91 protein-coding genes, 1 rRNA gene and 1 riboswitch (1 of these 93 cut by a window edge) are annotated in these 99,109 nt (G+C 36.1%); of the genes, 23 read left to right on the forward strand and 69 right to left on the reverse strand.

Annotated elements, in window-relative coordinates; all coding sequences use genetic code 11:
- Positions 1 to 978: the 5' portion of a hypothetical protein gene (locus OEV98_RS15220; protein ID WP_263074216.1), read on the reverse strand. 525 nt of this gene lie to the left of the window's left edge; only the first 978 of its 1,503 coding nucleotides appear in the window; its start codon is at positions 976 to 978; its stop codon lies off the left edge, out of view.
- A gap of 289 nt (positions 979 to 1,267) precedes the next feature.
- On the opposite strand from OEV98_RS15220, the gene OEV98_RS15225 reads away from it, so the two are divergent.
- A complete protein-coding gene (locus OEV98_RS15225) occupies positions 1,268 to 3,658 on the forward strand; it encodes a glycoside hydrolase family 2 protein (protein WP_263074217.1) in 2,391 nt (796 codons plus the stop codon).
- A gap of 78 nt (positions 3,659 to 3,736) precedes the next feature.
- Here the strand turns inward: OEV98_RS15225 and OEV98_RS15230 are convergent, their stop codons facing one another.
- From OEV98_RS15230 to OEV98_RS15245, 4 genes are all read right to left on the reverse strand, one after another.
- A complete protein-coding gene (locus OEV98_RS15230) occupies positions 3,737 to 5,017 on the reverse strand; it encodes a Zn-dependent hydrolase (RefSeq protein WP_263074218.1) in 1,281 nt (426 codons plus the stop codon).
- Positions 5,018 to 5,284: 267 nt separating this feature from the next.
- A complete protein-coding gene (locus OEV98_RS15235; protein ID WP_263074219.1) occupies positions 5,285 to 5,749 on the reverse strand; it encodes a GNAT family N-acetyltransferase in 465 nt (154 codons plus the stop codon).
- A 232-nt stretch (positions 5,750 to 5,981) separates the two neighbouring features.
- Entirely contained in the window at positions 5,982 to 6,500 is a 519-nt protein-coding gene (locus tag OEV98_RS15240) for a YfiT family bacillithiol transferase (protein ID WP_263074220.1), read from the reverse strand.
- Between the two features lie 231 nt (positions 6,501 to 6,731).
- A complete protein-coding gene (locus OEV98_RS15245; RefSeq protein WP_263074221.1) occupies positions 6,732 to 7,286 on the reverse strand; it encodes a hypothetical protein in 555 nt (184 codons plus the stop codon).
- A gap of 105 nt (positions 7,287 to 7,391) precedes the next feature.
- Here OEV98_RS15245 and OEV98_RS15250 point away from each other — a divergent pair, with 105 nt between their 5' ends.
- Positions 7,392 to 7,985: a TetR/AcrR family transcriptional regulator gene (locus tag OEV98_RS15250; RefSeq protein ID WP_263074222.1), complete on the forward strand. Its 594-nt coding sequence runs from the start codon at positions 7,392 to 7,394 to the stop codon at positions 7,983 to 7,985.
- Between the two features lie 174 nt (positions 7,986 to 8,159).
- On the opposite strand, the gene OEV98_RS15255 is transcribed toward OEV98_RS15250, so the two are convergent.
- The 16 genes from OEV98_RS15255 to OEV98_RS15330 all read right to left on the reverse strand — a co-directional run bounded on the left by OEV98_RS15255 (position 8,160) and on the right by OEV98_RS15330 (position 21,058).
- The gene (locus OEV98_RS15255) at positions 8,160 to 8,633 is read right to left on the reverse strand and encodes a DinB family protein (RefSeq protein ID WP_263074223.1); all 474 of its coding nucleotides are present in this window, start codon (positions 8,631 to 8,633) and stop codon (positions 8,160 to 8,162) included.
- A gap of 42 nt (positions 8,634 to 8,675) precedes the next feature.
- Positions 8,676 to 9,203 (reverse strand): ClbS/DfsB family four-helix bundle protein, encoded by a 528-nt coding sequence (locus tag OEV98_RS15260; protein WP_263074306.1) that lies wholly within the window; start codon positions 9,201 to 9,203, stop codon positions 8,676 to 8,678.
- Positions 9,204 to 9,289: 86 nt separating this feature from the next.
- Positions 9,290 to 9,748: a GNAT family N-acetyltransferase gene (locus OEV98_RS15265; protein ID WP_263074224.1), complete on the reverse strand. Its 459-nt coding sequence runs from the start codon at positions 9,746 to 9,748 to the stop codon at positions 9,290 to 9,292.
- Positions 9,749 to 9,880: 132 nt separating this feature from the next.
- A complete protein-coding gene (locus tag OEV98_RS15270) occupies positions 9,881 to 10,783 on the reverse strand; it encodes a sensor histidine kinase (protein WP_263074225.1) in 903 nt (300 codons plus the stop codon).
- A gap of 19 nt (positions 10,784 to 10,802) precedes the next feature.
- The gene (locus OEV98_RS15275; RefSeq protein WP_263074226.1) at positions 10,803 to 11,474 is read right to left on the reverse strand and encodes a response regulator transcription factor; all 672 of its coding nucleotides are present in this window, start codon (positions 11,472 to 11,474) and stop codon (positions 10,803 to 10,805) included.
- An 11-nt stretch (positions 11,475 to 11,485) separates the two neighbouring features.
- On the reverse strand, positions 11,486 to 12,265 hold the full coding sequence (locus OEV98_RS15280) for an ABC transporter permease (RefSeq protein ID WP_263074227.1): 780 nt from the start codon (positions 12,263 to 12,265) through the stop codon (positions 11,486 to 11,488).
- The gene (locus OEV98_RS15285; RefSeq protein ID WP_263074228.1) at positions 12,258 to 13,175 is read right to left on the reverse strand and encodes an ATP-binding cassette domain-containing protein; all 918 of its coding nucleotides are present in this window, start codon (positions 13,173 to 13,175) and stop codon (positions 12,258 to 12,260) included. The genes OEV98_RS15280 and OEV98_RS15285 overlap by 8 nt, the downstream gene beginning before the upstream one ends.
- 271 nt (positions 13,176 to 13,446) lie before the next feature.
- The gene (locus OEV98_RS15290) at positions 13,447 to 13,938 is read right to left on the reverse strand and encodes a hypothetical protein (protein WP_263074307.1); all 492 of its coding nucleotides are present in this window, start codon (positions 13,936 to 13,938) and stop codon (positions 13,447 to 13,449) included.
- A gap of 2 nt (positions 13,939 to 13,940) precedes the next feature.
- Positions 13,941 to 14,414 carry a hypothetical protein gene (locus tag OEV98_RS15295; RefSeq protein WP_263074229.1) on the reverse strand — a complete coding sequence of 158 codons (474 nt, stop codon included), beginning with the start codon at positions 14,412 to 14,414 and terminating at the stop codon, positions 13,941 to 13,943.
- Between the two features lie 142 nt (positions 14,415 to 14,556).
- Positions 14,557 to 15,579, reverse strand: a complete 1,023-nt coding sequence (locus tag OEV98_RS15300) for a serine hydrolase domain-containing protein (protein WP_263074230.1) — start codon at positions 15,577 to 15,579, stop codon at positions 14,557 to 14,559.
- 37 nt (positions 15,580 to 15,616) lie between these two features.
- On the reverse strand, positions 15,617 to 17,491 hold the full coding sequence (locus OEV98_RS15305; RefSeq protein WP_263074231.1) for a serine hydrolase domain-containing protein: 1,875 nt from the start codon (positions 17,489 to 17,491) through the stop codon (positions 15,617 to 15,619).
- A gap of 307 nt (positions 17,492 to 17,798) precedes the next feature.
- Positions 17,799 to 18,209, reverse strand: a complete 411-nt coding sequence (locus OEV98_RS15310; RefSeq protein ID WP_263074308.1) for a GNAT family N-acetyltransferase — start codon at positions 18,207 to 18,209, stop codon at positions 17,799 to 17,801.
- A 76-nt stretch (positions 18,210 to 18,285) separates the two neighbouring features.
- On the reverse strand, positions 18,286 to 18,879 hold the full coding sequence (locus OEV98_RS15315) for a YdeI/OmpD-associated family protein (protein WP_263074232.1): 594 nt from the start codon (positions 18,877 to 18,879) through the stop codon (positions 18,286 to 18,288).
- A 54-nt stretch (positions 18,880 to 18,933) separates the two neighbouring features.
- The gene (locus tag OEV98_RS15320; protein ID WP_263074233.1) at positions 18,934 to 19,320 is read right to left on the reverse strand and encodes an SRPBCC family protein; all 387 of its coding nucleotides are present in this window, start codon (positions 19,318 to 19,320) and stop codon (positions 18,934 to 18,936) included.
- Between the two features lie 3 nt (positions 19,321 to 19,323).
- Positions 19,324 to 19,647, reverse strand: a complete 324-nt coding sequence (locus tag OEV98_RS15325) for an ArsR/SmtB family transcription factor (RefSeq protein WP_263074234.1) — start codon at positions 19,645 to 19,647, stop codon at positions 19,324 to 19,326.
- A gap of 196 nt (positions 19,648 to 19,843) precedes the next feature.
- Positions 19,844 to 21,058 carry an MFS transporter gene (locus OEV98_RS15330; RefSeq protein WP_263074235.1) on the reverse strand — a complete coding sequence of 405 codons (1,215 nt, stop codon included), beginning with the start codon at positions 21,056 to 21,058 and terminating at the stop codon, positions 19,844 to 19,846.
- 224 nt (positions 21,059 to 21,282) lie between these two features.
- Here OEV98_RS15330 and OEV98_RS15335 point away from each other — a divergent pair, with 224 nt between their 5' ends.
- On the forward strand, positions 21,283 to 22,389 hold the full coding sequence (locus OEV98_RS15335; protein WP_263074236.1) for a PD-(D/E)XK nuclease family protein: 1,107 nt from the start codon (positions 21,283 to 21,285) through the stop codon (positions 22,387 to 22,389).
- A gap of 145 nt (positions 22,390 to 22,534) precedes the next feature.
- Here the strand turns inward: OEV98_RS15335 and OEV98_RS15340 are convergent, their stop codons facing one another.
- Positions 22,535 to 23,524, reverse strand: a complete 990-nt coding sequence (locus OEV98_RS15340) for a DnaD domain-containing protein (protein WP_263074237.1) — start codon at positions 23,522 to 23,524, stop codon at positions 22,535 to 22,537.
- 533 nt (positions 23,525 to 24,057) lie between these two features.
- On the opposite strand from OEV98_RS15340, the gene OEV98_RS15345 reads away from it, so the two are divergent.
- Positions 24,058 to 24,843: a TerC family protein gene (locus OEV98_RS15345; RefSeq protein WP_263074238.1), complete on the forward strand. Its 786-nt coding sequence runs from the start codon at positions 24,058 to 24,060 to the stop codon at positions 24,841 to 24,843.
- 172 nt (positions 24,844 to 25,015) lie between these two features.
- Here OEV98_RS15345 and OEV98_RS15350 read toward each other — a convergent pair whose 3' ends face one another.
- The 6 genes from OEV98_RS15350 to OEV98_RS15375 form a co-directional block, all read right to left on the reverse strand.
- The gene (locus OEV98_RS15350; protein ID WP_263074239.1) at positions 25,016 to 26,401 is read right to left on the reverse strand and encodes an SLC13 family permease; all 1,386 of its coding nucleotides are present in this window, start codon (positions 26,399 to 26,401) and stop codon (positions 25,016 to 25,018) included.
- A gap of 21 nt (positions 26,402 to 26,422) precedes the next feature.
- The gene (locus tag OEV98_RS15355; RefSeq protein WP_263074240.1) at positions 26,423 to 27,958 is read right to left on the reverse strand and encodes a tripartite tricarboxylate transporter permease; all 1,536 of its coding nucleotides are present in this window, start codon (positions 27,956 to 27,958) and stop codon (positions 26,423 to 26,425) included.
- A gap of 10 nt (positions 27,959 to 27,968) precedes the next feature.
- Positions 27,969 to 28,430 carry a tripartite tricarboxylate transporter TctB family protein gene (locus tag OEV98_RS15360; RefSeq protein WP_263074241.1) on the reverse strand — a complete coding sequence of 154 codons (462 nt, stop codon included), beginning with the start codon at positions 28,428 to 28,430 and terminating at the stop codon, positions 27,969 to 27,971.
- A 69-nt stretch (positions 28,431 to 28,499) separates the two neighbouring features.
- Positions 28,500 to 29,516 carry a tripartite tricarboxylate transporter substrate binding protein gene (locus tag OEV98_RS15365; RefSeq protein ID WP_263074242.1) on the reverse strand — a complete coding sequence of 339 codons (1,017 nt, stop codon included), beginning with the start codon at positions 29,514 to 29,516 and terminating at the stop codon, positions 28,500 to 28,502.
- A 130-nt stretch (positions 29,517 to 29,646) separates the two neighbouring features.
- Positions 29,647 to 30,735 (reverse strand): isocitrate/isopropylmalate dehydrogenase family protein, encoded by a 1,089-nt coding sequence (locus OEV98_RS15370; protein ID WP_263074243.1) that lies wholly within the window; start codon positions 30,733 to 30,735, stop codon positions 29,647 to 29,649.
- Between the two features lie 194 nt (positions 30,736 to 30,929).
- Positions 30,930 to 31,586 (reverse strand): GntR family transcriptional regulator, encoded by a 657-nt coding sequence (locus OEV98_RS15375; protein WP_263074244.1) that lies wholly within the window; start codon positions 31,584 to 31,586, stop codon positions 30,930 to 30,932.
- A 300-nt stretch (positions 31,587 to 31,886) separates the two neighbouring features.
- On the opposite strand from OEV98_RS15375, the gene OEV98_RS15380 reads away from it, so the two are divergent.
- The 3 genes from OEV98_RS15380 to OEV98_RS15390 all read left to right on the forward strand — a co-directional run bounded on the left by OEV98_RS15380 (position 31,887) and on the right by OEV98_RS15390 (position 34,560).
- On the forward strand, positions 31,887 to 33,239 hold the full coding sequence (locus tag OEV98_RS15380) for an MFS transporter (protein ID WP_263074245.1): 1,353 nt from the start codon (positions 31,887 to 31,889) through the stop codon (positions 33,237 to 33,239).
- Between the two features lie 87 nt (positions 33,240 to 33,326).
- The gene (locus tag OEV98_RS15385) at positions 33,327 to 33,755 is read left to right on the forward strand and encodes a ribosomal maturation YjgA family protein (protein WP_263074246.1); all 429 of its coding nucleotides are present in this window, start codon (positions 33,327 to 33,329) and stop codon (positions 33,753 to 33,755) included.
- Between the two features lie 262 nt (positions 33,756 to 34,017).
- Positions 34,018 to 34,560: an HD domain-containing protein gene (locus OEV98_RS15390; protein WP_263074247.1), complete on the forward strand. Its 543-nt coding sequence runs from the start codon at positions 34,018 to 34,020 to the stop codon at positions 34,558 to 34,560.
- A 453-nt stretch (positions 34,561 to 35,013) separates the two neighbouring features.
- On the opposite strand, the gene OEV98_RS15395 is transcribed toward OEV98_RS15390, so the two are convergent.
- Complete coding sequence (locus OEV98_RS15395) at positions 35,014 to 35,523, reverse strand: hypothetical protein (protein WP_263074248.1); 510 nt, start codon at positions 35,521 to 35,523, stop codon at positions 35,014 to 35,016.
- A 186-nt stretch (positions 35,524 to 35,709) separates the two neighbouring features.
- On the opposite strand from OEV98_RS15395, the gene OEV98_RS15400 reads away from it, so the two are divergent.
- The 4 genes from OEV98_RS15400 (at position 35,710) to OEV98_RS15415 (ending at position 39,422) form a co-directional block, all read left to right on the forward strand.
- Complete coding sequence (locus tag OEV98_RS15400) at positions 35,710 to 36,030, forward strand: hypothetical protein (protein ID WP_263074249.1); 321 nt, start codon at positions 35,710 to 35,712, stop codon at positions 36,028 to 36,030.
- A 117-nt stretch (positions 36,031 to 36,147) separates the two neighbouring features.
- Positions 36,148 to 37,404, forward strand: a complete 1,257-nt coding sequence (locus OEV98_RS15405; RefSeq protein ID WP_263074250.1) for an ABC transporter permease — start codon at positions 36,148 to 36,150, stop codon at positions 37,402 to 37,404.
- A 21-nt stretch (positions 37,405 to 37,425) separates the two neighbouring features.
- Positions 37,426 to 38,304: an ABC transporter ATP-binding protein gene (locus OEV98_RS15410; RefSeq protein WP_263074251.1), complete on the forward strand. Its 879-nt coding sequence runs from the start codon at positions 37,426 to 37,428 to the stop codon at positions 38,302 to 38,304.
- Positions 38,305 to 38,306: 2 nt separating this feature from the next.
- Positions 38,307 to 39,422 carry an ABC transporter permease gene (locus OEV98_RS15415; protein ID WP_263074252.1) on the forward strand — a complete coding sequence of 372 codons (1,116 nt, stop codon included), beginning with the start codon at positions 38,307 to 38,309 and terminating at the stop codon, positions 39,420 to 39,422.
- A gap of 62 nt (positions 39,423 to 39,484) precedes the next feature.
- On the opposite strand, the gene OEV98_RS15420 is transcribed toward OEV98_RS15415, so the two are convergent.
- The 13 genes from OEV98_RS15420 to OEV98_RS15480 all read right to left on the reverse strand — a co-directional run bounded on the left by OEV98_RS15420 (position 39,485) and on the right by OEV98_RS15480 (position 52,725).
- On the reverse strand, positions 39,485 to 39,778 hold the full coding sequence (locus tag OEV98_RS15420; protein WP_263074253.1) for a CD3324 family protein: 294 nt from the start codon (positions 39,776 to 39,778) through the stop codon (positions 39,485 to 39,487).
- A gap of 390 nt (positions 39,779 to 40,168) precedes the next feature.
- Positions 40,169 to 42,097, reverse strand: coding sequence for a DEAD/DEAH box helicase (locus OEV98_RS15425; RefSeq protein WP_263074254.1), 1,929 nt, complete (start codon positions 42,095 to 42,097; stop codon positions 40,169 to 40,171).
- Between the two features lie 182 nt (positions 42,098 to 42,279).
- Positions 42,280 to 42,888, reverse strand: a complete 609-nt coding sequence (locus OEV98_RS15430; RefSeq protein WP_263074255.1) for a CPBP family intramembrane glutamic endopeptidase — start codon at positions 42,886 to 42,888, stop codon at positions 42,280 to 42,282.
- A 272-nt stretch (positions 42,889 to 43,160) separates the two neighbouring features.
- Entirely contained in the window at positions 43,161 to 44,363 is a 1,203-nt protein-coding gene (locus tag OEV98_RS15435) for a hypothetical protein (RefSeq protein WP_263074256.1), read from the reverse strand.
- A gap of 12 nt (positions 44,364 to 44,375) precedes the next feature.
- Positions 44,376 to 45,209, reverse strand: coding sequence for a hypothetical protein (locus OEV98_RS15440; protein WP_263074257.1), 834 nt, complete (start codon positions 45,207 to 45,209; stop codon positions 44,376 to 44,378).
- Complete coding sequence (locus OEV98_RS15445) at positions 45,206 to 45,895, reverse strand: ABC transporter ATP-binding protein (protein ID WP_263074258.1); 690 nt, start codon at positions 45,893 to 45,895, stop codon at positions 45,206 to 45,208. Before OEV98_RS15445 ends, OEV98_RS15440 begins: the two co-directional genes overlap by 4 nt.
- Positions 45,892 to 46,275 carry a GntR family transcriptional regulator gene (locus tag OEV98_RS15450; protein WP_263074259.1) on the reverse strand — a complete coding sequence of 128 codons (384 nt, stop codon included), beginning with the start codon at positions 46,273 to 46,275 and terminating at the stop codon, positions 45,892 to 45,894. Before OEV98_RS15450 ends, OEV98_RS15445 begins: the two co-directional genes overlap by 4 nt.
- A 526-nt stretch (positions 46,276 to 46,801) precedes the next feature.
- Complete coding sequence (locus OEV98_RS15455) at positions 46,802 to 47,086, reverse strand: type II toxin-antitoxin system HicB family antitoxin (RefSeq protein WP_263074260.1); 285 nt, start codon at positions 47,084 to 47,086, stop codon at positions 46,802 to 46,804.
- Positions 47,087 to 47,122: 36 nt separating this feature from the next.
- Positions 47,123 to 48,103, reverse strand: a complete 981-nt coding sequence (locus OEV98_RS15460; protein WP_263074261.1) for an aromatic acid exporter family protein — start codon at positions 48,101 to 48,103, stop codon at positions 47,123 to 47,125.
- Between the two features lie 415 nt (positions 48,104 to 48,518).
- A complete protein-coding gene (locus tag OEV98_RS15465; RefSeq protein WP_263074262.1) occupies positions 48,519 to 48,932 on the reverse strand; it encodes a hypothetical protein in 414 nt (137 codons plus the stop codon).
- Positions 48,933 to 49,296: 364 nt separating this feature from the next.
- Positions 49,297 to 49,923, reverse strand: a complete 627-nt coding sequence (locus OEV98_RS15470; RefSeq protein WP_263074263.1) for a YcnI family copper-binding membrane protein — start codon at positions 49,921 to 49,923, stop codon at positions 49,297 to 49,299.
- A 116-nt stretch (positions 49,924 to 50,039) separates the two neighbouring features.
- Positions 50,040 to 51,617 (reverse strand): copper resistance CopC/CopD family protein, encoded by a 1,578-nt coding sequence (locus OEV98_RS15475; protein ID WP_263074264.1) that lies wholly within the window; start codon positions 51,615 to 51,617, stop codon positions 50,040 to 50,042.
- A gap of 121 nt (positions 51,618 to 51,738) precedes the next feature.
- A complete protein-coding gene (locus OEV98_RS15480) occupies positions 51,739 to 52,725 on the reverse strand; it encodes an aldo/keto reductase (protein ID WP_263074265.1) in 987 nt (328 codons plus the stop codon).
- Positions 52,726 to 53,166: 441 nt separating this feature from the next.
- On the opposite strand from OEV98_RS15480, the gene OEV98_RS15485 reads away from it, so the two are divergent.
- On the forward strand, positions 53,167 to 54,033 hold the full coding sequence (locus OEV98_RS15485; RefSeq protein ID WP_263074266.1) for a hypothetical protein: 867 nt from the start codon (positions 53,167 to 53,169) through the stop codon (positions 54,031 to 54,033).
- A 285-nt stretch (positions 54,034 to 54,318) separates the two neighbouring features.
- Here OEV98_RS15485 and OEV98_RS15490 read toward each other — a convergent pair whose 3' ends face one another.
- A complete protein-coding gene (locus OEV98_RS15490; protein ID WP_263074267.1) occupies positions 54,319 to 56,130 on the reverse strand; it encodes a M3 family oligoendopeptidase in 1,812 nt (603 codons plus the stop codon).
- A 215-nt stretch (positions 56,131 to 56,345) separates the two neighbouring features.
- Complete coding sequence (locus tag OEV98_RS15495) at positions 56,346 to 56,480, reverse strand: hypothetical protein (protein WP_263074268.1); 135 nt, start codon at positions 56,478 to 56,480, stop codon at positions 56,346 to 56,348.
- Positions 56,481 to 57,008: 528 nt separating this feature from the next.
- On the opposite strand from OEV98_RS15495, the gene OEV98_RS15500 reads away from it, so the two are divergent.
- Positions 57,009 to 58,442 (forward strand): alanine/glycine:cation symporter family protein, encoded by a 1,434-nt coding sequence (locus OEV98_RS15500; RefSeq protein ID WP_263074269.1) that lies wholly within the window; start codon positions 57,009 to 57,011, stop codon positions 58,440 to 58,442.
- Between the two features lie 83 nt (positions 58,443 to 58,525).
- Here the strand turns inward: OEV98_RS15500 and OEV98_RS15505 are convergent, their stop codons facing one another.
- The gene (locus OEV98_RS15505; RefSeq protein WP_263074270.1) at positions 58,526 to 59,362 is read right to left on the reverse strand and encodes a DODA-type extradiol aromatic ring-opening family dioxygenase; all 837 of its coding nucleotides are present in this window, start codon (positions 59,360 to 59,362) and stop codon (positions 58,526 to 58,528) included.
- 136 nt (positions 59,363 to 59,498) lie between these two features.
- Between OEV98_RS15505 and OEV98_RS15510 the strand changes: the two genes are divergently transcribed.
- Positions 59,499 to 60,017, forward strand: coding sequence for a nucleoside 2-deoxyribosyltransferase (locus OEV98_RS15510; protein WP_263074271.1), 519 nt, complete (start codon positions 59,499 to 59,501; stop codon positions 60,015 to 60,017).
- Between the two features lie 108 nt (positions 60,018 to 60,125).
- On the opposite strand, the gene OEV98_RS15515 is transcribed toward OEV98_RS15510, so the two are convergent.
- Together OEV98_RS15515 and OEV98_RS15520 are read right to left on the reverse strand one after the other, a co-directional pair.
- Positions 60,126 to 60,608: a DUF4825 domain-containing protein gene (locus tag OEV98_RS15515; protein WP_263074272.1), complete on the reverse strand. Its 483-nt coding sequence runs from the start codon at positions 60,606 to 60,608 to the stop codon at positions 60,126 to 60,128.
- Positions 60,609 to 60,635: 27 nt separating this feature from the next.
- Positions 60,636 to 61,130, reverse strand: a complete 495-nt coding sequence (locus OEV98_RS15520) for a GNAT family N-acetyltransferase (RefSeq protein ID WP_263074309.1) — start codon at positions 61,128 to 61,130, stop codon at positions 60,636 to 60,638.
- A gap of 128 nt (positions 61,131 to 61,258) precedes the next feature.
- Between OEV98_RS15520 and OEV98_RS15525 the strand changes: the two genes are divergently transcribed.
- Positions 61,259 to 61,696, forward strand: coding sequence for a GNAT family N-acetyltransferase (locus tag OEV98_RS15525; RefSeq protein WP_263074273.1), 438 nt, complete (start codon positions 61,259 to 61,261; stop codon positions 61,694 to 61,696).
- Positions 61,697 to 61,770: 74 nt separating this feature from the next.
- Here the strand turns inward: OEV98_RS15525 and OEV98_RS15530 are convergent, their stop codons facing one another.
- The 3 genes from OEV98_RS15530 to OEV98_RS15540 all read right to left on the reverse strand — a co-directional run bounded on the left by OEV98_RS15530 (position 61,771) and on the right by OEV98_RS15540 (position 66,827).
- Positions 61,771 to 63,015, reverse strand: a complete 1,245-nt coding sequence (locus tag OEV98_RS15530) for an aminopeptidase (RefSeq protein ID WP_263074274.1) — start codon at positions 63,013 to 63,015, stop codon at positions 61,771 to 61,773.
- 951 nt (positions 63,016 to 63,966) lie between these two features.
- The gene (locus OEV98_RS15535) at positions 63,967 to 66,177 is read right to left on the reverse strand and encodes a YhgE/Pip domain-containing protein (RefSeq protein ID WP_263074275.1); all 2,211 of its coding nucleotides are present in this window, start codon (positions 66,175 to 66,177) and stop codon (positions 63,967 to 63,969) included.
- Positions 66,178 to 66,242: 65 nt separating this feature from the next.
- A complete protein-coding gene (locus OEV98_RS15540) occupies positions 66,243 to 66,827 on the reverse strand; it encodes a TetR/AcrR family transcriptional regulator (RefSeq protein ID WP_263074276.1) in 585 nt (194 codons plus the stop codon).
- 236 nt (positions 66,828 to 67,063) lie between these two features.
- Here OEV98_RS15540 and OEV98_RS15545 point away from each other — a divergent pair, with 236 nt between their 5' ends.
- On the forward strand, positions 67,064 to 67,201 hold the full coding sequence (locus tag OEV98_RS15545) for a hypothetical protein (RefSeq protein ID WP_263074277.1): 138 nt from the start codon (positions 67,064 to 67,066) through the stop codon (positions 67,199 to 67,201).
- Between the two features lie 75 nt (positions 67,202 to 67,276).
- Here OEV98_RS15545 and OEV98_RS15550 read toward each other — a convergent pair whose 3' ends face one another.
- Positions 67,277 to 70,075 carry a bifunctional diguanylate cyclase/phosphodiesterase gene (locus OEV98_RS15550; RefSeq protein ID WP_263074278.1) on the reverse strand — a complete coding sequence of 933 codons (2,799 nt, stop codon included), beginning with the start codon at positions 70,073 to 70,075 and terminating at the stop codon, positions 67,277 to 67,279.
- Positions 70,076 to 70,337: 262 nt separating this feature from the next.
- Here OEV98_RS15550 and OEV98_RS15555 point away from each other — a divergent pair, with 262 nt between their 5' ends.
- Positions 70,338 to 70,865, forward strand: coding sequence for a GrpB family protein (locus OEV98_RS15555; RefSeq protein ID WP_263074279.1), 528 nt, complete (start codon positions 70,338 to 70,340; stop codon positions 70,863 to 70,865).
- 268 nt (positions 70,866 to 71,133) lie between these two features.
- Here OEV98_RS15555 and OEV98_RS15560 read toward each other — a convergent pair whose 3' ends face one another.
- The 8 genes from OEV98_RS15560 to OEV98_RS15595 all read right to left on the reverse strand — a co-directional run bounded on the left by OEV98_RS15560 (position 71,134) and on the right by OEV98_RS15595 (position 81,561).
- Positions 71,134 to 71,814 carry an NAD(P)H-dependent oxidoreductase gene (locus tag OEV98_RS15560; protein ID WP_263074280.1) on the reverse strand — a complete coding sequence of 227 codons (681 nt, stop codon included), beginning with the start codon at positions 71,812 to 71,814 and terminating at the stop codon, positions 71,134 to 71,136.
- 172 nt (positions 71,815 to 71,986) lie between these two features.
- Positions 71,987 to 73,015 carry a threonine aldolase family protein gene (locus OEV98_RS15565; RefSeq protein ID WP_263074281.1) on the reverse strand — a complete coding sequence of 343 codons (1,029 nt, stop codon included), beginning with the start codon at positions 73,013 to 73,015 and terminating at the stop codon, positions 71,987 to 71,989.
- A 177-nt stretch (positions 73,016 to 73,192) separates the two neighbouring features.
- Positions 73,193 to 74,320, reverse strand: coding sequence for a carboxynorspermidine decarboxylase (gene nspC, locus OEV98_RS15570; RefSeq protein WP_263074282.1), 1,128 nt, complete (start codon positions 74,318 to 74,320; stop codon positions 73,193 to 73,195).
- Positions 74,320 to 75,519, reverse strand: a complete 1,200-nt coding sequence (locus OEV98_RS15575) for a saccharopine dehydrogenase family protein (RefSeq protein WP_263074283.1) — start codon at positions 75,517 to 75,519, stop codon at positions 74,320 to 74,322. Before OEV98_RS15575 ends, nspC begins: the two co-directional genes overlap by 1 nt.
- Positions 75,520 to 76,127: 608 nt before the next feature.
- Complete coding sequence (locus OEV98_RS15580; protein ID WP_263074284.1) at positions 76,128 to 77,747, reverse strand: ABC-F family ATP-binding cassette domain-containing protein; 1,620 nt, start codon at positions 77,745 to 77,747, stop codon at positions 76,128 to 76,130.
- A gap of 183 nt (positions 77,748 to 77,930) precedes the next feature.
- Entirely contained in the window at positions 77,931 to 78,131 is a 201-nt protein-coding gene (locus OEV98_RS15585; protein ID WP_263074285.1) for a cold-shock protein, read from the reverse strand.
- Between the two features lie 350 nt (positions 78,132 to 78,481).
- Entirely contained in the window at positions 78,482 to 79,429 is a 948-nt protein-coding gene (locus OEV98_RS15590) for an aldo/keto reductase family protein (protein ID WP_263074286.1), read from the reverse strand.
- Positions 79,430 to 79,731: 302 nt separating this feature from the next.
- Entirely contained in the window at positions 79,732 to 81,561 is a 1,830-nt protein-coding gene (locus tag OEV98_RS15595; RefSeq protein ID WP_263074287.1) for a LysM peptidoglycan-binding domain-containing protein, read from the reverse strand.
- Positions 81,562 to 81,871: 310 nt separating this feature from the next.
- Positions 81,872 to 81,973: riboswitch (purine riboswitch) on the forward strand.
- Positions 81,974 to 82,059: 86 nt separating this feature from the next.
- Here OEV98_RS15595 and OEV98_RS15600 point away from each other — a divergent pair.
- From OEV98_RS15600 to OEV98_RS15610, 3 genes are all read left to right on the forward strand, one after another.
- Positions 82,060 to 83,133 carry an NCS2 family permease gene (locus OEV98_RS15600; RefSeq protein WP_263074288.1) on the forward strand — a complete coding sequence of 358 codons (1,074 nt, stop codon included), beginning with the start codon at positions 82,060 to 82,062 and terminating at the stop codon, positions 83,131 to 83,133.
- 30 nt (positions 83,134 to 83,163) lie between these two features.
- Positions 83,164 to 83,706, forward strand: coding sequence for a phosphoribosyltransferase family protein (locus OEV98_RS15605; protein WP_263074289.1), 543 nt, complete (start codon positions 83,164 to 83,166; stop codon positions 83,704 to 83,706).
- A 208-nt stretch (positions 83,707 to 83,914) separates the two neighbouring features.
- Positions 83,915 to 84,769 carry a YitT family protein gene (locus OEV98_RS15610; protein WP_263074290.1) on the forward strand — a complete coding sequence of 285 codons (855 nt, stop codon included), beginning with the start codon at positions 83,915 to 83,917 and terminating at the stop codon, positions 84,767 to 84,769.
- 71 nt (positions 84,770 to 84,840) lie between these two features.
- Here the strand turns inward: OEV98_RS15610 and OEV98_RS15615 are convergent, their stop codons facing one another.
- Entirely contained in the window at positions 84,841 to 85,308 is a 468-nt protein-coding gene (locus OEV98_RS15615; RefSeq protein WP_263074291.1) for a GNAT family N-acetyltransferase, read from the reverse strand.
- 656 nt (positions 85,309 to 85,964) lie between these two features.
- Here OEV98_RS15615 and OEV98_RS15620 point away from each other — a divergent pair.
- Positions 85,965 to 86,879: a DMT family transporter gene (locus OEV98_RS15620; RefSeq protein WP_263074292.1), complete on the forward strand. Its 915-nt coding sequence runs from the start codon at positions 85,965 to 85,967 to the stop codon at positions 86,877 to 86,879.
- Positions 86,880 to 86,955: 76 nt separating this feature from the next.
- On the opposite strand, the gene OEV98_RS15625 is transcribed toward OEV98_RS15620, so the two are convergent.
- A complete protein-coding gene (locus tag OEV98_RS15625; RefSeq protein ID WP_263074310.1) occupies positions 86,956 to 88,416 on the reverse strand; it encodes an alanine/glycine:cation symporter family protein in 1,461 nt (486 codons plus the stop codon).
- Between the two features lie 255 nt (positions 88,417 to 88,671).
- Between OEV98_RS15625 and OEV98_RS15630 the strand changes: the two genes are divergently transcribed.
- The gene (locus OEV98_RS15630) at positions 88,672 to 89,679 is read left to right on the forward strand and encodes a DUF3231 family protein (protein WP_263074293.1); all 1,008 of its coding nucleotides are present in this window, start codon (positions 88,672 to 88,674) and stop codon (positions 89,677 to 89,679) included.
- A gap of 58 nt (positions 89,680 to 89,737) precedes the next feature.
- On the opposite strand, the gene OEV98_RS15635 is transcribed toward OEV98_RS15630, so the two are convergent.
- From OEV98_RS15635 to OEV98_RS15665, 7 genes are all read right to left on the reverse strand, one after another.
- Entirely contained in the window at positions 89,738 to 92,326 is a 2,589-nt protein-coding gene (locus tag OEV98_RS15635; protein WP_263074294.1) for an AAA domain-containing protein, read from the reverse strand.
- Between the two features lie 163 nt (positions 92,327 to 92,489).
- Positions 92,490 to 94,022: a S1C family serine protease gene (locus OEV98_RS15640; RefSeq protein WP_263074295.1), complete on the reverse strand. Its 1,533-nt coding sequence runs from the start codon at positions 94,020 to 94,022 to the stop codon at positions 92,490 to 92,492.
- A 257-nt stretch (positions 94,023 to 94,279) separates the two neighbouring features.
- Entirely contained in the window at positions 94,280 to 95,758 is a 1,479-nt protein-coding gene (locus OEV98_RS15645; RefSeq protein ID WP_263074296.1) for an aldehyde dehydrogenase family protein, read from the reverse strand.
- A 132-nt stretch (positions 95,759 to 95,890) separates the two neighbouring features.
- A complete protein-coding gene (locus OEV98_RS15650) occupies positions 95,891 to 96,649 on the reverse strand; it encodes an AAA family ATPase (RefSeq protein ID WP_263074297.1) in 759 nt (252 codons plus the stop codon).
- 43 nt (positions 96,650 to 96,692) lie between these two features.
- Positions 96,693 to 97,142: an NUDIX hydrolase gene (locus OEV98_RS15655; RefSeq protein ID WP_263074298.1), complete on the reverse strand. Its 450-nt coding sequence runs from the start codon at positions 97,140 to 97,142 to the stop codon at positions 96,693 to 96,695.
- Positions 97,143 to 97,154: 12 nt separating this feature from the next.
- Positions 97,155 to 97,568, reverse strand: a complete 414-nt coding sequence (locus OEV98_RS15660; protein WP_263074299.1) for an SLAP domain-containing protein — start codon at positions 97,566 to 97,568, stop codon at positions 97,155 to 97,157.
- Positions 97,569 to 97,737: 169 nt separating this feature from the next.
- Complete coding sequence (locus tag OEV98_RS15665) at positions 97,738 to 98,250, reverse strand: DNA topology modulation protein (RefSeq protein ID WP_263074300.1); 513 nt, start codon at positions 98,248 to 98,250, stop codon at positions 97,738 to 97,740.
- A gap of 187 nt (positions 98,251 to 98,437) precedes the next feature.
- Here OEV98_RS15665 and OEV98_RS15670 point away from each other — a divergent pair, with 187 nt between their 5' ends.
- On the forward strand, positions 98,438 to 98,833 hold the full coding sequence (locus tag OEV98_RS15670; RefSeq protein WP_263074301.1) for an NUDIX hydrolase: 396 nt from the start codon (positions 98,438 to 98,440) through the stop codon (positions 98,831 to 98,833).
- Positions 98,834 to 98,988: 155 nt separating this feature from the next.
- Here OEV98_RS15670 and rrf read toward each other — a convergent pair.
- Positions 98,989 to 99,104 (reverse strand): 5S ribosomal RNA (gene rrf / locus OEV98_RS15675).
- Positions 99,105 to 99,109: the final 5 nt, after the last annotated feature.

Raw genomic sequence — 99,109 nt, forward strand, 5'->3', positions numbered from 1 at the left:
AAAGGTCGGCGATTCCATCCCAGAACACTTGGCACAGCCCTTTCCATTTCTAAAATTATTCAAATTCATGAACACGGGATGTTTTTTATCACATAACAAATGTAATTTTTCCTGATTGGAGACATATTCCTTTGATACTAATGTCCATCCCCTAGCTTCTATAATGCTTTTTACTACATCGTATGGTAAGCGTTGCTTATTACTATTTTCGATTGTTGAGCAGCCCTTACAGCCTTTTCCCGCCTGTAGATTAGAAACGGTTTTTGTTCCTTCATAACCACATATTAAACAGCTATATTTCATTGGAGTTCGTGCATTTACATAAACCGTTTCCTTTAACTTTAAATCATACTCGTGAAAAAGTTCATTCACTTCGTCAAATGTTAACGGAAGGTTACCGGCACATTTAGGACAGCCTTTTTTCGACTTCACTACGGAAAGACTTTTAGTTCCTTTGTAGCTGCATGTTAAACATTGATAATCCATTTCTTCATGAAAGGAATGATATTCATCTGATAAAAGCTCTAATCCTAATGAGAAAAATTCCTGTTTAGCTTGATCCAATGAATACTTTGTTTTATTTTTCACTCTTTCCTTATGGCCACAAAGTAAACAAGCATATTTACTATTTTTTACAGATGCATAGGTTCGCTCGCCAATTTCCCCACAAATCATACATTTAAACGTGAGTAATTGCTCGCGATTATGATATTGCTTCGATAATAATTCGGCATACTTTGTTTCAAAAATGTTGCTTAATTTCGTTATGGAAATTTTTCTAGCCTTTCCAGACTCGATTCTTGCACAATTTTTGCAGCCTTGTTTTCTATGAACTAAATGGCTAAGCGACTTTTTTCCCTCATATCCACATTTCAGGCATCTATAATTCATTGGTTCTTTCGTATTCTTGTATTCTGTCGCTAATAACGCTAAATGTAATTTTTCAAATTCTTTGCTAGCGGAATCTAATGTCCACACTTTACTACTCACCCATTTTATGAAAATTTTTCTGTATAAATTTTATCATAATTATTTTATTTAAAGGGGTATTTATCGTACAAGTTTTCCGGATGAATAAACTGCCCATGCATACGTAAAATTAAGAATATTTAATTGTTTCCGCTTTCATAGTTTTGTGATAAGCTTTTTAAGAAAAAGCTTATCTCAATTTTTTTGTAATATGGAAAAATAAATAGATTCCAAACACTATTCTATTTTTCTCGATAACTATCACATTACGATACCTTTGAAAGAGAGTGATCAAGAGATGAAAAACTACAAGCTTTCCAATTGGTTGTTTTATTTAGGGGATGACTCCCTTGCTTGGCAAAAGGATTATGATGATGCGTCCTGGCAGGCGGTTACTGTTCCGCATGATTGGAGTATTTCACAGCCATTTAGTAAAACTAATTCTAGTGGAACCGGTTATTTACCAGGAGGAATCGGCTGGTATCGCTGTCATATTCCATTGATACAATTTCCGATTACCGATGACCCTGTCGTTCAATTGACATTTGATGGGGTTTATAAAAATGCACAGGTGTGGGTCAATGGATATAACCAAGGAATTCGTCCATCCGGCTACTCCTCCTTTACCATTGACTTAACGGAAATTCTCCAATACGCACCAGACCGTGATCTTGTGATTGCTGTCAGGGTCGATCATACCGATATTGCGGATTCCCGTTGGTATAATGGGTCTGGTATTACGAGAAATGTTTGGCTAGAAATTCATGATCCTATTTTTATTAAAAAATATGGAACCGTATTTTCTACTGTAGAGCACAATGGGGATACTTCCGACATTTGTATTCAACATATGATCACCAATACTTTTCCAACAGCAAACGATGTGACCATCGTAAATGAATTAGCTTCTATGAATGGAAAGCAAACCTTCCATTTTGAGAGAAAGATGATCCTCCATCCTCACGAAAAAGCAACCTTCTCCTTTCATGAAAGTGTTAAAAATCCGAAATTATGGTCTACGAATGAACCAAATGTATATATGCTTACTACTACATTATTTTATGAAGTCAATGGACATACATTTCAAACCACCTATACGAATCATGTAGGCATAAGAACGGTACACTTTGATGTAAATACCGGATTCTTCCTAAACAACGAACAGATGAAGTTAAAGGGAGTATGTCTTCACGAGGATGCTGGCTGTTTTGGTACGGCTGTTCCGGTGACTGTTTGGTTAAGAAGACTTCTGAAGCTAAAGGAAATGGGATGTAATGCAATTAGAATGGCTCATAATCCACATGCGCCAGAACTTTATACTTTATGTGATGTATTAGGTTTTCTCGTTATAGATGAGGCTTTCGATGAATGGGAAAATCCGAAAAATAAATGGTGGCAAGGACATAATGTCTATCCTCCAAAGCTAGAGGGATATGCGCATCATTTTCCGAATTGGTATGCAACGGATTTAAAAAATATGATTGAAAGAAATAGAAATCATCCATCGATTATTGCTTGGAGTATCGGTAATGAGACCGATTATCCGAATGATCCGTATGCAAATCCTTTGTTTGCGGAGATGACAGGTAATAATGATGCGAATAAGCCAGCGGAAGAAAGAATCTATAATGCCAATCGTCCGAACACTCGTAGACTAACATCCATTGCGAATCAATTAATAAACATTGTCAAAAGTATCGATGTCTCTAGACCGGTAACGTTAGCTGCTGCCTTTCCTGAGTTATCCAGTCAAACAGGTTTGCTGACGAATCTTGATTTAATCGGCTACAACTACAAAGAGCATCTATATGAGGAACATCATCAACGGTTTCCGAACCAACCAATTATCGGAAGTGAAAATGGGCATGGCTATTCCCAATGGAAAATGGTTCGAGATACCGAATATATTTCTGGTCAATTCCTCTGGACTGGTATTGATTATTTAGGAGAAGCTCGTGGTTGGCCAATACACGGTTCGTCAGCAGGATTATTAGATTTAGCTGGAAATGAGAAAACACGGTATTTTCTGCGGAAAAGCTGGTGGACGGAGGAGCCGATGGTTTACTTAGTCACTCGTCCGCTCGAAACGTCAACCAATCATCCGCTACATTGGAAGGAATTATCAAGAAAATGGGATTATTGTATTGGGGAAAAAGTAGAAGTCATCTGTTTTTCCAATTGTGATCGAGTAGAAATAGAACAAAATGGAGAGAAAACATCCGTATCGTTTGATGAAACATTTGGATATTTTGTAGCAACTATCCAAGCCACTGATTCTCCAATTAAGGCTTTTGGATATAAAGATGCGGTAGTAGTGACAGATGAACTATCCACTGTTTTATACCCTGCACAAGTAAAATTTACGATATGGGATATTCCGGAGGAGTTACTCGCTATTTTAACTACTTTTTTTCCGAATACCGATCAAGATGTAGTCCAAATAACTTTGTCTCTTTTGGATCGAAATGGTAAATTATGTGACATTAGTCAAAACGTCTCCATATCAATTCAGAACGGAAAGCTGCTCGGGTTGGAGAACGGAAGATTAGACGATGTAACGGATTATTCCGAGGCTTTTCGATCAACCAATCATGGAAATTTAATGATTTACTTGCAAAAGAGCAAAGATTTAAAGACCCAGATACAAGTGGAAACCAACGGAGTCAAGAGTACGTTATTAACGTTATAGTAGGTTAAAAGTGAATTGATTGAATTGGGACAGAAGGTTTTTCCTCCTGTCCTTTTTTCCAAAAGTAGATCCCAAGTTTTATAAATTTTCTTCTATGAAGTCCTTTAATACATGTACAGCAAACACACAATCAGTTAAACTTGTCCATTCTTTTGGATTATGACTGATTCCTTCTTTGCTCCTTGCAAAAATCATGGCAACTGGTACTTTTTCACCGAGAATCATTGCATCATGGCCAGCACCGCTTGGAATATACGTAGGTTCCACTTGATGTTTTTCTAAAATATTTTTCAATTTTTCTTGTAATTCGCGACGGATTGGGACTGGTGGAACTTTTAAATGCTCGGTAATGGTTACTTGGATGCCGCGTGCTTCCGCAACATCGTTTGCTGCTTCATGTACTAGTTTGATAAGCTTATCCCGACTATCCGCAGCAATATCCCGGATGTCGACAAATAGCTCCACTTTGCCAGGGATGACGTTCACCCCATTTGGTTTGACAAACAGCTTGCCTACAGTTGCTACGGCTGTTTCACTTATCTTTTCAGGAAGTGGTTCTACTTTACAAATAAACTCACTTGCAGCAATTAGCGCATCTGCTCGGTCATTCATTGGCGTATTTCCAGCATGACCAGCCACTCCAGTAAAATGTACTTCCATCACATAAGGACCAGCAATTCCAGTGACAATTCCAACTGGCATATTTGCCTTCTCCAGCTGCTTCCCTTGTTCAATATGAACCTCAACAAACATTGCTACCTCTTCCATATTTCTTTTCGCAGCTATAAATTTTTCCTTACTACTACCGTACTCCTCAAGTGCTTGTGCAAATGTTATCCCGTCAGCATCGACTCTTTCAAATTGAGTATGATAATCGAGCGCTCCCGTTACCGCACGACTTCCCATCAAACCACTATAAAATCGCGATCCTTCTTCATCTGTAAAGATGACAACCTCAACACTTCGCTTCGGCCGAAAGCCGGTTTCCTTCCAAGCCTCCATCACTTCAAGCGCTGCTAATACGCCTAATGGTCCATCCAAATGGCCACCATTCGGCACGCTATCGACATGGGAGCCCATCCAAATAGCCGGCAATGCATTATCTTCCCCTTCTAATCTAGCAAAAACATTCCCCGCCCCATCTTCTGTTACGTTGAGTCCCGCTTCCTTCATCCAGCTTTTCACTAAATCTTTAGCTGCCTTCTCTTCTTTCGATAACCCTAATCGTCTCGACCCCCCATCGGCTGTTTTTCCAATTTCTGAAAGCATATAAAGACGTTCTGCTAATCTTTTTCCACTAATGCCAAATTTATCGAGTGTAGTGTCGTAATCTGTTAATAACTTATTTAGTAATGTCATATAATTCCGCTCCTTATGTAAATTACATTGTCATTAGATGAATACTTATTACCCATTCTTTATAATTTTACAAAATTATAGTAAATTTTGGTATCTTTAATTATTCAAGCGCTCATTCATTATGATAATTTGCTTGAAAAATATTACCGTACCTCTGAAGCGATTTCTATAATAATTGGAATCGTATAAACATAGAATTTGCTATTTATAGAAAAAAGAACTTCCAATTTATACGGAGGTTCTATTTCAAAGCATTAGCATTTTGCACTAACATTCGTATTCCATTTTTACAAATTCAAATGTACTACCATTTGTAGGTTGCATAAATATATTCGTCTTTTTAAATCCAACTTTTTGATAAACTTTTATCGCTCTTTCATTAAAATTCGCGACTGACAATGTTAATTTTTCTGGTTTCAATTTGCTTTTTGCAAATTCTAGCCCTGATTTTAAAAAATTTAACCCCTCCCCTTTACCAGTTAAGTCTGGTCTCATTCCTAAACCAATCTCATAAGTAACTTCATTTACTTTGTGAAAGCTATAAAAACCGATTAATTCCTTATTAATCATAACCGAATACACGGAATTCCCTCGTGATTTTCTGTCAATAAATTCTTCTAAGTCTTCTCTGTCCGCTTCCATATCATAAAAAGAATATTCTCCATCATAGTGCCATTTAAATGCAATTTCCTCTGCCTGTTCTTGTGTCATAATTTCAAAAGTATAGATCATAAATATTCCCCTTTGAATTCTCCGTTATTACTTCCCTCTATATAAATAACTCTACTACTAAACTAAATAATATTAATCCATTTTTCCACTTAGAAATTATACATTCAAAAATTTGCTATTACTTAATGGTTTGTTTCTCTCTAATTTTTCGTGTTGTTATCACTGCTTATTCTAGTTTATTTAAAATTTGTTTTAGAATCTTTTGTTTGATCTTTAAAAGCGATACTTCTATTTACCATCCCATTCGCTCACATAAAGACGTTATATGTGCGAGATGATGATTCCCATGCCAAGCATAGCGTCCGATATTACTGCCTAATGATATTTCCCCTGATTCTGGATGGATAAATGTCTTTTCTAAATCAGCTGGAGTCAAAGTACGTAATAAGTGTACCCAACGTTCGTGCAATGCTTCAAGCAATGTTAAAGAAACGTCTATTGGCATTTTAGAATCTGAAAGCTCTGCCCATTTCGCTTGTTCATAAGGACGAATGATTGGATTTTCTTCCGTCAGTGCCAACTTAAAGCGAAATAAGGAATTCATATGACTATCTGCTAAATGATGGACGACTTGACGAACCGTCCAGCCACCTTCACGATACGGTGTGTCCAGTTGTTCAGCTTTTAGCTTTTGAACTGCTTTCCGTACGAAAGCTGGTAATGCTTCTATTTCATCGATCCATTCATTTACAATGATTGGTGTAATTTCCCCTTCAAAATCAAACTTTCCGATCGGGTATTTCAAGTCCATCGTAATTCCTCCTTTTTTTAAGCAACGCTTCTCTAAATATCTTATTCTACATTAATACCGAAAAAACTTTGTCTATGTATTTTACTCCAATACATCCACGCTATCCTTTATCCACGAACGAATCTTTTCTGCATAAAATGGCAGCCAATCTGGCCGCCATATCGAGATTTTCCAAGTTTAATAAGGTACCATTAGGAAAGAGGAGTGCCAACTCTTCCCTTTCCAAATTAATTAATTTCTAGAAGATACCCCCCTTTCCCTTGGTGGCCAAATAAAATAGCTAATCGAAATCAGTAAATCGATACCAATAACGAATGACCACATTTTAGCTACTGCACTTAATGCTTCTGTTTTTGACGTATTATCAATCCAAAAGATTAACCCGATTAATAATCCGACACCGATTATATAAGCAATTAAATGCCTAATCCACCCTTTAAAATAATGCTTGGAAAATTCGAATCCGTAACGTTTTCTCGGTTTTTCCCCTTGCTTCGTTACATAATACTGAAAACGTTGATCTGCCCATTCAATCATACTTTTACCGAATGCAACGGATACTCCTATATATACTGCAGCAACAGCATGTGCTACCGTTGCTTCTTCCCCGCGGTATAAATCAATGCCAGCAGTAATTAATAATATGACATCAATGAGTGGAGTTAATGCCAAAAAAATTAAACCGAGCTGTTTTTTCTTCAAAATATAGCGAACAACTAACCCCAAAATAATGACAATCCAAAAGGCGATTTCACAAAGTACAATCATCCAACCAACAATATTCAATTAAACATCCCCTTTATAAAACAACTGTATTAATTAAATATACCATCACTCATTTTATAATACAATTGTATTATAAAAAACTTTCCATTGTGTTAAAATAAAACTATGCCAAAAATAGTTGATCACAATATAAGAAAAAGACAAATTGCAGAAGCTTCATGGAGAGTTATTCTAGAACAGGGAATGGAAGGAGCTACCGTTAGGAATATTGCTAAAGAGGCAGGTCTCTCACTAGGTGCATTGCGTCATTATTTTTCTACACAGGATGCGTTACTGGAATTTGCTATGAATCTTGTGATTGAAAGAGTAACCGAACGAATTACGAAAATTGCCCTGAAGGAATTACCTCCAAAGGAAAAAGTTTTACAAATTTTACTAGAGATTGTTCCAACTGACGCTGAAAAGATGGCAGAAATGGAAGTATGGTTTTCCTTTGTAAGCTATGCAAGACATAAAAAAGATAGTTTTGATGCACAACATGATGGGATTTATACTGGTATTAGAAAACTAATGTACTATTTAGACGAAGAAAAGCTATTGCGGAAAAATCTTACTATCGAACTTGAAATTGAACGACTATACTCTTTAGTTGATGGTACCGCAATGCATGCATTATTAGACCCAAACAGAATAGAAAAGAAGCAAATTCACGCATTATTTGTTTATCATTTACAATCAATCTGTATAGAGGATTTTTAAAAGACTTATGAACATGTAAGTCTTTTTCTTTTTTCAATAGGAAAAAGCTAGAATGGAAAGTCCTAGCTCGAAATGAATGAAAAAAATTCCATTTATTTTTCCTACTTAACCATTAAACCGTGATAGAGATGCTCGGTTACATTGTGCTTCGTTCTATGTAATTAGAATATATACTTATCTCTCTATCAAATCCGTATCCGGAGGAATATATCCAAGCTGTCTGCCGATTTTTACGATTTGTCCTTTATGGTGGAATTCATGTGTGATCGTGTGTGTAAATAGCCATAATGCGGTAAACTCCATCTTTTGTCCATCCGCAAAGGTTACGTGCACAGTGTCATCCCATTTCCCCTGAAATTTTTGAAGAAATTCAGCAACAATCACATCTATCTGCCGAAAAAATTCTCGCATTTCCTGAACAGTTGTAATTGATTCTGGTGATATTTGCGGAAGCGACATCCTTTGCGCACGAATCGCCAACCATACCCGATAGCAATCTGCAACATGAACATGTAAATTACGAATAGAATCTCCTGCAAAACTTTCCAGTTCTTTCACATAATCAGTTGGAGACAAAGTTTCGCAATATCGAAATAATAATTCCCTCGTCCGGCGAATCCAATCATATTGGCTAACGAATAGATCCATCCTCTCACTCCTTATAGATTACAGAATTTATCTTACAATCTATTATCCTACTTTTATTTCCGCTTCGTTTATGGACTTGGCAATTGCTTCACATTTCTTTATCGCCCATGCATAATGTTTGGAAGTGTTTGCCGCAAAATAACTGTATAGATTGCTTGTTTTTGTCCACTTGTAATATTTTTTTGTCATAATTTCTTCGTCTGTATGTAATTGAATGATACTCATTACTCTCGCATGACTTAACGTCAGCTTTTTTAGTGCTTGTGTTAACGTTATATCTTGATAGCTTTCCCAAATTTTCTTGTTTAGCAGCTTAATCGTACTCCATTTGTAGCCAGCTGCCGGCATAATCGGAGTATCCCCATCCATCCCTTCACGATACCATCGCTCGAGCATTGCATGCCATTCATAAAGATGCATCATTACATCGCGAAAGTTTTTATCCCTATCCTCCGTTTCAATAGAAATCGTCCGTTTTCTACTTGGAACAGATTCAATTATATTAAGCAACAATTGAAAATTTTGTTCACTATCGTATAATAACCGTTCTTTCTCACTATTTGCTGAAATCATCACCATTCCCCTCCTTTAATTGTATATTAACACAGAATATACGTTCTTGTGGTAAATTTCAGAAAAATAATCAACAAGTACTATTACGGTTTATTGTCAATAGCCAATTCTAGATACTCATCGGTTTCCGTAAATCCAAACTTCTTATATACTGGTCTTCCCATTTCCGAAGCACCTAGCCATACTTTTGTAATACCTAATTGCTTCACTTCCGCCACTAATCTCGTTAATAGATTGGTTGCAATTCCTTGCCCTCGATAGTTTTCCATCGTATACATATTGGTAATATAAGCCCTTATTCCGCTCCTGTTCGTGTAGCTAGGCGGAAAATCATATAGGACAACTGCTCCACAAGCTATAATTTCCTCCTCATCCTCTACAAGCCATTGGATTAACGTACCATCGCTTAATTTCTTATGGAAAAAAGCCTTCAGTTCCTTATCAATATCGATACAAGGTTCGATTCCTTCATCTACTAGTTGTTTCTTCCTTAACTCCACTAATTGATCGATATCCTCCATCGTTGCTTTCCGATAATTCACCGTTATCACTCCTTAAAATCGATAGTTTCTAAATGAATGCAGGCTACTCTATTCATTCTACATGAATACCATTTTCGAAAAATAAATACATGACAAGCAAGGATGGATATACCTTCCCATGCTTTTGTTCCTTTACCTTCTACTAACAGGAAGATACACTTTCAAAATAAACCAATTGTCTTGCAACTCTGCATCCATTTTTCCATTCATTTTTTCTATTAATTTTTTCGATAAATATAGCCCTAATCCACTAGCTTCCGTATTAGTTCTACTGCTGACTTCTGTATAGAATCGGGTAAAAACCTTTTCAATAGCCACTTTACTATCACGCTTCATATCATTTTTAACAAGTAAAACGAGAAAATTATGTTCTATCCTATAATGAATGAAAACTTTACTGTTCGCATAGCGTAAAATATTTTGTACAATATTTTGAATTACCCGAGTCAGCATCAATTGATCCGCGATAATTTTTCTATCCGTTTGCAGATCAGGAAATTGGACAACAATTTTCTCTTCTTCTAATTGTTCATAAAAGGAAAGGAAAATTTCTTCCACTATAGTGGCGATTGAAAGGGACGATAATACAATTTCTTTTTGATTGGTTTCAATCCGGGCAATATCATAAAATTGCTCGGTCATTTCTATTAACCGTTGCACAGATTGTTCCATAATCGCTAAATAATGCTCTCGCTTCGCATCATCGCTAGTTCCATGTAATAATTGCACATAACCGTTAATGGATGTAAGTGGTGTACGTAAGTCGTGTGATAGCCCTGCGATGGAGAGCTTTACATTTTCCTCCATTTGTTTTGCTTTTCGGTTTTTTTCCTCAAACGAATCGATCATCACATTCAGCTCATCCACTAATTCGAGTAATGCTTTCTCTCGAAAATCAAGCGACAGCCTGCTGCCAAAACCAGCACGTTCGGGAACTGTTCGGATAGCCAGCTTCAATTTTCGTAGCTCCCGTTTTAAGAAAAAAAGATAAAGAAGAAGCGCTACTGCTAGGAAGACAAAGATCCATCCCCACATCACAATCCCGCTCCTTTCCTTAATCCAATTTGAAGCCAATGCCCCATACGGTTTTAATATAATGATTCGTATTTCCATTGAGTTTATTTCGTAAATTACTAATATGCATGTTCACGGTTTTATCACTATCAAAATACGGTTCATTCCAAACACTTTCATAAATATTGGCACGACTATATACTTTTTGTGGATTTTCTAAAAATAAGCGAAGAATATCATATTCTCGGCGAGTAAGATGGACTGGTTGGTCCCCTATTTTTACTTCAAGTGTTTCTAAATTCACATTAATGTTCTTATATTGAATTTCTTTTTGCTCTCTAATCGATTCTTTACTTGCATGACGTAGTTGAATGTGAATTCTTGCGAGTAGTTCGTTTACATCAAAAGGCTTTGTAATATAATCATCTGCCCCATTTGTTAAAAGCTCCAATTTTGATGTTTGATCGTTTTTAGCGGATAGGACAATAACAGGGGTTGAGGAGCTTTGGCGAAATTCTTGCAGAAAAACTTCCCCATTCATTCCCGGGAGCATTAAATCTAATAAAACTAAATCCACCTGATTTTGCTCGAGAAGTAATTTCGCTTCCGTTCCAGAGTATGCACTGATGGTTTGAAATTCGTTTACATTCAATGCGTCCTTGATTAAGGAATGAATTGCTATATCGTCTTCGATTATTACTATTACGGACATCTTGATTCAACCTACTTTATATCTGCTCGTTTAAACAGAAGGATTCCTATTGTTGATGATACCACGATTGTGATGAGACTTACTACTAGCATTTCCGGATATTTCGCAATATCTGTTGGACTAGCGAAATCCGAATAAAACAAAAATGATTCGGTAAACCAATAGGTGACTTGCTTAAAGTGCTCCGTTTGCTGAAAAATCCCGGCTCCAAAGCCTGTGGCAATTGTATAAAGAAAGCTCCAAATCAGCGAAATACTACTGTTTTTTGATAAAAAGCTAATCATGACATAAATCGAGGCATTGGAAAGCAATAAGAAATAAAGCGTAATAAATGTTTTTACTGCAAACCAATAATAATGGGGAATATTAGCAACTTCTCCAAAGCCAAATACAACCGAAAAGCTTAACATTCCCATTACCGTCATAACCATTACACCAACAAATGTTAAAAGTGAGGCGATGACTAACTTGGATAAATAATAATGGGTACGGCTACGACCTAACGAGAGAGCATTTCGAATTGTTCCATTATGAAATTCTTCGCCAACGGAAAAACCAATAAATGCACATATGACAAGTAATATCGTCAAGCCATTTTTCTCCATCATCAAAATACCGGTTGCTCCATTAATAACCGTATCAGTTGCCTGGACGAGTTCTGTTCCATAATGCACCGTCATTTTGCTATTAGCTACTTGGATAATCGGTAATAATGCGAAAATAAGGAAGGCAATCCATAGTTTTCTACTTCGTAATAATTTGATGCGCTCCGCTGTTAAAAGATTAAACATTCGTTGTTCCCCCTGTTAATTGTAAAAAATAATCCTCGAGCTTTTGTCTAGTCGTGCCGACCCGCGTAACATTCACGTTTGCAAGTACTAGTGCGCGATTGATTCTTGCTACATCATCTAATCGTTCATAAATATGAATCCCCGTAGAATGAACAACCTCATAATCCGATATTCCTAATTCATCGAGCACAATAACTGCTTTTTGGACGGCAGTAGTCTCAAGCTCGATATATTGGCGAGTTTCATTTGCTAACTCTTCCTTTGACAGTTCTTTCACGAGCTTTCCTTTATGCAAAATACCGTAATGTGTTGCAATTTGCGAAAGCTCATCAAGTAAATGACTGGAAAGTAACACGGTAATTCCACGTTCATGCACTAATCGTTGAATAATCTCGCGCATTTCTACTATCCCAGACGGATCTAATCCATTTGTTGGTTCATCCAAAATTAAAAACTCTGGATTCGTTATAAGAGTGGATGCAATGGCTAACCGTTGACGCATCCCTAAGGAGAAGTTCTTTACTTTTTTCTTGCCAGTACCTTCAATTCCCATTAAGCGAAGTAGGTGGTCAATTTCTCGCTCACTGACCCCACCGTTTGCAGCTTGGACGCGGAGATTGTCTCTTGCCGTTAATTCAGGATAGAGTGCTGGCGTCTCAATGGATTGACCCATTCTTCTTCTTGCAAGCTGTAATCCCTTTTTGCCACTTTCTCCAAACAACTCGATATCCCCTTCATCGATAGAGAGTAACCCCATAATTGTTCGCATAAAAGTAGATTTACCCGCGCCATTTTCTCCAATTAAACCGTAGATCATCCCTCGTTTCATTTCGATTGTTACTTTATCAAGCGCTTTTTGTTTTCCATAAATTTTTGAAACATTCGTTGCTTTCAAGATTGTATCTGACATTAATCAATCACCCTCTCATTGCTGATATATGTAATCATAAGTGACAGATATAAATAATTTCACTAGAAAAGTATAAAAAAAGTATAAAGAATGAATGCGGATTTCCATCAGAGGTTATTTTGTAAGTTACTTGGTAGATTACGTTATATTTTTCCGCATAAAAAAACATTAATCCTTTTTGGATTAATGCCCCAAATGCTTCTAGTGAGCGTTTCCTATATAGATACTTGTAACCAATACACCATATGTAGTTTCAGGAGATTTGTATCCATTAAATTTTTTTCTCTCCATATGCTTTCATAAAATAATAAAGGGCAACCCATAGACTATGGACCATCAAATAAATAACGTAGGAGTAAAAAAGCTTATATCCGAGCCTATAATGATAAACACCAAATACTAATCCTAGTTTCTCTATCCAAAAGCTAATAATAGCCCATATTAATATATACACGAGCGAAAATTTTGGACTTACTTTTAAACAATCGTAAATATAAAAGAAAACATAGCTATAAGATCCGTACATGACATGGGATAAGAAATCCGTTAGCTCGAATTTCGAGTTATCATTCAAGTCATAAAAACTAACAGGAAGTATACTTAACGTATGATCAAATACAAAACCAATAAAGACGCCACAAAGCAAATAAATAGTAGTTATTTGCTTCGGAAATCTTTTTGGGAGTATTAAAACTACTACCGTCCCAACGACAAGTGAGAGGATCACAAACCACTCGTTCGCATTAAAATGATGGTCATACACTCTCAAGATTGCTTAATTCCTCCTCCGTCTAAACGTCTATACAGTCTCGAAATCATGGATAACAGGAAAATAAACGCTGGATACATAAATATCGAATAAACCATACTCCAGTGACGAAAGAAGATAAGTTCAAACTTTTGCATTAACCAATCTCCTACTAACAATACGAATACTAGTAATGCTACTATCATCCATTTTCTACGAATATTTAATGGTGAATTGAAAATACTCGCAGCCATAATAACAGGAAAAGGAATGATAATAAACCGACAAAGATGTAATGCCAGTGATTGTTCCACCTTTCGGGTAACTGGAACCCAATGCAAATTAACATCAAGGATCGTAAATAAAGTGACCGTCATAATACCAACAATGAAGTATAAAAAGATCATTTCGGCGATGGTTAACCATTTCGGCATATAAACGAATAAAATCATAATTAACCAGGCAAAAGATGCAAATATTACTATGGACATTCCTATCATCCTTTAATTAAATTCCATTTAGTGTATAAATTACCCTAAACTGCTATAAATATTTCATCTTTATAAAAAATAGTGGTAGCGAATACAAAAAGGTGTTCATCCATATTGGAAAAACACCTTTTTCATGCGCTATTCACATTGTTATTGCATCCTCGATTGCTTTCATCATGTTAAATGCGCCTTCTGATTTATTAGAACAAATAACACTTATTGTAGCGGTTTTTGGATAATATGCCGAATGAAAACTAACTCCAGGGTCATATCCCATTAAGTGAAATTTATTCACTTCTTGATCTATTTCTTCTATCCACACTCCATATCCATAAAAGCCATTGTTCCCATTTGTTGAAACATATGGTGTTAATAATTTATTCGTAAATTCCTCTGTTAATAGTTGATGGTGGACCAAGGAATCCCAAAAATTTGCCATATCATTTACCGTAACAAATGCCCCGCCATCGGAACCACCTTTAACTGGTAAAGAGTAAATATTTGTCTTCCATTCTCCATTCGGAAGATCTAGATAGCCAAATGCTGTGTTTTTCGGAAGTGCATCTAATACAAAATAACCTGAGTCTTTCATTCCTGCTTTCTTAAAAATATGTTCTTCAACATAGTTAGTAAAAGGCATATGACGATACTTCTCGACGATTAATCCGAGAATAATATATCCAGCATTATTATAATGAAATTTCTCACCTAACGAAAATTTCATTGGTAAATCCTGAAAAAGTGGTAAAAAATTTTCTAATGAGCGAATATGGTACATCGGCGTGTTTACCCATAATTCTTCAAAATCGTCCATTTCGTCCTCATCAAAATAATCTGGGATTCCAGAGGTATGGGTTAAAAGATGATGAATGGTAATATCTTCATCGAATTTAGGGAAAGACACGTCCAGACATTCCTTTAGCTTTGTTTCAAAAGAAAGCTTCCCTTCCTCCACTAGCTGGCAAATGGCAATAGCGGTAAATAGTTTACAGCCAGAAGCTATTCCATAACGCGTCCATATGTAATTCTCTATTTGCTCAGAACGATTGGCATACCCATAGCATGCCTCCACGATCGTTTCATTTTTTTGTTTTACGAGGACGCTTCCAGAAAATTTATTTTCCAATTGAATTTCATTTAAACGATTCAGAATAGTAGATTCCATCGTATTCCCCCAAACTTAGTAAAAGTAATGTTTCTTTTTACGCATAAAATTGCCATACAATCATCCAAGCAATTAATAAAATAATGCTTAACATGGAAAGGAGATAGCCTGTATTTTGCCACTTGGACAAGGCTGTTTTTTTCATTTGGAAGCAGATGATCACAATGGATAATAAACTACACACTGTGAATGCATAATTCAATCCAAAATGGATATACAATTCCGAGTAGGCTCGATTGGAATTCGTTAACATTCGAATCGCCAACACAAAAATGTTCACAATTATACCTGTTCCAGAAAGATGTAACAAACCATTCCATTTCGATATTGTAGTAGATGGTTTTCTCTGTTGATGCTTCAAAATGGCTCGTACTAATAAAAAGATTGATGAAACAAGAAAATAGACTGTGCAAAAAATAAATAAAAGCAAGGTTACCATGAGCCATGCATTACTTTTATCCATCGGTAAGTAATCAGAAAAAGTCGTGGAAATTTGGTTAACCACTCCATCCTTTACATGGAAATATAAAATATCATTTGGAATGAAAGCAGCACTCCCACTCGTCATTTGATAAACATATGGACTTGTTTGTTGATAAATGGCTTCCAATCCTGCAGCATCTACTACAATTTCATTCTCGTTCTGTGCCGTTACATGAAATGGTGTTAAATAGTAGTAATAAAGACTCAGAAAGCCATCCATCATTCGCCTGGCGGATAAGTAGGTCCCTTCAACGTTAGAATTACTCGGCAAATTATCTTCCACCATACGTTCGTCTTCACCCACTAATGCCTTTACCAATCCATACGAAAGATTAATTTCTCCGGATTGGTTGGTTAGTACAACGACTGCGAAATTTTCCTCAGGCACCATATGTAAATTACTAGAAAATGCAACGGTGTTCCCTGAATGGAATAGCCCTCGTTTTGCACCTGAATACTCCCAAAAGCCATGGGCATTTCCTGGAACATTTTCATTAACGGAATAGCTTGTGGAAAGCATCTCTTGTAATGTTTGATTGCTTCCAAATAATGGTGTTTGTTTATCTTCTCTTGGCATTAATGCTATGGCAAACTTCGCTAAATCCTCTGCTGTTCCGTTCATTCCACCACTTGGATACATCGGTATATAAAACGGAACGGATTCCTCAAATTGGGAATAATCTAGCAGGCTGTAGCCTTTCGTAATGTTCTTAAGAATATCCGGATCTTCTTCCACGGGTAGATGAATGGTCGACTGGTTCATATGTAATTTTGATAAAATATGTTCGTCGACATAGTCATAAAAATTTTGCCCGGTTACTTGCTCCACAATAAATGCGGCTAACGAGGTTGTATAATTTGAATAAGCTACGACTTCTCCAGGTGGGTATACTTGTTTCGGCTCTGATAATTTCAACGTTTCTTCTAAGGTTGTCATTTGATTCGGGGACGAAATAAGCAAATCAAAAATGTTGTCCTCGTATCCAGCCGTATGATGCATTAAATGTAACATCGTAATCGATTTCTCATACGATAATTTTTCCAAAAACCCATTTGGCAAGTAATTTCGGATATCTTCATGTAAATCGATTTTTCCTTGCTCCACCAATTGCATAACGGAAGTCCAAACCATTAATTTCGTAATCGATCCCCATTCCAAAATGGATGTATTAGCTTCCATTGGAATTCCGTTTGCAATATCACCATAACCATATCCCTTGGAGAAAACAATTTCTTGATCCTTTACGACAACAATAGAAGCACCTGCAGCAGTATATCCGATGTAGTCGGCTACATAGTCATCAATAAATTTCTCCAAATCTTCCATCGGAATACCAGAAGGGGTAGTGGTTTCATCAGCGGAAAATGCCCTGGGGGTAAAAAGAGAAAGACTAATCAAGAACAAAAATACGACAGCAAATCGCTTCATTATACGTTTTCTCCTCACCGTTTGACTAACTACTTTACTTGTCTATTATTCTATCATTAATTCTTTCGTTATTTTCATAAAGTTTATTGTTTTTTCATTAATTTTAATTTGTATTTTTTCTAATAGCTAAACTTTCCTAGAAAAGCTTCCTGCTCTGTTCTATCGGATTTCTTCGATTTCTACACAGAAGTTCCTCACTTATCTACCTTCAGTAAAAATGATGTACGCCGCTATTATGAATTTGATGTATTTGAAGACATCTTCTATCCTATTTTGAAAGAGATTATCGCTCCTTTTATACTAATTTTTACATAACATTCGTCTCTTTTTCATAGAAATTGATGGAATAACCACTAGCACCATATACTAGCCCACTATGTTTCCAACCATATTTTTCATAATAGCCTTCCAAATCCGTTGCTAGAAATAGTTTTTTATATCCTTTTTTGGCAGCTTCCATTAAACCGTGTTGCAACAATTTTGATCCTATTTCCTTCCCTCTATATTTTTCGTCTACATAAAGGCAGGCTAGCCATGGACACAAGTCCTGGCGGTTATTAAGGTCATTTCGTAATAATGCATATGTTCCAATAATCGGTTCATTATCTATTGCTACATAAAACTTTGGAAAATCCGATGAAGAACAGGAATGTACTATAGCATCTTCATAAAATGGATAATTATCCTCGTTTCCCCATTTTTCCCAAAAAACTTGTATTGCCTTTTCTAACTATTTATTTTTAGCTATTAATTCAACAATTTCCATACGTACTCTCTTTCGTCAAAGTCTAGAACTAATCATTCAATCCTTTACCTTCGAGGATCTTTTCTGTATATTTTTCAATTCTTGTCACACGTGTTTTTGATTGCTTTGCTTGTGCGAAATAAAGGAGATATGCCCGTTGCCTTCCTGGTGTTAATGCTTCAAAAGCAGTTTTCAATTCTGGATTTTCTGCGAATTTCGTTTCCAGTTCTTCCGGTACTGGGTAATCGGAATGCTTTTTAAATTCTACTTCTAATCCAGCCTTTTCCACCTCTATTGCTTCAGAAATATACCCCTTTATAGCCGGTTCGAGCTCCACGATTTCTTGTACATTGGTAAAGCGAATTTGCCTTGCGGACTGGGAATTTTCTGTTTGTTGAATTAAAATATGATTCGGATCCTTTAGCAGGGCACCTTTCGGAAACAGTAGTGCACAATACTCCTTAAAGCCATGAATAAGCACGATATTTTTATTCTCAAAAGTATAGCAAGGATGCATCCACTTAATTTCTTCAGTCAGATCACAATCCAACACAATTTTTCTTAATGTCTCGTATTCTGCTTTCCACTTTGTGGCTTTTCTTATAAATCCATCGACTTTACGACTCGTTTTACTATTCGTCATAGAGATACACCCCCTTTTTTATGAAAAAATGAAGTAACTGAATGGAAGCGCGCATTACTCTCCGATAACTTTTTTAAGCTCGTTCACCATATTTGCCCAACCATATTTCGCACCATTAAATGCTTGGTTTTCTTCTTCAAAGCCAGTATGCTCTAGGTGAAGATGGGTCATTCCCGCTTCTTCTTTTAATGTCCATGTCACAATCGTATCGATTGGACCACCAATCCAAGTATAGGAAAGCTTATATGGTTCCTCTACAACCAATACTTCACAATCAACAATTAAATTCCATTGTTCATTACGAAATTGACATTTATATCCAACAATAGGTTTAAAATCATTTTTCATCACCCATTTTGCAAGTGTTTCCGAATCGGTTAACGCTTCCCACACCTTATCAATCGAGCTTTTAAACTGAAAATCTAATGAAAATCCTGTCATTGCTTATTCCTCCTCTAATAATTGTTTTAAAATTGCCACTCTATCCACCCAAAACTTCTCGTAAAAACTTACCCAGTCTTTTACTTCCTTTAATGGATCGGCATTTAATCGATACCTTGTTTCTCTCCCAACTTTCCGGTCGATAACTAGCCTGGCTTCCTTCAGTATTGCCAAATGTTTCGAAACAGCTGTCCGACCCATTGAAAAATGTGTGGTTAATTCTTTAAGAGGTAACTCCTCTGCCTCTGCCAAAAGTTGCAGTAGTTTACGTCTTGTAGGGTCAGCAATGGCTGCATAAACATCACGCTCATGATTATTCTCTTTCAAATGTACCCCACCTTTTAAATCAGCCACCATTTGGTGTCTTAATTATACGACACCATTTAGTGTCATGTCAACACCATTACAAAATAAAGAGGACTGAATCGTAATAATGGATTCAGCCTATATTATGCCGTTATTTTGCCTAAACTTGCGTATTTTGAAAATATATCCCTATACAGTCACTAATATTTTCCGCTCACTATAGCGTAACTTTCGTACCCGATGATTCCACTACCTGAACCTGTTGTTTCGACAAATAAAAATAGCCAATCAATGCCGTTATACAAATGATACTCCCTATTACCAAATAGAGTGTACGGATACTGTAAAACTGTACAGCGACCGTTGCAAATAAAATACCAGCTGGAAGCATCGTCCGCATAATTAATAATCGCACAGATGTTACCTTTCCCATTACATGATTTGGAATAACCCGTTGAATAAGTGTGAGGTTATAAATAGTAAAGATGGCAATTGCGATGCCAGCGATACATTCTGTCACAAGTGCAAGTGAATACCAAGACGTTATACTTAAGGAAATATACGTGCACCCGCCAATAAATAAGGTGGAAAATAGCAGCCCGATTCCTTTAATGGTACCTAATCTTGCATTTATCATGGCACCGAAAATATAACCGATTGGAAATCCCGCCATAAACAATCCATACGCTGCATACGGTTCCTCTAAAATTGTCGTAATATAAGGCAAAGTTGTAACAATGGTCACCCCTACACCAAATTGGACAAAACCAAAGAACACTCCAAGCCAAACAATTAATTTATGCTTGAAATATGATTGAAGTCCTTCTCGGAATTCGGATATCCATCGGTTTCGCTCCGTTATTTTTTTGTATTCTTCTTTAACATTAATCAAGAGAAGTGCGCTTATACCAAATGCTGTCGCAATAATACAGACAATCCATTCGATTGCCAATAGATCGATGAATATTCCTGATAATAACGGTCCCATTACTGCCATCACTTGGCGAATACTCTCTAACGAAGCATTTGCTTTTATGAGTTGTTCCTTCTCGACAATGGTAGGTAAAATCGCTTGATTTGCTGGTGTGAAAATTGGCATGATTAATCCGACAATAATCTGGATGATGTAAATAAAGGCGATCGTAAAATTATCGATAAAAAGCGCAACAACTAAAACAGTTGCAAGTACCATTCGAATGAGTTGGCAAAGGATCATCGTCCATTTTCGGCTCCACCGATCAATATATGGTCCAATAAATAATTGCATAAAAAAGGAAGGGATATAATAAATTAGCCAAACAAGCCCTAATGCAGACGGCGAACCTGTTACCTCATAAATTAAGATAGAATTACAGGCGGTAAAAAGCGCACCTCCGAATTCAGAAATGGCACTACTCAACCAAATGAAACGAAAACTAGCCTTAGATTTCATTGAAATACAGCCTTTCTCTTCATAAGCACTAATGGACAAAACACGAATCGTCTATCGAATAATGTTACATTTTTTTTTTGTCCACTGTATGAAATAATTCGACAGTTTTCTACTAGTTCCTGCTGATTCTATCAATCTCTTTTAATGATCATAGGTAGAGATGATAGAAATTCTCATGTTACAATAATTCTATACAATCCTAGAAAAGTTGGAGGTAAAACAATATGAATACCTTTGATGCGCTGAATATTTTTTATAAAGAAGATACGATTTCCGATTTTCTAATCCATTGTTTCAAAGATGATAATAACCAGTTTCTCGCGTGCTTTTTGCAGGAAGCTAAAATTTTTGTCGACAACAATGCTAGTTTTGAAATCGAAACTCGAGTCGGTCTCGGAAAAGCAATCGGGACACCGGACGTGATTATTAAAGCTACTTCTGATTCGGAAATCCAATTGATTATTATCGAAAATAAAATGGGCTCTGCTGAAGGGAATGAACAAACGAATCGTTATGAATCGCTCGAAGCTAGGAAGCGTATGGCTAAACGATTTAACATTGACTTAACTGACACGAAATTTCACTTTATTTTTTTAGCTTTAGACACAACCACTAGACCAAAAAATTCCAAGTATGTGTTCTTAAACTATCAACTATTTTTATCTGGCGACTGGCCACTTAAGGACCCTACTCTTTCAACCATTTTCAAAGATTTTCAGGAGACATTGCACCGATTCTATGAACCAATGCAAACCCCATACAAGAGTCTTGCATCCAATGTAGAGATGGACGGGATGCAACGAAAAATTTGTTGGCAGAACATTCTCTATGAAACAATGTCTACGAATCCAAACCTTGATTTGCGTTGGGGTGAAGTTGCCGGTGCGGGACGGAATAACTTTTTATTTTTGATCACGAAGAAGAATTGGTATAGCTCCGAACCCCATACGGAAGTAGGTCTTACCCAAACTTTTTACATTCACATTGATGTTTATATTAATTTGCTAAATAAGCAAAAGAACGGAATCCGTGAAATAGGTATTCGCTTTGAAACGCATCCATATGAGCCCCATGACAAAATCAAGCATTTACCTGGGTATGAGACATTTATGAGTAATAAACAGATGTTTCAAGAAAAACTTTTGGAAATTACGAAGCAGCATGGAATCGAGACGAAATCGAAAAACACAAAACTACTGGTGATGACCCTACCAATTAAAGGGACTACTATCCGTGATACCGTTCAACAGATTAAGCAGCAAGTAAATGCTATCGAAGGATGTATCGATAAAGTCGTAGCTGAAATGGTAAACGAAAATTTGCTTAATTAAAAAACGATCAAATCCATGATCCAACAACAGGTCCGTAATGATTTTGTTAGTGGACCTGTCTCTAAACTTACATCAATAATCAAGCGCTCTCCCTGAGTTACTATCATATTCAAAATACCTCGTTTTCTTGTAAATTGGTGGTCGATTAATTCCAATACCGCCTTTCCATCTGTTGTCTCCTTCTATTCCTTTGTTCCCTAAATTTCCTTTCCGCATCCTCAATTTGTTTAATCGTCTGAAAGTCACTCTTTAACCAATAAGAAAGAATTGCATCAACATATTTCCAATTCATTTTTCCCATCTCGATAGCTCGTTTCAATGCTTCAATCACCAATTCCTCTGATAATTTAGTTGACCAATCAGAGATTTTTCTTACGTAATAATGATTTAATGTCCCAAAACCATTTTCTTTGAAAAACCGAAAGGCATTTTCTATAGGTATCCTTTTGTTGGCAGCTGCGTTGGTGGTAATGGTGGTTATTATTTTTTTTTGAAAATCCTCTTGGGTAATCTCTGAAGAAGTCTCTGGTATTGCTTTATTCCATTTGATACCATTTGTTTTCCAGTTTGAACTGTTTAGTGAACGATTACGAGTGTTGGAATGATAATAAATTGGAGCACCTTGTACCAGTTTCCCGCTCACCGATGGATTATTTTGACCCAATAGAGTTTCCTCTTTCTTACTATTCGAAACAATGGAATGTCGTATTTCCTCTTGCTCAGCCAAGCGATCCTCTTTTTTATTCTCTCCAAGGGATGGATAAGTTTTATGCGTTTTCGATGGAGACCTCCCTTCCTCTTCCTCCCCACCATATTGTAGATTTAATAATTCATAATTAATTCGATACCATTTCGTCTTGTCCATTTTCATTCGATTATAATTGCTGGAGATGATTATTTTTTCTGATTCTAATTTGGAAATTATTCGTTTGACTGTACTAATTGACCAAAACGGAAACTGTGCTTGCCAGTCTTCATACGTGTTATATACCCATTTATACCCATCATGTTCATGATTACTTCGCTGCAGCCAATAATGAAGCTGCTGAACAAAGATTGCTTCATTTAAACCAATTTTCTTGGCAAAATTAGGTAATAATAGCATCGGTTTTTCATTGATTACAAGATTACTCATCTTCCTCTTCCTTTCAATATGGAATAATTTTTTTAATCAAGGCAAATACCATCTACTATTGTTATATCGTTAGAAAGGAAAAATGGACTAAAAAATTTCTATCGAATGGCAATTCATTATATCGTTGCTTTAAAAAGGTCTAGCGTATAAACCTTTCTGTAAATATTTTTTATAAACTAAATGAACCAAATATAGGCATTTCGAAATCCGTCAAACCTTGAATTAGTACCGCTTTTATCCGTCTTTATGTATGCTTGTTTCTTTTATTCTCAAAATTATTTTTGAACTTACAAGAAAAAAGGATTGATTTTTTCTGCTGATATTTGTATAGTTTTAATAAGGAAATAATTTCGTAGATAATCAAAGGGGAGTAGTTTTTACAATAAAGCCGTCATTACATGGGATTTCCCATCGGTTTTATTGGCAGCCTCGGTTGTTAACAAGACCTTTGAATTATGAAGCTTATTCATAATTCAAAGGTCTTTTTTGTTCTCTTTTTGATTTTTCAAAAAAATTACATTGGAGGTTTGCAAATGGATTTATCTTTATTTTTACAATATGGTACAGTTTTATTAGTTTTAGTCGTACTTGAAGGTTTATTATCTGCAGATAATGCTCTCGTTCTAGCAGTAATGGCAAAAGGATTGCCAGAGGAACAACAAAGGAAAGCACTCAATATCGGTTTAGCACTTGCTTTTATATTCCGTATCGGTGCCATTTTCATAATTTCATTCTTATTTAATGTATGGGAAGTGCAAGCAATTGGTGCTGCATACTTGATTTTTATTGCGGCAAAACATTTCCTTAAAAAAGACCATGGGGAGAAGCAAGTAAAGCAAAAAAGCTTTAAAGCCGCTGTTGCACAAATTGCATTAGCAGATATTGCCTTTGCAATTGATTCGATTTTAGCTGCTGTGGCACTAGTTATCGCGCTTCCGCTTACTACTTTTGGACATATTGGTGGTATGGATACTGCACAGTTTGTCGTGATTGTATTAGGTGCACTTGCAGGTCTGATTGTTATTCGATTTGCTTCCGCATTATTCATTAAGTTATTAACCGAACGTCCAAGTTTAGAGTCCGCTGCGATGTTAATTGTTGGATGGGTTGGGGTAAAATTAGTGATGCACACATTAGCCCATGAAGCAGTACATATCATCCCACACTCCTTTGTCGAAGGTCCGATTTGGAATTCGATTTTCTGGGTTGTGATGATAGCAATTGCCGTTATCGGTTGGTTTGCATCTGGATCGAAAAAGACAGAAACTCCGCATACAGAAGGAACAGCTATTACAGAAAAAGAAAGACAAAGTGTTTAATACAATTATAGAATGAAAAGTTTCGAAATACACACCCACAAGAGGTCTTACATGCTTTTTGTGGGTGTTTCTCTATTGAATTTTGCTTTTTAATACAAAAGAAAAACACCCTATTAAAGAGTGCTACAAACTACGTTTTAAATTTATAATTTCACCTTTCACCCCCTATTTATCAAGGATGTAATCCTACTAGTGGCCAATAATACAGTGAACCTATAATGACAATAATGATGACGATTGGAGTAAGTATCGTTCCTGTAAGTAGAAGGTCCTTTTCTTTGAAATAGCCATAACTATAAGAAATCAAGTTTGCTGTAGATTGGAACGGAAGGAAATAACTAAACGAACAGGCGATAATCATGATTTGAATGAGCCAAATTGGATTTATCGACCAAGTATTTGCTAGACTAATGGTAATAGGCATAATGGTTGCGGTTATTGCGAGCATTTCTGCAAACCCTAACCGAAGGACGAGTACTAGTACTAAAATAAATGCTGCAGCTCCAAGTGGAGTTATTTCTGGGATGATAGTTGTTATATTAGCGGTAATCCAGCTCGCTGTATTATTACGGTGCATTGCATCCGCAATGGCTATACCAGCACCAAATAAAATTATTGTATCCCAGGCAATACGTTTTTTTACCTCGTCCCAAGTTTGCACTCCAACGATGGGCAAGCAGGATATAATCGACCCTATTAACGCAATATAGGAGACTGAAAGCCCATGGACGGGTTCTGTTACCCAGCCAACAAGTGTGAAAATTGCAATGATTAATATTCTCCATTCTGAGGGCTTCATCTTTCCTAAGGAAGCTCGTTCTTGTAGTACGAAATCGATTTGTTCCAATTCCACATCAACATGTCTTAGAAATAATTTTTTTAATATAAGCCAAAAGCAAAATACAACAATGATCATGATTGGGAAATTACATAAAAACCAATACGAATAACTCCATTCGAACCCCAATATTGAATTAACAGCAGAAACTGCATATACAGAGGAATTCGATCCGGTCATTAATCCCCAGCCAACGAAGCTGGACGTTAGTGCGACACCAATCATGATACTTTTCCCATAAAAAATCGCTTGTGTCTTATCCTTTACAATTGCAATAAGACCTTTAGATACCGGCATTATCGTGGCACTTCTACCTGCTGAAGTCGGAATAAAAAAGCCGAGAGTGACAATGGATAGTAAGACATATAATAAAATCCTACTTGGTTTCCCCTTTGCATAGAACAGCAAGCTAAAAGACATCCTTGTGCCAATTCCCGTCTTCTCCATTCCCCCAGAAAAAACAAAAGCAGATACTAGTAGCCAAACAAATGGTTCACTAAATCCTGCCAAGCTATCCGAAAAGCTCCCCAATCCAAATAGTGGAATAAGGACGATTATCGTTAACGATATCATTCCTTGGGGAAGAATTTTCATACTCCAGCCGGTTAAGGCAAACACAAGAATGAAAAGCATTTTTGCATGTATTACTGGAATCCATAAAAACAGAAGCAATGTTAGTAGGTTTACAACAATAAATATTAATCCGTACGTAATAATCACTTCCTATTTGATGATGCATCGTTAATTACCAATTTCTACAGAGGTATTCTTTCCTTTATTTTTTCTTCGTTTCAGTAGAAATGGTACAACTAACCATAATACCGAAATCAATAAAAATATTGCAGATATTGGTTTTTGAATAAAAATAGCATAATTTCCATTGGATAATGTTAATGCTCTCATCATATTATTTTCCAGCATTGGTCCTAGCACTAGTGCTAATACTAATGGCGGTAGAGGAAAATCATTTTTTGATAGAAAATAACCAAACAATCCACATAGAATTAATAGCAGTAAATCAAATGAATTCACTTGAACCGCATACACCCCAAATATAGAAAATGCAATGATAAGGGGTAATAAATATTTCACCGGTGTACTTATCATTTTGGCAAATATTTTTACCAATGGCAGATTCAAAATTAAGAGCATTAAGTTCCCGACAAACATACTTGCGATTAAGCCCCAAACGACACTTGGATGATTTTCAAACAAAAGAGGACCTGGCTGTATGTTATACATGATAAAGGCACCCATTAAAATAGCAGTCGTTCCTGATCCAGGAATTCCTAGCGTTAATAGTGGTATCATCGCTCCCCCTGCCGCAGCATTATTTGCAGTTTCAGGTGCAGCTACCCCCTCGATAGCACCTTTACCAAATTTTTCAGGATTTTTACTCAGCTTCTTTTCCATCACATAACTAAATGCCGATGCAATGGTTGCTCCTGCCCCTGGCAAAATTCCAATTAAAAAACCTAGAAAGGAACTACGTGTAATTGGCAATGCCGAATCCTTTAAATCCTGCTTCGTTGGATATGGCTTGTCAATCTTTGCCAATGCACCAGAATTGGAATCCCTTTCTAAAATCGACTTAAACACTTCCCCGACAGCAAATAGACCTACTGCAATGGTTAAAAAGGAGATACCGGAGTAGAGAATCGGAATATTGTATGTAAAACGAGCAGCACCAGATACCGCATCAATCCCGATAGTTCCAAGAAGTAGCCCCATTACAAGCATTATTAATGCCTTTGTCATAGATTTTCCGACTAACCCACTTACAGCAAGAAGTCCTAGAATCATTAAGGAGAAATATTCCGCTGGACCAAAATTTATCGCAATTGCTGATAACGGCTTTGCAAGTAAAATTAGACCTAGTAAAGATATAATTCCTGCAACGAATGAGCCTATTGCAGAAATACCGAGCGCAGCACCTGCTCTTCCTTGCTTAGCCATTTGATGTCCATCTATTACCGTCATAACTGAGGATGATTCACCAGGTGTATTTAATAAAATCGACGTAGTAGAACCACCATACATTGCACCATAATAAATTCCTGCCAATAAAATAATACCGCTAGCTGCCGCTTGTTCTGGACTTAAGGTGCCAGTGATTGATGCAGTAATTGGTAGCAGGAGTGCGACCCCATTCATCGGTCCAATTCCGGGAAGTACCCCAACGGCAGTACCTATTAATACACCAAAAAAGGCAAATAACAAATTATACCATTGAAATGCAACCGAAAATCCATGTAATAAAAATTCAAGTGTACTCATAAAGCACCTCCTACAAAATCCCTAGCCAGCTTGCTGATGAAGGTAATGGAACATTCAGTAATTTATCAAAGAGAAGAAATACACCGACTGAAAAGGACAATGAAATAATCAAAGTTACAAAAATTTTTCCTCGCTGCATCGTCTGGAATCCAATAAGTAAAAACAAAAATGTAGTAACGACATATCCTGCATCCTCCAACAAAAGTGCATATAAAACAGAAGCTACGAGAATAATCGCAAAACGTTTATAATCTAATTTTTCCTTTTGATTCTCTGTTTGCTGATATTTAAATGTTTCATAGATTAATCGAATACTTAGCAAGCCTAGCAAAATACCTAATCCGAACGGAAATACATTTGGACCAACGGAGCTTCCATAAGCATTTGCTGAGATTCGGTGACTTTCAATGATAAAAAATGCACCAATTGCTAGAAATACAATTCCTGCGTAGCGGTCAAATGTTTTATTCACAATATCCCCTCCTTAATGGAAATGGGAAAGGAAAAGATACAGCCCCTTTCCCTTCCAATAAAAATATCCCTATTTCAACATATTTAATTTTTTCAAGATGTCTGTGAACATATCCTCTTGTTCTTTTAAATACTGTGTAAAGTCTTCTTTATTCATATAGCCTGGCTTGAAGCCACTTGCAGCTAGCTCTGCTTGAAATTCTTCTGTTTCTGTTAACTCTTTAAGCTTTTCATCCCAAAATGCAATTGCGTTTTCACTCATATTTTTTGGGCCAAAGACGCCACGCCAATTGTAATAAACTAAATCCACTCCTTGTTCTTGATAGGTCGGAATGTCGGCAAGCTCACCACCTAATCTTTCTGGAGATGCTACTGCTAGTATTCTTACATCTCCTGATTTAACAAATTCGGATATCCCAGATAAATCGGTCGCTAATGCATCCCCATTGTCCCCGAGTATAGAAGTGAGTGCATCACTACTGCCATCGTATCCTACATATTTCACTTTATTTGGATCAATTCCTAATTTATCAGCAAGCAACATAACGACTAAATGATCCTGGGATCCTGGACCAGAGCCACCAACTATGGAGACACCTTCTGGATTCGCCTTTAAATCCGCTACAAAGGAGGCAAGGTCTTTATATTTAGAGTCTGCTTTTACAGCTAGAATGGCGATATCACTATATAGTAATCCAAGCGGTGTTACATCATTATGACCATACGGACTGTTCCCTTCTTTTCGTAAGTAATTAATAATTGTTGGTGGGGACCCTAAATATAGGCCATAATCATCTTTATATTTTGTAACAAATTCAGCCATTCCAACAGCCTGCCCTCCACCTGGTTTATTTTGGATCGTAAATGGTTGTTCAACGAGCTTCAAATCATTTAATAGTTTAGACATCATTCGTGCGGCTGTATCATTTCCCCCACCAGCCGAGTTAGGCACCACTACGGTTAATGGCTGTGACGGATAATTTTTATCCCCACTCCCAGCATTATTTCCAGTAGATGCATTGGATCCACAAGCTCCAAGTAGCAATAATACTGTGAACATAACTAGTAAAAATCTCCACTTTTTCATCCCAAACATTTCCCCTCTCTATTGTGAAACCGTTTACAATTAATGGAACTAGCATTATCTTATTTTTCTTTTGCTAGAGTCTTCTCTCATAAATTCCGCCATCCCCAAGCGTTCTTCATTAAAAAAACCATTATGATTGTACTCCTGAAAATTGTTCATTAATTTCTCTGCAAATAGCTTCTCCCATTTCATTTGTTGAAGCATTTCCCCCTAAATCACGAGTCATAATACCTTTTGCAAATACCCGTTCTACTGATTCCTCAATTAATTTAGAAGCTTGCAATAATGCCGGATCCTTATGTTTCACCCCTAGCCATTCCAATAGCATCTTTCCAGACATGACCATTGCATATGGATTGGCTATTTGTTTTCCCGCGATATCTGGAGCAGATCCATGTGTTGCCTGTGCCATAGAATACTCACCACCGACGCATAAGCCAGGTGCCATACCTAATCCACCAACTAAACCAGAAGTTAGATCAGACAAAATATCTCCAAACATATTGGTAGTTACTAACACATCGTACTTTTGTGGTTTCATTACTAAAGCAGCTGCTGCCGAGTCTACAATTAACTCATCAAATTCTACCTCTGGGTATCTTTCTGCCACTTGGCGACAGCATTCCACAAACAAGCCACAACCCAATTTAAATACGGTATTTTTATGAATTGCTGTTACCTTCTTTTTCCTCTCCATTGCTAATTGAAAAGCTGTTTCTGCAACTGCCATCGAATTTCTCCGAGAAATAACACGAACAGACATGGCAAGGTCTGGATTAGGCATAAACTCCCCAGTCCCTTTAAACATATTTCGGTCTGGCTGGAAGCCTTCATTATTCTCTCGAACAACCACTAAGTCGACATCCTTATGTACTGACTTCACATTCGGATAGGAGCGACTTGGTCGAATATTACTGTACATATCAAACACTCTACGTATTATTGGATGTGGATTAATCGCCTTTGGATCATTCTTAGGATATGCCATATGTCCAATCGGTCCTAAAATCCAGCCAGTAAGCTCCTTTAGTTTGTTAAAGGTGGCATCTGGAAAGGTTTCTCCTGTGTCTAAATAAGAAGTATAACCGATCGGTAGGTCTACCCACTCTACCTTAACCTCTGGAAATTTTGCCAATGCTTCCTTCATTACCTGTACAGCAACAGGTACTACTTCTAAACCGATATCGTCCCCTTTTAGTATTCCCAGCTTGTATGTCACGTGCGTCATTCCCCCTTCATATAATTTCAAGTGAAATGGTATACCAATTCGGTGTACCAATAATCAAAATATACACGAACAATTTTAAAAACGCAATATAAATTTTATATTATTTAGAATTTTAATTTTTATATAAATCTTTCTTTTATTTGCGTAAAAAAACCTTACATCGACTTGTGTAAGGTTTTTTTTCATTAATTTTCCAATTTAAATTGGTTCGTTTGCCGCTCCAATTCTAATAAAGAAAATGCTGATGTCATACTATTTCGGATATGGGATCTAGTTACCTGTTCTGCTAAATTAACATCACCACTTTCAATCGCATCACAAATATGGATATGTTCTTTCAAATTGGTTTTTACTCGATTGGAATAGGACAAAGAGGTGGAACGTATGAGGCTAATATTGGAACGTAACGTTTGATAAATATTGATTAAATACTGATTTTCTGTACCTTCTGCCATTAATTGATGAAAATTCCCATTAATAACCGCTTGCTTTTTAGGGTCATCCGCTGTTGATGCAAGCTCGATGTTTTCTCGCATCGCCGCTATAATCGTCTGTTTATCTGCTTTCTCTGCTAACAATCTAGCAGCACATCCCTCTATATGCTCTCTTACACTATAAATTTGTTTCAATTGTTCTGTGTCAAACGTTGGAATCATCATTCCTTTTTTTGGTGTGTATGCTACAATTCCTTCTAGCTTTAGGCGCTGAAAGGCTTCTCTCACAGGCGTTCGACTTACACCAAGCATTTCAGCAATCTCCCGCTCACTTAAGCTCTCCCCTGGACGAAAGTACCCACTTATTATCACTTCCCGTAACTTATTCACTACAAAATCCTTCTTCAAGCCTTCCCCTCCAAACCAAAATATATTGTCTTCGCTATTAATAAAAATGAAAAATACCAAATTGGTATACCATTACAATAAATGAAAAATTAGAAAAATACAACTCTTTTGCACTCCCAGTTTGAGTACAATTAATACACATGAAAAATTAACTTTTAATCGTTATTAAATTTAACAGCATCCATTGCATTACGGATATATATTTTTTGAAGCAAATTTCTTTAGATTCCTCCAATTTTGACATATTATATATGTATTCTCTTTTTAACGTAAGGAAAACTATACAATTAGGTGATGATGATGACAGAAAAATTACGAAAGCCTTGGCTGCTTGTCCTTACGATTGGTCTCGGTACATTATTAAACCCACTCAATTCATCCATGATTTCAGTTGCATTAACCCGCATGCAGCATGAATTTGCCTTGACGTTTGCAGATGCTTCCTGGTTAATTTCCATTTTTTACTTAGCAAGTGCAGCAGCTCAACCAGTTATGGGTAAATTGACGGATATGTTTGGTCCGAAGCGATTGTTTTTAATCGGACTCAGTATAGTGGCTGTTGCTTCCGTTGTAGCACCGTTTTCCCCGAATTTTTTATTTTTATTAGGCTGTCGTGCCCTTCAGGCAATCGGTAGCTCTACTCTATTTCCAAGCGGGATGAGTATCGTTCGAACGAGTATTTCCAAAGGACAAGGAAAAGCACTCGCAGCATTATCCGTATTTGCTTCCACTTCTGCTGCATTCGGTCCTTCCATTGGTGGATTTTTAATTGATTCATGGGATTGGCCATCGATTTTTATGGTGAACTTTCCTTTTATTATTCTATCTTTCGTATTGGCGATTTTTATTTTACCTAATAAACAAACAGAAACAGCGAAGCATCAGAAAATTGACTTTGGCGGAATTACCTTTTTTATCATTTTAATGATTAGTTTAATATTGTTCCTACTTTCACTTGAAAATAAGATTAGCTGGATTGCGCTAATAGTCTTTCTGCTTACGACAATGCTTTTTGGCATTTTCGAGAAAAAGCAAGTCGATCCATTTATTGATTTACAATCATTGAAGAAAAACAAAAATGTATTAGCGATTTATATTCAATATATTTGTATGAACCTCGTTTTTTATTGTTATTTCTTTGGATTTCCTACCTTTTTACAACAGGTACAGCATTATAGTGAAAAACATACAGGGTTGATTATGCTTGCTTTAGCCGGTTTTGGTGTAATTGTCGCCCCTTTCACTGGGAGACTAATCGACCGTAATGGATCAAAATTACCTTTGGTAATCGGAGCATCTACATTATTATTCGGAACTGCCCTATTATTAACACTGCATGATCGTTCCCCATTAATTTGGTTTTTAATCATCATGTCTGTGCTCGGTATTAGTAATGGATTTAATAATATTTCCATGCAAACCGCATTGTATGAACATGTCAAGCCAGAGGAAACTGGATCCGCATCTGGTTTATTTCAAACAAGTCGTTATATTGGTTCCATTTTATCTTCCAGTTTACTTGGTATTGCTTTTAACCGTCATTTAGATGTCCAACATTTACATAATGTTGCCATTGTATGTTTTGTTTTTTGCGTATTAATTTTAGCTTTATCTTTGAAGCTTCCCGATAAACAGCGCATCACGAATTCTTAGAAACCAAAATGGTCGTAATCAATGATTCGGCCATTTTGGATGTTGTATACTATTTTTACTAACTTTCATGAGTAAAGAGTGATTTTTGTGAAAAAGAAAAATATAAGGGTAAATCATGATTTAACAAAGAAAAGAGTCCTCTATTTGCTAGCAATTATTGGAACGATAATTGCTGGTTTAGCGTCTAGAAACTATAGTCAGCTGCTTCCAGTAATTGTAGCGGAACAGCTTGGAGATATGCTATGGACAATGATGGTGTATTACGGCTTCCGATTGATCCTTATTCGGAAAAAAATAGTTTTCTCGATTCTTTTTAGCTTTTTGTTCAGTTTTGGGATTGAGTTTAGTCAGTTATATCAAGAACAATGGATAAATCAGATTCGGAATGCTACCCTTGGTGGATTAATATTAGGGAAAGGTTTTTTATTCGTGGATTTACTTCGATATACGGTTGGAATTATGTGTGCTTTTATGATGGATTATATTTTCGATAAACGGAAAAGTGTTTCGTATTAGTCTGTTTCCAATTTCTACCTTTATATTTTCACCTAAACTAATGGTTATTAAAGATTTGAGAATACCCACTAGCTTAACCTCTTCAAAGGTATTGATATGTCAATAGAAAAAGTGTAAATGGAATTGCCAATTGTTTTCGGTCAATTTTTGTAATTGAGGTGAATAAACTATTGTAATTCTTCCGGAAAAGTGATATTTTATAAAACAATATACTTTCACGAGTTATAGAAAAATAGAAAAATAGAAAAAAGGAGGAAAAAGTATGAGAAATGTGTCGTTAGAAAAATTATACAATCATCCGATTGTTCAAAAATATGTAAGACGTTCCGGAATGGCGCATGCAATTGCAGTTGCGGAAAAGGCTTTTGAAATCGCAGTACAAAACAAGGTTGATCCGGATTTAGCAGCAAAAGCAGGATTCTTGCATGATATCGGTCATTATACTTGGTATCGATCTAATGGTGAATGGGACTATCAAGAATATAAACAAAATGACATTCATGCGATAAAAGGAGCTGCACGTGCGCATAAATTGCTCGTTCGCTGTGGCGAGGATCTTCAAAATGCAAAGGAAATCGCGTTAGCCATATTACTGCATACCGACTCCTATTTACCAGATGGTCAATTAAAACTTTCCCCCCTTCAATACGTTGTAGCAAAAGCAGATCAGGCCGATGAATTGCCTGGTGGTAAACATCATTACCGAAAAATTGATGGAGGAACTGCTCTTGCCCGCATCCAAACGCTAGACCAACGAATAAACCACTACAAACTTTCCAATCAAATAGAAAAAACAGTGAGCTGACAGAAAAGCGGCAGCGTCCGCCTAGGGGCGTACAAACTGGAGCCAACTCGCAGGAGATAAAGGAAACACAGCGAGGCTCGAGCGGATGTTGACTTATCGTACGGAGGGTTGGTGAAGTTTGCTAGCCCCTGGACGCTCCCGCTAGACAAAAAAATGCGGCAGCGTCCGTTTGGTGCGTACAAACTGTAGCCAATCGGCACGTATTCATCTGTTTGTTTTCTATAAAAAAGAGCCAAAACATGAAAAGGAGGCCACTGATGCGGCCTCCTATGTTTGATTTCCAGCTAAGCGGAAATCACCTTATCTAATTTTACCAACGGAACCATCCCCTTTCCGAAAAGATTTATCGGCCCGATACTTATATTAACTCATACCCATAATGTAGAAACAAGGGAAAGAACGAGTATATTTGTTTTATCCTAAATTTTCTGATTTTATTTCCCGAGTAACTGTCTACCGGACAAATAATTTAAATACATAGTAAGCTTCCCCTTGAATATCTCCAGTCCATTTTGCATGTACACGGTACAAATATGTACCTGTTTCTGTCGGAATGGTTATCTGCTTACTCGTAACTGTCTCTTCTGTTTCTTCCTTATTAAACAGTCTCGTGACCTCGATACTATCAGGCTCAACCAATTGGTCTCTAGGGTAGTTTGAACCGCCACTTATAATAAAACTGAAATTTCGCCCAGCTTCCGCCTTGATTTCTTGTTCGTTCTTTAACAATTCTTCGAGATTTTTTGGTTGTAGCGAACAATCACTTTCCATCCAACAATTAGAGGTTAACTTAGTAGGAACGGTTAAATTTCCCACAGATATAAGTAAATCTGGGGGTCTTGTAGTAGAAGTACTTTGTTCTGTTTTATTCTTATTCTCTTCCCTTTTTCCCACTTCATTATCCGAACATCCAATAAGAACCATTACAAGAAAAACGATTAGTATGAATAATTTCCTTTTCACTTGACCCCTCCTTTTTGTCAAAATTTTACCATACATTAAAATTGAACAAAATATTTACTCTAATTTTAATTTATCAAACATTATATTTTTTTGAATAACTGGAAGGAATCGCACATTATTTGTAGAAATATACTTTTATCAGCGATGTATACTCTGAAAATGATAAAAAAATTTGGAGGGATTTTTGTGAAAAAAATCTTAAAATTTTTAGGAGCAGCTATTGTTACATTCTGTATGATAGCATCTCCGCTCAACACATCTGCTGCTGGGAACACCAATGATTCTAAAAGTATTGCTGCCTATAGCAAACAAATTACCAATTACTTAAGAGTTTACACTGGCGTAGTGGTTCCACCATCATCCTATTACTATAACCAAGGTGGATGGTCAGGCACATTGAAGCTTACCTCCTGGCAATCAACAGGCTCAGAAATCCTTGCTTACTACTCTGGAACTGTCAGCTGTTCAGGTCCATGTGTTATGACGAAAGCTCCAGAAACTAAATAATCAGCCAACTTCTATTGAGAATCCTTATTCAAAAGGATTCTCAATCTACCATTTTGTATATACCCTTCCTCTAAGGAAACCATTTATTTTTAAAAATATGTTATATGGAGAAATACAATGATTACAATTACGTTATTTGAAATGAAAAAGATAATAAAATCTATCTTCTTTTTCGTCATGCTTGCCTTTCTTTGTGTATTTTTGATTGGATATTATGTGTTTGTGCATCACCAAACTGTCCCTGTGGAAAAATTGATTGTCGAAACGGAAAGCATGATTCATATGCAGGAACAGCAAATCCAAGAATTGAAAAGGACGATAAATAATTCCGAAGATGGGGGAAATAGCCAATTACAGCTTGATTTAACTGTGTCCGAACAATTATTATCTAAAAATCAAATATTATTAAAGGCATATCAAGAAGAAGATTGGCAAGCAGTATTACAACAGGAAATTGAATCCAACGAACCAGAAGTAGAGCGTATGAAAGCGGGCAATGAATATTATACCTCTACCTTTCCTACCCTTTTCACGTTAGAAAGTCGTTTAGAGTATAACAAATGGCTGCTTTCCCATAATATCACCCCTGTTTTGCCAATTGATTTTTATTCATGGTATACAGTGTACGATTTAGATTTTGGTGATCCGATTGCCGAGGAGTACATTAAAAAGCAAAGTGAAAAATATTCCTCCACTGGCGTATATTTCCTTCATCATACTTTGAACCTATTATTTACCATCTTTGGAGCACTTATTTTTCTATTTCTTTTCGGAGATATTTTGACAAAGGAAGGACTAGGAAAAAATGGACCAATCCATTTTCTACATACACAGCCACTGTCAAGACTGAAAATTTTCATTGGTAAATTATTAGCGGTCTTATTCCTCTCTCTTTTCGTTATTGTCTTTATTAGTGGCTTTTGTTTATTAATCGGAAGTTTATTTGATGGTTTTGGCTATTTTTACTATCCAGTATTAATTTATGGTGAAGATTTCAGCTTTACTTTTCAGAAAATGAGTACGGTTATTTTCCAATCTGGCGTTTTGTTTATTTTCGTTCTATTATTCTCTTACGCTTTATTATTTCTTTTCTCAATTTTAACGAAACGAACATTAACTGCAGTTGGTCTGACTATCGTCGTCCTTTACATTGGAATCCAATGGGGTAAAGATACGATTCTATCCTCTTTTTCTCCATATATTCCATTTCATTACTTTTCGATTACAGACATTGTTACGAACACATTTGCTGCATCTGTCAAAAACTTTGCATTCTCGATGAGTACCGGATGCATTGTATTAAGTATTTCCACTATTGCGCTGCTTTTTCTTAGTTATTTCCTATTTCATTTGCAAAATAAACTACTTCATTAGGTTCATTTAAGGGGGATTCCGATGATCATCCATATACAAAATGTAAAAAAGCGTTATAAAAAGGAATGGGTTTTAAAGGGAATAAATATTAAGGTGGAACAACCAAATATTATTGCCTTAGTTGGACCAAATGGTTCTGGTAAAACGACATTACTCAATTGCATGACAAATTTGCTCTCCTTTCATGAGGGCACTGTAGAATTGGTTGGAAAAAAGCATACAGATCCATCCCTTTTTAAAGAAGTATCCTTCTTACAGGACAACCGAATATTATATGGAAACTTGACTGGCTATGACCATTTAAAATTTATATGTAATGTGCAGCATTTATCTACCGCTCGAATTACCGATGTAGCTGAGCGAGTGGGAATGTCAAGCTATTTAAAAAAACGGGTTCGAAATTATTCCCTTGGAATGAAGCAGCATTTACTTCTCGCGATGGCGATTATTAATCAGCCAAAGCTTTTGCTTTTAGACGAGCCGTTAAACGGATTAGATCCAACAAGTGCAATTACAATGCGTAATATTTTACTAGAACTATATAACGAAGGAACGACCATTCTTCTTTCTTCCCACAATTTAGATGAAATTGATCGCCTAACAAATACTGTTTATTTTATGAAGGATGGTGCGATTTTAAAGGAATCACTTCTTGACCTTAATATGCGGCGCTATACCGTAAGCGTAACGGATGGGAAAAAGGCAAAAAAAATTTTAGAAGAAAAACAAATAGATTTTACTAGTATAAATGAAAATCAGATTTCCTTTGATGAGACAACAATCGATCTACAAACGTTTATCGATTATATGAATCAAAATGATATCCAGATTTACGATATTGATAAGCAAAAAATTGGCGCAGAGAGAAGATACCAGGAGTTATTTGAAGGAGCCAAATGAACATGAAGTTATTAGTCTTTGAGTTAAGAAAAATTATATTTGATAAGAAATTCCTCTATCTCACAATATTTCTTTTTGCAGGTATCGCTATATTATTTCTCCGGAATATGCTGTTTGACTCTTATATCGAAAAAGAAGAACAACAAAAAATAGATTCGTATGTTCTGACAAATCAATCCAATAAAAGACTGTTAGAACGGACACTAGAAGTTGATCCGAATAATGAGGAACTCCAGCAGTTAAAAACTATTAATGATCAAATGCTGGAAACATTATTTGAGCTGCGGTCGATTCGTTCACTTGATGATTGGCAAACGAGATTGATGCTAGAAAATGAATTTTTCCAAATGGCTGCAGAATATAAAAATGCCGGAGGAGACCATCCGCTTTCCTTTGAAGAAATAGAAAAGACAATTGCATTAAACCAAAAATTATTGCAAGAAAATATAAAACCAGAGCATCCGACCTATACGACGGCATTGCCAAACTTTCTCATGATTGTTACCAATCTTTTTATTAATCTTGGTGCGATTAGTTTACTATTACTCTTTGTCGGTGATATCGTATCCTCCGAATTCGAAAATCGGTCCATTTATTTCCTTTATACACAACCATTAAATAAAATCGCAATCTTTACAAGCAAATGGATTAGTTCAATCTTTGTTTATCTTTTTATTATTTTTATTTTATATGGTACCGCTATTATTCTTCCGCTATTGTTTGGTGATAAAGGAACCTTCCAATATCCCATATTACTGGAAAAAAATCAGGAAATACGGTTTATAACAATGAAGGACTATTTAATTCAGTCATTTATTATTGTTAGCATTATTATTTTGGTAGTCGTAAATGTATGTATGTTCTATTCTTTATACTTTAAAAATACTTTAGGGAGTTTATTTGCTTTAAGTGGTACTTTATTTGCAGGATATGCTGTTACTTTCATTCCGTGGAAGTTTTTATTTTGGCTAAACCCGTTTCAATATTTACTTGGTGAGTCCAGAATATTGGATCAAAACAATAGCTTATGGTATCAAGGAATTGCAGCCGGTGTTGTTTTATCTCTCCTAATGTATCTGCTTTCCTTGCAAAAAATTAAGTTTAGTAAACTCGGATAAAAAGTTCCTCTCCAAAATAAAAGCATTCTATCCTAAACACTATAGGTAGAATGCTTCTTACTCTAGATAGACCGTCTATTGATTTTTTCATTTTCTCGCATTTTATAGATAATTTTCCTTATGGAGTCTAATGCTAAATTATACTTTCGTTCCAGCTGTCCCATCGTATAACCGTTCACATATAGCTGATAAATTTCCCGATTTCTACTAGCTATTTGATGGCGGGAACCATTCACTTCTCCCCAACCTGCTCGCTGTTCTTTCTTTGGTATATAAAGGAGTTCCCCTTGAATATAATTTTGAATTTCATCAAGCAAACGGTCTGGGAGTACCTCTTTTCCGTTTTTGTATTGCAAATTTTGTAGCCTCCTTCAAATGAATCTGCGCAATTTGAATTGCATTATCCATTTTTAATCAGCTCCTTTCTTGCGTATTTTTCAAAAAATTCTATCATATTTATTATCTTCTGTTTTGAAGTATTTGTAAAGTCATTCGAAAAATATGGAAAAAGAGGCCATTGGAAAACGGCCCCTTCTTAAAGATTTCCGGCTAAGCGGAAATCACCTCATCTATAATTACCAACTTTAACCATCTCCTTTCCGAAAAGATTTCATCGGCCCGATACTTATATTAACTCATGTTAAGCGATTAGAAACAAGGGAAAGAATGGTTATAGTTGTTTTATACGAAATGTTTAGATAAAAACACCTTGGAAATGTATGCATTTAATTACTTATTAGATTGTCTTATTTATTATTCACCTTTTTACTCATGGGAATGTCAATTTTCTTCCGTTCTACTAGAATTTTATCAAAGTATGCCGTAAAATCCGATTCAGCCGAATAGGATAAACATAAATATTCCTTCGCTCTTGTCATGCCAATATATAATAAGGAAACTTCACGTTCAATATCTTCTTCTAGCGGAAATGGCATATTATCAACATTGACGATAAATACTGCTTGGTAATCTAATCCCTTACTACTATCAATAGTACTAATTTTTACACAACCATCTTCTTTTTCAAAGGAACGTTTTGTTTGCTCATTTTCTGTGATCCAATAGTAGGGTAGGCTTTCTTTTTCCAAAGCACGTTTAATTATATCTACAATTGCTAGTTTATTGGTTCTTTTTACACGATAAAGAATTAAAACTTCTTGTAGTGGTACTTTCTTTTCGTCATGTAATCTTTTTATCTGGTGAGCAACAATACTCATCTCTTTAAAGAAATTGTCTGTTCGAATAATTCCAGGCTCTGGTCCCTTACGTTTCGTACTTTGTGGAGCGATGATCTCTCCTTCTAATTCTCGATTTACAACCTTCTTTCGAAACATAGATTTTGCTTGGTAAAATTCCCAAGCAAATTTGACAATTTGTGCTGTGTTTCGATAATTTATCGCTAATATTTTTGATCTTCCCTGAAAACTTAACCCGGTATCCTGAACGTAAGAACGTTTTCTTTTATAAATAGTTTGTGCACGATCCTCTACTAATAATAAGGATTGTGTATCGGGATTAATGAGTAGGCTAACGAGTTTCAGCCAATCAGATTCGAAGTCTTGTCCTTCATCAATTAATATTGCATCATATTTTGGAAGGATTGCTTCATTTTTTTCAAGTTTTTCAATGATAGTTGGAATTTGTTGTTCATGCAATTTTAGATCTCGTTTCAACCAACTATGAAAGTTTCGGACTATAATATTATCATTGGATTTTTGCTGCAATCCATTACTTGCAGAAAAATCAAAATCAAATAAATCCTCTGGCTCATTTAACATATGGGTAATCATTTGCTGAATAGAGTTCGCAAGGGAAATATTGTAGCATAAAATTAAAACTTTCCACTTCGGGTACTCTTTCGCCAACATTTTTGCACGACTTGCCAGAATTAATGTTTTCCCACTTCCTGCAACACCGCGAATTAAACGATTCTTATCCCCTATTTGTTTCGCTAAATTTTCTTGGTAGAGGTCCATTGTTTTAATATCGTGAAGTGATAATAACAGCTGATCTTGATATGGAACTGGTGCCTTAAACTCCGCACTTATGCGAACCTCTGGAAAAAGATGATAACGAATCGAATTGATTTCCTCCATTGTCAATGGTTCTTTTAAACGGAATGGGATAGTAAACATATTTAGTATTTTTTCCATTAGTATTTCTTCGGAAAAACTTTCTTTATCAGGGTCAATCTCATCTCTTGTCAAACAATAATTTGGTTCTATAACAGTATATAGTCCTTCTTGGAGCATATCCTTGGACTGTAGACGAGTAAACACCACACCATGACCACAGGGGAATTTTAAAAACCATTTATATTTTCCTTCTGCTTGTATTAAATTTTTGTCTTTTTTTAATACATCTACAATATGAAACATATAATCTCTTGCCTGTCTAAGCGGGCTCTTTGTAATGGTCTGCTCTCCACTTTTGGAAATAATATGCCATTCCTCATGATTCACCTGGAATAGAGTGCTTTTTGTAAAATCTTTAACTTCTAGCACAACTAATCCTAAATCAGGTCCAATAATAACAAAATCTGGTCTCTTCCCACGAATTTCAGGCTCATAATACACAATATAGTCATCAGGTAAATATGTCTTCAATGTCTTAAACAACAAACGTTCGCCAGTAGTTGCTGTCGTTCGTATTGCCTCAGGTACTGTATATGCCATCTAACCGCTCCAAAATTATCTATTTTTTACCATTATACTACAAATTCCGACAAGAATAACATAACTAATATTTACCTTTTATATTTCTTAATGTTTTTCCTATGTATATTTCCTACAAACAAAAATTTATAACCATTTATGATAATTTAAGAAACAGAATTATCAATCATATAATCAGAAAATTACCTCTTCATCCGTATAACATCATATTTAAACAATAACGTTATCCCAAAGTTCATGATAAAATGCACAACAATGGGTACTACGATATTGTTTGTTTCAAAATAAATCCATCCAAATATCAAGCCAGGGATGGTGATATTTAGTAGCATAATAGGCTTTTTGAAATATTGTGTATGCATTGCTACAAACAAGAAAGTCGTGATTATTATTGAAATCCATTGATTATCGAAAAATAAGAAAAGTAGATTTTGCATAATACCTCTAAACAAAAGTTCTTCAAATAATGCACCTAATAACAAAAATATAAACATCCGGAGCAATGAATAACTTTGATAGCTTTTGTTTGTATCGTCTATCAATTTAGCTGGAATATAAAGTGATAAAATGATGCCAAACAAAAGTAAACCGATGGAGGCTGTAATCGTGTAAATGAATAATACTTGCAGGTTTCCAAATGATAGGAGGTTTTGAATAGTAAATACATCGTAGACAATTAGGGAAAAAATGATGGCTACACATATAAATGTAAAAGAGGAGAATACAATAATAGCGTCTTTTTGATTTACTTCCTTCTTTTTATTTTTAAGGTTGTCCGTTGAATACTCCATATTATACCTTCTTTCTAGATGTTTAATAAATTTTGATTTAAACGTAATATAGTTGCGAAATATTCACTCTTTTTATTATACTATTATTTCCGATAAAAATAGAGAGAAAATATTGTATTGTTTGTCTATCTGTGTAGTTGAGTGCCGAAAAATGGTGTTAAATAAACAAATAGAAAAGTTTTGCCTATCTCTTTAGTAGAATACTTTTTTCCTTGAGGAATATCGCAAGGCCGCTCCTATAATTGGAACGGCCCTCCTTTAATAAATGAATGTCATTCATATACTGATAGATCACTTATGTTCATCGTGTGTGCTTCATCATCTTTGTTTGCTTTTGATTTTTCCTTTATTTTACCTTCGTATAATATTTTTCCTGAATCTAAGCTGCCAATCGTTATCCATGTTTCCTTTGAAGTTTCCGGGTTGGAGTGAACGATATAAATTTTATCCTGATACAACTGGAACATATCGACTTGTTCTATCCCCGATTTCTTACCAAAAACGACTGGTGTTCCAAACGATTTGCTTTCAATATCATATGGGACGACTTTCAATCCATCTTCATTCGTTTCACTGAAATAGATGGTAGACTGATTAACAGACAATCCTGAAACTGCCATTTCCTCTGGTATAGTTATCGTTTCCTTTTCAAATGTATCCGTATTGAAAATTACATAATCATCCATTAATACAATCGGCTCCCCTACTGGTTCACCATATTCCCCATATTTTTGATCAGAAGCATATCTTTTTAATACTAAATATTGATTTCTTCCAGTGTATTCCTCATTATTGGCAAAATATGATTCATTCCAACCCATTGCTCCTGTATCAACAGAGGCTATTAACTCATTACCAATCAATTTTTTCTTCCCGATATCAAATGTATACAATCGATATTCCTGATTATCTCCTTCATTGTAATAATAATTTTGTACTATTACTTGGACTTGATTATCATTGTTTACTTGTACGTCTAATACTTGTGCATAACCAATCTTACTGTTTTCTTGTAGGTCCATTGTAAAGGAAGCTTTTTCGTTATTCTTCTTATTTAACGCAGCGATATCAAAAATAAATTTGCTATTTCCTTTCTGGACTAAGTTCGCATAAACAAATTGCTGCTCATCTTCATAAAAGTATCCCGTAAAAAGATCCTTCCCCCTCATGAAATTACGATGCTCTTTTATCCATTTATCAAAAATCGGTTCACGAACACCAATCGCTTTTTCAAAAATACTAAGTTCGCTATTATAGAAAGATTCATTATTTATTATTCGGAAGCTTTCATACTGTGAATCCTTTACATAATCACCATAAAGCACTAACTGTTCGGTCAATGATTCATCACCACTAACTTTTTCTAAAACATATTCTGGAAAATCCCCACCTGCTATTACTGTTTTTATATAAAAAGTGGTTATCACTACGATAGTAAAAATGATACAAATGATAATCGCTAAATAACGCTTCATGAAATTCCCTCCTTACACCCTAATTTTTTTATTTAATAAATAATGACTCGTCCAAATCGAACTAACCAATACGATGAATGCTGTGATAATTTCTGCGATGATTAATTCGCCAGGATATAAATACTCGTTGAATACTAAATAATTTAGCAATATTGGTAAAATGAAGACAAGTACTGCTGCGGCTCCGTATAGGACTGCAAAAAGAATTCCCTTTAGGCGGAAGCTTCGTTCTAACAGAATCATCGTAAACACAACAGAAACTACGATCATCCCAAGACCATAATGAATAATAAATTCGGTAAACGAATATGGGAATACTAATCCGATGAAATCAAACGTTTGAATCATTTCACGGGTTGTCATATCGAAACGAAACTCATCTGGGACGATCCATTTTAATAATTGTGCATCAACCTGGAATAGCACAAGCTGTATTGCAATCATTCCAAACGTGTATAGTAGAATTGTTGTTGCTTTTGCTGCAAATACAGAAATTCTATTTGTCGGTAACATCAATAATCGATAAATAAAGGTATTTTTACCTAACCAATCACGATACCATATGAAAATCATATAGAATAGTAGAGAAACAGCAACAATTGCAATCGGTGCTAACAGCCAAAGAGAAGGTCCGATATGCGCAAAGGACATCATTCCATTTTCTTCGATAAATTGTTTGAGCGAAACATGATCCTCATACATTGATTTGTTCGCCAAATTTATGTAATTGGTTGATTCCACAATAATACCGATTATTTGCGATAAAATCGTTATCCCAATTAACACTAAATATATTTTAAAAAAACGGTTAAATTCAAAATGAACTAGCTTACCAAAGCGCTTCATGAACGATACACCTCTCTCATTACGTCAATTACCGATTTTCCTTCTTTTTCTCGCATTTCTTCTGTATTAAATTCCTTTAGCACGACACCATTATCGAGTAGTACCACCTTATCCAATAAATGTTCAATATCATTTATTTCATGTGTGGTAATAATAACCCCGCGGTCTTCGATTAAATGACTAGTAAAAACTTCCGCGATTTGTTCTCTGCTAAAAATATCAATACCAGAAAATGGTTCATCCATTAAAAGAAAATCAACATCAAGGGCAAGACCGAGTAATAAGTTTACCTTCGCTGTATTCCCTTTCGATAAATCTGCAATTTTATCACTTTCCTTTAATCGGAAAAAGCTTAATAATTCATTGGCACGCTCTTGATTCCAGGAATCATAGAAATCATCCATAAATTGCATTGCATCTTTAATTTTCATCGATGGAAGCATTGTGATTGCATCCGGAATAAAGGTGATTTTTTCAAAGCTACCTTTATGAAGCTTTTCCCCATTTATAAGAATTTCTCCTTTATTTATTGGGGTTAATGCCATAATTGCATTCATAATCGTCGTTTTTCCTACGCCATTAATCCCGATTAATGCAGTAATTTTTCCTTTTTCAGCAGTAAAGCTAACGCCTTTTAATACTGGTTTTCTGCCAAATTTTTTATAAACATCCTTTACTTCTATCATACGTTCCCCTCCTCTTGGCTTTTTTGATATTTTTCAGTAACTAAATCAAGTACTTCCTCCAATGGAACTTGAATGGATTGGACCGAATAAATAAACGTTTCGACTGCTTCCATGATCAATTCCTTGCGCACCCCTTTTAGTACGAGCTCATCCTTTGTGATTTTACTCGGTAAATTCCCCTCTGTGTAAATCAATCCTTGTTCCTCCATTTCTTTATACGCCCGTTGCGCCGTATTTGGATTAATCTTCAACTGATTTGCAAGTTCTCTTCTTGATGGAATTTCCTGACCAGGCTCCAACACCCCTTTTGCAATTTGCTCTTTAAAATGGCGGATAACTTGCACATATACTGGGTCGCGATTATTAAATTTCACGTTCATGTACTCAACTCCTTACTGGTCGTTCGCTTGGGATGAAGGGGTGTATTATATACTCCATACACTTTATGTAAAAAGGATTTCTCATTTTTTTACGTGTACCGTATGAACCCCTTCATACACCAAAAACAAAAATGACCCGGTATTACGTATTCTTTGCTAGACTGTATTAATGTGTTCATACACTTGACTTAAAAACATATGTATTAATCACGTAATACACTTCATGTAGTGTATTATACGGGTAATACACATCGCCTGTCAATACGAAAAGCGGGAAATTGATAATATTTTTTTGCTTATTGGTGGAATCAATGGGATTTATGTTAGAATTCTAGAGGATTTTTCTTTTGTTACCTTCTATCTAAAGGATTTGGGCTTGACTTTTTTTGCCCACTTTCCTTTTGACACCTTCCATCAATCGGATTTTCACCACATTTTCTTGCCCACTTTCACTTTAATACCATCTCATCCTAAGGTAATTAAAACTTATTCAAACGAAAACCTATATGGGAGCAAAAAAAAGAGGCTATTCAGCCTCACGATAATCATCTGTATCAATTTGAATGTAAATCAACGAACTACCTTCACGTATTGTTAGTTTATCTGGAGCAGATGGCGGATGAAACGCAGTGTTTTCCTCCTCATTTAATGCTAGCATTGTTCCGAGCACATCTTTCGCCATTTCATAAGCCTCTGCAAAGCTCCTACCATCTGTAAAAACATTCTCTAAGTCTGGAAAGCTAACAGCATATCCTTTATAATTTTCCTCATTGATAGGCTCAAAGATGCTATAGTAACTGTAAATTGCCATTTCATGAATCTCCTTCTCTTTAGTAGTAACGAAAGTTTATTGTTCTGTTTTCGGTGTACCTTTGTACTCTCGTTTCGAAAATAGCTTTCGCTTAATATGTAAATAATTCTCGATTTCGCGGATTAAATAATACAAATTTGCACGTGTTTCAAATTCCTCTCTCGTTGTCGGCAATTCGGTCTCGCGCATTAATTCCCAGCATTCCTCCAACTTTTGAAAGGATAGCTCTGTTGTATCCCCTGAGTGGACATGGTTGCTTAAGAATTCTAAAAAGTCAGCGAAAATTTCCCGTTGTTTTAAATGCAAGCTTAAAGAAGACACAATCGGCAGCATTCGTTTTAATAATTCGAGCTGATCCTCGCGCATTTCCAAGTAAAAGAAATCCTTCACTTGTTTTTTCAATAAATGATTTTCCATTTCATTCATCGCGATACTTTTCGCTTGGTTAATCCAATCTTCTGCTTCTAATATTTCTTTTCCATCCCAATTTTGTTTGCTATCTCGTAAATAGGCAGCAAGTTCATATAGAATGACCTGAAAACTATTTTCAATTTTTGCTTTAAAATTCTCGATATCATCTTTTGCACTCGGCATATAGCTATTCACTAATATCGCAATACTAATCCCAATGACTATAACGAAAAATTCATTAAGAAAGACCTCTACATTGGCATGTTTTACTGTATAAATATGGAGCACCACTACCATACTCGTGACAAAACCACCTTGGATTTTCGCTTTTACGAGCAATGGAACAAATAATAAAATAAAGATAGAAAATACAAGGGGATTATAGCCAAAAATTTCAAAGACAATCCCACTGAGCACCAACGACAGAAGGCAGGCAAAAAATTTCTTTAATATCGTATCGAGAGATTTCTTCCTTGTTTTTTCGATACACATGATCACAATGATAGCAGCAAAGGTTGCAAACTCTAAATGAAATAAACTTGCAATCCAAATCGCAAGCCCTGCGCCAACAGCGGTTTTAATTGTTCGATAACCCATGCCAATCATACGCTCTTTCCTCACCTTTTGAAATGTTTGGAAAACCTATTTTCGTTTATTGTTCCAATACCATATGATTTCCATTTTATTATATATGAAACAAAGGTAAAATGCGTACAGAAAATGATATTCTGCATAACTACAAAATTACTTTTACAGAACATAAAAAAATCAGAGCATGTTTCTCTCTGATTTCTTTCCATTCACTATTTTTCACTTGTCAGTTTATTCGACTACATGACTAAGTCTGTTACCATAAAGGCAATGTACAATAGGGTAATTGTAATAATCGATAATAAAAAAACTTTAAACTTCTCCATATACTCGCTCCCCTTAATTCCCTCACCCATTTAAGTAAAATGCTTTTCCTTTCCTAATATTTTAACATAAATTTGTTATCTGAAAATAGAACAATCTTGCTACCTTATTCTTGTATCACAATCGATTCAATCAGCCCATCAAAATCATAAAATAACGGAGAAAATTTCTTTCGATTGAATTGGGTGTACGAGTCAATGATAATTTTTGAATCAGTGGATTGTTTGTTTACGATTGCATTACTGCCAACGATATAATTTGAAAATGTATCACGAAAAATAATCGCAGCCTCTTGAATATTTTTACTTTCATCCTCTTTCAATTCGATGCGGTAATGTAGTTGACTGTATTCACTAGTAGATGGTTCTATCATATATTGCATATCGACTAGCTCTAATCCTTTTGGAAGTTGAATTGCTTCATATGCTGTGTTGGATGGATACATAAGATTTATTGGCATCGGTAACAAGGATAGCTGTACGGCAATAATGGCTTGGAGAAAAAGACTTATAATAACCACATCCCTTCTGATTATGTACAAAACACGGGTTTATTAATTGTTAAGTACCCATTATTTGAAGGGATAAACTTGTTCAAAGTGGATTATAAAATTTCTTTTAATAAAGAAGTGAAAAATCGTGTTTGTAATGTATGATGGCTAGGAAAACCAATGGCAGGTGAGTTTCGAACAAGCTAGGAAAGTATGGTGGTTGGCTTTTTCGTCGAAGGATGCGCTACAACTATTAGAAACGACGACTAAAAAAAGAGAATTGCTTGCATGTATAATGGAAGAGGAACATCCCTTCTTCCTTTCCTTTAAAAGATGAAAACAAAAAGGCAAGCGAAGATGCTATCACTTCCTTGCCTTGATAATACACTCTACATTATTTTCTTTTCTTCAATGCTAATCCTAATGCAACCAAGCCCAATACTAATGCTGCTATTGAAAGATATAAAGAAAGATTGCTTGTACTGTTGCTATCCTCATCGCTATTATCAGAAGTTGTGCTAGCGGTATCTCCATGATCATGACTGTCTGTTACAGTTGCTTCGTTTACTACTGTAACGGAAGCTGGTGTTTCAGCATCAGGCGCGCCAACCCATTCGACAACCGAACCATCCTGATAGGTTTGATATGCCTTCCACACGATTTGTTCGGCATCGTCACTAACTTTTCCTTGCATTTTAAACTCAGCAAACTCTGTTGGTGCTAAGCCTTGCTCGTCCGCTGTCCATGTTACACTCGTAATTTTCCCTGTATCATCTTTTTCCATTGTATATGTCCAGCCTGGCTTTGGCTCAAAGCGAGTGATGTTTACTGCATCATCGAACTTCACTTGTACTTTTGTCGTTGGAACTGTTTCGTTTTCTGATGGTACGCGAACAGTAAATACTTCATATTTTCCTTGAGAGGTTTCTGTTGGCTGCACCGTAACATGTGCACTTGCAACACTAGTGAATAGTGCAAAGGCCGCAACAAATGTAACTACTACTGTAACTATTTTTTTCATCTTAAGAAATTCTCCTATCTATTTTTCTTTTTTACTATTTTCCTTTGTTATTTCATTAAATTATAAAAGAAAGCTGTATTCATAAGGTTTGATTCCGGCAGTTCTTTCAATATTCTTTAATACACAACAAAATCCTCATGGTACACATATTCATTATCCTCTGAATCTAAAATGCGTACCTCTGCTGTCCATTTTCCTGCAAATGGCAAATATTGTCCATCTATCATATATTCTACATGCTTTGCAGGTGCCCTCTCTTCAAATGGCACTTGAATTGGTGCAATATCTGGATTGTTTACAAAGGTTAAATTCAATGCGATTCGTTTAATCTCGATACCTTCCGCCTTTGCATCAGCAACTACCATAAAATGATTATTTCCTGGTATTTTTGGTAGAATCGAGGTTGTAAATTCGATTGCTTCATCTTGTTCAGACCATGCTAGTGGTTCGTTTTGTGGGACTGGACTGTAATGAGTAAAGACACCGACAATCCCAGTAATAATAATCATAAAACTAAAATCAATTGCTAACATCGTGCCAATGGAGGATTCCTTTTTCTTTTTCATGAAATAACGCAATATCCCACCAGCAATTATAACAAATAACACGATTGCTACTTTGCAAATAAGCATAATTCCCCAATCGGTATATAGCAAGTAATCTAGTTTCGGTAAAAAAAGATACGTGCTAGAAATACCGGTGACGATTAATAAAAGGATAGCAATTAAAGCAATATCAGAAAACAATGGTAGCATTTCCTTTACATGCTCTCTCTGTTTTCTCCAAAAATAAACCATATAAAACAATCCACCAGCCCAAATCGCAGCAGCTAGTAAATGAAATAGATCAATAGCAATCGTAACTATTGGAGGTTCAAATGCATTTGCATGTCCATTAATGCTTTCCATCGCTATTAGGAGAAAGACCCATAGTACATCGATCCACTTTTTGCGATGTAAAAGTAGAAAACCTACGATCACGAGGAGGAAAGAAACTATCCAAGTAATTCCAATCGTAGTATTGGATAAAATCGACCAGATTTCCACTAGACTCCAGCTATTTACAAGGTTCGTAAGCTGGAAGAATCCCATCAAAATAACGGAGAGCAACAATAGTATTTGTAAAATATGGACTACTTTCCGTGCATTTTTTTTAATTACTTCGTTTTCGTTTTTCTTTATCGTTCCCCATAAAATCCACCCTGTGGTTAGAAGTAATAGGAGGAAATAAAAAATGCTTATTGTGGAGCTAATAATCGTTTTTGTCCCTGTTTCTTGATTCCCAGAATCTAATGGATTCATCTGTGTTGTTTGGCTAATTGCTTCCCCGATGGAAAACACATAAGAACCATCGACGGGATGACCGTCTGCAGATAATATTTTATAGGATACGGTATACGTTCCGTCCGGAAGTTCTGGTAGCCTTTGTATTAAAGATTTTTGGTCGAGACTCATCTCCGTTGCACTTGTGCTTACCCGTTCCCCTTTTGCGTCAAACAGTTTAATAGAATATAGTTCTTTTTCTAGTCGTTCATTAAATGTTAACGTGATTTCCTTTGGGGATGTTTCTAATTGACTGTCCTGTGCAGGGCTTGTGTTTTCAAGGAGCGCATGTGCATATGCCTGATGTGGGATCAGGAGAATAAAAAGGATAGAAACAAAAATGAAAAGCTTTCTATTTATATGTTTCTTCATATTTCAGACAACTCTTTTCCGCTCATGCAGATATTTTTTCCATGTCCAAATTCTACCACTGCACAGCTGAAAAATACAAGAGGCCAGACCTCAAATTTATTAAGAAGTCTGACCTCTAGAATTAAATGTTTACTCCCCGCATCCCGTCTGCTGGATAACGATCACCTGCGGTAATACCATGTGGGAAAACTTCATCGATACGAATTAACTCTTCTTCTGTAAGCTTTACTTGTAGTGCACCAATATTTTCCTCTAAGTATTTCACTTTTTTCGTTCCCGGAATCGGTACAATGTCCTCGCCTTGAGCAAGTAGCCAAGCAAGTGCTAATTGTGCTGGCTGACAGCCTTTTTCACTGGCAATTTCTTTAATTTTCTTTACAAGCTGTAAATTCTTATCGAAATTTTCGCCTTGGAAACGTGGGGAAAAACGACGATAATCATCTTCTGCCAAGTCTTCAAATGTTTGAATTTGACCAGTTAGAAAACCTCTACCTAGTGGACTATATGGAACAAAGCCAATTCCGAGCTCACGACAGGTTGGTAAAATTTTATCCTCCACATCTCGACTCCATAAAGAATATTCTGATTGCAACGCTGAAATAGGATGAACAGCGTGTGCTCTACGTATAGTTTCCGCAGCAGCTTCTGACATTCCGAGAAAACGAACCTTCCCAGCCTGCACTAAATCTGCCATTGCACCAATCGTTTCTTCAATCGGAACCTTCGGATCGACTCGATGCTGGTAATATAAATCGATATGGTCGACGCCTAATCGTTTAAGACTTGCATCACAGGCTTGTTTTACATAATCGGGATGACCGCTTACTCCTAACCTTGTACCATCTGCAGCTCGGACATTCCCAAATTTTGTCGCAAGTACCACTTCATTCCGTCGACCTTTAATAGCCCGGCCAACGAGTTCCTCATTCTTTCCTACTCCATACATGTCCGCAGTATCTAGTAATGTAATTCCATGGTCTAATGCATAGTGAATCGTTTGGATTGCTTCCTCCTCATTTCGACCACTATAAAAATCCGACATTCCCATACAGCCTAAGCCAATAGTAGAAACCTCTAACCCCTGATTCCCTAATTTTCTTTTTTCCATCCTACTTCACTCGCTTCCTTTTTATTAATATTACCTTTACCATTCATTTCTTTGAAGTAAAATGCTACATATTCGGAACATGCTGTATGTATTTTAAAATCTGCATTCTTATGATTACTTCTAATTGTACTGCTTCATGTAAACGAATCCAAATAATATGAACAATGCTTCTCACAAAAAAACGATCACTATTCATACGAGAAGATGATATGTAAAAAAACGGAAACTTATACTTCTATCAAAGGAAAAAAATTTATTAAAAACTAGCAATATCGCATTTTCATCCGTAAACTTTTCCAATGCCAGTAGAAATTATCTCGGGAAATGGCATTCCGAAGCATTTTCGGCTACCATTTTGAAATTTTAGCGATTAGACAAAACGAAATATTCCGATAGTATTAGTATTAAATTCTATAAACCTAGTAGAAAGGTGTTGTTTTTATGAAGAAACTCGTATTTTGTGAATGTGGTAGTGGAAAACCAAAAGACTTTTGCTGTGCTTCCAATACAAATGTTATTGAACTTCCCTTTCATAATCCTACTGAATACCAATCCTTTTACCAAAAGGTCCAAATCTCCTCACAGTTTCATTTTCGATACCGTGGCATAGCAGAATTTTACGGAGATACACTTATTAAGTACAAGCTGGAAAAACCAGGGAGTAAATCACGTAATACTTTTTTAACCGTCTTCGGACAATATTTAACCGATTATTTAGAAGACGCTCCCCCATCCTCTTGGCAAGACATAGATATCGCGTTTTGGGAGGAATTTCTATTCGTATATGTCCCCTACCAAATAAAGCTTTCCCCAGAGGAAAACGAAGTAGAGGATATTTTATTGGAGTTGACACGTTTTACAAGATGGTTGGATAGAAAAATAGGTTGTAAGTGGAGTCCGCTTATTACAAAGCTATTGTATGAAGTGAAGCCCCAGCTTAAAGATTGCGAACATTTGTTAAATGTACTATTTGTAAAAACCAATCCCCAGCTAGTACATAGTCAAAAGCAGAACTTCCCCGCGTATGGAAAAGCTGTACCAGCTTTTGAACATTTTCAAGAAAGGCAATTTAATATATTTGAAGTTACTGCCATAAATGACTCGTTTACTGTGCTTTCACAATTTGTCCACCATACTGCGTATCATGTTACAGGACTTCCTACCGAAGCTATCCACCTTGGAATGCTTCTCTTTGGTACCATTGGGAAAAATAAGGACGAAACGACGTGGACTTGGCTATTACCACAAGGGGTATACCCGAACGGTGCAAAAAAGTTCTTATTACATGTGATGTTTAATATGTTCTAAAAAAATAGAGGCTGGGACAAAAGTAATTTTATGTAAGAGAATCCGAACAAAGTTAAGTAGGTAAAAGCGCTCCGGAAATATACTTCGCTTTCCGCGGGCATGGCCTTAGCCTCCTCCTCCGCTACACTTCGTGCGGGGTCTTCGGCTCATGCTTTTCCCGCAGGAGTCTACGTATATTTCCTCCGCTATCCGAATTATTGTACGTCTTACATTTAAACATCAATTGTTATGTCCCAGCCTCTTCCTATCATCATGTTTCTTCTTTCATTATCATTTAACCAACGATTAAACCGATAGCTTATTGTTTGTTAATTGAATAAATTCTTCTGTATCCTTCGCCATTAATTGGATTCCTTCTGCCCAAAATTCGGGTTTTGTTAAATCGACACCTAAATGTTTCATTGCTAGATCTTCTACCTTCATGGAACCAGTGTCTTTTAATAGCGCAATATATTTATCTTCAAAGCCCTCTGGATTTTTTAAGTATTCTGCATAGATTCCTAAGCTAAATAAGTATCCAAAGGTATACGGGAAGTTATAAAACGGGACATCATCAATAAAGAAATGTAATTTGCTGCACCAGAAATGTGGATGATAGCTAGATAAACTATTACAGAATGCTTCTTTTTGCGCATTTTCCATTAATTCATTGATGCGTTGCTCAGAAACAATACCTTCTGTTCGTTCTTTATAAAAGCTATCTTCAAAAAGGAAACGCGCATGTATATTTAAAAACATTGCGGTTGCATTTTCTAATTTCGTATTTAATAATGCAGCCTTTTCTTCATCGTTTTTCGCATTCGCAACGGTTGCATTACTAATAATCGTTTCGGCAAACGTACTAGCCGTTTCGGCAACATTCATTGCATAATGATGATTTAATGAAGGTAAATCCTTCATAACATGACTATGGAAAGCATGGCCAAGCTCGTGTGCTAGCGTACTAGCATCACTCGTTGATCCTGTAAAAGTCATGAATATACGAGATTCCTCAAACTCTGGTAGTTCCGTACAGTACCCACCTGGTCGTTTATTTGGTCGATCTTCTGCTTCCACCCAGCGATTTTCTAACGCATGCTTCGCGAATGCTGCCAACTTCGGACCAAATGTCGCAAAATTATCAATGATAAAGTCACATGCTTCATCATACGTGAAACGAGTTGGTTTGACATCACCGAATGCAACTGGTGCGTCGACATCTTGCCAGCCTAATTTTTCCATGCCTAGTAATTTCGCTTTTTGATTTAAGAAATTAATGAATGGCTGTTTATTGCTAGCAACCGCTCCCCACATCGCATTCAATGTTTCTTTTGACATTCGATTGTATTCTAATGGTTCTTCCAAATAATTTTCCCGTTTATGTGCTTTTTGCAATGTGATTCGATAACCATCTAAGTGGTTAAGCGTATCTGCAAAAATCGGAGCAAATTTTGTCCAAGCTGCTTCCCAATTTTCAAACAGCTGTTTACGCACTTCTGGATCTGGATCGGCATACATCCGATTCATTGCTTGCCCTACGGATAATGCTGTAGTTTTTCCTTCTTTGTCGGTGAATGGAATCGTCATAATGGAAACCGTTGTGTCATACAATTGGCTCCAAGCAGTTAAGCCATCCTTATTTAATTCCGTAATAATTTTTTCTTCTTCTTCAGAAAGCAGGCGTTTACCATCTTCACGTGTTTCATTTAACACAAAGGAAACGACCTGTAATTCTTCATCCTGTAAAAGCTGTTGCCAGTCTACTTCTGGAATCGCCACTAATTTTTTCGTATAGCGAGTGGAAAGCTTTTCAATCTCACCAAACAAATCCATTACTTGCCCCATGACAACATTTGCATATTCATCATTCATATAGGCATCGTGCCACATTTGAACAAATGTTGCGGATTGCTCTAAGGCTTTCCCGATTACTTCATGCTTCTTTAAAATCGCCTTAAATGAGGAAGCGGATTTATCTTCCGCAAAATTCCATTCATTTATTAATTGCTCATATTCTTCAATATCTTTTTTGAGATTATGTAATTTCGCCTGTAACTCCGGGGACTTTGTTCCTCCAGGGAAAATACTATCTAAATCCCAAGTATCTACATACTTCATATGATTCCCTCCTTTTCATACATAGTTCCATTTTACCTGTTCCTGCATGGAAAGAAAATACAAATATCTGAAACAAATGACTATTTTACAATTTTAATAGAAACTTTTCTAAGGAAAATTATCGATGTGTGGATAATTTAACGAAAGGTAAAAGCCATCTTTTCTATGTATATACTTACAAAAAAGATGGCTCCTTCCTTTAGAAAATTAATACTTTATTTCATTTTGATTGGTGTACATACAGCATATAAATGGTCCACAGGATTGGATACATTTACCTCCACTACTTTAAATCCAGACGTCGAAATTTTCGTATCCTTGCTGATTGTTACCACTCGGTTGTTACTCATCATCCATTCTTCCTTCCATCCTTAATCTCACACAGAAATTAATATATGTAGGAAGTGGAAATGTGTGCACTATTTATAAAATTTTTTTACCTTTCCTCCCATTCCAGACAGCTGTATTTTTTTTAGGATTGACATATTTGTTTCTACGTTCCGTCTGCTCATTAATTGGTATTTTTCACCGATTACTTTACAAATATAATATTTTTCGTTACTATTTTACTTAGTACTTAAAAGCTGAAATAAATCATTTATACCCCCAAAAATAAATGAACGATTTCCCACTCATAACTATTTATTTTCAAATTTTACAACATAATATTTTGAACAGTCATCTGTTCTATCATAATAAAAGAGAATTATCTTTTATTATTTCGTTATATTGAAATAATAAAACTTGTTCTCGTTTTTCTTTTTTATGAAATGGGTATCGAATGATAATGAATAAAGGAATTTTTAAACAATGAATCTAGTGAAACGCACGTAAAAGTATTATTCATTGTTCATTTTATTAGAAGAGGAGGAATTTTTTTGAATTGGTTAGATGGCATAATAAATAATATTAATACTTTCTTCTATTCTAAAGTATTGATCATCGTTTTAATTGGTGTTGGTTTATTTTTTACGTTTAAAACGAGATTTGCACAGTTTCGTTTGATTCCGGAAATGTTCCGCCTGCTTACCGAGAAGGCAACCATTGATCGTTCTGGTAAAAAGGGTATATCCTCCTTTCAGGCGTTCACTGTTTCTGCCGCTTCCCGAATCGGAACTGGTAATATCGCCGGTGTCGCAACAGCGATCGCGCTTGGTGGACCTGGTGCTGTATTTTGGATGTGGATGATAGCATTAATTGGCGGGGCATCCTCATTAATTGAAAGTACGCTAGCACAAGTATATAAAGTAAAAGATGGAAAAATGTATCGTGGCGGTCCTGCCTATTATATGGAAAAGGGACTGAAAAAACGATGGATGGGTATCCTATTTGCAGTTGTCATTATCTTTACCTATGGGTTTGTGTTTAACGCCGTTCAAGCAAATACCATTACGATTGCTTTTGAAGAAAGCTTTGGTTTCAACCGTTTAGTTGTTGGGATTATTTTATCCGTCATAACCGGTATTATCGTATTCGGTGGATTAAAACGGATTGTTGGGGTTACTCAAATTCTTGTCCCTGTTATGGCAATTATGTATATTGCGATTGCATTAGTGGTTGTTATATTAAATATTACCGAGCTTCCTGGTGTTATCGCACTTATTTTTAAATCTGCCTTTGGTTTTGAAGAGGCATTTGCCGGAATGATCGGTGCTGCGATTATGAACGGAATCAAACGTGGATTATTCTCGAACGAAGCAGGTATTGGTTCAGCGCCAAATGCAGCAGCAACCGCTTCTGTATCCCACCCTGTGAAGCAAGGATTAATTCAAACATTAGGTGTATTTATTGATACGTTATTAGTTTGTACCGCTACTGCAGCGATTGTCTTACTAAGTGATGCTTACCTACAAGGAAATGCCGCTTCGGTTAACTTAACACAATTATCATTAGTAGATAATTTAGGCAGCTGGTCTGGAATTGCTTTAGCGATTGGTGTTTTTATGTTTGCCTATAGTACTGTTATCGGTAACTATTACTACGGGGAAACGAATATTGGCTTTATTAAAGAATCCAAAACTGGATTACTTGTTTTCCGTATTTTTGTTGTCGCATTCGTTCTGTTCGGTTCTGTTGCTAAAGTCCAACTTGTATGGGATTTAGCGGACCTATTTATGGCAATCATGGCACTCATTAACTTAGTAGCTATCCTATTACTTTGGAAGGTTGCCAAACCAGTTATCCAAGACTACATGAATCAGCGAAAACAAGGAAAAGATCCTGTGTTCTATAAGAAAAATGTCCCAAATATTGGCGATGTAGAATGCTGGGATGAGGAACATCATGCAGAGGAAAAGGTTTCTGGTTCATAAAAATATCCTACGAATAAATATGTAGTATCCACGACAAGGAAAGTGCTAGGAGATAACTAAACTCCTAGCACTTTTTATATGTATTATTGTAATTCACTATCCCCATCACAAAATGAATCAATTTCTGCACAAATAAGTCCAAAATAGGTCGGTACCTCGTAGGAATATAAATGAATTTGTCGCTGTTCCTTACGTATGGCACCTGCAAGAATCAAAGTTTGCCAAATGCCATCCGGTTTAGCTGCGTCAATCAATTCTGAATCTAATTCTGCCATCTTTTCCAATTCATTTGAACGAATCAGTCCAACTACCTCTTCATCTAAAATTTTTGCTGCAGGATCATACCCATATGGCCCTTCCGGATCATGAGCATGGGACCAGTCACAGCTCGCAATCAATGCTACTCGTTTTTCGCTTTTTTCGACTACTTCACAAATTACTTTTCCTAAAGCAAGATGGCTTTCAAATGGTAGCTCCCTAGATGGGTTAATGACAACAATTGGAACATCCGGCATGAACGATAACGGAACAATACATCCCCAATCCAATGGTAAACAGGATATCGGTCCACCTGCTGTACCATAATTAATCGAAGCAATTGGAATTTGCTTTGCTTGGGCATTTTTTGTAATCGCAACCGCTAATTCTCGATCGACTATTCGTTCTAATTCAAAATATCCATCATTTTCCTCTAAATAGCCAAACATCCGCTCACTGTTCGTGACAGAAAAGAAGCCATCGATTCTCGTTCCATGCGGTGTCAAGACAATAATCGTTTCCGGGTTGGCATCCGTCATTTTCTTCCCGAGTCGAACCATACTATCCCGCGTAAGCTTCATTCTCTCCGGAATCGAACCACTTAATTCTGGAATTATTTCTCCTCCATGTGGAGTTATACAAGCAAATACAAAAGGATTCATCTTCCCTCACTCTTTCCATTTTCGTTTCCTACTAAATTCGACAGAAACACAGATATTTCCTTTTCTAATATTGTAAAAACAAAATGAATCTTTTACTATTAGTTTGTAAGCTCAATCAACTAGTGGAGGATACATAATGATAAAAGGATATTTAGCAAACGGATTATTTGGATTAGGTGATCGCCTTCTGAATTCTTTAGTAGCAGAAAAACTTAGACTATTATTTAAGGAAAACGACTTGGATGTGGAACTTTATTTACCACAAGAGAATTTGGCAATAAACGACAAAAATAGTTTTGCAAGTAGTGAAATGATTGCCGATGGCGATGATGCCTATTTAAACGAGACCGATTTTATGATTGCTGTTATGGATGGCGTCGAAATTGATTCTGGTGTAGCCTGTGAAATCGGTGTTGCTACTACATTAGGCAAGAAAGTATTTGGTCTGTTCACGGATACAAGACAACAAGGCAGAGAAAATCAACAAAAAATCGCTGCATTAATTGCAGATGGAACTGAAAATCAATTTGTGTACCGCAACCTGTATGTCGTTGGCAAAATCAAAAAATCTGGTGGGATTTATTCTGATATCGATTCACTAAATCAAGCGATTTTGGCATATGCAAAACAGACAAAGTTGGTGACAAAAGCCTAGTTATTTACTAGTTGCTTTAATGAGAAGTTTCTTAATGATGGACAAAAACAGAGGTTCAATCTATTCTCCTCTGTTTTTTACTATTTATACAATATAAATAGTTACAGCTTACGGAAAAAACTGATCGAACCTCTTTTCATCTTCTAACGTTTTCTGTAGAAGCTTTGCTAACTCATCCTCCTTGTCAATTTTGCTTACATCTTTTCCGTAGCCTTGCTGGAGATTCTCTTTCGTTATTGTATATTCAACCCCACTGCTAAAGGAAAAGGTTATCCAGTCCACATTTTGTATCAATGAAAATAAATAGGTTGCATTGTACAGAACGATTTCTCTTTCCTTTACATCCGATTGATTCCAATCATACAGTAACTTAATTCCATATGGCTCCTGTTTTGTTTCAAGCTCTATCGATGTTAGATGGTTCGCACCTTGTAAATGATTAGCTATATTGATTACTGCACTGTTGTCTCCAACGTAAGAATCTTTATATTGAAACAAATCCATTTTAGTATTATTTGCATGACAACCATTTAGAACAAGCAAACTCATAAAACTAAACAATAGATAAACAGCGATTTTTATTTTAGTCATAAAAATGTTCTCCTATAATGATGGATTTTAGAGCAGCTTATATAGATAATACTCATTAACAGGCTTCCCGTTCCTTATTAAGGAATGGACCTTTTCCCCTTCTAAAACAAAGCCCATTTTTCTATATAAATTAAATGCCTTGAAATTGTCCTTGATTACTGTAAGTTCCAATCTTAAAATTCCTACTTCTTTTGCCCATGTGAAAACTTGCTGGAATAACCTCGTCGCAATCCCTTTCCCTTGATATTCTTCTAAAACGCCTAGGACAAGATAGGCACTATGTTGATTACGCTTTAAACGGCCACCTAATGCTAGCATAAACCCAACCAATTTATTATCTACTTCAGCAACTAAAAACTTGTTATTCTTTTCTGATAAAATTCGTTCGATTGATTTAGTCTGTTGTTCAACGGTAGTTTGTCTCTCTCCAGGCTCATACAGCATATAGCCAGACTCATCTATTTTCTTACTAAGCGCTAAAAAACGTTCTGCATCCGTTACAGATATAGATCTAATCATTATTATCACTTCCCCCCTTTTTATCTCAAAGTTTATCATATTACACATAATCGGAATCTACCATTTAGATAAACGGAAATAATATGATAAAATAAAGGAAATTTTGCAAAAGCTAAGAAAGGAATTTTACGATGGGAATTGTACTGAAAAATAACAATAAGGTATTTATTCGCTCCTATGAACAAAAAGATTTCCCTGAGATACAATCATTAAACAAAGAAGAAGGCTGGTCTAATTTAGTAGAAAAACAGTTACTTACAAAAGAAGCTTGGGAAAACTCAAATATAGCATTTGTTATTGTAAATGAGGCGCAGGAAGTAATTGGTTATATTCGAGGATTAACGGATACCCGTATCACGTTATTTATTTGTGAATTGCTTATCGATAAAAACTATCGTGGATTGGGCTTAGGGAAAAAACTTCTACATTATGTACATAATATTTATCCTAGCACAAGAATTGAATTACTCGCAAGCAATACTTCCCGTTCATTCTATGAAGACATAGGATTTCGGAGCTTTTATGGATTTCGGAAGTCGAGTGAAGAAATATTAGCTAGCGCTAAATAACCCGCTATCACAAATTCAATAAACAAAAATAGGCAACCAATGAAGGCTGCCTATTTTTTTCATGTGTTTTAAAACTAAATCGCCCAATCACCATTACGGAAGATAGGAACAATTGTACCATCTTGCTTAATTCCATCGATATTCATATCTTTAGATCCAATCATAAAGTCGACATGCACATTTGATGTGTTCATCCCATTTTTCAATAATTCTTCTTCACTCATTTTCGTTCCACCTTGAATAGTGGTTGGATATGCTGCACCGATTGCTAAGTGATTGGAAGCATTTTCGTCAAATAATGTATTAAAGAATGTAATACCTGATTGAGAAATTGGGGATGGGTCTGGTACTAATGCTACTTCCCCTAATCCAGTACCACCTTCATTTTCAAATACTAATTTTTTTATTGCTTCGTCGCCTTTTTCCGCACTAATTTCAACGATTTTTCCATCTTTAAAATGAACTTCAATACCTTCAATTAATGTACCTGCATAGCTTAATGGTTTTGTGCTGCGGACAACACCTTCCATACGGTGTGTATCAGGGGCAGTGAAAACCTCTTCCGTTGGCATGTTCGCGATAAATTCTTCGCCTTTTGGATTATAGCTTTCTGCACACGCCCAAATATGATTTTTCGGTAATCCTAAAGTTAAATCTGTACCAGGAGCGCTGTAGTGTAGGGAATCGAATTGAATGTCATTTAAAATTGCTGCTTTTGCATTCAATGTTTTTTTATGTTCATCCCAAACAGCAATTGGATCATCTGCATATACACGGCAAGTTTTGAAGATTTGATCCCATAGGGCATCTACTTGCTCCTCTGTAGTAGCTAAATCAGGGAATACTTTTGCAGCCCAACCAGCCCCTGCAGCTGCAGCAACTGTCCATTTCAATTCATCATTTTGTGTTGCCGTAAGCTGTGCTTTAAATGCTTTCGATGCTACTTTTTGATAAGCAGCAATCTTCGTTGGATCGACATCATTTAATAATCCAGGATCACTTGAAATAATGGAAAGACGAGAAACTTTATGATTTAATACATGGTCTTCCACTTCTTGTATTTCATATTCTGGAATATCCGTAAGTACTTCTTCTGGTTGATGAAGATAATGTAGTTTGCTAATTGCATCATCAGACCATTTCACAATTACTTTTTCCGCACCTAATGCGTATGCTTCTTTCGTTACTAATCGAGCTAAAGGAGCTTGATCAACTGCAATTGTCATTTTCACCCAATCACCAGGTTGAACATTAATGCCCTTAGCTACTAATAGTTTTGCGTATTTTTGTAAGTTTTCTTGAAAATTTGGTAGAACCATTCTGATACCCCCATTTTTTTATGTACTATACTATATCATCATAGTATTTTGATTTCTGCAAGTTTTTAATTATGAATGATGGAAATTTTCAATGTAGCGTGGCTTTATTTTTTACTGAAAAATAAAGCCCTACTCTTAGATTGTTCGTCCTTCGTTAATTTTAGTATCAAAGGTTTCCAATACATTGTTGATATGAATTATTATTGTTGAGCAGACAGAATGCACGAAAAAGTATAAAGGAAAGAAGAGCCAGTTGTTCAGTTGATGCTTTCTAAAGGAAAGGGTGTTTATTTTCTGGCTGAAATCCTTTTGAGGGGTGCTTTCTAAAAGAAACGGTGTTTATTTTCTGGCTGAAATCCTGTTGAGGGGTGCTTTCTAAAAGAAACGGTGTTTATTTCTGGCTGAAATCCTGTTGAGGGGTGCTTTCTAACGGAAAGCAAGCTTATTTTCTGGCTGAAATCCTTTTGATAAGTACTTTCTAAAGGAAAGCAAGCTTATTTTCTGGCTGAAATCCTTTTGAGAGATGCTTTCTAAAGGAAAGGATGTTTATTTTCGTGCCGAAATCCTTTTGATAAATACTTTCTAACGGAAAGCAAGCTTATTTTCTTGCTGAAATCCTTTTGAGAGATGCATTCTAAAGGAAAGTGTGCCCATAATCGAGCTAAAATCCTTTTGAGAAGTGCCATCTAAAGGAAAATGAACCTATTCTCTTCCAAAAATCCCGTGGATGAAAGGTTTCTAAAGGAAAATGAACCTAATCTCTTGCCAAAATCCCGTTGATAAATACTCTCAAAAGGAAAATGAGCTATTAGGTTGACCAATTTTCCCCACCTTCTTAGCAAGTTGGTTTTGTTTCTCCCACAAATATTCATAATAAAAAAGAAGGGTATAGTATTGCACCCCAAAAGGTAAATTTTGGTGTACCTCCTATCCCCTCTTTTTTATTATATATTAGCTTTCTTCAGTTCCTTCTGGTAAAAGAACATTCCCAGCTTTATATGTTTTCTTAAATTTAAATACAAAATAGATGGCTGTCAATACAAAACATACTACCATTACAGAAAGTAATACAGTGGCATTAGACCACATGACGCTGAAATTGCCATTTGTAATTACTTCCTTAAATCCACTAATGGAATACGCCATTGGTAAGAAATGGTTGATTGCTTGTAGTGGCTCCGGAATTAATTCTAGTGGGAACGTACCTGCACTTCCTGTTAATTGTAGAATTAAGATGATAATCGCAAGAAATCTTCCTGGATTATCCATTGTTGTCGTCAACAATTGAATGATGGCGATAAAGGTAAGGCTCGTAATAATCGAAAATCCGATAAATAACGGTACACTTTTCACCTGTAAATCCATTACGACTAACAATAGCCCAGAAGCAAGTAGTGCTTGAATTATCCCAACGATGACAAAAACACTTGTTTTGCTTAAGAACCAGGAGAAAGCAGTTTTTGGAACTCCTTGAGGATCACGTACCTGGAAGATTACAGTGAATGTTAATGCACCTACGAATAAGGCAAGTGATAAGAAATATGGTGTAAATCCAGTTCCATAGTTCGGTACCTCATTTATTGCATCCTTATTCAAATCTACTGGGTTGGCAAACATATTATAGGTACTTTCATTAGGATTCACATCCTCGGAATCTTTTGCTGCATCGTTTAACTGATCATGAAATTCTGATGCACCATCTGTTAATTCCTCTGTTCCTTCTTTAAGCTCGGTAGCACCATTCGCTAGTTTATTTGATCCATCCGCTAATTCAGTGGAACCAGATTCTAATTTTTCTGCCCCACTCGTTAATCCTTCTGCTCCGGTAAGTAATTTATCACTACCGCTATATGCTTCCATTAATTTATTGGAAAATGTTTGTAATCCTGATGCTAGCTGATTTTGCCCAGTTAATAGCTGATCTACACCGGTTTTTAATTGGCTAGAGCCATTATGAAGCTCAGATACACCATTCTTTAATGCGATTTGACCATCGGATAATGTACTAATATTTGTAGAAAGATCTGTTGCACCATCCGCTAACACAGTAGTGGAAGAAGCAATTTGTTGATTTCCTGCTTCAAGTGCTGCCGTTCCTTCAGACAATTGTTGAAGTGCTGCATTAAGTGCTGCTTGATTTTCCTCTGGAAGGCTCGCAATAAGTGGTGCTAATTGTTGCTGTAATGTCGCCACACCATTTTTTACTTCTGTTGCACCTTGGGAGGCTTCATCTGTTCCAGCTTGAAGCTGGTGAAGACCATCTGCTAATTGTTGCGAGCCCGCTTCAAGTTGATTACTACCAGCAACAGCTGCTTCCAGCTTATCTTCTAAAGTAGCTAATCCAGCATCTACTTGATTGATTCCATCCTTCAAGTCTGTTGCCCCTGACTTGGCTGTATTGGCACCATCCACTAACTGGGAACTAGCATCGGTAAGCTGTCCAAGGCCATCATGTAATGATTGCACACCACTAGCCAATTCTTTACTGCCAGATACCAATGTCGATGTTCCTTCGGAGAACGTAACTTGGTTTTCTGCAAGCAATGCTAAGTTTTCCTTCAATGTTCCGGTACCCTCATCAAGACTTTCGGCACCATTAAGTAATTCCTCTGATGCGTCATTTGCTGATTGGAATCCATCGGCCATTTTCATTAAATTGTCAAAAATGGTTTCTGCGTATGTTTCCGTTACATTTTCTTGCAAGGAAGCTTTGATTTCATTTACTGCAGAATTCCCAATTTGAGATGCTAAAAAGTTAAATCCCTCATTCGGAATATAATTAAGCGCAAGTTTTTTTGGCTGCTCATCCATAATGGTTGTCGCATTTTCCGAGAAATTGGCTGGAATTTCAATGAGCATATAATAATCTTTGTTTTCTAATTTATCATATCCTGTTTTTTCATCGACCAAATAGTAATCAAAATTATTTTCTTCCTGTAAATTTTCTACTAATTCTTTACCTAATTGAAGCTCTTCCCCGTTTAATTCGGCACCTTTATCATTATTGATGATCGCAACAGGCAAATTTTCTAAATGACCATATGGGTTCCAAAACGCATAGATGAACATTCCTGCATACATAAGTGGTATAAATAATATTGCAATGATGGAAATGAGTAATTTCTTGTTTGTAAAAATAGCCTTCCATTCTTTTGTAAACATCTGCTACCTCCTAATTCTAATTGACCACTTTGTTCATTTGGTCAATAAAGTGAAAAAAAGTAGGATTATCCATTTTCCTTTGACAATCCTTTAATAAAATATAATTCAAATAGATCGGCTATCTCTTCCTTTTCTAACGGTTGATGATGCTTTTCCCAATCACTAATTAAACTTATATACAACCGGAACGCGACAAATGCAGTTAATTCTGGATTGCATTGTTTAATATACTGCTTCTTTATCGCAATGCTAATATTCTCTGAAATAAAGGAAACAATTGCATCCTCAATTTCCTGTAGCATGTCACTTACAGCTGGAGTTTTCATTTCTTGCTCTTCCTGAATAAGTTTAATCATTAACTGATGCTGGCGACGAAATTGCAAAATTTCATATAGCACATAGTGAAGATTTTCAGAAAAAGATTTTTCTGGGTCTATCGTGCTATTTGCCTTTTTTATCATATCTTCAATTAGCTTACCCACAATTTCTTTAAATAGCTCTTCTTTATTTACAAAAAAGGTATAAATCGTCCCTTTTCCTACATTGGCTATTTTCGATACTTGGTCCATTGTCGTTGCCTTGTAACCAAATAAAGAAAATGATTTCGTTGCAGCATCAATAATTAATTGTTTTCGATCGACTACAGTCATAATTCACCTCCAAAATGACTATTTGAACATTTTGGTCATTAAGTACATTAGGAATCATAGCAAACTTTCATGTAATTGTCACGTCTTTTTTCTTTATTTTTTCTATCTTTTTCTTTCCAAAAAATGTTATTTCATCGGAACAGTGATACGCAAGAAAATTTCTGTAACTTTTCATCATAAGAAATGGGAAAAAGGAAAAACTTTTATTAAACCCGAGGGAAAGGAGTTTTCTTGACATGACAAAAAGTCCGAATAAAGGTAGCAAAAATCAAAATTCTCCACATTTACATGGAGCATCCCCTATTAGTGGCGACAGTAGTAAAGGAAACAAAAGAAATATTAAGGAACAAACCGATAAAACAGATGATTATTAATAAAAAAGTGAAAGGATGACTCGTTAATCCACGAGTCATCCTTTTGCAAATTTCAACATCTATTGGAAAGACAGATTATACTGTCGTTAAATAGCATTTCTCAAATTCATCAATTGCACATGGCTTACCGAATAAATATCCTTGTACATGGAAGCAATTTTGCTCTAGTAAAAAGGCAAGCTCTTCTTCTGTTTCTACGCCTTCGGCAATTACATCCATTTTTAAATGCTTTGCCATTTTGATCATCGCAATCGTAATCTCCGCATTTTCTGATTGACAGGATAAATTTTGAACGAAGGATTGGTCAATTTTAATTCCATCTAGTTTAAATGTTTTTAAATAATGAAAGGATGAATAGCCTGTACCAAAATCATCGATATAAATTTTAATACCGAGTGCCTTTAACTCGCGAAGGGTTTCCAAAATATATTCTTCGTTTTTCATTATTGAGTTTTCGGTAATCTCAAGCTCTAACCATTTTCCATCGAGCTGATATTCTTCTAACAAGCTCCGAACTTCCTTCGAAAAATCCTTTTGCAAAAAGCGTTGCGAACTAATATTCACCCCGATTGGAATTAACGGTATTCCTCTATTCCTCCAATTGTCAAGTAGCTCACATACTTTTCGTTTCATCCATTTTCCGAGTGGAATAATTAATCCACTTTCCTCTGCTAGTGGAATAAATTCACAAGGAGCAATTAATCCAAGCTGTGGATGCATCCAGCGGACTAATGCCTCTGCCCCGACTATTCTTCCTGTTTTTGTATTTACTCTTGGCTGCAAATGTACGACAAGCTCGTCCTTCAGTAACGCTTTACGCAAATCTCTTTCTAAAAGGAAGGAGTGATAATCTCGTTTATCCATTGAACGAGAATAAATTTGATACATATTCCTCCCTTGTTCCTTTGCATGATAAAGGGCAATATCTGCTTTTTTCATTAAATCCACCGCTGTCGTTCCTCCAGCTGGAAAAGTACTAATTCCAATACTTGCAGAGACAAATAGTTCATATTGCTCTACATAAATCGGATTTGCTAAATTCTCTAGCAGTTTGCGAGCAATGGTAACAGGCTCCTTTTGGTCTTCAAGTTTTGGAAAAAGCACCATAAATTCATCGCCACCTAATCGGGCGGCATATTGTTTTTCCTTATCGATACTTTTCAGCAAGCGTAAAGCTATTTGCTCAAGAAAACGATCTCCGATTAGATGTCCTAGCGTGTCATTGATATATTTAAACCGATCCAAATCAATAAACATGACAGCTAAATGGTGATTCTTCTGTTTTGCCTCTTGTAATGATTCATTCAATTTTTGCTCAATCCATCGTCTATTTGGTAAATCCGTTAATTCGTCATGATGTGCTAAATATGCATTCGTTTCTTGAATTCTTTTTTGCTCGCTAATATCTTTCCCAACCGAATAAACCCCTTTTATCTCTTCATCAATAATAATCGGGAAAAAAATAATAGTAAAAAATCGATCCTGACCAATTACGCTTTGGTTAATTAATTCTATTTCAAAATTTTGCGGATTTCCTTGAACAGCCATTTCAAAGTAAGAACCGTAAATTTTCGTATTCTCTTCTGTATTAAAGTCTGCATAGGTATAATACCCCATCGTCTCTTTTGTTAGTTCAAAAAGCTCCATAGCTTTTGGATTCATATCAATAATTTGACCTAGTTTATTATAAATAATGACATAATCTGGACTATGATCAAAGAGCGATTGATAATGTTGTTGATTAATTTTTAGCTTTTGTTGGATGGATCGTAGCTCAGAAATGTCATGGACTGTTCCCACGATTTCAGTTACAACATTATTTTTAACAATCGGAATGACATCGACATATAAATGCTTGCCATTTAGTTCCACCTCATAATTGGCACGGTTTCCTTTAAAGGCTTCCTCATAATGGATTTGTTTAAGCTCCGCTATTTCCTTAGGGAATACATCTTTTGGTGTATGATTCAAAAGGACATCCGATGTCGCAGCAATGTCAGCCATTAGCTTACCTTCTGACATAGTATAAACTATATTACCTTTAGCATTTTTCTCCATTTTAAATATCCCATTTTGGAGATTCATCATTGTCGTTACAAAATCAATCTGCATTTTGGATTGAAGATGCTGTTCCATAAGGACGCGTTCTGTTATATCCATTCGGACAGCAACATATTGATATGGCTTATTATCTGCATCCATAAAAGGAAAAATTGTAGTTTCCTCCCAGTAAAGCGTGCCATCCTTTGCTCGATTACAAATTTCTCCCTTCCATATTTCGCCCTTTCGAATCGTCTCCCATAAATCTTGAAAATATGCTTTTTCATGATAACCAGAGTTAAGCATTTGATAACTATTCCCGATCAATTCCTCTGATTGGTATTTTGATAGACTACAAAACCTTTGATTCACAAAGGAAATGATTCCATTAGCATCGGCGACATCAATAATCGTTATTTCATCAACCGAAAATTTTATATTTTCTAATGTATTAGCCATTCCTTCTAGCAAATCAACTTTTTGATTATTTTCTGCTTCTATTAATTCCTTCACTAAAATAACCGTATATTTCTCGTCTTCTATCGTAAGAGTCTGAGTTTGAATAAACAATGGAAATAGCTGTTGGTTTTCTCTAACTCCTAGCATATTTTGCTCCATTTCATTTCCAAAGAAACTCGTGAGGTTTGGTATAAGTAAGGAAATTGCTTTTCCAATTACATCCTCAATTTTTTTGCGAAATATCATTTCCGCCTTCGTATTCATATATATAATAATTCCAAGTTGATCAACGACCAATATTCCGTCTGATAACATGCGAAATAATGGATATAATGTATCGACTTTATTTCTAACGTTTTCTAGTTGATTATCCATATTCCCCACCTAACGTTGTTATAAAATCCGTTTTGCTTCCTTAAAATTAAAGAAGCTTAAAATATGGCTATTTAACCATTTTCTAATAAAAAACCTAATCTGTACAGTAGTATATTACTAGAAAATTTATCCTTTATTTTCATATGTATACAATGCATTCATTGGTACTCCTTTTACGTTCACATCTGTTGTTCGTTTGTTTTATTTGCTATCATAGAAAAAGCTACATTCGGAAAAATGAAATCATGAGGGGGAAAAACAGATGAAAATTAGACTTACGGACTATACACAAAAATGGGCAACGAGCTTTGCAGAAGAAGTATACGAGCTAAAATCCATTTTCGAAGATGATATTGTTGCCTTTGAACACTTTGGTAGTACTGCGGTACCAGGGATGAAAGCAAAACCGGTGATCGATATAATATGTATCGTAAAAGAAATTGAAAAAGTGGATTTATATAATGAACGGATGAAGGCTTTATCCTATGAGGTTGCTGGCGAATGGGGAATTAGCGGAAGGAGACTATTCCGTAAAGGTGGAGAAAATCGAACCCACCATCTCCATTTTTACCAAGAAGGCAATCCCGAGATTGAACGGCATCTTATTTTCCGGGATTATCTTCTCGAACATCCAGAAGAAGTTCGGAAATACAGTGAATTTAAAGAAATATTAGCAAATCAATACGAAATGACACAGGATTATAGTCCTGCGAAAAAGGCATTCGTATCAGAAATGGAAAACAGAGCAATTGCCTGGTACAAAAACACGAATGTAGGAAAATACGAATAACGATTTCTATAAAAAAGTACAATTGCTATATTACTAGTTATCTGTTTTCGTATAGATTTGCTTGTTCTAAAAAGAGAGCAAACTGAATACACTTCGCGCATCGATTCGGTGAGCGACGAGGCTAACTGCGGCTCATTTAATAATTCTATCTCATGAAATAAAAACAATCCTTTAGAAAACAGCATAATCGTTTGGTTGATTTTTCATCTGTATCACTATTTTAATTAGCTGGAACTTGCCTTAAAAGCAAGCCCCAGCCCCTTCGTTATTACTCTATCCACTGCACAATATCCTGAATGGATTTTCTTGTTTTTGGTCTTTTTGGATCATTTGCTCGATAACCAAAGGCAACCATTACCGATACAGCTAAGCGTCCATTTTCTAACAAATCTTCTCTTGTCAAAATTTCTTGGATTTTCTCCATATCAAAGCCTTCCATTGGACAGGAATCAATCCCTAGTAATGCGGCGGTTGTCATCATATTAGCTAATGCAATATACGTTTGCTTGCTAGCCCAATCGAGCATTGTTCTTTCACTTTCTAAAAGCTTTAAATCATGCTCTTGGAAAGTTTTGTATCTGCCCTGAATCGCTTCAAACACCTCAGGAGGAAATCCGTGTACGTTGATCATTTGATTACGTACATATTCGGAATCATATTTTACATCCATCATTGTTCGTGCGAGAATCACAACAAAATGACTTGCGGTAGGTGCCTGACCTTGAGCTCCCCAAGCATGCTTTCGAATTTCCTCTCTTAGCTCTGGCTTTTGAATTACAAGGAATTTCCATGGTTCATATCCACAGGAGCTTGGCGACAATCTCGCCGCTTCTAAAATTAATTGAAAATCCTCATCGGAAATTTTTTTATTTGGATCAAATGCTTTTGTCGCATGACGAAATTGAAAGGCTGCTAATATTTCTTTTCTTTTAATTACTTTTTCCTCCATAATTATCACTCCCTTATGTATGATCGTATACTTATTCTTATACTTTCTCCTGGTACATGAATAAATATGAAAAGGATTATTTCATACAAAAGCATTTTATCGTTTTTGCAAAAAGAAAAAAAGAATTCTGCTTGCACCATTATTTGCGCAGAATTTTTATGTGTACGTTGAATTATTTTACTAGTTTTTTCAAATCTTCAAGAAAGGCTGTAACGGTTTCTTCTTTCGTTGCCCATGATGTTACTAACCGGATCGAAGAATGGGTTTCATCTACTTTTCCCCAAACTAAAAATGCATAATTTTTTTGAAGTTCTACAATTGTATCATTTGGCAAAATCGGAAAAATTTGATTGGTCGAGGATTCGGTTAAAAATGATAGGTTTGCTTCACGTAAACCTCGCTTTAGCTTTGCAGCCATCGTATTCGCATGGGTTGCCAATTCAAAGAATAAGTTATCTTTAAATAACTCCATAAATTGAATCCCTAGCAATCTTCCTTTTGCAAGAAGTGCCCCCCTTTGCTTCATATAAAAACGAAAATCTTCCTTTAAATGATCGCGACAAATAACTAATGCCTCACCAATTAATGCACCATTTTTTGTCCCGCCAATATAGAAAGCATCAACTAAACTTGGTAGGTCATGCAAACTTACGTCATTTTCCTCCGAACATAATGCAGAGCCAAGGCGTGCGCCATCCATAAATAAAAATAAATGATGTGCTTCACAAAATTGTTTCAGCTCCATAAGCTCTTGTTTACGGTATAATGTTCCAATTTCGGTTGAATTAGAAATATAGACAAGTTTCGGCTTCACCATATGCTCATCCTCATGTGCTTCTAATACTGCTTGAACATGTGCAGGTGTTAGTTTTCCATCAACTGTGTCAATGGAAATGACTTTATGACCAGTTGCCTCAATTGAGCCTGTTTCATGGGTAAAAATATGACCGCTTGTTGCAGAGATAGCAGCTTCATGTGGGCGCAAAAAGGCAGCAATCGCAACAAGATTCGTTTGCGTACCGCCAGTTAATAAATGCACCGCGACATTAGAATTTCGCACACTTTGTTTAATTAATTCGATTGCTTTTACTGAATATTGATCTTCTCCATAGCCATTTTCCTGTACTAAATTGGTTTCTACTAATGCTTGTAAAATACTTGGATGTGCACCCTCACTATAGTCATTCTTAAAGCTGTACATTTCGTAACCTCCAGATAACCTTTTTTTGCCATTATATCACTATTTTCTATGAAAATTGGGTCAACTTTCTATTGATAGCGTTTTCCTCAAAAAATATTTTTCCTCATACAAAAGCCTCAAAAATGGGAGCAATCCAACATTTTTTGAGGCTAATAATCGTTTTATATTATTTTGAAATTATGAAAGTCGTGCTTTAAAATCTTGATAGCCGAATTTCTTTACAATATGGCAGTCGCCATTTTTATCTTGAAGTGCAATCGTAGGTAACGCCATTCCATTGAAGGTATTCGTTTTTACCATCGAATAAATTGCCATATCTCCAAAAACAAGACGATCACCATAGGATAGTGGCTTATCAAAGGAATAATCTCCAATTACGTCACCAGCAAGGCACGTTTGCCCGCCAAGTCGATACGTATATGGTTTTTCCCCTGGTTCGCCAGATTCAAGTAACGGCGGGCGATAAGGCATTTCTAATACATCTGGCATATGACAAGTTGCCGATGTATCAAGAATCGCAATGTCGATACCATTGTTGACAGTATCTAGCACACTAGTTACCAAATAACCTGCATTTAATGCGATTGCCTCGCCTGGCTCTAAATAAACCTTCAAATTATACTTATCTTGCATCCGTTTAATACAGTTTTCTAATAACGGGATATTGTAGCCTTCTCGTGTAATATGATGTCCACCACCAAAATTAATCCATTCCATTTGTGGTAGCCATTGGCCAAATTTTTCTTCTACGGCATCCAATGTTGTTGCTAAATCATCTGCATCTTGCTGGCAAAGCGTATGGAAATGTAAGCCAGACACATTAGCTAATAAATCTGGTCGGAAATTTTTCTCGGTTACACCAAATCTCGAGCCAGGAGCACAAGGATCATAAATTTCATGACCTTCCTGTGTCGAGTGTTCTGGATTGATGCGGAGCCCAATTTTTTTTCCAGCCGTTATCACTCTTTCTCCAAATCTCTCAAGCTGAGAAAAGGAATTAAAAATAATATGATCACAAAGGGCGATAATTTCATCAATTTCATCTTCACGGTAGGCTGGAGCAAAGACATGATTCTCTTTCCCCATTTCTTCATAGCCTAGACGAGCTTCATATAAACCACTTGCTGTTGTACCGCTTAAATATTCACCAATTAGCGGATAGGTAGCAAACATTGAGAATGCCTTTTGTGCCAAAATAATCTTACATCCTGTTCGTTCCATGACACCGTTTAGGATTTTCAGATTTTTCTCTAGTAGATTTTCATCTACAACAAAGCTTGGCGTTGGTAAATCATTGAATCGCATTAGTCCACTAACTCCGGATCAAAGCTTTCTTTCCAAGGAAGTCCCCATTTGTTTAGAGCTTCCATGAATGGATCTGGATCAAACTCTTCCATATTGTAAACTCCAGCTTTGTTCCATTTTCCTGTTAAAATCATCATGGCACCTATCATGGCAGGTACACCTGTTGTGTAAGAAACTGCTTGTGAACCAACTTCACGATAACATTCTTCATGATCACAAACATTATATAGGTAGTAAGTCTTCTCTTTTCCATCTTTTTTTCCACGGAAAATAACGCCAATATTCGTTTTTCCTTTTGTACGTGGTCCAAGAGATGCTGGATCAGGTAGGACTGCTTTTAAAAATTGTAATGGAATAATTTGCTTTCCTTCAAATTCGATTGGTTCAATGGAAGTCATTCCAACATTTTCTAGTGCTTTTAAATGTGTTAAATAGCTTTGACCAAATGTCATGAAGAAACGAATTCTCTTCACGCCAGGAATGTTCAATGCTAGTGATTCAATCTCTTCATGGTGCAACAAGTACATATCCTTTTCACCAACTTCTGGGAAGTTGTAGACACGTTTAATTTCCATTGGTTTAGTTTCTACCCATTGACCGTTTTCCCAATAACTACCGTTAGCAGATACTTCACGAATATTGATTTCAGGGTTGAAGTTTGTAGCAAATGGATAGCCGTGATCCCCTGCGTTACAGTCTAGAATATCTATGTATTCTATTTCATCAAAATGATGCTTTAATGCATAGGCAGAGAATACACTTGTTACGCCTGGATCAAAACCGCTTCCTAATAATGCAGTAATTCCAGCTTCTTCAAAACGCTCACGGTACGCCCATTGCCAGCTGTATTCAAATTTTGCAGTATCTTCTGGCTCATAGTTTGCAGTATCTAAATAATGTGTTTTTGTTGCAAGACATGCATCCATAATTGCTAAATCTTGGTATGGTAATGCTAAGTTTACGACAATATCTGGTTTTACTGCTTCGATTAATGCAATTAATTCCTCTACATTGTTTGCATCTACTTGTGCAGTTGTAATTTTTGTTTTGCCACCATCCAATTTTTCTTTTAATGCATCACATTTCGCTTTCGTACGGCTTGCAATACAAATTTCCTCGAATACTTCGCTATTTTGTACCATTTTGTGAATGGCAACAGATGCTACGCCGCCAGCTCCAATAACAAGTGCTTTTCCCATTATTCTATCTCCTATCATCTAAAATTTTCCAAATAAAAAAGCAAGTGCATCACGCGCTCGTTGCGTATCACTTGCTTCGATATAAAATAATATTAAAAAAGCGTAAGGATAAACCTGAACTTATTCAGGGATATGCTTCTGCCATAACATTCAAATAATCTATGGAAAAAAAGCTTTTTAATATTCAAGTATATCATTGACCATTTAGAGTCTATATAGCAAATAATTACTTTTACTACTCTTATTGACCGTTTCACAAGTTGATATGCATTTGCACTGGTTGTAAAGTAACCAACTTATAAAATTTGAGCTTTTAACTCAATCAATAAGGCAACCAAAGTTGCCAATCGGCATTTGACCAGGCACACCGTTGCCTAATTTCCCTCAAGATGAGGAGGTCAAAATTATCTGCTTGGAAAGACTCTATCTCTTGAATATTTGCTTTCCAAATTAACAACTAGTTCATATTACCAAGTTCCTATGAAAATTTCAATAAAAAATAACAAATTTCTATGAAATTATTTTATTTTTTTCTTAAATGCCCTCCATATGCAAATATAGGTCCATAGAAAAAGGATATCCAATTTCCGCTGGATATCCTTTTTCTGTTACGCGTACATTGCTGCGATTTGTTTTTGTAGATCGTTATTTCCTAAATATTCGTCATAGGTCATTTGTTTATCAACTAGACCATTTGGTGTAATTTCTAGAATTCGGTTTGCGATAGTTTGAATGAATTGATGGTCATGTGATGTAAACAGGATGGATCCTTTGAAATTGATTAGTCCGTTATTTACAGCTGTGATGGATTCTAAGTCTAAATGGTTTGTTGGTTCATCTAGTATTAGTACATTCGCACCACTTAGCATCATTTTTGAAAGCATACAGCGAACTTTCTCTCCTCCGGAAAGTACACTTGCTTTTTTCAATACTTCTTCCCCTGAGAATAGCATTCTTCCTAAAAATCCTCTTAAGAAGCTTTCACTTTCATCCTTCGGTGAGAATTGACGCAACCAATCTACTAATGTAAGGTCACTATTTTCAAAGAACTCGGAGTTGTCCTTAGGAAAATATGCTTGTGAAGTAGTGATTCCCCATTTATAAGAGCCACTATCTGCTTCTAATTCACCCATCAAAATTTTAAAAAGTGTTGTTTTGGCAAGCTCATTCATACCAACAACCGCAATTTTGTCATCTTTATTCATCGTAAAACTAATATTATCTAGTACTTTTACGCCATCGATTGTTTTTGTTAATCCTTCGACACGTAGTAAATCATTTCCGATTTCGCGTTCTGGTGTAAAGCCAACATATGGATAGCGACGAGAAGATGGACGGATGTCATCTAATGTAATTTTATCTAGTAACTTTTTACGAGATGTTGCTTGTTTTGATTTTGATGCATTCGCACTAAATCTTGCAATAAAGCTTTGCAGCTCCTTAATTTTTTCTTCTTTTTTCTTATTCGCATCTGACGCCATTTTTGCCGCTAATTGACTGGACTCATACCAAAAATCATAGTTACCTACATAAATTTGGATTTTTCCGTAATCAAGATCCGCAATATGTGTACATACTTTATTTAAGAAATGACGGTCATGCGATACGACAATAACAGTATTTTCAAAGTTAATTAAAAATTCCTCAAGCCATTGAATTGCTTGAATGTCTAGATGGTTAGTAGGCTCGTCAAGTAGAAGTACATCTGGCTTGCCGAATAATGCTTGTGCAAGCAATACCTTCACTTTTTCAGCACCTGATAGATCTGCCATCTTTTTCTCATGAAGGTCTTCATCAATACCTAAACCTTTTAACAGGATGGCTGCTTCGGATTCTGCCTCCCAACCGTTAAGTTCTGCAAACTCCCCTTCTAGTTCTGCAGCTTTCATACCATCTTCATCGGTAAAGTTTTCTTTCATATAGATAGCATCTTTTTCCTGCATTATTTGGTATAGTCTCGCATGCCCCATAATAACGGTCGTTAACACTTGGAAGTCTTCATATTCAAAATGGTTTTGTTTCAACACAGCTAGTCGTTCATTTGGTCCAAGTGATACATTCCCTGTCTGTGCTTCAATATCCCCAGATAAAATTTTCAAAAACGTAGATTTCCCGGCACCATTAGCACCAATAAGACCGTAGCAATTCCCAGGAGTAAATTTAATATTTACATCTTCAAACAACTTGCGGTCGCCATATCTTAAACTGACGTTACTTACTGTAATCATAATAAAATCCTCCAAGAACAAAATATCTATTAATTATACCATTAATTGAAGCGTTTCGCGAATTGTTTTCTTTTACCAAATAAAAAATGCCTGCTTCCACGTGGAATTTATACATTCCAGATGAAACAAGCATTTTTTCAGAAAAGAAAAAAGGACTCCTTTGGAGAGTCCTTTTTAAAAAGATTAAAGTTTAACTACGTTAGTAGCTTGAAGACCGCGTTGACCTTGCTCAGTGTCAAAAGAAACTTTTTGACCTTCTTCTAAAGTTTTAAAACCTTCGCCTTGGATAGCTGAGAAATGTACGAATACGTCGTCTCCACCTTGTACTTCGATGAAACCGAAACCTTTTTCTGCGTTAAACCATTTAACTGTACCTTGTTGCATAATGTGTAATCTCCTTATGTGGAACCTTATCCACGTTTTATTACTATTTGTGTTCATTTAGATATCAAAGGCGAAAAGTTTTAAAGACTTATTCTTTCCTTACATCCCGAACAAAAATAACATCCTTATTGTACCTCGTATTTTTTAAAAAAGCAACCTTTTGGAGAAAATATATTAAATTTAATTTAGATTTTTTTATGAATGATGGAAAGGAATAGATAAACTCATGTTTATAGCTACCCTTCCTTAGGACGTATACAGGTCTCGAAGGCAATCTTTCCATAAGTTGAGTGCATTGTACAAAAAAAACCGTTGATGCTTTTTACATCAACGGCAGTTTCTTTATCCTATTAAATTGACAAGATTTCTTCAATTTGTTGTAGAGTTTCTTCTTTTAACTTAACTCCAGATGCTTTAACGTTTTCCTCTAGTTGTTCTGGACGGCTTGCACCAACTAGCGCACTGGCAACGTTTGGCTGTCTTAAGATCCAAGCGATTGCTAGTTGCGATAGTGTGAGATTTTCCGTTTCTGCGATTTTTTTAAGATTTTCTACTTTTTCTAAGTTTTCTTCGGTTAGTACGTGATTCATGGACTGAATACTCTCTTGGGCAGCCCGGCTACCTGCAGGTGCTGCTTCGCCTTTTTTGTATTTTCCTGTCAAAACACCTTGTGCTAATGGGGAAAATACTACTTGACCAATTCCATGCTTTTCACTCACTGGAATAATTTCCTTTTCAATATTTCTATGCAGCATACTATAATTTGGTTGATTAACTACAATTCGATCCAATAGCTTTTTATCAGCAATATGAACAGCCTCACTCATTTGCTCTGCTGTCCATTCACTAACACCAAAGTAAAGCACTTTTCCTTGTCTAACCAAATCATCTAGTGCGCGTAATGTTTCTTCTAATGGTGTTTCAGGATGATAACGGTGACAATAATAGATGTCAATATAATCCGTTCCAAGTCTTTTTAAACTAGCATGACATTGCTCCATAATATGCTTACGTGATAGTCCAGCATCATTTGGACCATCGCCCATTTTCCCAAAAACCTTTGTAGCTAATACGTAGGAGCTTCTATCATATTTACTTAATGCTTTTCCTACTACCTTCTCTGCTTCCCCACGCATATAAACATTAGCCGTATCAAAAAAATTAATTCCTAGCTCATATGCTTTATCAATTGATGCTGTAGCATTATTTTCCTCCACATATCCACCATACGTTAACCAGCTGCCTAGACTTATTTCACTTACTTTAAGACCAGTATTACCTAAACGACGATACTCCATTTTCACGTACTCCCCTTTAAATATGAATTATTTCGGAATATGCTTGTATTCCTAACAGCTTCATTTTAACACGTATGCCCAAAAGTCTCTTCTAATAAGTACTGAAAATTTCAAAAAAAGAGGATGTTTTAATGATAAGAATAAATTGGATTTCTGTTTTAGGGGACGCTTTCCGCTTGCCTGGCTCGAGCCCTTCACTCCAATCAGTCTCCAAAATTATCCAATTATCGAAAGTTTAGGAATTTTCTCGAAAAATTTACTTCTGTACCAGCCTTCTTCTACCTTTCTATTAATTATACTTCCTATAATTCTGATAAAAACTTTAGCGTTCTACTAATTTCTTCGATATGATTTTTATCTGCCCAAAGAATGAAAAAGTTATATGTCATTCCGTTCAGTACGACTGGTGTTGGGTAACGTACAATTAGAGATGCTTGATGGTTCATTTGTGGCGGTTGATCTTCGGATGGAAAAATAAAACAAGCTTCCTCGTTTTGAATTTGCGTCGGAATAATATGTGGCTCTGATCCATAAGGCATCAATTGATGGTATGCGTCACTATGACATACCTCTTCTAACGATGCATTGGACGCAAGTGCAGAAACTTGGAAAAATCCATCCTCACCTTCAAAACGATCCTCAGAAAGTAATGATGGTGCCCAGCTAGCCGGAAATTGCAATTGTACTTTTAATCTTGTATTTGTATATGTTTGTTTCATCAGAGACGTTAGAACAGGAGACCATTGTAAGGAGACAATATTGCCACCCTTTACTAATGGAATTGGAACAAGATGATTAAGATCGAGTAACCAAATTTCACTCGCACCTGTTTCTAGTGTACATCCAGATAAATACGCAACCTTTCTCCCATTAGGAGTCCAAGTAACTGGTGTGCCATAACAATTCGATATCGCCACCGTTCGATCTCTCGTTCCTTGCTTATCAGTAGTTCGAATAAGAGAAAAATATCCCCTATCCTCAAAAGTACTGGAACTATAAGCAATACTCGAGAAATCACTAGACCATTCTGGATAATAATTTTTCCCAAGTGGTCCCCCCGGAACGTCAAAAATTCTTCCGGTTGCTAGTTCGATCGTCTTTAATAAGGATACACTCGCTCCTGGTGTAGTATAAAGCGCATAGGTTCCGTCTGGTGAAAGCCGGATATTGTTTCGCCTTCCTTCATTATTCTCGGTTAATTGTTGTTTACTGCTTCCATCACTTCGCATTCGGAATAACTGGCTGACTCCGAAAGCATCTGTTGCCTGAAATAAAAGTTCTTCCCCATTTGGGAACCATTGCACATCTGATACATTTTGCTGGCTTATTTTTTGCGCCTGGTGAGTTCCAACATGATAAATTGTGATTTCATTTTGTTTGGAATAGACTAGCTTTTGACTATCTGGTGACCAATCGACAAATACCCCAAGCCCTTCGGAAAACTGATCGATACTAGCAATGGTATTATTAGCTAGATTTATAACGTAAAGGATCGCGTTTTTACCAACAAATGCAATTTTACTACTATCTGGTGACCAGAACGGGATGGAAAAAGACTCCCCTAATCCTAAGGTAATTTGCTGGCTTGCACCATTACTCGGGTAATATAGCCATAGATCATAATTTCCACTTTGATTAGAAAAATAGGCAAGCCTTCCCTGACCGCCTGGTGGTGCATATGGAATGAGTAGTCTCATCCCTGGAAAAAGCACATCCGATGTTAGCTGATTTGCTTGGCGGAGCCGGTTTATGTTCACTTGTCCATTCGTCGTAACATTATATCGTCTCGCAATTAAATATAGTGAATCCCCAGGTTGCACGACATAATACGATACGCCAGGAGGAATCTTCAAAAGTTGTTCTGGAAAAATCACATATGGTGGCTGCAGTCCATTCGCAGCAATAATTACTGACGGGTCAATCCCATAAGCTTGGGCAATTTGATTAACAGTGTCCCCTTGCTTTACTCGATATACATCTACACCTGGTGGTATTGATAGTTGTTGGCCAACGAAAATTGTGTACGGTGGCGCAATATTATTTGCCGCTATTAAGGATTCCACTGGTAGGCTCCAGCGATTGGCAATGTTAAATAAAGTATCATTTGGCCGAACCGTATAAAAGCTTTGCATCAGATTCCCTCCCATTCTCCCTTTCATACTTTAAGTAAAAAATTGATTGAGCATTTGTCTACAATAAATCATTCATCCCAAAAGAATAATTAAATAGTACATACTAAATTCCCACGAAATATTTAGCTTCCATCCAACTGTATGCATCAGGCTTTTCCTGTATGAATGTTTCTACTTAATATAGTAGATTTAACTTGGGTGAAACTAACCATCGCTTTTTGATTCGACAGCAATTTAGAAAAAGAACGAGAAGAATTCGAGTTATTTTTTAAAATAGTCTTTAAAATACGAACGTTTTGTAATATAATTTAATTAATGTTCGATAATACCCCTTATAATCCTAGTAATAAGGTCTAGGAGTTTCTACAGAGTAACCGTAAATTACTCTACTATGGACGGTAGTATATTCTTAGGAATAACCGCTCCGTTTACGCATAGCGGTTTTTTTATTTTCTAAGAGCCTTCCATTTTGTTCGGGGATGGAAAAGGAGAAGAAGGATGGAAGATTTACTGAAAGATTTTTTAGCAGCTATAAGTGTAGTACTGAACGGTTTACCACAAGGATTACTCGCATTATCGTTCGGGTTTGCATCCGTACCAACCGCTCTCGCATTTATTGTTGGCGCATTGGGTAATGCCTTTACAAGCAATGTTGCCGTTATCTCCTTTCAAGCGGAGACAATTAGTGTAGCAGGAACAATGGGAAAAAATATGCGTGAACGTTTGTCGATGATTTTCTTTGGAGCGCTCCTATTAGTAGTTATCAGCTGTTTCGGTTTAATGGAACAAATTGTTTCATGGATTGGACCAGTTATTACGAACGGGATGATGGCTGGGGTAGGTTTCATGTTGGCGAGGATTGCCTGGGATATGGCAAAGAAAGATCGACTCGTTGGAATCACTTCTTTTATTAGTGCCTTGATTGTTTATGTTGCGACACAAGATTTAGTTTATACGATTACGATTTCTGTCGTTCTTTCTAGTATTGTTTATTACTTTACGAAAAAAGATGATGAATCAGTTGTAAAAAATATGGTAGAAGATAAATTTACATTGCAAAAATTTATCATTAATCCGACAGTTATTCGCGGAGCCCTTGCGCTTGTTTGTTTAAATATCGGGGCAAATATTGCGTTCGGTTCCATCAATGCAGGAATTGCTGGAGAAGATGTAAACATTGACACATTAACGATTATTAGTAGTTTAGCAGATATGGCTTCATCCTTATTCGGAGGAGGTCCTGTGGAAGTAATCATCTCGGCAACTGCTAGTGCACCACACGCTGTATGGGCAGGTGTCATTATGATGGTGATTATGGCAGCAATACTACTTCTTAAGCTTTTACCGAAGATTGGAAAATTCGTTCCAAGTGCATCGATTGCAGGGTTTTTATTTGTATTAGGTGCTATCGTAACCTTACCTGGGAATGCGACGACCGCTTTAACTGCGGAAGGTGCAGGTTCTCCGATTATTGCAGGCGTCACAATGATTGTAACTGCCATTTCGGATCCGTTCTTTGGATTACTAGCTGGTGTGATTATGGAATTTTTATTAGGATTATTTGGCATTTAATTTTTCATAAAAAAATGAGGTGTACATTTGATGAATACATATAAATTACAGGTTGCAGGTGTCATACGCGAATTACCGATTATTCCGATTGCCGAAAATCTTAAAATTGCTAGTTTCGTATTATTAGGAGACACAGAAATGGTAACGGCCACTGCCCCACTTTTAGCAGAAAAATTACCTGCTGTGGATATTCTTGTTACAGCGGAAGCAAAAGGCATTCCATTAATATACGAGCTTGCAAAAGAACGAAATATGCCTCATTATGTTGTTGCTAGAAAAAGCGTCAAACCATATATGGACAATCCATTAATCAATGAGGTCGTTTCGATCACTACACAGAAGGAGCAATTACTTTGCTTAGATCAGAAGGATGCACAGCTATTAGCTGGTAAACGAGTAGCAATAATTGATGATGTGATTAGTACTGGGGAATCCATTCGTGCATTAGAGGAACTGGTAACAAAAGCTGGCGGAACAGTAGTTGCAAAGGCGGCTATTCTTGCCGAAGGAGATGCTACCGAACGTAGTGATATTATTTATTTAGAAAAATTACCGATATTTACCGAATTATAATTTATCTCTTAAAATATGAAAAAATAACAGGTAAACTCTCATGCCATTGGTTAAAGCATACCACCGGTTTGAGAGTTTTTTTCTTTATTACTTTTTTTTACAATCATTTGAAATTATTTCACGAAATTAATATTGAAAGGAAAACTGATTGTGATAATATATATAGTTGTTTTGTAACTTTTTTAAAGAAAATGAGGGAAAATTTCATATGGAAATGACCGCTACAGCTAAGAAAGACTCTTCAGTTCTACTAGATATACCTTTCATGATACTTGGTACATTCATGTCTGCATTTGGACTCAATATGCTGACGATACCAGCGGGAATGTTATCTGGAGGATTAACAGGAATCTCACAAATTATTAATCATTTCTTTCCAGTAAATGTTGCTTTTTTCTATTTTGTATTAAATATACCTCTACTTATTTTAGGATTTATTCATTTAGGAAAAAAATTTAGTGCCTACACGATTTTTTCAACAGTATTAGTATCAATATTTCTTTATGTGCTTCCGATCCAACATTTTTGGACAGATAATATTTTACTCTCGGCAATCTTTGGTGGAGTATTCAACGCATTAGGCTGTGGACTTGTCCTTCGGAGAGGTGGATCACAAGGTGGTCTTGATATTTTATCAAGAGTCATCTCAAAATATAAAAATATTACGGTCGGAAAATCCAATTTAATTATAAATGGTATTATCGTTGTCATTTCTGGGTTTATTTACGGTAGTGAAATAGCATTATATACGATTGTGTATTTATTTGTGAATATGAAAACCTATAATATTATTTTAAATCATGTAGATCGTATCTCCTTACTGATTGTCACGGAAAAAGGGGAAGCTGTTAGTAATGCAATTACCCATGAAATGCACCGTGGGACTACGATTTGGAATGCAAGTGGAGGCTATACACATCATGAAAAATCGGTTTTATATTGTGTGATTATGAAGGGTGAAATGCATCAATTTAAGAAGATTGTAAAGTCAGTAGATCCTAGTTCCTTTGTGAGTATTATATCGACACAGAATGTTATTGGGAGATTTCATCAAATTTGGTAAATCAACGAATAGAAGCTGTCGAAAAATATATTTTTCGACAGCTTCTTTTATCCCCACCCTACTCCATTAATTTAAAAAGTTGTCTCTAATAATTTTGTCATAAAAAAACTATTTGGATCTTCTTTATAATTGGCAAAAGGCGGACAGTATTGAAATCCAAAGCTTTCATAAAGTTTTCTTGCTGGCTCAAAGGCTGCCATTGAACCAGTTTCTAAACTTATTCGTTGATAGCCACGTCGTTTCGCTTCCTCTAATAGATGGGAAAGTATTTGCTTTGCCACCCCTTTTCGAAGATGGGTAATAGCCGTTCGCATCGATTTTATCTCACCGTGTGCCGGGTCAAGCTCTTTTAATGCTCCACATCCAAGCAATTCCTCATTCTCCCAGGCACAATAAAATGTTATATCGGAACCTTTCAATGCTTCCAAACCAAGAGCATGAATACTTTCTGGTGGAGAATGTTGTTTCATTCCACGAAGATGCTCATCAATTAAAATTTTCACTTCTGCTCGCTCTAAATTATCGATCTTAATCTCCATACATTTCCCCTTTTACATTTAAATCAGGCGATTTATTAAATGTTATAATTATACAATATTTTTAAATATAAAATAGTGAACATTTAGAAAAAATTACATATCTCTTTTTATTAACGAAGAATAAAATAGTACTACAGGTAAAAAGTAATAAATAGTGTTAACCTTTAACACTATTATTCCATGTGGAGGGATTTACTTTGAAAACTCTTTTCCGCTTAATTTCCAAAATAAATATTTTGTTGATGAAGCTGGCATTTGCCATAAGCTACAGAACTGCATGGATACAGACTATCCTACGAATGCCAGCCGTATCTTAAGCAAAAAGGGTCTTACACAAGTCACATAATCTTATTCACATTGGATGAAGAAAAAGGTAAGCATACGGTGTGCTTATCTTTTTCTGTTTTATAAGTTGTTATGCCATTCTGCTTTAATTTTCAAACCACATGCCCCCTTTTGTTCCCATACTTACGTTCGAGCATCTTTTATTGCATTTTTCGATTGAAGCGTTATAATGGACTATGCTAAAAAAATCGTTTTATTTTTTTTTGCCATTTTACTATTATCATATTCTATAGGTAATTCCAAAAAATAGTGAAGCAGTTATATGCTTGTGATTGGAATTCCAAAGAGTTTACAACGAGAGGAAGATATGAATGGAAAAGCTTTCGAAATCGAAAGCAATCATGAGCATTGCATTAGTAGTCCTTGTATGGGGTTTAGTTTGGCCAATTTATAAAGTGGCTATCGAATATACACCTCCTTTATTATTTGCTGGAATGCGGACATTGTTGGGAGGCATTTTATTATCCATTTTTCTCTTTCCAAAGTGGAAGGAAATTCAATGGAAAAAAACATGGCCAGTCTATGTTATTTCATCTTTTTTCAATATCATTATTTTTAATGGTGTGCAAACGATCGGTTTACAATATTTACCGTCGGGCTTATTTTCTGTAATCGTTTATTTACAGCCAGTACTAGTTGTGCTACTTGCATGGTTATGGCTAAAGGAATCTTTAACATTCATGAAAATAATTGGAATGTTAATCGGATTTATCGGTGTCGTTATTGTTAGTTTTGATGGAATTTCAGGTTCGATTTCATTTCTTGGGATTACATTAGCTTTAATAACTGGTATCGGTTGGGCGATAGGTGTCGTCTATGTGAAGAAAACAAGTGGACTAGTGAATGGACTATGGCTAGTTGCACTACAAAATATTGTAGGTGGCGTCTTATTAACCGCTTCTGGAATGGTCGTAGAAGATTTTTCAGAAATCACTTGGAATATGCCATATGTATTCTCCCTACTATACGGAAGTATTTTAGGTGTAACAGTTGCTACAGCACTCTACTACAAGCTAATGAGTTCTGGTGAGTCCAGTAAAGTTAGTTCCTTTACTTTCTTAGTCCCATTAATTGCGGTATTAATTGGAACACTATTTTTACATGAACCATTTACAATTAACTTGTTCGCAGGAATGATACTTATTCTATTCAGTATTTATTTAATTAACCGCAAACAATTGAAAAAAGCACCAATGCAGCCATTAGATAAAGTAGGAAATTTCTAATTGAGAAAAAGGGACTAGCTATATTAAAATGTATTACTAGTCCCTTATTCATATATTTTATTCCCCTATTCCATAGTTAAGATGCTTCTTCCTCATCTCCGCTGTAACCATTTTCCCAATAATCGGCATTTTTTACGCCTAACTTACTAGAATTATAGCGCGGATCGAGTCCCTTCTTCTTTTGGATTTCATAATCCTTCAATGCTTGGATTGCAGGTTTATAGAGGAAAACGATCGCAATTAAATTCAGCCACACCATTAATCCAAGACCAATATCTCCAAACGTCCATGCTAGTTTTGCTTCTCGAATGGCACCAAACATAGTCGATGCTAACAAAACAATTTTTAAAACAAACATTATAACCTTTTTATTCCTGTTTCCTAATAAATACACAACATTGACCTCCGAGATGTAATAGTAGGCCATAATTGTGGTGAATGCAAAGAAAAATAGTGATATTGCGACAAAAGGCGAGCCAAAACCGGATAAATTAGCGTCAATCGCCGTCTGCGTATAATTAGGTCCTACCTCTACCTGCTGTCCAATATTATCGACTAAAAGGGTTTCCCCATCAGCAGCATAAACATTAAAGGAGCCGGTAAAAATAATCATAAAAGCAGTTGCTGAGCAGACGAGCAGTGTATCAATATAGATGGAAAAGCTTTGTACTAATCCTTGTTTAGCTGGATGGGAAACCTCTGCTGCTGATGCTGCATGTGGACCAGTTCCTTGGCCAGCTTCATTGGAATAGATTCCCCGCTGTACTCCCCAAGAAATTGCACTCCCAATTATTCCACCAAATACTTGATTCATGCCAAATGCACTAGAAAAGATAAGCTGAAATACTGCAGGAACTTTTTCGATATTCATGACAATAATGATCAGTGCTACTAATATGTAACCAAGTGCCATAAAAGGAACAATCAATTGTGCCGTATTTGCAATCCGCTTTAAGCCACCAAAAATAATAAAAGCTAAACAAAGAATAATAAGAATACCTGTAATCCACTTATTTAACGAAAATGCTTGCTGAAAGCTAGAAGCAATCGCATTTGACTGTACGCCGGGCATTAGAATCGCCATTGCAATCAATGCTGCGACGGCAAAGATTATCCCATACCACCGATACCCGAGTCCTTTTTCAATATAGTAGGCAGGACCACCACGATATTCTCCGTCTTGCTTTGTTTTGTAAATTTGTCCTAATGTGGACTCTACGAAAGAGGTAGCTGCTCCAAAAAATGCAATTAACCACATCCAAAACACGGCACCTGGTCCACCATAGGCTATAGCTGTTGCTACCCCAGCAATATTTCCTGTACCTACCCTACCAGATAAAGCAACCGACAATGCTTGAAACGAAGAAACTCCTGCCTTTGAGCTTTTTCCTTTAAACATTTGTACAACCATGTCCTTAATTAGCCTTACTTGGACAAATCGAGTCATAATGGAAAATATGACACCAACCACAATGATGAAAACAATCAATACCGGACTCCATAACACATTATAAACGGAATTTGCGATGTTACTAATCCACTCAGTCACATTGTCCCCTCCATTTTCGCAATATTTTATACAACTCGTTTCAAATAGTAATTATAGATTATTCTGTATAATCAAACAATAAACAAACCAAAATTTCCTACGAATTACCTATTACCAATAAATACATCTGTTTTTTGCTAGAATGAGCTTCATCTAAAAATGATAACAACATATTTTTTTCCATTATTGGACATATTACATAATACAAATTACATATAGGACAAACTTTTAGGAGGAAGCATCATGAATGACAGTCCGAGTCATAATCAAATGCCTAGCACCGAAATGGGAAAATTATGGGCTACTTATATGGGGAACTCGATGGCAATCCAAGTGTTAAACTACTATCAAAACCATTGTGAAGACCCAGAAATCAAAAACGTCCTTGCAGATGCATTGAAATTATGCCATTTCATCATTGAAAGTATTACTGATTTTTACCAACAGGATCATTTTCCAATCCCGTTCGGATTTAATGAAAAAGACGTAAATTTAACTGCACCAAGATTGTTTTCTGATGAATTTTATCTGCATTATTTAAAATATACGAGTAAAGCAGGTATGAATTTATATTCCATTGCTATTCCACTTATGGTCCGTGAACATATTCGAGAATTTTTTATCAAAGTATTAGCGGACACTGTTAAACTAGTAACAAAAGTAAATGAGCTATTACATTCTAAAGGATATTTATTCCTGCCCCCTTCCTTACCTGTCCCAGACAAAAGGAAGAATGTAGAAGGTCAAAGCTTTTTAAATGGCTTCTTTGGAAAAGTTCGAACTCTTCATGCTCTTGAGGTAACACATCTTTACGATAATATTGAAAATAATGTTACGAGTAAAGCATTGTTATTAGGATTTAGCCAAGTGGCAAAAAACGACAAAGTTAAAAAGTTTCTCATTCGCGGGAAGGAATTAACCACTAAACACATTGAATTATGTTCCGGGCAGCTACATAAAGACGATTTACTCGCGCCTTCCTTTTTGGATGAGCTTGTTCATATTACAACCGTTGCTCCGTTTTCCGACAAGCTGATGCTATGGCATAAAATTGATATGTTTACAATGAAAATCAGGTCCTATGCCAATGCATTGTCCCTTAATGGAAGACGTGATATTTCTGCTCTGTATTTACGATTGTTAAAGGATATTGGCTTATATGTAGAAGATGGGGCAAATATTATGATAGGACAAGGTTGGATGGAACAAATACCACTCGCAATTGACCGAACTAATTTACACAAAAATTAACTAATGGGATTGTCCGCTCACAAAACCTAAATCAGTCGTGGACAATCCCATCGTTATTCTATAATAATGTTTGTACCGGTATGTTTACATGGCAGTGACTACAAGTTACTGATGCTTGTTTTCCATCCTCAACCGCTTCTAATGGTCGATTGCAGGTGGTACAGCGTAAATCAGTGAACGTTAAAAACTTTTCTAAAAAGTAGACTGTAATTCTCCCCGGCATCCCACAATGGTCACACGCTAGCGTAATAGATCCATCCTGTTTTGTTTGGATTTGGCGAATACTATTACAGTTTGGACATTGGTCCCAGGAACGAATATACTTGCCTAACGAATAAGTTGGCTGATAGCTAATTGGTTTTTGCTCTCTTTCCACACGTCTAGAAGAAGCCGTTGGAAAATGAATGAATCGATAAACGGATTGTATGACCTTTTTAGCCTCCAGTCTACAAGTGATAAATGGTTGCTTTGGCGACGATTCGAAATTCGTTTCGATAAAAGGTAAACCAATCCAGATGATTTGCCCATCGATGTCGATAAAAGGCTGCACTAAATCCATTGCGATATGGTCAAATTTCCGAAGTGGAATTCCTTCTTTACGAGAACTAATCACCGTTATATGTGTATTATTTTCTGCGTGTATGAATGCCCTCCATAGTTTGTTATTCATTTTATTTGGAATTGATATGGAGATGGTGATTTTTTTCGCCTGTGCAATATCTTTACGTATTTGTTCTTCGTAATCCTCTGTAAACCATTGGAGCCGTGTATCATAGCTTTTTTTTAAAAGCTCCGGTAACTGCTGCCTCGAATAATCTTTACCTTGACTAACAAAATGATCGATTAATTTTCGAATGGTGGTATTTTTCCCTGTTCTAGATTCTAAATACTTTCGATCTGCTAAATGGATGAACTTCCCTTTTGCTCTTGTGATCGCCACATTCATGAGTTTTTCACTATTATTATCGGTAAGTAAAACACTTGCACGGGATTGTGGGTAGCTATCAACCGAATCAAAAATAATCATGTCCCGCTCTGAGCCTTGAAATTTATGAACGGTTGCTGCAATTATTTTATTATCTCCGATTACCTCTTGATTTTCTGGAAAAAATTCCTTAAGCAATACCGTTACGAACCGAGATTGTGCTTTAAATGGTGTAATATATCCAATGGAATCCAGACCATTTGCTTTTGCGGATAATATCAATTGCATGGCAATACAAGCAGATAGTAAATTGTATCGTGAATCAGAGGAAGCATCCTTTAGTGCAAAAGCACCAATCTGCGAGAGATCAAGAAGGATGGCTGCATCGTTAACAAAAGGCTGCATGTTTGCTATCGGTTGGCGAATTGTTGCAACCGCTGCATGATCACTCACTTTATTACCATATATATATTGATTGGTAAACCGGGAGATTTGCGGATGCATTCTTCTTTGCTTCGTTAACGTCATCAGATTTGGAATTGCTTTTTCTAATCCGATATTTTCCACTATTTTCGTCGCTTCAAAAATATCTCGACACAACCATTTTGCTACTATACGATGCTTCGAGATTGCTATTGGTGGTAATTGCTTAAAATCGCCACATACAATTATTCGTTTTCCTAATGAAGCGGCAAATGCAATTTGCGGAATATACGCCATACTTGCTTCATCCACAACGATTAAATCATACTCACGTTCAAATAGGACCGGATCCATTGCCGCTTTAGATAAGGTTGCCCCGATAACTCTGGCATTTTCCACATAGTGTTCTTCTTCTTTTTTAATTTTATAGCGTACTTCCTTTAATTTAGCCTCCGTATTTGCGAGCAGTTTCCCTTTGGAATGATGATAGGTACTTTTTAAATCCGCTCTGCTTTCCTCTAGTTGCGCTTGCTCAATTCGTAATTCCGGACTATTTTTTTCTACTAATTTAGCTGCTAATAAATCTGGATGTTCATTAATTTTTGGATTGCTACTAAAGCCATAGCGGACTATGTCGCCTGTTTTCCATTTGTATTTGCTTTGAATGTAGGTTGCCGCTTCAAATACTAATACATCAACTGCCGCATTACTATGGGACAAAATCAATATTTTTTTGCCTGCTTGATAATGCCTAGCAATCATCCGTGCCAATGTGTATGTCTTTCCTGTTCCTGGAGGTCCCCATACATAGGTTGTAAAATTATATTTTGCCCGAAGTATTAATTCATGAATTTCATTTTTTGCTTTTTCCTGTGGATGTTTTATTGGGGAATTTGCTGCCAATAACCGATGGACACGCTTTTGTTTCATTGGACTTTCGGTAATTCTATCCAAACGCTTCGCTAAAGTTAATAGTAACTCCCATGGCTCACTAAAAAGTATCGCCTCCCTAATCGATTCCCCAATATAGGAATCGACTTTTAGAATGACATCCTGTCCTTCTACTGATACAATTTGACCTGTACATTCTAGATTTTTATATTGTATTCGAATTGGTGTTCCGTCTGGCAGTAATAAATCTGCTGAATAGGTAAACCAATACGTTGCTCCGTCTTCATTTCTCGTTAAACATTTCCCATTTATGATAATCGTCTTCGTACCACCTTGGGTTTTCAATTCATTTGCTTCTATACTTAATGCTTTTTTCCATTGTTCCGTTAAATCTTGGATGCTTGCCATGTCTTACTCCTTTTAAAAAAGATACTTATCTATTTTATCAAAAACAATGGTAAGTAGTATGAATAAAATCGAATTTTACGATGGAAATAGTTTCCCAGTCTGTTTCGCTAAATAACTCGTAAAAGCCCACAGATATACTGCAGGCTTTTGCATTAGTAGTGGATTAATTTACTTGATTGCTAGTTAATGTTACATTTACAGATTTTAATTGCCCCTCATGGTAGAATTCGATTCGTACCGTATCACCGACTTTATGCTCCGTATATAATAGCTTCCGTAAACTGTCGGTATCACTTACTTTCTCCCCATTGACAGAGACAATAATATCATACATTGCCAATCCTGCTTTACCTGCTGCCGAGTTTTCATCTACTGATGTTACTAGTGCACCTTCGGAAACATTTGCAGTATTTACATTTTGTAAATAATAAGGAGGTACTTCTCGTAAGCTTGCTAAGCTGACACCTAAATAGGGACGTTCAATATTTCCTGTTTTTTCTAACTGTTCAATTATTGTAAGAACTTGCTCGCTTGGAATTGCAAATCCTAGTCCTTCTACCCCCTCCTCGGAAATTTTCATGCTATTAATCCCGATAACTTGACCGCTACTATTTAATAATGGACCGCCACTGTTTCCAGCATTAATTGCTGCATCTGTCTGGATTACATCCATATCCCATTCTCCTGCAGAGGTAGATGCCGTAATCGTCCGATCAACAGCACTGATAATACCTTGTGTAACGGTGCGTGATAAATCTAAACCTAGTGGATTTCCAATCGCAATTACTTCATCCCCTGCACGTAAGGATGACGAATCACCAAATGGTAATGCTGTTATATCATAGCTTCCCGTTATTTTAAGAACCGCAATATCCGTTAATGCGTCGGTACCAACAAGCTCAGCAGTTACAACGTCCCCATTGTATAGGGATACTTCAATTTTACTTGCCCCTTCAATTACATGGTTATTCGTTGCAATATATACTTCATTTCCTGATACTTTATAAACAAAACCTGTTCCTGTAGCAGTGGTAACTTCCTGGCTCGATTGCTGTGCAAACGGGTTGCTTTGTTGATTCGAATAGTTGGCTACACCAACAATTGCCTGGGATGATTGCTCAACGATATCCGCAATAGAATTGCTAGTAGTAGCAGAAACTGGTTGTGCATTAACAGTTGATGCTGATGAAGCTGTATCTGTTGTTTGTTCGATTGCTTCCTTTTGTATAGATGCGCCTTCATTTTGTAGTTCAAAATAATTGGTATATGGTAAAACTGTTAAAGTAGCTGCAGACCCGATTACCCCCGCAAGGATGGAGCCAACAACACTTCTCCATACAGGACGCTTTTCTTTTCGCATATCCATTCTCCTTTCATTTTTAGCATTCGTACTGCTTGGTTCTTCGATACGGTCGCTTTCATCAGTATCTGTATTAGACCATCTGTTGTTATTGCTGAATTCCTCATTCGCTGCACCTGCTTCTCCATTACCGTCTGTAGATATTTCTTCATTCTTTCCACAGGAAACAACTTCATGATCCGCTACATTTTGACATTCACTTTGTTCACTATTGTCCATTGTCGTTTCATAGTTTTCTTTATTCAAGCTGTCATTGCTGATTTCATTCGGGTTATCTTCATATTGTTTCGTATTTTCTATTTCATTTTGATTGCTTTCAAATTGTTTGTTATCCATCGCTATCACCCTCTGATTAATTTTATCTAATGCTTCTAACATCATTTACAATAAACCTTATATATGTCAGGAATATGTCAACACAAACAAAATACAATTTTGTATAGAAAAAAGTTCCTATCTATGAAGATCTCCTCGTTCAATCCATTGTTTTATCTGATGAAATATTTACAATCCTTTACAAAAACAAAAAAATGGCTTGGAATAATCCAAACCATTTATAAACAATTGCTTCTTAATTTATTATTCATCATTTATTACTCTGGAATATATGGGAGCTCTAAATTCTTCGGTATATTAATAACATGGGTTTCTGTATAGGCTTTCAATCCTTCTTCCCCATACTCACGGCCAACACCTGACTGTTTTACTCCGCCAAATGGGAAACGAACATCTAGTCCTTGAACAGCTGCCGTATTAATCATCGTTGTTCCTGCTTCAATTTGCCGAGCTACTTTCACCGCATGATCCACTTCTCCCCAAACAGAGCTAGTTAATCCATAAATACTTTCATTATGTAGCTCAATAACTTGTTTTTCATCATCAAAAGGCAGGATTGGTACGGTTGGACCAAATTGTTCTTCTACAACAATTGGATCATGGTAATCTGCACCTAATACTAATGTTGGCTGCAAGAAATAGCCATTATCCATTAGCTCTGGGTCTAATATTTTTCCTAGCTGAATGACCTTTGCACCTTTACTTTTTGCATCTTCTACCAAGCTTTTTACATATTCTACTTGCCGTTTATTATTGACAGGACCTACTGTTACATCTGGATTAAATGGATCCCCAACCCGTATCCATTTATTAGCAGCTTCAATATATTTTTCAACAAATTCATCATAAATCGAACGGTGAACATACACTCGTTTGGCAATCATACAAATTTGACCAGCAGTTAAGAAGTTTGATATTACCATTCTGCGCATTGCTCGCTCATCATTCACATCAAAATCTTCTAAAACAATCGCTGCATCATTTCCACCTAATTCTAGTGTCATCTTTTTGATTGTATCCGAAGCGGCTTTCATAATACTTTTCGCTGTCTTTGTTCCACCAGTAAATGCTATTTTTGCTATTTTCGGATTTGATGTAAGCTCTACCCCTACTTCTGCATCTCCGTGGACTAAATTTACAACCCCTGGTGGAAATTCATTTGCAATAATTTCAATTACTTTACTTACTGCTAAAGGCGCAAATGGGCTAGGTTTTAATACTATCGTATTCCCTGTTAATAAAGCTGGTGCTACCTTAATAGTAGATAGGGAAATCGGATAGTTCCATGGGGAAATTGCAGATACAACACCGATTGGATCAAACGTAATGATGGTTTTTCCATTTTCATGCTCTTTTATTTCTGGCTCAATTACCTTTTTGACATGATTACAAGCAAACTCCATCCACATAATGGAGATTGCAAACTCTCCCTCTGCATCATACAAAGCTTTCCCGTGTTCACGAGATAATAACTTTGCTAATTCTGGTGTGGCATCCTTTAATTTTTGGATTGCCTTTTGCATACGTTCTATCCGTTCATCGACGTCAGACCATTTCCAACTATGAAATGCTTCGTATGCGGCATCAATTGCTTGTACAGTTTCTTCTTTTGTATTTAACGGAGCATACCCGACAATTTCATCGGGGTGCGTTGGATTTTCACGCGGGGCATTTTCCTTCGTTGGAACTTTCTCCCCATTAATAATCGCATCAATTTTAATAGGTTCATTAGGCAATTAGGTTACCTCCACTCAAAATCATTAGTTAAAATCACTGTTAGTATTTATATTGGGAGTGAATTTATTCAAATAATTTATGTTTTATGTGAAACTACAATCTATTGCCCGCCGAAAATATAATAATTTCCATTAACTACTAAATAAATGATACAATAATCGATCCTTGTCATCGAAAAATTGTTTCATAATTGTGTAGTGATTTATATCCTCAAATTTCGTTTCCGTAAGTCCATTTTCTGATAGCTCCATAATTTTTGCAGATGGATAGGACATTATAATTGGAGAATGTGTGGAAATGATAAATTGCGATCCTTCGTTAACCAATTCGTGAATTCTTGCAAGCATAGATATTTGACGTAATGGAGAAAGAGCTGCTTCCGGCTCATCTAAAATATATAGTCCATTTCCTTGAAAACGATGGATAAATGTAGCAAAAAACGATTCCCCATGGGATTGCTGATGCAATGATTTCCCACCAAATGAATCAATAATTTTACGGCCAAAAGATGGAGCAGCATCTAGCTCTTCAATATTGGTTGCTACATTATAAAACGTTTCCGCCCGTAAGAAAAAATGATCCTGCGGTCGTTGCACCCCTCTTGCAATCCGTAAAAATTCATGTAAATTCGAATGAGATTCATAGCTAGCAAAATTAAAATTTAATGTACCGCCTTCTGGATTAAATCCAAGCCCAACGGCAATCCCCTCTAGTAAGGTCGACTTTCCCATCCCATTTTCACCAACAATAAATGTTACATTCGGATGGAACACAAGCTCATCTAAATGTTTAATTACTGGTATGCTGAAAGGAAAAATATGATGTGACGGTATTTTATCGCGCAATAAATATATGCTTCTAATAAATTGATTTCCTTCATCTAAAAGCATAAATCCACCTCCATCCGCATCTAAAGCTATCACTTTCGTTTTTTTACTTTTTTACATAATCCTCATTAATATTTTTATGACTTCTCACCATCTTCTCGGGAAATTCAGCTAAGCTAAAAAACTCAGCCTTAAACGATTCTGTCGTATCTATCCTAATTTCTCCTGCAAAATCACGTGTGTGGTAAGCAGTAGTTACAGAATAAAACTCATCACCATTTTCTGCTCGGACAAAATGATGAGAACCAGAATAAACTCCAATTAGTTGAAGGTTTTCCACCAATAAACCGGTTTCTTCCAATACCTCGCGTTTGGCAGTCTCTTCTGTAGACTCCCCTAATTCCATCAAACCACCGGGTAATCCCCAAACTTCCTTTGGATACGTACGCTGTTGCAGTAATATTCTCCCTGATTCGTCCACTATAATCGTAACAGCACCAACTAAAATTAATGGACGATGTCCGACGATTTTCCTTAAATCCTCCACATATCCCAAAGGAATAACCTCCTAACGCTTATTTAATTGTCCCATTAATAATAATTCACCAGCTACATACTCTGTTCGACCGATCGTATCCGACTGTTCCCCAATTTTTTTATGTGTTGGAAAAATAAAAGTCCATGGTAAACTACAATATGCTCCAATTTCTAATGTCGGAAAGGTAAATATGTTTTCCGCGACTGTTTCTTCCTTTTCAACATAAACAATTTTTTCATCTCTTATTTGAACCGCTTTATCTGTTGGGTTATGAATAAGAACGGTGATTAATAATTCACCTCTATGATTAATTGCACTCCAAAGCATTTGAAAGTGAATAAACGTATCCGAAATTTTCCCTAAATGAAAAGCTTGTTCAATTTTTCTTCTATCAATATCCGCTATTGTTTTATTCCATGCTGCTTCAAAAACTAATTGTTGCATATTAATATTCTCCTCTATTTCTAAACAGATTTCATACTTTATTGTTACATAAGTAGACAAAGATAGAAAGGTAAAGACAGAAAATCATAAATAAGGTAAACAATTTCAAGCTTTAAAGAAAAACAGCTCTCTATGACGTAAGCTGTTCGAATTTTCATTTTCTTCGCGACTAATTTACTCCCAATGTTTCAATAAACTGTCTGATTTCCTTTCGTGAGGATAAAATAATAATATTCTTTTCATCAGCTAATTGCGAAAGCTTATATAAAATTTCTGGTTTTCTTTTTTTCGGATAGGTCCATATCCATTTCAAAAAACTCCAGTCTAATCTTTCCTCACAGCCATCTCCCATATCTGGCCTTGTTTTCTTTCGATATTTCCACATTCTTTTAAACGCACGGTACATGCAAATCAACCGATGTAAATCAACGAATATAATTGTATCTGCTGCCTGGAGCCTAATATCCATTGTTCCATTATAGTTTCCATCAATAATCCATTCTGGTTGTTTCACTAAATGTTGCTGTACTTCGATTTGTTCGTTTCTAGGAACCATTACCCAATTCGGCTTCCAAAATAAAGCGTCAAGATGAAAAACTTCAATATTTAATTTTTCACTTAACCGTCTCGCCAATGTAGATTTGCCTGCCCCACCAGATCCAATCAATATAATTTTTTTCATAGTTCACCTACTCAATAAATTGATAGTTCAGTAGATTTAAATACTTTTACCAATTAAAAATCCGAATTCTATCTTAACACAAATTTTCCATTTACGTCAGAAAATGCTGTCTAATTTTGAAAATGATTATCTGAATTTTATGGTAGAATAAAAGGAAAAAGAATACTAAGGGGGAAAATTGTTACATATGAATACCTATAGGTTTGGTGCTCATGCAATTATTTTAAACGCAGAAGGTCAGGTGCTCCTATTAAAACGAACATATGGAAATAAAGGTTGGAGTACTCCTGGCGGAGGAATAGAGCCTGGAGAAACGATTCATGATGCATTAATACGTGAATGTATAGAAGAACTTGGTGTAGAGGTAAAAGATCCGATATTAACTGGCGTTTATTATCATAGTAATGTTCAATCACAAGTTGCAATGTTTCGCTGCTTCTTACCTAAGGGAAAGGAGATTAAACTAAGTGAAGAGCATTCTGAATATAAATGGTTCCCATTAGAACAATTAGGAGAAATTCAACGAATTAGAGTTAATGATGCAATGGAATATAACGGACGGGTAATAAGTCGTAGTTTTTAATCTGTTTTAAGCTATTGACTGGTATAGTTCTATATTAACTGTTACTTTGCGTTATGAAATTTTTAAAAGAAGTCTGTATGCACAAATATGTACTATGTATTTAAATCTACAAATAAACAAAAAAGAACAGCTTTATTTCAGCTGTTCTTCCCTCTGCCTGGCAACGTCCTACTCTCACAGGGGGAAACCCCCAACTACCATCGGCGCTGAGAAGCTTAACTTCCGTGTTCGGGATGGGAACGGGTGTGACCTTCTCGCCATAGTTACCAGACAATT

This window comes from Perspicuibacillus lycopersici, from assembly GCF_025660475.1.
Taxonomy (GTDB): Bacteria; Bacillota; Bacilli; order Bacillales; family Caldibacillaceae; genus Perspicuibacillus; species Perspicuibacillus lycopersici.

Coding starts and splice junctions, on each gene's coding strand:
- OEV98_RS15665 (WP_263074300.1), bottom strand. CDS start 98,250: ATGAAAAAAATTATATTGATTGGATCTGGTGGGGCAGGCAAATCTACA.
- OEV98_RS15650 (WP_263074297.1), bottom strand. CDS start 96,649: ATGCTTTTAGATGAAGGAAATCAATTTATTAGAAGCATATATTTATTG.
- OEV98_RS15405 (WP_263074250.1), top strand. CDS start 36,148: ATGATTACAATTACGTTATTTGAAATGAAAAAGATAATAAAATCTATC.
- OEV98_RS15640 (WP_263074295.1), bottom strand. CDS start 94,022: ATGGATAACAAACAATTTGAAAGCAATCAAAATGAAATAGAAAATACG.
- OEV98_RS15565 (WP_263074281.1), bottom strand. CDS start 73,015: ATGTACAGCTTTAAGAATGACTATAGTGAGGGTGCACATCCAAGTATT.
- OEV98_RS15490 (WP_263074267.1), bottom strand. CDS start 56,130: ATGAAGTATGTAGATACTTGGGATTTAGATAGTATTTTCCCTGGAGGA.
- OEV98_RS15255 (WP_263074223.1), bottom strand. CDS start 8,633: ATGGATCTATTCGTTAGCCAATATGATTGGATTCGCCGGACGAGGGAA.
- OEV98_RS15270 (WP_263074225.1), bottom strand. CDS start 10,783: ATGTGGGGATGGATCTTTGTCTTCCTAGCAGTAGCGCTTCTTCTTTAT.
- OEV98_RS15390 (WP_263074247.1), top strand. CDS start 34,018: ATGAGAAATGTGTCGTTAGAAAAATTATACAATCATCCGATTGTTCAA.
- OEV98_RS15335 (WP_263074236.1), top strand. CDS start 21,283: ATGAATACCTTTGATGCGCTGAATATTTTTTATAAAGAAGATACGATT.
- OEV98_RS15235 (WP_263074219.1), bottom strand. CDS start 5,749: ATGATCTATACTTTTGAAATTATGACACAAGAACAGGCAGAGGAAATT.
- OEV98_RS15320 (WP_263074233.1), bottom strand. CDS start 19,320: ATGACAGGATTTTCATTAGATTTTCAGTTTAAAAGCTCGATTGATAAG.
- OEV98_RS15280 (WP_263074227.1), bottom strand. CDS start 12,265: ATGTTTAATCTTTTAACAGCGGAGCGCATCAAATTATTACGAAGTAGA.
- OEV98_RS15635 (WP_263074294.1), bottom strand. CDS start 92,326: ATGGCAAGCATCCAAGATTTAACGGAACAATGGAAAAAAGCATTAAGT.
- OEV98_RS15305 (WP_263074231.1), bottom strand. CDS start 17,491: ATGAAGCGATTTGCTGTCGTATTTTTGTTCTTGATTAGTCTTTCTCTT.
- OEV98_RS15365 (WP_263074242.1), bottom strand. CDS start 29,516: ATGAAAAAGTGGAGATTTTTACTAGTTATGTTCACAGTATTATTGCTA.
- OEV98_RS15380 (WP_263074245.1), top strand. CDS start 31,887: ATGACAGAAAAATTACGAAAGCCTTGGCTGCTTGTCCTTACGATTGGT.
- OEV98_RS15295 (WP_263074229.1), bottom strand. CDS start 14,414: ATGTCCATAGTAATATTTGCATCTTTTGCCTGGTTAATTATGATTTTA.
- OEV98_RS15250 (WP_263074222.1), top strand. CDS start 7,392: ATGCCAAAAATAGTTGATCACAATATAAGAAAAAGACAAATTGCAGAA.
- OEV98_RS15315 (WP_263074232.1), bottom strand. CDS start 18,879: ATGACGAATAGTAAAACGAGTCGTAAAGTCGATGGATTTATAAGAAAA.
- OEV98_RS15670 (WP_263074301.1), top strand. CDS start 98,438: ATGAATACCTATAGGTTTGGTGCTCATGCAATTATTTTAAACGCAGAA.
- OEV98_RS15470 (WP_263074263.1), bottom strand. CDS start 49,923: ATGAAAAAAATAGTTACAGTAGTAGTTACATTTGTTGCGGCCTTTGCA.
- OEV98_RS15480 (WP_263074265.1), bottom strand. CDS start 52,725: ATGGAAAAAAGAAAATTAGGGAATCAGGGGTTAGAGGTTTCTACTATT.
- OEV98_RS15585 (WP_263074285.1), bottom strand. CDS start 78,131: ATGCAACAAGGTACAGTTAAATGGTTTAACGCAGAAAAAGGTTTCGGT.
- OEV98_RS15530 (WP_263074274.1), bottom strand. CDS start 63,015: ATGGTTCTACCAAATTTTCAAGAAAACTTACAAAAATACGCAAAACTA.
- OEV98_RS15455 (WP_263074260.1), bottom strand. CDS start 47,086: ATGGCAATTTACAGTTACTATAGCATCTTTGAGCCTATCAATGAGGAA.
- OEV98_RS15615 (WP_263074291.1), bottom strand. CDS start 85,308: ATGGAGATTAAGATCGATAATTTAGAGCGAGCAGAAGTGAAAATTTTA.
- OEV98_RS15240 (WP_263074220.1), bottom strand. CDS start 6,500: ATGGACTTGAAATACCCGATCGGAAAGTTTGATTTTGAAGGGGAAATT.
- OEV98_RS15340 (WP_263074237.1), bottom strand. CDS start 23,524: ATGAGTAATCTTGTAATCAATGAAAAACCGATGCTATTATTACCTAAT.
- OEV98_RS15225 (WP_263074217.1), top strand. CDS start 1,268: ATGAAAAACTACAAGCTTTCCAATTGGTTGTTTTATTTAGGGGATGAC.
- OEV98_RS15440 (WP_263074257.1), bottom strand. CDS start 45,209: ATGAAGCGCTTTGGTAAGCTAGTTCATTTTGAATTTAACCGTTTTTTT.
- OEV98_RS15575 (WP_263074283.1), bottom strand. CDS start 75,519: ATGGGAAAAGCACTTGTTATTGGAGCTGGCGGCGTAGCATCTGTTGCC.
- OEV98_RS15435 (WP_263074256.1), bottom strand. CDS start 44,363: ATGAAGCGTTATTTAGCGATTATCATTTGTATCATTTTTACTATCGTA.
- OEV98_RS15445 (WP_263074258.1), bottom strand. CDS start 45,895: ATGATAGAAGTAAAGGATGTTTATAAAAAATTTGGCAGAAAACCAGTA.
- OEV98_RS15590 (WP_263074286.1), bottom strand. CDS start 79,429: ATGGAGTATCGTCGTTTAGGTAATACTGGTCTTAAAGTAAGTGAAATA.
- OEV98_RS15660 (WP_263074299.1), bottom strand. CDS start 97,568: ATGCAACAATTAGTTTTTGAAGCAGCATGGAATAAAACAATAGCGGAT.
- OEV98_RS15485 (WP_263074266.1), top strand. CDS start 53,167: ATGAAGAAACTCGTATTTTGTGAATGTGGTAGTGGAAAACCAAAAGAC.
- OEV98_RS15285 (WP_263074228.1), bottom strand. CDS start 13,175: ATGTCAGATACAATCTTGAAAGCAACGAATGTTTCAAAAATTTATGGA.
- OEV98_RS15620 (WP_263074292.1), top strand. CDS start 85,965: ATGGAAAAGCTTTCGAAATCGAAAGCAATCATGAGCATTGCATTAGTA.
- OEV98_RS15600 (WP_263074288.1), top strand. CDS start 82,060: ATGGAAGATTTACTGAAAGATTTTTTAGCAGCTATAAGTGTAGTACTG.
- OEV98_RS15540 (WP_263074276.1), bottom strand. CDS start 66,827: ATGACTGTAGTCGATCGAAAACAATTAATTATTGATGCTGCAACGAAA.
- OEV98_RS15300 (WP_263074230.1), bottom strand. CDS start 15,579: ATGGAATCTACTATTCTGAATCGTTTAAATGAAATTCAATTGGAAAAT.
- OEV98_RS15510 (WP_263074271.1), top strand. CDS start 59,499: ATGATAAAAGGATATTTAGCAAACGGATTATTTGGATTAGGTGATCGC.
- OEV98_RS15550 (WP_263074278.1), bottom strand. CDS start 70,075: ATGGATAATCAACTAGAAAACGTTAGAAATAAAGTCGATACATTATAT.
- OEV98_RS15610 (WP_263074290.1), top strand. CDS start 83,915: ATGGAAATGACCGCTACAGCTAAGAAAGACTCTTCAGTTCTACTAGAT.
- OEV98_RS15345 (WP_263074238.1), top strand. CDS start 24,058: ATGGATTTATCTTTATTTTTACAATATGGTACAGTTTTATTAGTTTTA.
- OEV98_RS15275 (WP_263074226.1), bottom strand. CDS start 11,474: ATGTCCGTAATAGTAATAATCGAAGACGATATAGCAATTCATTCCTTA.
- OEV98_RS15425 (WP_263074254.1), bottom strand. CDS start 42,097: ATGGCATATACAGTACCTGAGGCAATACGAACGACAGCAACTACTGGC.
- OEV98_RS15415 (WP_263074252.1), top strand. CDS start 38,307: ATGAAGTTATTAGTCTTTGAGTTAAGAAAAATTATATTTGATAAGAAA.
- OEV98_RS15515 (WP_263074272.1), bottom strand. CDS start 60,608: ATGACTAAAATAAAAATCGCTGTTTATCTATTGTTTAGTTTTATGAGT.
- OEV98_RS15505 (WP_263074270.1), bottom strand. CDS start 59,362: ATGAATCCTTTTGTATTTGCTTGTATAACTCCACATGGAGGAGAAATA.
- OEV98_RS15525 (WP_263074273.1), top strand. CDS start 61,259: ATGGGAATTGTACTGAAAAATAACAATAAGGTATTTATTCGCTCCTAT.
- OEV98_RS15545 (WP_263074277.1), top strand. CDS start 67,064: ATGACAAAAAGTCCGAATAAAGGTAGCAAAAATCAAAATTCTCCACAT.
- OEV98_RS15560 (WP_263074280.1), bottom strand. CDS start 71,814: ATGGAGGAAAAAGTAATTAAAAGAAAAGAAATATTAGCAGCCTTTCAA.
- OEV98_RS15605 (WP_263074289.1), top strand. CDS start 83,164: ATGAATACATATAAATTACAGGTTGCAGGTGTCATACGCGAATTACCG.
- OEV98_RS15630 (WP_263074293.1), top strand. CDS start 88,672: ATGAATGACAGTCCGAGTCATAATCAAATGCCTAGCACCGAAATGGGA.
- OEV98_RS15495 (WP_263074268.1), bottom strand. CDS start 56,480: ATGAGTAACAACCGAGTGGTAACAATCAGCAAGGATACGAAAATTTCG.
- OEV98_RS15430 (WP_263074255.1), bottom strand. CDS start 42,888: ATGGAGTATTCAACGGACAACCTTAAAAATAAAAAGAAGGAAGTAAAT.
- OEV98_RS15555 (WP_263074279.1), top strand. CDS start 70,338: ATGAAAATTAGACTTACGGACTATACACAAAAATGGGCAACGAGCTTT.
- OEV98_RS15595 (WP_263074287.1), bottom strand. CDS start 81,561: ATGCAAAGCTTTTATACGGTTCGGCCAAATGATACTTTATTTAACATT.
- OEV98_RS15410 (WP_263074251.1), top strand. CDS start 37,426: ATGATCATCCATATACAAAATGTAAAAAAGCGTTATAAAAAGGAATGG.
- OEV98_RS15475 (WP_263074264.1), bottom strand. CDS start 51,617: ATGAAGAAACATATAAATAGAAAGCTTTTCATTTTTGTTTCTATCCTT.
- OEV98_RS15230 (WP_263074218.1), bottom strand. CDS start 5,017: ATGACATTACTAAATAAGTTATTAACAGATTACGACACTACACTCGAT.
- OEV98_RS15460 (WP_263074261.1), bottom strand. CDS start 48,103: ATGATTGGCATGGGTTATCGAACAATTAAAACCGCTGTTGGCGCAGGG.
- OEV98_RS15330 (WP_263074235.1), bottom strand. CDS start 21,058: ATGAAATCTAAGGCTAGTTTTCGTTTCATTTGGTTGAGTAGTGCCATT.
- OEV98_RS15580 (WP_263074284.1), bottom strand. CDS start 77,747: ATGATTACAGTAAGTAACGTCAGTTTAAGATATGGCGACCGCAAGTTG.
- OEV98_RS15535 (WP_263074275.1), bottom strand. CDS start 66,177: ATGTTTACAAAAGAATGGAAGGCTATTTTTACAAACAAGAAATTACTC.
- OEV98_RS15450 (WP_263074259.1), bottom strand. CDS start 46,275: ATGAACGTGAAATTTAATAATCGCGACCCAGTATATGTGCAAGTTATC.
- nspC (WP_263074282.1), bottom strand. CDS start 74,320: ATGCGATTCAATGATTTACCAACGCCAAGCTTTGTTGTAGATGAAAAT.
- OEV98_RS15355 (WP_263074240.1), bottom strand. CDS start 27,958: ATGAGTACACTTGAATTTTTATTACATGGATTTTCGGTTGCATTTCAA.